Raw genomic sequence first — 111066 nt, forward strand, 5'->3', positions numbered from 1 at the left:
GCGTGCCACGGCATGGAGCTGCCGTTCGTGTTCGACTCCCTGGCCGAGTCCGCCGGCCTCGTCGGTGACGCTCCCCCGGCGGAGCTGGCCCGCGAGGTCAACGCCGCGTGGGTGCGGTTCGCCACCACCGGCGACCCCGGCTGGGCCGCGACCGAGACGACGCACCTGGGCTGATGGACGCCCACGGCCTGCGCGAGCTGTACGACCTCGTCCTGCGCCTGTCGGCGGTCCACGACCTCGACGCGCTGGTGCAGGAGGTCGTCGGCCACGCGCGGCGCCTGCTCGGCGTCGACATCGCCTACCTGGCGCTCGCGGAACCGGACGGCTCGCTCGTCATCCGCGTCACCGACGGCTCGCTCGGGCCGCGGATGCGCGGCATCGTGCTGCCGCGCCGCGGCGGGCTGGCCGGGCGGGTGGCCGAAACCGGGGAACCGGTGCAGAGCGCGGACTACCTCGGCGACGCCGCGTTCACCCACCTCGGCGACGTCGACCGCGTCGCCGAGGACGAGGGCCTGCGCACGATCCTCGGCGTGCCGCTGCGGCTGCGGGGCAAGGTGGCCGGCGTGCTGATGGTGTCGCAGCGCGCGGTCCGCCGGTTCACCGCGGCGGAGACGTCGCTGCTGACGTCGCTCGGGTCGTTCGCCGCGATCGCCATCGAGAACGCCAAGCTGGTCACCGCGCTGGCGGCGGCGAACGACCGGCTGGAACGCGCGGTGCGGCTGCACGACCGGCTCTCGGAGGTCGCGCTGCACGGTGGCGCTCCCGAAGACGTCGTGGTCCCGCTGTCGGAACTGGTGCCCGGCCTGGTGCTGGTCGCGGACGAGCACGACGAGGTCCGCGCCGCCGCCCGGGACGGTTCGCTCGTGGACGCGCGGCTCGACGGCGAACCGTCGGCGTTGTTCGCCGGCGCCCGGCGGACCCAGGTGACCGAGCGGGCGGTCACCGTGCCGGTCGCGTCGGCGAACGCGTACTTCGGGGCGCTGCAAGTGGTTCCCGGCGCACCGCTCGACGAGGCGGACGTCCGGCTGCTGGAACGCTCGGCGATGACCGTCGCACTGGTGGCGTCGGTCGAGCGGGCCGAACGCCGGACGACCGAAGAGCTGGTGGAGCACCTGGTGACCCGCCGCGTCCGCGAGGTCCCCGCGTACGCCCGCGACCTGCGGCGCCCGCACCTGGTCGTGGTGAGCGAAGACCAGCGGCTGCGGAACCTCGCCCCGCTTGCGTCCAGAGTGGACGGTCGCGTGGTCGCCTTGGTCCGCGCGGACGAGGCGACGGTCCGGTCCTGGTCGCTGGGCACGACCGGCCTCGCCGGCCCGGCGACCGGCGCGACCGCGCTGGCCGACGCGTACGACGACGCGGTCGCGTGCGTCCGGGTCCTGGACGCGCTGGGCCGCGGCGGGGTCACGGCGTCGCCCGCCGATCTCGGCCCGTACCGCTACCTGCTCAGCCAGGCCGGCCGGGAGGAGGCCGGTGCGTACGTCGCCCGGACCCTCGCCCCGCTGCTGGCCCACGACGAAGAGCGCGGCACGGACCTCGTCCACACGGCGGAGGTGTTCCTGCGCGGCGGGCGTCGCAAGGCCACCGCGGCCGAAGAGCTGACGATCCACCCGAACACGCTCTACCAACGCCTCGACCGCATCACCGCGTTACTGGGCGAAGACTGGCAGGACGGCGACCGCGCGCTGGACGTCCACCTGGCGTTGCGCATCCACCGGCTCGCCCGCGAATTGCGCTGACACCCCTATCGTCAACCCTTATTCCGGCCCATTTCCGCACGGAACCGAAAATCTTGACACAGCTAACGTTCGTCAGTCATTGTCGAGAGACGAAGGCCACAATTCCCGCCTTTCCTCCGCGCCGACGAACCCACGGAGACGAATCATGACGAATATCAAAGTGACGCTTTCCGGCGGCCCGGCCGAGCTGATCGAACAGCACCGCGACTGGACGGTCGGCAACATCGGCGAAGTCGCGAAGGTCAGCTTCGGCGCCGGCTACGAGCACTTCTCCCACGAGGGCGAGTTCACGACGACCAGCGGCGGTGACCAGGTGCCGGTGTTCGCCTGGTGCGGTCGCACCCGGGTCGCCGAGTAGCCCGCGGCCGCGTCTCCACCCGGATCTCCACCCGGCGGAGGTCCTGCTCCGCCCGGGTCGCGCCCTAGCGTTCTCCCTGTCGAAGTTGTCGGGACAGGGAGAAATCGGTCATGGGTGAAGTCGTCCAGTTCATGCTGCTCCGGTTCGCGCTCATCGGCGGCGGGATTCTGCTGCTGGTGATCGTGATCGGGATCATCGCGGTCGCGTTGAAGAAAGCCGGGCGCTACGACCAGGCGAAGCGGTTCGTGGAGCCGATGGTGCGCGAGCAGCTGGAGAAACGCCGGAAGCGGGACTGAGGGGTCACCGGTCGAGACCGTGCCGTTCGGCATAACGCAGCGCCTCGACCCGGCTGGCCACCCCGATCTTGGCGAAGGCGTTGTTGATGTGCGTCTTCACGGTCGTCTCGCCGATGACCAGCTCGGCCGCGATCTCGCCGTTGCTCAGCCCGGCGGCGATCCACCCGAGCACCTCGGCCTCGCGTGCGGTGAGGCCGTCGGGAAGCTTTTCCTTGCGTGAAAGGGGTTTCTTCGCTTCGGCCAGCGCCCCGGCGACCTGCCGCGAGACGTCCGCCCCGAAGGTCAGCTGCCCGGCGACGACGGCCCGCAGCGCGGCGCCGATCTCGTGACGGCCCGCGTCCTTCGTCAGGTACCCCTTCGCCCCGGCGGCGAGTGCCCCGGCGATCGACTCGTCGTCCGAGTACGTCGTGAGGACGAGGACGGCGACGCCGGGGTGCTCGCGCGTCAGGCGCCGGGTCGCCTCGACCCCGGTCAGGACCGGCATGGTGAGGTCCATGAGGACGACGTCGAGGCGGTCGAGCGTCCCGGCCAGGTCGAGTGCCTGCGCCCCGTCGGCCGCCGAGCCGACGACGTCGACGTCGTCGAGGAGCCCCAGGAGCGCGACCAGGCCTTCGCGCACGGCCTGCTGGTCGTCCACCACCATCACCGCGATCGTCATGATCGGCAGTCTGCCGCATGCCGGGTGTTCGGGAGAATGGCCGCATGCTCATCCCCGAAAGTGTCAAGACCCACTGGTGGCGCGCCGCCCTCGTGGTGGCGGCGGTGGTCGTGGTCTGCTTCTCGGTGAGCCCGTTCGGCGGGCTGTTCGGCCTGGTCCCGATGCTGGTCTGGGTTTCGCTGGCGCCTTCGCGCCGGTCCGGGCTGATCGTCGGAGCGGTGCTGCTGGCGCTGCTGGCGTGGTTCGTCGTGCCGGGCGCGCTGAGCCTGGGCGGACGGTGGGTGCCGGCGCCGATCGAGGTCTACTGGCTGCACACGACGCTCGCGGCGGTGGTGTGCGCGATCGGCGCGCGCCGGTTCGTCCGGCCGCTGCTGCTGGTCATCGCCGGGTTCGTCGTCGCGGGCGGGGCGTGGTTCGCCGGGTTGCAGGAGGCACCCGGCGACGAAGGGGTCGTGCCGGTTCCGGCCGCGCTGCGGGTCGTCCCGGAGATCGACTGCGGTTCCGGCGGCTGCTGGCGGGTCCTGGAAGCCACCGGAGACCACGCCCCCGAGGTGCTGCGGGACCACGTCATGGCCCGGCACTTCACACCCGCGACCGACGACGCGTACCGCGACACGGCCCGGTTCTGCCGGCACACCGGGATCGTGGTGGACCACGAGGTGTGCGTGACGATCCGCCCCCACGGGACGGACGCGGCGCGGGTCGACTGGTACGTGAACTGAGGGAGGCGGCGCGGCGGGTCGGGGCCGCCGCGCCACCCGGAGGCCTCAGCCCGGGGCCACCGCCCGGCCCGTCTGAGGTGAGATCATCCCCGCGCACAGCCCGCGGCTCGCGAGGGTCTGCGCGATCCGCGGGATCGCGGCCAGGGTGTTGCCGGGCCATTCGTGCATCAGGATGACCTGGCCGTTGGCGAGCCGGCCGTTGGCCGCGACGATCGCGTCGACGCTCGCGTTGTTCCAGTCCTGCGAGTCGACGTCCCAGATGATCTGCCGCAGGCCGTACTTCGCTTCGACGGCTTGCAGCGTCCCGTTCGTTTCCCCGTACGGCGGGCGGAACAGCCTCGGCGTACCGCCACCGGCAGCCGCGATCGCCTGCTGCGTCCGGGAAATCTCGGAGTCCATCTGGGACTGGCTCTGCTGGGTGAGGTGCGGGTGGGTGTAGCTGTGGTTCCCGACCCACATGCCGGCGCTCACCTGAGCCCGCACCTGCGCGGGATAGGCGGCGGCGTACTGGCCCTCGTTGAACATGGTCGCCCGCAACCCGTTCTGCCGCAAGGAGTTCAGCAGAGCGGGAGTGTGCGCATTGGACGGTCCGTCATCGAAGGTGAGCCCGACGTACCCGGTGCAGGCGGCAGCTTCCGCCGGCCCGACGGCGGCCATGGTCGTCACGGCCAACGCGGCCGCCATGATCAAGGGACGCATGGGTCAGCCCACCGTCAGGTTGGAGTTACCGCTGCTCTGGTAGCCCTCGGTGGCGAGGATCATGTAGTAGTTGAAGCTCCCGAGCCGCATGCCGTAGCGCGCCCAGGCGTCGAAGTGGTTCCCGGTGGTGATGGTCCCCCCGGTCTTCTTCTGCTGCCGCACGGACCAGTACTGGTTGAAGGTCTTGGTCCCCTCGACGGACGGCGCGTTGTAGCGGGTGGTCTGGTAGACGTCGTAGGTGCCACCGTCGCTGGTGACGGTGCCCTTGTAGGTCCCGGTCGGCCGGTAGGTGCCCCAGTTGTCGACGATGTAGTACTCGACGAGCGGGTTGGAGGTCCAGCCGTAGAGGGCGAGGTAGCCGTTCCCGGAGGGGTTGAAGCTCCCGGAGTAGCTGACGGTCCGCCGGCTCCCGTTGCTCCAGCCCTTGCCGCCGACGAAGTTCCCGACGTTGCTCCAGTTCATCCGGTAGTTGCCCCCGGAGGTGAGCGTCATCTGGACGGAGCCGCCACCGTCGGTCCAGAAGGAGTAGTAGTAGCCCCCGTTGCTCCCGGTCTGGCTCTTGGTGAGAACGGTATCGGCCCTGGCCACGCCGGGAACGAGCGCGGCGATGAGCGCAAGGGCGACCCCCACCCTGAAGCGGTTCTTGGTGAGCATGCTTCCTCCTCGTCGAGGCTGGCCAGGTGGGGAAAGCATGTGATCGGGGTTGGTGGTGGGGCAATAACTTTCGGAAAGTTTCGGGAGTACGGAAGAGTTTTCCCGAGTCAGCCGCGCCGCGACCGGATCAGCGCACGCCGCCGCGCCAGCGGCGCGTCGAGCAGCCGAATCCAGGCGGGGACGGCAAACTCGTCTCCGGCGACGGCGACCGGGCGGTACGCACCGGCGTCGCTTCCCTCGCTCTGTCGCACGACTTCCTCGTAGAACCACGAGGAAGCGATGGTGGCCAGGAGAGCCGACGCGTCCGCCAAGGTGTGTTTGAGCACGGGCGCGTCCACCAGCCGTTGTGCGTCGAGGATCGAAGCGCCGGTGACGCCGTGGGCGTCGAAGGTCACTTCACCGGCGTGCAACGCCAGCCTCAGCCTCATCTGCTCCTCGGGCGGGTGCACGCCGTTGTGCGCGGCCAACTCCTCGGCGAGCGCACCGGGGAGCCGCTCGGCGAAGGGCGTCTTCGAGACGGCCGCCGGGCCCAGCACGAGTACGCCGTCCCCGAGGTCCGAGTACTGGCAGACAGCCCACGGAATGCCGGCCGCCACGAAGGCACGCTCGAGGGCGCGGTACATTCCGCGGCGGATCCTGATCTTGTTCGGGTTGGTCCGGGAGTACCGCCCAAAGCCTTCGACGTCGATCACGAGGATGGTGCAGTGTGCCGTGTCGAGTTCGACGCTGCCCTGCCAGTCGACGTTGACGACGGGTGGCCGGGAGGGAGCGAGCGCTAGCTCCGGACGGACCCGGGAGGTCCGCCCACGAAGTTCCGCTCGAGGCTCCGACATGGCGCAATTCATCCGTTCGGGGTATCCGCTCGGGGGGTCGCGTACCCGATGACAAGTGGTAATACGAGGTTAGCGGAACCCGGTGGGGGCATGGTCACCGCAACCGCATACTGTGTGGTTACCGTAACCAGCGGAGGACTGTCCCCACAATGAGCGCGCCGTCGTCTCCCGTCGTCGCATCGTGGGAGCTTGCCCTGCGCTTGAAACGGCAGCGGGAGCGGCTGGGCATCGAAGTCAGGGCGATCACCGAAGCCCTGGACTTCACTCGCAACTACTGGAGTGCCGTCGAAAACGAGCGCAAGATCCTCTCCCCGGAAGCGCTCACCCGCGTCCTCGATCTGTTCGAGTTCGATGAAGAGGAAAAAGCCGAGCTCCTGGCGCTGCGCACCGCCGCCAAGGAACGCGGCTGGTGGTCGAACTACTCAGCGCTTTTCGACGCCGACGTCCAGCGCCTGTTCGGACTTGAACAGGGCGCTCAGGCGGTTCGGGACTGGGAAAGCCTGCTGATCCCGGGGCTCCTGCAGACCGCCGACTACATCCGGGCGATCATGACGCCCGCGGTGACATTGCCGCGCGTCGAGGTTGACCAACGCGTTGAAGCCCGGCTGCGCCGCCAGGCCCGGATCGCGGACGCGGACGACCCCTTCACCCTGACCGCCATCATCAGCGAAGCAGCCCTGCGGCAGCAGATCGGCGGGCGGGCAGTGCTCAAGCAGCAGCTCGCGCATCTGGCCGAGCTGATCGAGAGTCACCCGCGGAAGCTCGACGTCCGCGTCATTCCGTTCACCGCCACCGCGTGCGGACTCTTCGGTGCAGCAACCGTGCACCTCATCGAATTCGGGAACCCGCGGCTCCCCGCCCTCGCATGGCAGGAAACCGTGACCGCCTGGGGCGTCATCGACGACCCGGTGCAGGTCCGGAACATCGCCACCACCTACGAGGACGCATATGGGCGAGCGCAGACCCGGGAGAAAACCCTGCAGATCGTCCGAAAAATCTTGAAGGAACTGAGTTGACTGTAGAGTTTTCGCGCGCACCGCGCCTCGACGGATGGTTCAAGAGCAGCTATTCCAACGCCGGTGGCAGCTGCGTCGAAACCCGGCTGACATCCGACACCGCTCTCGTTCGCGACACCAAGGACCGCCGGCCCGGTCAACCGATCATCGAGCTTTCCGCCAGTGCCTGGACGTCCTTCCTCCACGCGATAACTCCAGAGGATGGTTCGATGTCGTGCCTTTGATCAGGTGAGGGGTAACTGCAGGGCCCCTCACCCCAAAGCGCGAAAGTCCGGCTCGGCCGGCCCGACCAACCGAACCCAAGCTTGTGCCGTGGTTTCCTTCTCCTGAACCACCACAGGCTCATAACGGCCGCTCAATGGACTGTGCCGAATGATCTCGTCGTAGTACCAACCCGAGGCGATCACCGCGAGATCACTGTCCGACCAGGCCAAGCTCTTCCGCAACACCACGGAATTGAGCAGCCTGAACGCGTGCACGATCGCCGAACCCGTCGTGCCATAGCTGTCATAGCTGACTTCTCCCGCATGAAGCACCATGCGGAGCCGGATGCGTTCCAGTGGCCGATGAGTACAGTTGTGATCCGCCAGAGATCTCGTCAAAGCGTCCGGGACCAGTTCGCTGAACACCGCCTTCGGATAACCAGCGGGGACCAGCAACAGCACCCCTTCGCCGAAGTCCGCGTTGTGGCAGTGACTCCACGCGACGCCACTCTCAGCCAACGCCTGCTGGAAAGCCCGGTACAGCCCCTCCCGCAGCACCAGCCGGTGAAGATTTGTGCGATCGAAGGACGAAAACCCGTCGATCGCGAGCGCGAGAATCGTGTGGTGCACCGGATCCGCCACCGGCTCGACAACCAAAGGCGGCGCGCTCCCCCGAAGCCACTCCCACACATCCGTCCACGACATGGGCTGATCGTGAACTCGCCCGGTGGACACTTCGCTTGCCGCCTGCTGGACAAAACCTTGACAGCCACTCGACCCGCGCTGAAACCGGCCCGGTGCAGGGTTACGGTGCTGGTCAGGACGACCGGCCGGGGGTGGACGGGAAGCCTGATGGAATTTCGGATCCTGGGGCCCGTGGAGCTGCTGCTCGGCGACCTCACGGTCGCCCTCGGGCGGGCCAAGGAACGCTCCCTGCTGGGCGTGCTGATGCTCAACCACGGCAAGGTCGTCACCGTCCGGACCGTCACCGAAGCACTCTGGGACGACAACCCGCCCGAGCACGCCCGGAACGACCTCCAGACCTACGTCAGCCGACTACGAGCCTGTCTGCGGGGCTTCGGCGTCTCCGCGCGGATCGTCACCCAGCGCGCCGGCTACCAGTTCCTGCCCGGGAACGACGATCTCGACTACGCACGCTTCAAAACCCTGATTCGCGACGGCGAGCGCGCGCGGGAAACCGGGCGGCTCGACGAGGCCGCCAACGCGTTGCGGGAAGCGATGGATCTCTGGCAGGGTCCCGCCGTCGAAGACCTCGGCACCATCTGGATGGAGCAGAAACGGGAAGATCTCGACCGCTACGAGCGCGTCGCCGGCTACCAGGCCTTGTGCGCCGTCGAGCTCGAGCGCCGCAACTTCCGCGAGGTGCTGCGGATTCTCGACGAAGCCATGGTCGACCACGAGCTGGACACCCAGTACATCGCGCAGCGGATCACCGCGTTGGACGGGCTCGGGCACTACGAAGTCTTCGACACCTACTGGAAACAGGTGTACGACCGGTTCGCCCGGTCGTTCGGGACCGGGCCCGGCCAGGAGCTGCAAGGACTGCACCAGCAGCTGCTCCAGTCCCGGGATTCGCCCGCCGACCGGCACCGCACCCAGGCGGCTCTCCGCTCGCTGCCGCCCGCCCAGCTGCCGTCGACCGTCAGCCAGTTCGTCGATCGCGACGAGGATCTCGGCCGGCTGAACGCGTTGTTCCTGCGCTCCCGGGTCAAGGGCCCGCCCGCGACGCTCATCATCGCCGTCACCGGGCCGGCCGGTGCCGGCAAAACAGAGCTGGGACTGCACTGGTCGCACGCCGTCCGCGAGCGGTTCCCCCACGGGCAGCTGCACGCCGATCTCTCCGGGTACGCCACCGGCCCGCCCCGCGACCCCGCCGACGTGCTCGCCGAGTTCCTCGACGCGCTGGGAGTCGCCGTCATCCCTGCGAGCCTGAGCGCCCGGACCAGGATGCTGCGGACCCTGCTCGACGACCGCCGGGTGCTCGTCTTCCTCGACAACGCCCGGGATTCCGGGCAGGTCGTGCCCCTGCTGCCGGGCAGCGCGCACTCCGTGGTCGTCGTGACCAGCCGGTACCGGCTGAGCGACCTCGTGACCCACCACGGTGCTTATCGGCTGGAAGTCGCTCCCTTCACCGAAGCCGAGATCGCTCCGCTGCTCGAAAGCCTGCTCCGCGACGCCCCGGCCGAGCCACCCGATCCGGCGGCGGCGCTCGCGTTGACCGGCGGCATCCCGCAAGCCGTCCGCACCCTCGCCGAACTCCTGCCCGGCAACGGCGGCCTGCCGAGCCCGGCCGAACTCCTCCTGGCCGGCGAACTGGCGTCCGGCACGATCCTGACCTCGGTGTTGTGGTCCTACCGCGCCTTGGAGCCGCCGGCGGCGCGGCTCTTCCGCTCGCTCGCGCTCACCATCGGGCCCGGCATCTCCCTGGAAGGGATCTGCGCCCTCGACGGGACCGACGACGAGACATCTCGCGGCGCCGTCACCGCGCTCGGCTCCTTGTACCTGGTGAGCCGGGAAGACGGCCGCTACCGGATGGACGTCCTCACGCGCGCGGCCGGCGAACGGCTCGCGCTCGCCCACGACTCCCGCGCCGACCGCTCGCGGGCCGAAGCGCGGCTCCTCGACTGGTACATCGCCCGGGTCACGGACGCCGCCGAGGTACTGGCGCCCGCCCTGCGGCGCACGGCCGAACTGCCCCAGGCCGGTCGCCTGCCGGATTTCGCGGCGGCGCAAGCGTTCCTGGCCGACGAGGAAGCGAGCCTGTGCGCTGCGATCCGCCGTGGGACAGACGGCAACCTGTCCCGGGCAGTGACGTTGCTCCGGCTGGTGCGGCCCCACCTGACCATCAGCAGCACCGCACCCGAATGGCGCGAGGCCGTCCAGGCGGTCCTGCTCGCCACCCGGGCCGACCACGACCTCGACGCCGAGGGGCAGGCGTGGACCAGCTTGGCGCGGATCCACCACGCCCTCGGCGATCCGGGGAAGACCGAGGAGTCCCTCGAGCTGGCGAGCGCGATCTTCGGCAACACCGGCAACAGCCGGGACCGGTCCGAAGTCCTCCTCCTGCTCGCCCGCCACGCGGACGACTCCGGCGACCGGGTCCGAGCCGAATCGTGCCTGCGCCAGGCCCTCGACATCCAGCACAGCCTCAACGAACCCGCCCAGTGCGCCGCGGCCCATGGCGCCCTCGGCACGCACCTGCGGCATCAAGGCGAGATCGAAGAAGCGGAGACGCACCTCTCCCACGCGAAAACGCTGTACGCCGAGCTGGGCGATCACCGGCGCCACGCCGCGATGGCGCTGGAGCTCGGGCTGCTGAGCCGTCAGGCAGGCCGGTCGACCGAGGCACTCCGGCGGCTCACCGAAGCAGTTACACTGCACGATTGGTACCCGGCGGACCACGAGGGGACGCTCACCGCCCTGGTCGAGCTGAGCGAAGCCGCCTGTGATGCCGAGGAACATCAGGACGTCCTGCTGTTCGCCCGGAAGGCGCTGGGGATTTCGCATTCCCCCGCCGACCACGTCCGGGTCGTCCGCGCGCTGGTGGCGCTGGTGCGGTCCCTCGCCGCGACCGGCCGGCAAGCCGAGGCGTGGAACGAGTCCCGCCAGACGATCGCCCTGGTCGCCGACGCCGACGACCCGGTGCGCGAGCACGTCCGCGAGCAGTTCACCCGGCTCGGGTTGTGGCCACCGCATTAGGGAATTCCCGGTCGATTCCCCGTTAGCTTGACCCCCGTACTGTTGCAGAAGCAGGGGGACCAGCCATGAAACGCACCACCGCGGCCATCACACTCGGATTCGCCGTAGCGGCCTTCCCATTGGTCACGACCACAGCGGCGTCGGCGGCCGTCACCTGTGGCACCCAATGGACCCAGGGCACCTCGGGCCCGAACGCCCGCGACTACCAGTGGGGCAACTGCGGCACCGCCGCCGCGAAGATCAAGGTCTACTCCCTGACCTACGGCGGCGCCTTCAAGACTCTCATCGGCGAAAAGTGCGTAGCCGCCAATGCGGTGGCTCCGCTGGGCGGAACCACCGACTGGCGCGTCCTCTCCTACACCGGCGAAGACACCGGCGCGGGCTGCTGAAAGCAGGGTGAGCCGGGCAACCGGCTCACTCCCGCAGGCCGATCGCGTCGATGGGGCGGGCCCGCAGCGCCGCCCACGTCGACAGCCCCATCGCCAGCATCCCCAGCAGCACCGCGCCGCCGATGATTCCGAAGTAGACGGACAGCGGCCCCGACGGCACCGGGCTCCCCCGCAGGCCCACGTTCAGCAAACCCAGCGGCACCAAAGCAACCAAAGTCCCGAGCACCACAGCGATCCCGACCGTCGCCAAGGCCTCGAGACGCATCATGTGCGTCACCTGGCGGCGTGTCGTGCCGACCAGCCTCAGCAATGCGAACTCGCGAGACCGCTGAGCCGTCGTCAACACCAGCGTGTTGGCCACCGAAATCGCCAGGTACCCGACGATCACGCCCACCGCCACCAGGTTCAGGTAGAACTGCGCCTGCCGCTCCCCGCCTGCCGAAGCCGCCGGCGCCGAAGAAGCCACCGTCAAGCCCGGGTACGGCAACGCGCGAAGCGCCGTCGCCACCGTCGCGGGGTCGGCGTCCGGGGACCGCCGCACCAGCACCGAATCGTCCAGGCGGCCGCCGTTGTGCTCGCGGGCCAGGGCCACCGGCAGGACGAAGTCGCCGAAGGCCAGGTCGTGCGTGTACGTCGCCACCAGGCGCAACTTCGCCGGTGCGCCGTCGCCGAAGTAGAACGTCACCTCGTCGCCGATCTTCTTGTCCAGCCAGTCGGCCTCCGACCGGCTCAACGCCACCGTGTCGCCCGCCAGGTCCGCGAGCCGCCCGCTGTCGACGCCCAGCTCCAGCGCGCCGCGGGTCTGGTCGCCCGCCAGGCCCTGTGCCGGCTTTCGCTGGACGTCCACGCTGTCGCCCACCGTCGACGCCGTGATCACCGACGTCCGCACCACCGGCGTCGCCGTCGCCACTCCCGGCACCCGGGCCAGCGCCGCGGCGACCTCCGGTGAGACACCCGCCGGGGCGCTCAGCACGTAGTCGGCCGTCGTCGAGCGGGCCGTCTCCTCCGCCGCGGCCGCCGTCGACGACGTCTGGCTGTAGAACGTCGCCAGTGCGAACGCCACCGACAGCATCAGCGGGGTCACCGCCGCCGCCAGCCGCCGGGTGTTGGCCTGGGCGTTCGCGCCCGCCAGGTACCCGCTGATCCGCCAGACCCGCCCCAGCACCGGCGCCAGCACCCGGGTCACCAGCGCCGTCACCTGCGGGCCGACCACGGCCAGCCCGATGACGACGACCAGCGTCGCCATCGTCGAGATGGCGGTCCCGATGTCGCCGCGCAGGAACAGCGGCACGAACGCGCCCCCGAAGCCCACCAGCACCAGCGCCCAGCCCGTGATCAGGCGGACGCGGCCGAGCTCACGGCGTTCGACCGCCGCCTCGCCGAGCGCTTCGACCGGCCGGATCGTCGACGGCCGCCGGGACGCCGCCCAGGCCGCCAGCCGGGCCGCGCCCAGGCCGAGCAGCAGCGCGGCCAGCGACGGCAGCGGGCTGATCGCCAGCTCGAAGTCGGCCGGGATCACGCCGATCGCGGCGAACGCGTCCCGCAGCCCCGACGCCACCGCGAGCCCCGCGGCGCCACCCAGCACCCCGGCGACGAGCGCGACCAACGTCGTTTCGGTGCCGATGAGCTTCCGGACCTGGCGAGGAGTCGCGGCGATCGCCCGCAGCAGCGCGAACTCGCGGCGTCGCTGGTTGATCGTCAGCGCGAGCGTGCTCGCCACCACGAACACGGCCACGAGCAGGGCGAACCCGCCGAACGAGCCGGCGATGGCGAGCAGCAGCATCCGCGTCTGGCTGACGTCGAGGAACTCGATCGTGCTGCGCTCGACGCCCGTGGTGACCGCGGCGCCGTCCACGACCGCGCCGATCCGCTCGGCGAGCGTCTCCGGCGCCACGCCGGGCTGGGCCAGCACGCCGATCGCGTGCGCCTGGCCGGGACGTCCGGCCAGGTCCGCGGCCCGGTCGGGGGTGAAGAACAGCGCCGACTGCCGCGAGAGGGCGTCGACGATGCCGCTCACCCGGAACGTCCGCGGCACCGACCGGGTCGCGATCTTCACCTGCCCGTCGACGCCGACGCCGGCCCGCTGCGCCAGATCGGCGTCCAGGACGACCTCGTCGGGCGCGCCGGGCGCCCGGCCCGCGCGCAGCGTGAACGGCGCCAGCACGGCCGCGTCCCAGTTGTGGCCCAGGGACTGCGCGCCCCCGAGCACCTCCCCGGACGCCGTCACGACCTGCGCCGGGAAGCTCTGCTCGGCCACCGCCGCGCGGACGCCGGGCACCGAAGCGATCCGGCCGGCCAGTGCGTCCGGGACCGACGGCTGCTCGCCGACCTGCTCGGCCGACAGCGCGTCGGCACCCGGCGGCCGGACGCTCTGCGCACCGCCGACGACGACCGCCGCGGCGGCGTAGCGCTGGGTGGGGACGCCGGCGCGCAGGCCGGACTCCATGAGGACCCCGCAGCCCGCCACCAGGGCGGTGCCGCACAGGATCGCGATGAACGCGCCGGCGAACCCGCCGAGCCGCGTCCGGATCGTCTGCCAGGCCAGTGACAGCACGGTCACCACTCCCCGAGGTGCGTCATCCGCTCCGCCACGCGCTCGGGCGTGGGGTGCGGGAGGTGGCCGGCCAGCTTGCCGTCGGCGAGGAAGAGGACGCCGTGCGCGGCGGAGGCCGCGACCGGGTCGTGGGTCACCATCAGGACCGTCTGCCCCATGCCGTCGACGACGGCGCGGAGCAGGTCGAGGACCTGCCGCGCGGTGCGGGTGTCGAGCGCGCCGGTCGGCTCGTCGGCCAGCACGACGTCGGGCCGGGCGATGAGCGCCCGGGCGATCGCGACGCGCTGCTGCTGCCCGCCGGACAGCTCCGCCGGACGGTGTTCCAGCCGCTTCGCCATGCCGACGCCTTCGACGATTTCGCGCAGCCACTGCGGGTCCGGCTTGGTACCGGCCAGCCGCAGCGGCAGCGTGATGTTCTGCAGCACGTTCAGCGACGGCATCAGGTTGTAGGCCTGGAACACGAACCCGACGCGGGTGCGCCGCAGCCGCGTCAGCTCGTTCTCCTTCAGCCGCCCGATCTCGGTGCCGCCGAGCAGGACCTTCCCCGAGGTCGGCCGGTCCAGGCCGGCCGCGCAGTGCAGGAAGGTGCTCTTGCCCGAGCCCGACGGGCCCATCACGGCGGTGAACGTCCCGCGCGGCACGTTCGCCGTCACGCCGTCCAGCGCGGTGACGGCGCCGTCGCCGGAGCCGTACACCTTCCGCACCCCGGCCAGTTCCAGCGCATTCGCTGTCGTCATCGTGGTCCCCTTCGTTCTCTCGTAAGGAAAACTAGGGCGGCGGGGCCATGGCTTGAATCCCGTGGAGAGGTGGATGCGGGGTAGCGCCAGCACCACCACCGGGGTGGGGTGGGACACTGTCGGCGTGACGACCCGCCTGCGCGAGTGCTGGTCGGCGGCTCGTTACCTCGTGGTCGGCGCCGGCACGTCGCTGTTGTCGATCTTCGCCCTCGCCGGGCTCTTCGCCGTGCTGCTGCTGTGCCCGTTCGGCGTCGGCATCCCGTCGCTGGCTCCGGCGATCAAGCTGTCGCGGTGGCCGGTCGGGGTCGACCGCCGCCGGGCCGCGCGCCGGCTCGGCGACGCGATCCCCGAGCCGTACCGGGACGGTTCGCCCCTGAAAGACCCGGCGACGCGCCGCGACCTCGCGTGGCTCGCCATCCACGCCGCGACCGGGATGCTGCTCGGCAGCATGGCGGTCGGGCTGCCGCTGGGCGTGCTCCAGCAGGTCGTGACGCTCGTGGCGTGGCCGGCGTCGGGCGGGATCCAGGGGTCCCTCGGCTTCGTCGTCGACTCGTGGCCGCGCGCCGGGCTGACTCTGCTGGTCGGCATCGCCTTCACCGGGCTGACGCTCCTGCTGCCGCGCGCCGCGCAGTGGCAGGCCCGCACCGCGCGGAAGCTGCTGCGGCCCGCCGCGGGCGTCGTCCTGGCCGACCGGGTCGCCGAACTGACCGCGACGCGGGCGGCCGCGCTGGAGGCGCACGGCGCCGAGCTGCGCCGCATCGAGCGTGACCTGCACGACGGCACCCAGGCGCGGATCGCGGCGGTCGTCCTGCAGCTGGGCATCGCCGGCCAGCTCTACGACCGTGACCCGGCCACGGTGCGCGACCTGCTGGTCAAGGCCCAGGACACCGCCACCGACGCGCTCGCCGAGCTGCGGACGGTCGTGCGCAGCATCTACCCGCCGCTGCTGAGCGAGCGCGGCTTGGCCGGCGCGGTGCAGGCGCTCGCGGAGCGCACGCCGGTGCCGACGGCGGTCACCGTCGAGTACGAAACCGGCCGCCCGGCCGCCGTCGAAGCGGCCGCGTACTTCGTCGTCGCCGAGGTGCTGGCCAACGTCACCAAGCACGCCGACGCGTCCCGGGTGGACATCACGCTCGGCGGCACGGTGAGCCTGCTGACCCTGGAGATCCGCGACGACGGCCGCGGCGGCGCCGACGAGAAGCGCGGCAGCGGGATCGCCGGGATCCGGCGCCGCGCCGAAGCCTTCGACGGCACCCTGACTCTGACCAGCCCACCCGGTGGGCCGACCGTGCTGCGAGTGGAGCTGCCATGCGGGTCGTGATCGCCGAGGACGACGCGCTGCTGCGCGAAGGCCTCGCGCTGCTGCTGAAGACGGCGGGCATCGAGGTCGCCGCGACGTTCGACAACGCCGAGGACTTCCTGACGTTCGTCGAGGCCGACCGGCCCGACGCCGTCGTGATGGACGTCCGGATGCCCCCGACCCACCGCGACGAGGGCCTGCGCGCGGCCGTGCGCGCCCGCGAGATCCACCCGGGCCTGCCGGTGCTGGTGCTGTCGGCCCACGTCGAGACGAGCTACGCGGTCGAACTGCTCGCGGACGGCGTCGGCGCGGTCGGCTACCTGCTCAAGGAGCGGGTCGGCAAGGTCGAGCGGTTCCTCGACGCGCTCGAGCGGGTCGCGAAGGGCGGCACGGCGATGGACCCGGAGGTCATCGGCCAGCTGATGTCCCGCCGCCGCGCCGCCGATCCCCTCGAGGCGTTGACGGCACGCGAACGCGAAGTGCTGGCGCTGATGGCCGAGGGCTACAACAACAGCACGATCGCCGAGCTGCTGGTCGTCAGCGACGGCGCGGTCCTCAAGCACATCCGCAACATTTTCGCGAAGCTCGGCTTGCCGTCCGACGAGGGCGGCGGCCACCGCCGGGTGCTGGCGGTCCTCGCCTACCTCGGCCGCGACGCGGGGTAGCGCGGGCACCACCCCGGTTTCGGGTGCCGGCGGGATCGTCGAGGCGGGCCCGCGTTCGTAGTGTTCGGGACATGGAAAACACCACTGCCCCCGCCCGCACCGCCACCCCCATCGTCCTCTGGGTGGTCTTGGCCATCAGCGCCGCGGTCAACGCCGGCGGCTCCGTGACCGGCCTGGACTTCACGCTCCGCATGATCGCGGGAGGTATCGCGCTGGCCGCTACGGCCGGGCTGATCACCTACTACGTCCGGCGACGGCGATAGCCGACGCGGTCAGCGCCGCGGCGGTCCAGAACGGGTTCAGCACGCCGGCGAGCACCGGGCCCGCCGTCGCCCCGACGTTGAGCGCCGCTGTCGCATAGGAGCCCGCCATCGTCGGCGCACCGGTGGCCAGGCGCAGGATCCGGGTGATCACCGTGCCGCCGACCGCGAACGACAACGCGCCTTGCGGGAACGCGAGGAAGGCGACCGCCGCCGGGACCAGGGCCAGCGCGACCCAGCCCCCGAGCAGCAGCGACCCACCGATGACGACGACCCGGCCGGGCCACCGGTCCGCGAGCCGTCCGGCCGCGGTGATGCCGGCGAAGCACCCGGCACCGAAGAGACCGAGCACCACCGGCGCCGGCGCGACGCCCTCGCTCAGCGGCGCCAGGTAGGTGAAGACGCCGAAGGTGGCTGCGTTGACGAGCGCCGCGCGGAGCAGCACCGGGGCGAGCGGACGGAGTTCGGCGAACTCGCTCCTCAGGTCGGCTTCGCCGCCGGCGGGGGTGCTGGGGATGCGCGACACCGCGGCGAAGGCCGGCAGGCACAGCGCGGCGACGGTCCAGAAGGCCGCGGGCCAGCCGAGCAGCGCCCCGCCGGGGATGCCGGCGACGCACGCGAGGGTCGTCCCGCCGAGGAGGACGGCGAGCGCGCGGCCGGTGCGGTCCGGCGGCACGAGCGCGACGGCCGCGGTCAACGCGACGGCGAGGAACCCGGCGTTCGCGACGGCGGCGACCACCCGCGTCGCGAGCAGGACGGCGAAGGACGTCGTCAGCCCGCCGGCGACGTGCGCGGCGACGAAGAGGACCAGGAAGGCGTTCAGGGCGGTGCGAGGTCGCCAAGTCCGCGCGAGCGCGGCCATGAGCGGCGCCCCGGCGACCATCCCGGCGGCGAAGGCGGAGGTGAGGTACCCGGCCTGAGCCACCGAGACGCCGAGCGTCGCGGCGATGCCGGGGACGAGCCCGGCCAGCATGAATTCGGACGTGCCCATGGCGAACACGCCCAGGGCGAGGAAGTACAGGGACAAGAGAAGCTCCAGGGATCACGAACGCGGTGGACGCTTCGTGGTCACCCGGGGAGCCCGGGAAGTCGGGAGTTACCGGGCCGCCGGGATGACCGGCGGCCCCACCCTGGACGCTTCGGGGCTCGACATGGCCCCGACCTTACCGGTTACGGTGAACCGTGGCGGAACTCGAGGAGACGGTCGCACTCCTGGACCTGTGCTTGGAACCGATCGCGAAGCGCCCGATCGACCTCTCCGATCCAGCCTGGGCGGAGAAACTGCGCACCGCCCAGCCCCTGGACGAAGCCGGAGTCCGACCCGAAGCCGAGGAAGCGCTGCGGGCCCTGCTCAATCGCTACGAACACGGCGACGACGAGACGCGGGCCGCCGTCCGGGCGGTGTTCGAGCGCTACCCGTCGTTCTGCTGGGCCGCGCACCTCCCGGGTGCGGACGTCCGCACCCGGCTCCTGCACCTGTCGGCCCGTGACCACGGCCGCGACACCCGCGACGAAATCCTCGCCCTGAACGCGATCTGCGACGAAGCCGGCACAGACATCACGCCCCTCCTGCGCGAAGTCGCGGAGCTCTCGAGCACCGTCGACAAGTACGGCATGGGCTCGATGCGCGACCTCTTCCTCCGCGCGGCCGGCCGGGTCAGCCCCGGAAGCTCGCCCGGTAGGCCTGCGGACTCGTCCCCACCACCCGCTTGAACCGCTCCCGGAACGCGCCCGGCGAGCCGAACCCCACCTGCGCCGCGATCCGGTCCACCGGCTCGCCCGTCGCCTCCAGAAGATGCTGCGCCCGCCGGACGCGGGCCCGCAGCAGCCACTGCAACGGCGTTGTCCCCGTCTGCTCGCGGAAACGGCGGTTCAACGTCCGCGTGCTCATCCCCACCTGCGCCGCGACGCCGGACAGCGTCAGCTCCGCCGCGCAGTTCTCCTCCAGCCACGTCAGCACCGGCTCCAGCTCGGACCCGCGCGGCGTCGGCGGCGCGTCGTGCGCGATGAACTGGGACTGGCCGCCCTCGCGCTCCAGGGGCATCACCGACAGCCGGGCCGCCGACGCCGCCACCGCCGAACCGTGGTCGCGGCGGATCAGGTGCAGGCACAGGTCCAGCCCCGCCGCCGCGCCCGCCGAACTGAGGATCTGCCCGTTGTCCACGTAGAGCACGTCCGGGTCGACGTCGATCGCCGGGTAGAGCCGGGCGAGCTCGGGCGCGGCCGCCCAGTGGGTCGTCGCGCGGAGGCCGTCCAGCAGGCCCGTCTCGGCCAGCACGAACGCCCCCGAGCAGATCGACGCGATCCGCGCTCCCCGCGCCGCCGCGCTCCGCAACGCCGAGATCACCGAAGACGGCAAGGGCGGGTTCGACGCCCGGCCCGGCACGATGATCGTGTCCGCGTCCGCCAGGCCGCCGAGGTCCCACGGCGGCCGGAGCGTGAACATCCCCGCGTCGAGCTCGGGCTCGGGGCCGCAGATCCGGACCTCGTAGGCCGGTGCGCCGCCCAGGAGCGTCCGCGAGAAGACCTCGATGGGCGTCGCCAGGTCGAACGGGACGACCTGGTCGAGCGCGAGGACCGCCACGATGTGCATGGCACCACGGTAGACCGTCCACTAAGGACGGAGGCTGCGCAGCATCAGGTTCGCGAAGTGCTCGCCGACCTGCTCCCCCGACAGCGGGCCGTCCGCGTGGTACCACATGTGGAGCCGGTGGATCGCGCCGTAGTGGTAGTTGATCACCAGGTCGGCGGGGACGTCGTCGCGGAAGACGCCCGCGCGCTGCCCCTCGGCGACGAGGTCGCGCACGCGCTCGTGGTAGACGCGCCGCTCGGCCCGCACCTGGACCTGCTTGGACTTCTCCAGCAGCGGGAACGACAGGAAGAACACCGTCGCCGCGTCGAGGTCGGCGATACTGGTGACGACGACGTCGGCGATGATGGCGTGCAGCCGTTCCGGCAGCGGCAGGTCCGACTCCGCGATGGTCCGCATCCGCTGGGCCTGCATTCGCAGCATCGCGGTGTAGATCTCCAGGAGCAGGTCGTCCTTGGACTCGAAGTAGTGGTACAGCCCACCTTTGGTGACGCCGGCCTCTTCGACGATCTCCCGGACCGTCGTGGCCTCGAACCCCTTCTCGGCGAACAGGCGTACCGCCGCCCGCACCACCTTGTCCCGCACGCTCATGTCGCCACCCTATGTGAGCGGGGAGGCCGGTCCGCACGGCGCCGCGGACCGGCCCGATCCTCACTTGCCCAGCAGGTTCACCTGCTCCGGAGTGGCGCGTTCACCGGTGTACGGCGTGATGGCCCCGGTGCCCCGGTCGGTGACCGACGGTGGCTGGATCACCGTCGTCGTGGTGTCCGGGTTGATCTTGAACACGAACCCGCCGGTGTACCCGGAGTGCGAGTCCTTCGAGAACCCGAACGGCGTGAGGCCCGGGCCCTTCAGCTGCCCGGAGCTCATCGCTTCGACGATCTTCTGGCGCGTCGGGTCCGGCCCGGCGGCCTTCAGCGCCTGGCCGAACGTGTAGCCCAGCACCATCCCGTAGAACAGCGTGTTGGTGAGCGGCTCCTTCGGGATGTACTTGTCGTGGATGCCCTTGAAGTAGGCGACCCACGGGTCGGACGTCTGCGAGACGTCGGGCAGGTAGCCGGTGCCGATCAGCCCGGACAGCAGCTGCGCGCTCGAGACGGTCGCGCCGCCGCGCTTGGCGAAGTCCTGCAGCAGCCCGGACAGCGTCGCCGGGTCGGCGCCGATGCTGCTGACGACGAACTGCGGCTTGTAGCCGATCTTCGCCGCGGCCAGGATCGACAGCGCGGTGAACGCCGGGATGCACTCGCAGACGACGACCTCGGCGCCCGCGGCCTTGAGCGCGGACAGCTGCGGCGTGACGTCGGTGTTGGCGCTGTCGTAGCCCTGCCGGACGACGGTCTGGTCCTTCACGAACTGGTCGAGCCCCGCCTGGGTGTCCCGGCCGATGTCGTCGTTCTGCGTGAAGTACCCGATCTTCTTGCCGGCGAAGTTGTCCTTGATGTACTTGCCCTGGATCTTGCCCTCACGCGCGTAGTCCAGCTGGTAGCCGAAGGTCATCGGCGCCTTCTGCGGGTTGTCCCACGCCAGCGCGCCCGAGGACACCAGCAGGTCCGGCACGCCCTCGGTGTTCAGGTAGTCGACGACCTTCGAGTGCGTCGGCGTGCCGAGCCCGCCGACGATCGCGAACACCTTGTCCTGCAGGACGAGCTTCTTGACGACCTCGACGGTCTTCGTCGGGTTGTACCCGTCGTCCTCGACCTTGTAGTCGATCTTGCGGCCGTTGATGCCGCCGCCGTCGTTGATCGACTGGAACACCGCGCGGGCGCCGACGGAGATCTTGCTGTACCCGGGCGCGGCCGGGCCGGTCAGCGGCTGGTGTGTGCCGATGGTGACGGTGTCCTTCGTGACGCCGACGGCCGAGTCGGCGGCCTGCTGACCGCCGCCGTCGCTCTCCCCCGCACCTCCGCACGCGGTCAGGGCCAAGGCGAGAGCGAGGAACCCCGCGCCGTACCTAGTGGTTCTCATGGTTCTCCTTCTTTTCGGCGGGTCGACGGAGAAGCTTGCGCAGCCACTGAAAACCGCCCTGGATGCCGCGCGGGAAGGCGAGCACGACGACGATGAGGATCACGCCGTACACCGCGAGCGGGAGGTTGTTGGCGACGTCGGTGTTGAGGTGCAGGACGTCGGCGAGGTCCTCGGACCAGGCCTGGAAGTAGACGAGCGCGACCGCGCCCCACAGCGCGCCCCACAGGGAGCCCAGCCCGCCCAGCACCACGGCGGCCAGCAGGCTCAGCGACAGCGCGGGCGTGAACGAGCCGGGTGCGGCGGTGCCGAGCAGGAACGCCTGCAGGCCGCCGGCCAGGCCACCGCACATCGCGCTGATCAGGAACGCGAGGATCTTCGTGCGGCCGACGGCGATCCCGCTCAGCGACGCGGCGACCTCGTCGTCGCGCACGGCCCGGAAGTCGCGCCCGAGCCGGCCGCGCACGACGTTGACCACCAGCACCAGCGCGATGAGCACGCTGAGCCAGACGACCCAGGTCTGCCAGCGCAGTTCGGGAACGGTCACCCCGGACGGTCTGCTGTGGACGGTGAAGCTGAGACCGTTGCTGCCGCCAAGGAAGTCCTGGAACCGGCGGGTCAGCGCGGGCAGGCCGACGGCCAGCGCGAGCGTCGCCCCGGCGAGGTACGGGCCGCGCAGCCGGGCCGCGGCGGCCCCGGCCAGCAGCCCGGCGAGCCCGCCGGCGGCCGACGCGAGCAGCAGGTCGGCCCACAGCGGGAACGACGGCACCCGGCGCACCAGCAGCGCCACCGTGTACGCGCCGATGAACATGAACGCGCCGTGGCCCAGGGAGACCTGCCCGGTGAGCCCGGTGAGCAGGGTCAGCCCGGCGACCGCGATCAGGTAGTAGCCGATCGTCGCGATCCGCAGGTTGGTGAACTCGTCGGTGACCAGCGTCAGCAGGACGACGGCGGCGAACGCGGCCAGCGCGAACAGGACGTGGCGGAGCAGCGGTGGCAGCGTCCGCTTGTTCGCCACCGTCTCGGCGCGGGTCTCCGGAAGACTCGTGCGCACGGTCATACCCGCCTCACCTTCGCGCGGCCGAACAACCCGCTGGGACGCACGATCAGCACGACGACGAGGATCGCCAGCGCGGCGATCGTCACCATCTCCGGTCCGAGGTAGCCGGACACGTAGGACAGTCCGACGCCGAGGACGAACCCGCCGGCGATGGTGCCCAAGGGGTTGTCCAGGCCGCCGAGCACCGCCGCGGTGAGCGCGTAGACGAAGACGCCGTCCAGCACGTTCGGGAAGAGGAACGGCGGGGTGGCGAGCAGCCCGGCCAGCGAGCCGACCGCCGCCGCCAGGCCCCAGCCGACCGTGAGCATCAGCCCGACCCGCACGCCGAGCGTGCGCGCCACCTCCGGGGCGAACGCCGCCGCCCGCATCCGCAGGCCCAGCGGCGTGTACTTGAACACCACCAGCACGAGCGCGGCGATCACGAGCACCACCAGCACCACGAACAGGTCGTTGGCGGAGAACCGGCCGACGAAGTCGAAGGCGTACGGGAACGCCAGCGGCTCGTTGGACCAGATCATGCCCGCGATCGCCTGCAGCACCAGCAAAAGCCCGAGCGTGACGATGATCGAGCTCAGCTCGGAGCGGTGCCGCAGTGGCCGGATCAGCAGCCGTTCGGTGGCGACGCCCAGCAGCGTCCCGGCCACGATCGCGACGGCGAAGCCGAGCCAGTAGCTGCCCGTCGCCTTCGTCACGGAGTACGCGAGGTACGTCGAAATCAGGGCGAGGGCGGGCTGCGCGAAGTTCACCACCCGGGTGGCCCGGTAGATGATGACCAGCGCGAGCCCGAGGGCCGCGTAGACCGCGCCGGCGGAGATCCCGCCGAGGGTCAGGTCGAAGAATTCCTGCATACCGGACCGTTCACCTCCATGATTACGGTCTTCAGAACCCGAGGTAGGCGTGGCGGAGACCGTCGTCGGCCAGCAGCTCCGCGGCGGTGTCGACGGCCACCACGCTGCCGAGCGCGAGGACGTAACCGTTGTCGGCGATGGACAGCGCGCTGTGCGCGTTCTGCTCGACGAGCACGACGGTGAGCCCGGTCGAGGTCCGCAGGTCCCGCAGGATGCCCATGATCCGGGCGGTGATCAGCGGTGCGAGGCCGAGTGACGGCTCGTCCAGCAGCAGCAGTTCCGGCCGGCTCATCAGGGCGCGGCCGATGGCCAGCATCTGCCGCTCGCCGCCGGACAGCGTCGCGGCGGGTTTCGCCGCACGTTCTTCCAGCGGCGGGAAGAGCTCGAACACCTCCCTGCGCGCGGCCTCGCGGTCGGCGCGGTCGCGGCGCCACAGCGCGCCCAGCCGGAGGTTCTCGTCGACGGTCAGCTCGGTGATCACCCCGCCGCCTTCGGGCACGTGCGCCACGCCGCCGCGGGCGATGCGGTCGGGGGCCAGCCCGGTGAGGTCCCTGCCGTCCCACGCGATCCGGCCGCCGCGGGCCGGCTGCAGGCCGCTGATCGTGCGCAGCAGCGTCGTCTTGCCCGCGCCGTTGGCGCCGAGCACGGCGGTGATCCCGCCGCGGTCGACCCGCAGGCCGACCCCGTCGAGCGCGCGGACGGCGCCGTAGGCCACGGAAAGCTCGTCGATCTCAAGCACCGGGCGCCTCCTCGGCGGGGTCACCGAGGTAGGCCTCGGCCACGCGGGGGTCGGCCTGGATCTCGGCCGGGGCGCCCGCGGCGATCACCTCGCCGAAGTTGAGCACCACGACGCGGTCGCAGACCTGCATGACGAGGTCCATGTGGTGTTCGACGAGCACGACCGCCATGTGCCGCCGCAGCGAAAGGATCAACGTCGAGAGCTCGATGAGCTCGGCGGCCGAAAGCCCGCTGGCGGGTTCGTCGAGCAGCAGCAGGTCCGGCTCGGCCACCAGCGCCCGCGCGAGGGCGACGCGTTTTCGCACGCCGTAAGGAAGAACGCCGGGCAGCCGGTCGGCGAGATCGGCGATCCCGAGCTCCCCGAGCGTCTGGCGGGCCCGCTGCGCGAGACCGGCTTCGTCGCGCGCCGAGCGTCCGGCGCCGACGAGCGCGGGGAGCAGGCCGGTCTTGGCGTGCCGGCCCGCGCCGGCCATCACGTTCTCGAGCACGGTCAGCCCGGAGAAGAGACCGAGACCCTGGAGGGTGCGGACGATCCCGAGCCCGGCGAGGTGTTCGGGACGGTGCCGCACGAGCGGTTCGCCGCGCCACAGCACACGCCCGGACTGGGGCCGGACGAAGCCGCAGATGACGTTGAAGAGCGTCGTCTTCCCGGCGCCGTTGGGGCCGATGACCCCGACGACGGTGCCGGCGTCGACGCTCATCCGCACGTCGTTGAGCGCGGTGAGCCCGCCGAACCGCACGGTGAGGCCGTCGACCACGAGCAGGTCTTCGCGGGGAAGAGCCTCACCACGAGGTGTCATCGATGACACTCCTGTCTCACCATGTGGACCGGGCCGTACCGCGCGGTCGGTATGAAGAGGGTGGGGTGCGGCGCCGGTCGTGTCAAGGTGTGAACCATCGGAAACCGGATCAGCGCGGGCCGGTCCGTGAATTTCGAGATGCCCGTGCGCCGGGGGAAGTCCTTACGACGCAAGAAGGGCGGGTGCGCTTTTCAGCGCACCCGCCCTGCTCCTCCAGACCCCGGTCAGCCGGTACTCGCCTGCGGGGCGATCATCGAGGAGGCGTCGAGCTTCGTCTGGACGACGCCCAGCTGCTGCAGCAGGTCCGGCACCCGCTGGATGCGGCGGGCGTCCAGAGTGGACCCGAACGCGGGCATCACCATCAGGCTCGCGATGTCCTGGTCCACCTTGGCGTTGCGGACGACGAGCGGCTCGATCCGCGCGCGGTCGACCGCGGCGCGCGTGGCGTTGAGCATCGCGCGCTGGAACGCGAGCATCGTCTTCGGGTGGGCCTGGACCCACTGCGCCGTCGCGCCGAAGCCGGTGAGGGGGAACGACTGCGTGCTGCCGCTGGCGGCGTCGATGACCGGGTACGCGCCGGCGACCTTGGCCGACTGGGTGAGGAACGGTTCCGGCTGGTAGGCGGCGTCGACGCGGCCCTGCGCCAGCGCGGTCCCCATGTCCGGCAACGGCATCGGCACCCACTGCACCTTGTCGAAGCCGACCCCGTGGTCGCGCATCACCGACCGGGTCAGCACGTCCGAAGCGGCGTTCTTCGAGCTGATGGCGATCCGCTTGCCGTTCAGGTCGCCGACCGTCTTGACCGGCGAGTTCGGCACGGTGACCAGCTCGTTGCTGCGCGGGCTGGCCGAGGTGGCGTCCGCGATCAGCCGCACGTCGGTACCGTTGTTCTTCGCCAGGAAGAACAGGGTGTACGTGGACATCGCGAGGTCGTCCTGGCCGTTCGTCATCCGGGTCAGGGCCTCCTGGCCGCTGGCACCGGTGTCGGCCTGCACGTCGAGCCCCTGGGCCTTGAAGTAGCCGCCCTCCTGGGCCAGCCAGAAGGTCGCCAGGTCGACGGCGGAAAAGATCGCGACCCGGATCGCCGGCTTTTCGACGGCGCCACCCGATCCGGAGCCACCGCGCTGACTGCACGCGCTCACCAGTGCGAGGACGAGAGCGAGCACGGCGAACCGGCGTGTCGAGGCGTGTTTGAGCATGCCAATCCTCGCAGAAGAATCTACAAACCACGGAAATCCGGCTCGTTCAGCCGCGATCTGCCGGACTGTAGATGACGTTTTCCGGGTCCGCAAATATCGATCCGGGAAAGCCAGAACAGCGTTCAAACAGGTAATCCACTGACCGGGTGGTGATCACCAGCGGAAACAAACCCACGAGAAGTCGGCACACAGCGTGATCAACCTCCGCCATTCAGCCGAGCGCACTACAGCGGATGACCCATCGGGAAGGAATCGCCCGTGCGCGGCCGGCCAGCGAAAAACCAATTTCGGCGGAAGCGGTAACAAAAAGATCGCCTTCGGAGACTCTGGCGAGCGGAATGGGAGGGGTGCGCGATGAACGTGTCGTGGAAGTACCGGCCGCCGATGCTGTCGCCGAGGTTCGCCCACGAGGTGGCGACCGTCGGGGACGACGTCTTCGTGCTCGGCGGGACCGACGGGAACGTGGGCTTCGGCTCGGTGGAGACGCGCAAGGTCACGGGCAGCGGCGCCTGGCGCTACGTCAGCCCGATGCCGACCCCGCGCGGCAACCACGCGGCCGGGGTGGTCGGCGGGCTGATCTACGCCGCCGGCGGGATCACCGCGGACGAGCGCACCAGCGACGTCGTCGAGGTGTACGACCCGGCGACCGACGCGTGGCGGCCGAGCCCGCCCCTGCCCGTGCCGCTCGGCGCTGCTTCGGCAGCCGGGCTGGGCGGAAAGCTTTACGTGGCAGGCGGTTTCGTCGGGGACGGCGACCCGGAGGAGCACGCCACGGACGCCGTGCTCGTCTTCGACCCGGCGACCGGGCACTGGGCGCCGGTGGCCCCGATGCTCACCCCGCGCGCCCGGTTCCGGCTCGTCGCGACCGAGACGCACCTGTACGCGCTCGGCGGGTTGCCCAGCCGGCAGCAGACCGCGCTCGACGCGGTGGAGCGGTACTGCCCGGACACCGACCGCTGGGAGGCGGTCGCGCCGATGCGCAAGCGCCGCGGCGCGCCCGGCGCGGTGCGGGTGGGCGACCGGATCGTGGTGGCCGGCGGCGGTCCCGCGCCGGTCGAGGACCCGGCCGCCCGCGACCGCACGACCGAGGTCCTCGACGTCCGCACGGGGGAATGGGTGCTGCTGGGCACGCTGCTCCCCCACGGCCGGGCGTCCCTGCTCTGCGCGGCGACCCCGGCGCACCGCGTCCTCGCCATCGGCGGGAACGCCAACCTCTACGGCAGCCTGGTGACGGTGCCGGACGTGCTTTCGCTCAAGCTGCCCTGAGGGTCAGCAGAACCAGCCGGCCTGGATCCAGCCGCGCTGGTTCACGTGACCCATCGCGTAGCCCTCGGCCCAGTCGCCGCTGGGCGAGTACCGCGACAGCTCGAAGTGGTCGCCGCGGTAGAGGGTGCCGACGATGACGCCGGCCGGCTGCGTCCGGACGTAGAGGTCCTGGGCGCAGATTTCGTGCACGGTGCCGGCCTCCGCCGCGGGGGCGGCGGCGATCGCCGCGGCGATGGTGAGTGCCGCGGTCAGGGTGGCGCGTTTCATCGGTTCCCTTTCAGCTCAAGGAGAAGCAGTCGCGGAGCACGAAGCCCCACTTGCTCGTGCCGTGCCAGAAGACGTCGGCGGAGTTGTGATCGGAGGTGATGTAGCGGACGCCGATGTAGTTGCCCTGCACGAGCGTCGCGATCGGGTCGGAATGGCCCTGGCCGGGGGTGTAGTTGCCGAAGAGGGTGGCGGTCTGGCAGGTGATGTGCGCGGCGCGGGTCGGCACCCAGGGGTCACCGATGGTGCCGCTTCCACTTTGGACGGTCGCTTCGGCGGGCGCGACCGCCAGTCCCGCCGCGGCGACGGCGAGGAGTGCGGCCGCACAGGTTCGCTTGATCATTTCGGTCCTTTCCGGACGGACGAAAGTGCCGTCTGGAAAGAACTACCTCGCGGCGAGGTGCGGCGGAAGCCCACACGATGACCGGGCGTGCACACTTCGGGTCCAGCTGAGCAGTGGCGAGGTCGTGAGTGGGAAACAGGGTTAGAACACTGTTTCTCACTCACGACCGGCCGCGGCAGACCCACTACCCGCCGGTGTCGCGAAGCGGCGCAAGCCCGGCGTGCCTGCCCCGACCAGCACCACCGCGACCACGCACAACACCCCGCCGCTCACCAAAGCCGCCGCTCCCGAGGTGACGCCCGCGACCAGCCCGCCCCGCAGGTTGCCGAGGTCCGGGCCCGCCTGGCCGACGATCTGCTCCGCCGCCGCGACCCGGCCGAGCAGTGCGTCCGGCGTGTTGAGCTGCACCAGCGCTCCGCGGGAAACCACCGAAACCGTGTCCGCCGCGCCCGCCAGGACCAGGCACGCCAGGCCCACCCGCGGGTCCGGTGCCAGCCCGAACACCACCAGCGCCCCGCCCCACGCCGCCGATCCCGCCAGCATCACCAGGCCCGGCTGCGGCAGCCGGGTGAACGTCCCCGAAAACACCGAGGCCGCCACCCCGCCCACCGCGATCGCCGACAGGAACAGTCCCAGCGTCCGCGGGTCGCCCGCGAACTTCTCGGCGTTCACCAGCGGGAACAGGCTGATCGGCATCGACAGGACCGTCGCCGCCAGGTCGGTCAGCAGCGCTCCCCGGACGACCGGCGTGCGCACCAGGAACGCCAGCCCGTCCAGCACTCCGCGCAGCCCCGGCCGGGACAGTTCGCCGTCGGGGCGCATCGGCGGGAGGCCGATGACGCCGTAGAACGCCATCGCGAACGTCAGCGCGTCGACCAGGTAGCAGCCGCCCACCCCGAACCGGCCCAGCAGGAGCCCGGCCAGCGCCGGGCCGAGCAGCATCGCGCCCTGGAACGCGATCCGGTTCAGCGCCAGCCCGGCCGGGAGCTGCTCCGGCGTCAGCAGCCGCGGGACGAACGTGCGTGCCGCCGGCCCGCCGCCCGCGACGAAGCACGACTGCGCGGCCACCAGCCCCAGCACGGCCAGGACCGGCACGTCGCCGAGAAACCCCTGCACCGCGAGGAGAACCGAGCAGCCGGCCTGCCCCGCGGTCGTGAGCAACGCGAACTTCCGCCGGTCGACGCGGTCCACCAGCGACCCGGCGAACAACCCGAACACGACCACCGGCAGCGCCTGGGCGAGCCCGACGGCCCCGGTCCAGATCGTGCTCCGGGTCTGCTCCCACACCTGGAACATCACGGCGACGAGCGTCATCTGCGCTCCGAAGCCCGAGAACACCCGGCCCAGCCAGAGCCTCCTGAAGGCCGGCGACACGCGAAGCGGGGTCAGGTCGACGAAAGCACCGGTCAGGGACACGGGCCAAATTGTAACAGCGCTTATGTAATTCGGAACTCCAGCAGGGAACGTCCCTCGCTCACGTCGGTCACGCCGTCGAGCGCCAGCCCGTGGACGGCGGCGAGCTCACGGAATTCGGCCACCCGGCGCTCCCGGCCGCCGAAGCTGACGAGCAGGGCCAGGTCCATGTCGGTGCGGCCGCGCCGACCGCCGACCGCCTCGACGACCAGCACCCGGCCGTCCGGACGAGCCGCCTCGACGCAGCGCGCCAGCACTCGACCGGCGGGCTCGTCGTCCCAGTTGTGCAGGATGTCGCACAGCAGGTAGGCGTCCGCGCCGGCCGGGAGCGGGTCGAAGAAGCTGCCCGCGAGGACCGAAGCCCGGTCCTCGAGCCCGTGCGCGGCGAAGGTCCGGGCGGCCGTGGAGACGTCGAGGTCGACCAGCCGGCCTCGCATCCCGGGGTGGGCCGCCAGGATCGCGGCGAGCGCCGTCCCGGGACCCCCGCCGACGTCGACGACCGTGGCGAACCGGTCCCAGTCGTAGCCGGCCGCGAGCTGCGGGGCCTCGGCCCGCAGCCGGTGCGCCATCTGCCGGTCGAACGACTCCCGCAGCGGCGGGTGCCCGGCGAGGTCGGCCCAGAAGTCCCGCCCGTACCGGCGGTCGTAGCCGGCCTCCCCGGTGGTGACGCTGTGCAGGAGCTCGATGAACGCCAGCTCGGCGCGCCCGCCCGCGGTGTCGAGGTTGAGCAGGACGCTGGTCAGGGTGTCGCCGCAGAGGTGCTCGCCGTAGGCCGTGGTCCGGTAGCCGGCGGCCGTCCGCTCGAAGAACCCCAGTGTCGTGAGGTGCCCCAGCAGCAGCCCGAGCGGGACCGGCGCGACGCCGAGGTCCTCCGCGAGCCGATCCACGGCGACGTCATCGCGGAGCCGGTCGGGCAGGCCGAGGGTCACCGCGACGCGCAGCGCCATGGGTGTCGCGAGACTCGCCATGGCCCGGATCGTGTTCGCCTCGTCACTCCCCATGACGAACATGGTGACAGCGGCACGATTCCCTCCACAAGGGACCGCCGGTGACCGGATGACCACTACGGGCAAAGGGAAGCGGTTTGGAAGCCGGTTCGGGCAAGATCGGCCGCAATCCGAACCTGAGGAGTCGAACCATGAGAGCCCGCGTGTTCCAGGCCGTCATCGGCACGGCCTTCCTGGCTGTCTTCGTCCTCGCGCCCGCCGCCCAGGCGGCCGAGAAGCCGCCCCAGACCGGCCCGTCCATCGGCGTCGGTCCCTACATCGGCGACTCGCCGAGGCCCGGGACGGCCAGCGCGGAAACCAGGTAGCCCGCGCGCAGGACGGCGTCGCGCAGCAGCGCGCCGCTGTCCCGCACCCGGGCCGGGGCGAGCACGAACCCCGCGTTGGTGTGCTCGCCCCACCCCGTCATCACGTGCGGCTCGCCGAACCCGCGGATCGGGCACGGCAGCGGCGGCGCCACGGGCACGTGCGCGTCGCTGGCCAGCAGGCTGACGTCCGCGCGGGCCGCCTGCTCCGGCACGACCCGCGCGGCCCGGTCCGGCGGCGCCTGGTGCGCCACGACGAGTGCCCGCGGGACCCCCAGTCCCGCGGCCACCCGCCGCTGCGCCAGCCGGTAGGCGACCAGCGCGCCGAGCCCCGCGCCGAACAGCACGTGCGGGCGGGCGAGCACCCCGGCCAGCTCCGCCGCGAGGGACTCCACCAGCAGCCACATGTCCCGGTACGAGTGCTCCTCCCGGCGCTCGCCCCGGCCCGGCAGCTCGACGACGTGCACCGCGATCCGCGGATCGCGCCAGGCCCGGTACCGCCCGGCTGCTTCCCCCGCGTCCGGGAAGCAGACGAACAGCAGCCGTCCGTCGTCGTCGGTGTCCACCCGCGGCCCCCTTTTCTCCTCGGCCGGGGATAGGGTCGGCCACGGCACTTCCGTTCCGCTTCGGTCGGCCTTCTGGGGGCTCCACGTGCGCTACCGCCTGCTCGGGCCGGTCACGGTCCTCGGCGATGCCGGTGCCGTCCGGCCCGGCGGCCAGAAGCAGACTTCCGTGCTGGCCGCGCTCCTGCTGAACCCGAACCGCGTGGTCAGCGAAGATCGGCTCATCGACCTCACCTGGGGTGAGAACGCGCCGCCGAGCGTCCGCGGGCGGCTGCAGGTGCACGTCTCGGAGCTGCGGAAGCTCCTCGGCCGCGACGTCATCGTCCGGCGCGCGCCCGGCTACGTGATCGAGGTCGCTCCCGGTGACCGGGACCTCGACGTGTTCGACGACGAGGTCGCCCAGGCCAGGGCGACGTCCGGCGCGGCGGCCGTCGCGCACCTGCGGGCCGCGCTGGCGCTGTGGGAAGGCACCCCGCTCGGCGGGGTGAGCGAGCCGCTGGCCGAGCACGAAGGCCCGGCGCTGACCGAACGCCGGCTCGTCGTGCTGGAGGAGCTCTACGAGCAGGAACTGGCCTCTGGCCGGCACGCCGAGGTCGTCGGCGAGCTGCGCCGGCTCGTCGAGGAGCAGCCGTTCCGGGAACGGCTGCGGGCCGCGCTGATGCTCGCGCTGCACCGCTGCGGCCGCACTCCGGAAGCCCTCGAGACCTACGCGCGGGCGCACGAGCTGCTGGTGGCCGAGCTCGGCATCGAACCCGGCCAGGCCCTGCGCGACCTGCGGATGCGGATCCTGCGCGGCGAAGGCGAGCCGGCGCCGGCCGCGGTCCCGGTCGTGCCGCGGCCCGCCGAGCTGCCGCTGGACGTCCGCGGGTTCACCGGCCGGGCGCCGGAGCTGGCCGCGCTCGACGAGCCGGGCGACGTCTGGGTGATCACCGGCACCGCCGGTGTCGGCAAGACCGCGCTGGCCGTGCACTGGGCCCACACCGCGCGGGCGGGCTTCCCCGACGGCCAGCTGTACGTGAACCTGCGCGGCTTCGACGCCGACGACGAGCCGCTCACGCCCGCCGCCGCGCTCGCCCAGCTGCTGCGCACCCTCGGCGTCGACCTGCGGGACGTGCCGCCGGGCATCGACGACCAGAGCAAGCTCTACCGGTCGCTGCTGGCCGACCGGCAGGCGCTGGTGGTGCTGGACAACGCCCGCGACGCCGCCCAGGTGCTGCCGCTGCTGCCGTCGTCGGGCCGGGTGCTGGTGACCAGCCGCCACCGGCTCGACGAGCTCGTCGCGCGCACCGGCGCGCGGTCGCTCGGCCTGACACAGCTGCCCGAGGACGACTCGCGCGCGCTGCTGACCGTCCTGCTCGGCGAACGGGTGGCCACCGAGCCCGAGGCGGCGGCCGAGCTGGCCCGGCTCTGCGGGCACCACCCGCTCGCCCTGCGGATCGCGGCGGCGAACACCGGGGTCGCGAGCCTCGGCGAGCTCGTCGAGGAGCTGCGCGGCGACCCCCTGGCCCAGCTCGGCTTCGACGGGACGGGCGAAAGCGCCGTCGCGAAGGCGTTTTCGGTGTCCTACCAGGCGTTGCCGCCCGGGCTGCGGCACGCGTTCCGGCTGCTGGCGCTGGTGCCGGGCGCCGACTTCACGGCGGTCGCCGCGGCCGGGCTGCTGGACGTGCCGGCCGAGGAGGCGACCCGGCGGCTGCGCGGGCTGGCCGCGGCGAACCTCCTGGAGGCGCACGCGCCGCGGCGCTACCGGTTCCACGACCTCGCCCGGCGCTACGCCGAGCGGTGCGTCCGCGCCGACGAAGACGAAGTCGCGCGCGAAAAGGCGTGGGAGCGGCTGTTCACCGGGTACTGCGCGGCCGCGGACGCCGCCGTGGCGTTGTTCGGCGCCCGGATCGTGACGCTCCCCCGCGAAGACGCCCCGGCGGCGCCGAGCCCGGTCGAGTTCGCCGACGCCGCCGAAGCCGTCGCCTGGCTGGACGTCGAGGTGCCGAACCTGGCGGCGGCGCTGCGGCTGGCGGCGACGCGGGGGCCGTACCCCGCCGCCTGGTACCTCGCCGACGCCCTGCGGCGGTTCTTCCACGACCACGGGCGCCGCGCGGAGTGGCTGGAGCTCGCGCCGATCGTGCTGAACGCGGCGCGGGAGCACGGCGCCCGGCCGGCCGAAGCGCTGGTGCACCTGTCGATCGGCGGCGCGTACTTCCGCGAAGGCCAGCACGAGGCGGGCATCCGGCACTCGGAGAAGGCGGTGCTGGCCAGCCGGGCGTGCGGCTGGCGCGAGTGCGAGGCGACGGCGGTCGCGAACCTGGGCTCGATGCTGGAGTGGACCGGCCGGCTGTCGGAAGCGGTCGAACACAGCCGCCGCGCGATCCAGCTGTTCCGCGAGCTGGCCAACTCCTCGGGCGAGGCGCTCGCGCTGAACTCGCTGAGCTGCCACTACCGGCAGCTGGGCCGGTTGGAGCAGGCCGAGGACTGCCTCTGCGAGGCGGTCGCGCTGTGCCGCCGGAAGGACCTGCGGTTCTGGGAGGCCGCGAACCTCGCCGACCTCGGCTGGGTGCTGCTGGAGACCGGGCGCTTCGAGGAGGCGGCCGAAGCGGTGGACGGATCGCTGAGCGCGTTCCGCGGCCTCGGTTCGAGCTTCGGCGAGGCGACCGCGCTGACCGCGTTGAGCGCGTTGCAGGGCGCCCGCGGCGACCACGCCGAGGCGGCCCGAACGGCGGAAGAGGCCCTGGACCGCGTCCGCCGCGACGGCGACCGCCAGGTGGAAGCGGCGGCGCTGATCGCGCTGGGCCGGGCGTCGGAAGCCGGCGGCGACCTGACGTCGGCGGAGCGCGTGCTGAGCGAGGCACGGGAGCTGGCCGTGGAGTCGGGGCTGCGCGGCCAGCTGGCGGAGGCGTCGGCGACGCTGGCGTGGGTACTGGCGGCGGCCGGCCGGGTGCCGGAAGCGGGCGAGCACGCGCGGACGGCCCTCGACGCGGCCCGAGCGGGCGGCTACCGCCTGCTGGAGGCCCAGGCACTGCTCGGGCTGGCGGCGGTGGAGGGCGCGGCGGGCCGTTCGATGCTGGCCGACGGGACGGCGCGCGAGGCCAGGGGCCTGTACCGGTCGGTGGGACACGTGACGGGGGAAGCCCTCGCGGAGCGGTTCCTCGCGGACTTCGCCCGCCGCGCCACCGGATGACGCGGCCGAACCGCGTCCGGACGCCGGAAAAGCTCTGACCACGCGGGTTCTCACCGGCCGGACCCGGCGCGCGGTGTTACCCCCGGCGCGCCCGCGCGACATACTGAAGCCATGCCCCGTCCCAAACACGTCCCCGCGAGCGATCTCCGGCTCCCGGACGCACTGCAGCCGGGGCGGCCCAAGGGCGAGCAGCTCCGCGAGATCCTGGAGAGCGTCGCGACCGAGGCCGGCGCCGGGCGGCTGATGCCGTCCGAACGGTTCCTCGCCGAGCACTTCGGCGTCGCCCGCGGCACCGTGCGCCAGGAGATCAACCGCCTGGTCTCCGACGGCGTCCTCTACCGCCAGCACGGCACGGCGACGTTCACCGCCGAGCGCCAGGCCGCGCACATCGACATGCTCACGTCGTTCACCGAGGACATGAAGGCCCGCGGGGTGAGCCCCAAGACGAAGGTGCTGCACGCCGAGGTCGAGCGTGCGATGCCCCGCCTGGCCGGACGCCTCAACGTCCCCCCGGGCGCGCGCGTGTTCCGGCTGGAGCGCCTGCGTTACGTCGACGACGAGCCGTTCGCGGTCGAGCGCACGAACCTGTCCGTCGACCGGTTCCCCGACATCGAGCTGTTCGACTGGGAGACGCAGTCCCTGCACCGCACCCTCGAGGAGCGCTGGGGCGTGCACGCGGAGTGGAACGACACGGCGATCTCCGCGGTCCTCCCCGACAGCGGCGACGCCGCCCTGCTCGGCATCGAGCCCACCCAGCCGTGCCTGATCATCGAGGGCACGCTGCACGACCAGGGCGGGGGCGTGATCGAAGCGGGCCGCTCGCTCTACCGCGCGGACCGCTACACCGTGTTCACCCAGGCCCGGCGGAGCCCGAGCTGACGTCGTGCGCGCGGAGCAGCTTCAGGCAGTGCTCCACCAGCACGTCCCCCGCGTCGGGGCCGAACAGCGTCACGTACGACTCGTAGACGCCGCCGCGGTGGCCGTCCGCGTCCGGGAGGTACCCCAGGTACCCGTCGGTGTAGCCGATCACCCGCGTGTGCCGGAACGGGCTCCCCCGCCGGATCCGCAGCCCCAGCGACGCGAACAGCTCGAACGGCGTGTGCAGCCACGCGATCTCCCCCAGCGTCACCACGCTGACCGGGACCTCCGCGCAGCCCGTCGGCCGGCCGGTGGCCGCCATCGCCGCGAGCATCGCGCAGCCCTCGTACCGGGTCCGCGCGATCCGGACCGCCGGGTGGTCCTCGCCGTGGTGGGCCAGCTCGCGCTGCCACTCGCGCTCGGCCGACTGCCGCAGCTCCAGGCTGTCCTCCAGCGACGGCACCTCGCGGTAGGGCAGGTGCAACGTCGAGCGGGACAGCCGGATCGGGCCGGTTTCCGCCGTCGCGGAGGCGGCCGCGAGCGTCCGGGCGATCGACGTCGCGAGGTGGCCGCCGAGGGTGCGGACCTCGTCGTGGTCGCGCCCGCGCCGGACGAACCGGGAGCTCGCGTCGCCCGCCGCGCCCTGCAGGAACGCCGCCACCGGCTGCCCGATCAGGGCCGCCAGCTCGCGCCGCGTCGCGCCCGGCCAGTCCGCCGACCACCGGAGGTTGTCGGGCCCGAGCACCGTCGGGTGGCTGGCGTAGTCGAACAGCAGCGCGGCCGGCGAACCGTCGTCGCGGCGCAGCTCCAGCACGCCGAACGACGTGTCGTGCGGCCCGTCCGGCCGGTAGCGGTTGCCGCCGACGGCCTCCGTCGATCCCGCGTGCCAGCTGGCCCGGACGCGGCCCCGGCACGCGCGCAGCCGCAGCGCCGCGCCGGTGACCGTCTCCGCCATGCGGCCGACCAGCCCCGCGTCGCGACGCCCCGGCAGCCCGGGGTGCAGCGGGCCGGTCCAGCCCTCGGGCCCGGAGTGCGTGTGCGACGCGCAGACGAGCACCCGTCCCTGGTCGATGCCCACGGCGGCCGCGACGGCCTCGGCCAGGGTGCGGGTGAGGCCGGCGTCGACCGCGAGCGCGTCGAGCGCCACCCACAGCACCCCGGGGTCGTCTTCGGTGGACAGCCAGATCAGCGACGCCTCGAGGTCGTCGTGCGTACCGGTCGCGACGCCGTCCCTGGCCACGTAGCCACCCAGCGGGTGCCCCGGCCCCGGAGTGATCCGGACGTCTTGCGCGGCGAGCAGGAGCGAGGCGGTCACCAGGTGGATTCCAGGACGTCGACGACACCGTCGCGGCCGGCGGCGCGAGCCACCCCGGCGAGCTCGGTGACGTCGCCGGTCGTGTGCAGCAGGACCTCCAGCAGCATCGGCAGGTTGAGCCCGGAGACCAGCTGGATGCGCGGGTGCGCGGCGGCGAGCGTGCGGACGGCGTTGAACGGCGAGCCGCCGTGCAGGTCGGCCAGCACGAGCACGCCGGGGGCGTCGCCGGCCAGGCCGAGCACCCGGAGGCCGAACTCCTCGGGGCTGTCGCGCGAGCTCAGCTCGCAGACCTTCAGCCGCGACTGCGGGCCGAGGATCATTTCGGCGGCTTCCCCCACGCCGGAGGGCAGGCGCCCGTGTCCGGCGAGGATGATCGGAACAGACATGGCGGTGTCTCCCTAACTCTTCACCGGCGCCGACGGCGCGAACCAGCCGAGCCACCCCAGGGCCACTCCGGCGACGACGACGATGGCGATGGTCCAGACGGGCCGCAGACGGGCCTTGGCCGTCAGCAGGTACACCCCGGCGGTGACGAGCACCGGCAGCAGGAACGGGACGAGCTCGTCGAGCCGGTCCTGGATCGCGACGGCCTGCGTCACCGGCTGCCCCTGGACCGTCGTGGTCTGGCGGTAGGTCAGCGTGGTGACGACCTTGACGATCGACGGGACGAACCCGCCGAGCACGACGAACCCGAGCACGGTCGCCCCCTGCGCGACGCGGGCGAGCGCGCCGGCGGCGAGGTGGCCGGCCAGCCGTTTCCCTTCGCGGTAGGCGAACCCGAACTGCCAGCGCCGCACCAGCGCGTACGGCACGAGCACCATGACTGCCGCGAAGGCGGGGCCGAGCCAGTTGCCCTGCAGCGCCCACGACGCGCCCATGGTGAAGACGATGCTGTTGTACAGCGCGAAGACGAGGGTGTCGCCGATGCCGGCCATCGGCCCCATCAGCGCGACCTTCGTGCTCGCGGCCGACTTCGGCGTGCCCGCTTCCTCCAGCGCGACGCTCGAGCCGAGGATCAGCGGGCCGCCGATGAGCACCGAGGTGTTGAAGAACTGGAGGTGCCGCTGCAGACCGGCGACGTAGTCGGCCTTCTCCGGGTAGAGCCGGCGCAGCGCCGGTTCCATCGAGTACGCGAACCCGAGCGCCTGCATCCGTTCGTAGTTCCAGGAGATCTGGCTCGACCAGAAGTACCGGCGGAAGACGCGGCGCAGGTCCTGCTTCGTCAGCCGCGGGTCCACAGTGTCCTTTTCGGACTCTTCGGGCTCGTCCTCGGAAGTCTCCGGGACCACTACGGCCGGCTCGTCGCGCTTCAGCGTCACGAACAGCATCGCGACCGCGACGCCGATCAGCGCGATGCCCAGCAGCGGCACGTGGAGGTAGGCGAACGCGACGAACCCGATCAGCAGCAGGTACCAGTACCGCGACAGCTCCATCATGCCGAGCAGCAGCGCGAACCCGACGGCGGGAAGCAGCGACCCGGCGAGCGACATGCCCTGCACGAAGCCGGCCGGGATGCTCGCGGTGATGTCCTTGACCAGGTCACCGGACGCGGCGAGCGCGGCGAGGAACGTCGGGACCGCGCGCACCGCCACCCACGGCACCAGGCTGACCCAGTGGATCAGCGCGAGGCCGCGCGCGTTGCCGTCGGCGGCGTACCCGTCCGCTCGGTGGACCAGCGCGGTCGTGATGATCTTGCCGACCGGGTCGAGCGTGGAGAGCAGGAGCGCGGCCGGCAGCCCGACGCCGAGCCCGATCGCGACCTGCGCGGACGTCCCGCCGGCGGCACCCGCGGCCAGCGCGGTGCCGACGATCGCACCGGTCTGGTAGTCCGGGATGGTCGCGCCGCCGTAGGTGTAGACGCCCAGCGCGGCCAGCTCCAGCGTCGCGCCGATCATCAGGCCGAGCAGCGGGTGCCCGACGATCAGCCCGGCCACCGAACCGGCGATGAGCGGGCGCTGGGCGTAGATGAGGAACGGGCCGAGCCCGTCGTAGGTGCAGTAGATCGCCCACAGAGTCAGGGCCAGCGCGACGAGCATGCGGGGCTAGAGCCCTTTCCGGTCGAGGAACGGGACGAAATCGGCGGGCTTGTCGTGCGGCATCAGCTGCGTGACCAGCGGGACTCCGGTGGCGGCGAGCTTGCGGTAGGCGTCGGCCTCGTCCGCGGTGACCGCGATCGAGCGCGTGACCATGGTGTAGCCGGTGCCGGGCCGGGGCGCGACGTTGCCGACGTTGACCGTGCCGGGCCGCAGCCCGCCCTCGACCAGGCGGAAGGCGTCTTCGGGGTGCTTCGCGAGGATCATGACGTCGTCACCGGTGGCCAGTTCGAGCGCTTCGGCGACGGTGCAGACGTCGGTGGGCAGCCCGCGGGCGGCCTGCGGGAGCAGCACCCGCTGCAGGTCGTCGGCCGCGACCTCGTCGTTGCAGACGACCAGCCGGCGCACGCCGAGCCGCCGGGTCCACGCGACGGTGACCTGGCCGTGGATCAGCCGGTTGTCGATCCGGACGTGTGCCCCCGCCATGTGTCTCCTCCCGGCCGGCAGCACCCATCCTGGTTCGTACCAGTAGTTGTGTCAACGCTGTCCGTGACCGGAGGTTCGCACGACGGCTTCGCGCGACCGACGGAAGGACCCCTCAGACCTTCCGTCGGCCCGCGAGCGCGAAGCCCCCTCGGATATTTCCCGGACCCTCCCATAAAGGTATATACCAGTATGAACGTCCGAGATCGACTGTCAAGACCCGTACCGCTCAGTGGTCCGGAAAGATCATTTCAATCGCTCGACCGAAATCTCGTGGGCGATTCACTCCAGGCTGTCCGTTCTTGTCAGTGACAGCCCGCTCACCCGCTGCCTATCATCCTCACTGGTCTAGACCGCACTTCTCGTCCCCTGTCGCACCGGGAAAGGCGGAACTCCCCCATGGCCAAGAGAACCTGGCGCCTCGCCGCGCTCAGCACCGCCCTCGTCTTCGCCACCGCCCTGCTGCCCTCGGCCGCCGCCGCGGGTGACGGCACCGAACAGCTGCCCGACCACCTGCGCCACCAGACCGCCACGGCCGCCGCGCGGCCGATGTCGACCGTCTGCGACGGCGACGGCTCCAGCGGCAAGCGCGTCCAGGCCCTCTACGTCCGCGGCAACACGCAGGCCGACCGCTACGCGCAGTTCGTCGGCCAGTTCCAGACCTTCGCGAGCCAGATCGACGACGGCTTCGTCGAGGCCGCGAGCCGGCTCGGCGGGGGCATCCGGCACGTCCGGTACGTCACCGACTCCAGCTGCCGGGCCACCGTGAACAACGTGACCATCGCCCAGGGTGACATGGCGTCCGTCGACACGATCACCAACGCCATCAAGGCCCAGGGCTACAACCGCGCCGACCGCAAGTACATCGTCTGGTACGACAAGGACGGCTGCGGCCTCGCGTTCGGCAACGGCGGCAACGACAGCCCCGGCTCGGGCAACCCGTACAACGCCGGCCCGCACTACGCCACGGTCGGCACCGGCTGCTGGTCCTGGCAGGCCACCGGGCACGAGCTGCTCCACACCCTCGGCGCCGTCCAGGGCAGCGCGCCGCACTCCAGCGCGTTCGGTCACTGCTGGGACGACGAGGACATCATGTGCTACGACGACGGCGGCCTCCCGAACCCGCCGGGCACCCTCGTGAAGGTCTGCCCGGGCGCGCCGGAGAACCAGTTCGACTGCCTCGGCGACGACTACTTCAACACCAGCCCGGCGCCCGGCAGCTACCTGGCGACGCACTGGAACGTCGCGACCAGCGCGTACCTGATCGCGAGCGGCAGCCCCTACCCGGCCGGCACCATCACCGGGGTCGCCGGCAAGTGCGTCGACGTCAGCGCGTCGAACACCGCCAACGGCACCGCCGTGCAGCTCTGGACCTGCAACACCACCGCCGCCCAGCGCTGGACCAGGCAGAACGGCACGATCCGCGCCCTCGGCAAGTGCCTCGACGTCTCCAACAGCGGCACCGCGGACGGCACACTCGTCCAGCTGTGGGACTGCAACGCCACCGGCGCGCAGACGTGGCAGGCGCGCTCCGACGGCACGCTGCTGAACCCGCAGTCGGGCAAGTGCCTCGACGCGCCGGGCGGGTCGACCGCCGACGGCACCCGGCTGCAGATCCGGACGTGCTCGGCGGCGGTCAACCAGCGCTGGGCGCTCGCCGGGTAACCCGGGGCGCAACCTGCTCGCGCCCCCGTCGTTAACGAGTGGTCAGTCCAGGGGAGGAACCATGCCGGCCGTCACATCGAACATCGTCCCGCTCCGGCACGCGCGCCCGGGCGTGGTCGCGTACGTGAAGAGCCCGGCGGAGTGGTTCGTCTCGAACAGCGGCTGGATCCAGGGCAGCGAAGGCGTCGTGCTGGTCGACACGTGCGGCACCGAGCAGGCGACGCTGGAGCTGATGCGCGACGTCCGCAAGTACGCGGGCGAGCAGGAGCTGACCGTCGTCGTCACGCACGCGCACGGCGAGCACCACAACGGCGTCGGGGTCGCGCTGCGCGAGGGCGGGACGGCGTTGGCCGCCCCCGGCAGCGTCGACCTGGTCAAGGCCGGGCCGCAGACCTACGGCAACGTCTTCACCTACACCCAGTGGGGCGTGCTCGAGCCCCCGGAGCCGGCCGCGGTCCGGCCGGTGACCGGCTGGCGCCGCCTCGACCTCGGCGACGCGGTCGCCGACGTCGTGGCGGTACCCGGCGTCGCGCACACCGCGGGCGACCTGGTGGTGCACGAGCCACGCTCGGGCACGCTGTTCACCGGCGACCTCGTGTCGGTCGGCGACACACCGCTGGCGGTCCACGGCTCGGTCCCGGGCTGGCTCGACGCGCTCGCCTGGCTGCAGGACACGTTCCGCCCGCGGACGGTCGTCCCGGGCCACGGCCCGGTGGCGACCCCCGGCCACAGCGCGCTGCACGCGATGCGCGTGTACCTGGAGTGGCTCCTCGAGGTGACGGAGCGTCAGACGGACTTCACGAGGCTGGCGAACCAGGCATCCCTGCGCTGGCCGACGTGGCGCAACCCCGAGCGCCACATCGGCAACCTGATGCGCGCGTACGCCGACCAGCACGCCCGAAAGCTGGACGTCGACCTGGCGATCGACGCGGTCCTGGCGGCAGCGGGCGGCCGCATCGACCTCGACTGCCTGCTGGGCGGGGAGCCGGTGCGCCGCATCTCCTAGCCTTGCTCCGGACGGTGGCTAACCTCGCCCGACGCGATGAGCGAGTCGTTCATGACGCTCGGGCCGGCGACCCCCGCGCACTGCCTCCCGAGCATCGACTAGCGACCTGCGTGCCGCCGCAGCGAGCCAGACCCCGGCCGCCGACGCCATCGTCCGCCCTTGCTCCGGACGGTGGCTAATAAGTATCAGCCTTTGACAACCGTTCACCCCGGCGCCTGCAATGGTCTGGACAACTTGCGATCACCGGCCTCGACGAGGAGTCGCCCGTGCGCACCAGATCCTTTCTCCGACGACTCGCCACCCTGGCTGCCGCGGCCGCCGTCGCCGCCGGGCTCGTCGCCGCCCTCGCTCCGGCCGCCGATGCCGTGCCGGCCACCATTCCGCTGAAGATCACCAACAACTCCGGGCGCGCCGATCGGATCTACCTCTACGACCTCGGCACCTACCTGGCGACCGGGCAGCAGGGCTGGGCCGACGCGAACGGCGCCTTCCACGCCTGGCCCGGTGGCGGGAACCCGCCCGTCCCGGCGCCCGACGCGTCGATCGCCGGGCCCGCGAACGGCCAGTCGATCACCATCCGGATCCCGAAGTTCTCCGGCCGGATCTACTTCTCCTACGGGCAGAAGCTCGTGTTCAAGCTCGCCACCGGCGGGCTCGTGCAGCCGGCGGTCCAGAACCCGTCCGACCCGAACGTGAACATCCTCTTCAACTGGTCGGAGTACACGCTCAACGACGGCGGACTCTGGCTCAACAGCACCCAGGTCGACATGTTCTCGGCGCCCTACGCGGTCGGCGTGCAGCCGGTCGGCGGCACCACGAAGAACACCGGCCACCTGAAAGCGGGCGGCTACAACGCTTTCCTGAACTCACTGCGCGGCCAGGCCGGCGGCTGGGCCGGCCTGATCCGGACGCGCTCCGACGGCACGGTCCTGCGCGCACTAGCGCCGAGCCACGGCATCGAAGCCGGTGCCCTGCCCTCGAACGTGCTGCAGGACTACATCAACCGCGTCTGGACGAAGTACAGCTCGTCGACGCTGACCGTGACACCCGTCGCCGACCAGCCGAACGTCAAGTACTCCGGCCGCGTCTCGGGCAACGTCATGAACTTCACGAACACCTCCGGCGGGTTCGTGACGGCGTTCCAGAAACCCGACTCCGACAGCGTTTTCGGCTGCTACAAGAACCTCGACGCCCCGAACGACGTCCGCGGCCAGATCTCGCGCACGCTCTGCGCGGGCTTCAACCGCTCGACGCTGCTGACCAACGCGAACCAGCCGGACACGAGCGCGGCCGGCTTCTACCAGGACGCCGTCACCAACCAGTACGCGAAGAAGATCCACGCCCAGATGGCGGACGGCAAGGCGTACGCGTTCGCCTTCGACGACGTGGGCCACTTCGAATCCCTGGTCAACGACGGGAACCCGGCGACCGCGTACCTGACCCTCGACCCGTTCGACTAAAGACGGACCACGTCCGGCACCACCGGCGTATCCCCCAGGAACGTGCAGGCGGGTACGCCGGTGCTGTCCGGCACCGGCACCGCCTTGCCCACCTTGACGAGGACCGTCGGCTGCCCGCAGGCGGCGAGGTCCAGAACCAGCAACGGTATGACGAGCAGGATCTTCCGGATCCGCATAGCGGCTCACCCCGATTTTGTCTCCACACTCCCACCAGGGCACACGGCGGCCGTCACGCAGCGGTTCAGCGCCGAACGGGTGAAAGCCCTCCCGGCCCGGGGCATCATGGAGGCGTGCGGATCACGGCTTGGTGGCGCGGCATCAGCCCGCGACGGCGGCTGCTCATGGGCGGCGTCGCCGTCGTCGTGGTGGCCGTGCTCGTCGCGGCCGTGCTCGCGACCACCGGCACCAGCGCCGCGCCGCGGGCCGGGACGCCCGACCAGGACAAGCCGGGGCCGGTCCTGCTCGTCCCCGGCTACGGCGGCGGCCAAGGTGCTCTCAACGAGCTCGCCGCCCGCATCCGGCAGGCCACCGGCCGGAGCACCGAAGTCCTCACCCTGGCCGGCGACGGCACCGGTGACCTGGTCGAACAGGCCGGCGTCCTGGCCGAAGCCGTCGAGAACGCGTACGCGCGCGGAGCGCCTTCAGTCGACGTCATCGGCTACTCGGCCGGCGGCGTCGTGGCCCGGCTGTGGGTCAGCCGGGACGGCGGCGACCACCAGGCCCGCCGGGTGATCACGCTCGGCGCGCCGATGCACGGCACCGGGCTCGCCGCGGCCGGCGGCGCGCTCGTCCCGGGCGCCTGCCCGACGGCGTGCGTCCAGCTGGCCCCCGGCAGCACGCTGATGCGGGAGCTGGCGAAAGAACCCATCCCGGCGACCCTGCCATGGCTTTCGGTGTGGACCGAACGCGACGAGACGGTCACCCCGCCGGAGTCCGCCCGGCTCGACGGCGCCGTCAACGTCGCCCTCCAGCAGGTCTGCCCCGGCAACCAGGCCGGCCACGGCGACCTCCCCACCGACCCCGCCGTCACCGAGCTCGTCCTCCAGGCCCTCGGCACCAGCCCGCTCGAAGCGCCGGCGGAGTGCCTCAGCTCGTGACGTCCTTGGTCGCGAAGTTCGCCCACGCGGCCCCGAAGAACACGACGATGTAGCCCGCCTGCAGCAGCAGTCCGTGGTCGATGTTTCGCCACAGCACGGGATCTCGGAAGAAGTCGATCCACGACAGCCAATAATGCGTCGGCAGATAGGGCTTCACGGACGCGGCTGCGTCCAGGGTCTCCAGCACCGAACTGGTGATCAGCACCGCCAGCCCGCCTAGCGCGGCGCCCAGCGCCGAGTCGCTCACCGTGGACAGGAACACCGTGATGGCGGCGAACCCGAGCATCGACACCACGATGTAGGAAACCGCGCCCAGCAGCCGCAGACCGAGCCCGGACGAGCTGAGCGACTGCCCCGACAACGACGTCACGCCGGTCGGCTGCCCGCCCGGCCCGGCGACCCCCGGCGTCCCGCCGGTGCCGAACAGGATCACCCCGAGCACGAGCGACGTCAGCACGACGATCACGATCGCCGCGGTCACGTACACCGCGAGCGCGACCATCTTGGCGGCGAGCAACCGCGTCCGACCGACCGGGCGCACCAGCAGGTACCGCAGGGTGCCGGTGGACGCCTCGCCCGCAATCGAGTCGCCCGCGGTGACGGCGACCGCGATCGGCAGGAACAGCGGCAGCACGAGCGCGAGCGCGGCCGCCGGGAACAGCGCGCCGTCACTCACCACCGCCGACAGGAACGCCCCGCCCTGCCCGGGAGGCGGCGCGAAGTCGGCCGTCGCCAGGAAGACGCCGACGATCGCGGGCAGCAGGCAGAGCAGCGCCACGCTGACCCACACCCGCGGCCGCAGCGCGAGCTTCCGCAGCTCGACGGCGATCATCCGGCGGCCCCGAACCGGTCCGAGCCCGGACCCGTCACGTCGAGGACGACCTGTTCGAGCGTCCGCTGCTCGGCGTGGATCGACGTCACGCGCACCCCCGCTTCGACGAGCATCGCGTTCAGCGCCGCCGGGTCGCCGTGCCGGATGACCAGGCGGTCGCCGTCGCGGGACTCGAGCTGCCCGTCGAGGACCGCGACCGCCGCGGCGGCGTCCGGCGTGCCGAGGAGGATCCGCCCGGTCGCCGCCCGCAGCGTCGACAAGTCGTCTTCCAGCACGAGCCGGCCGCGGTCGACGACGCCGACGCGCGTGCAGAGCTGCTCGACCTCGGCCAGCAGGTGGCTGGACAGGAACACCGTGGTGCCGCCCGCGTTCAGCGCGACCAGCAGCTCCCGGATCTCCTTGATGCCCTGCGGGTCGAGGCCGTTGGTCGGCTCGTCGAGGATCAACAGCCGGGGCTTGCGCAGCAGCGCGCCGGCCAGCCCGAGGCGCTGCCGCATGCCGAGTGAGTACGCCTTCACCGGCCGCTGGTCGACCGCGCCGAGCCCGACCTGCTCCAGCGCGTCGTCGATCCTTCGCCGCCGTGTGCGCCGCTCGCCCCCGCGCCCGGCGGCGTCGAGCAGCGCGAGGTTGCGGCGCCCGGACAGGTGCGGGTACGCGGCCGGTCCTTCGACGAGCGCGCCGACCTGCGGCAGCACCTCGGCGACGCGCTTCGGGACGGGCTTCCCGAGCACCTCGATCTCCCCGCTGGTCGCGTAGACCAGGCCGAGCAGCATCCGGACCAGGGTGGTCTTGCCCGAGCCGTTGGGGCCGAGGAAGCCGTAGCGGTCGCCTTCGCGGACCTCCAGACCGACGGCGTCGACCGCCAGGGTGGTGCCGTACCGCTTGGTCAGCGCGCGCGTGACGATCATCGGAAGCCCCGGCGCAGGGTGGACAGCTCGACCGCGACGGCCTTGAGCACGTCCGGCGTCACCGTGCCGGCCAGCAGGTAGGAGCGGCGGAAGGACGAAGCCCGGACGATCGCGAGCGACAACGGCGTGATCGACAGCTGGACGACGCTGCCCGCCGCCAGCGTGGTCTGCACCCCACCGGCCTTCCCGGCGGCGTCGCTCGCCGCGTTCCCGACCGCGCGCGGCACGGCGATGACCGCGAAGGACGCCAGCCCGCGGCCGTAGAGCGCGGCGCCCTCGATGCCGCCGAACGTCGACGACACCACCGGGCGCCCGGCGAGCGTCGCCGGCAGCGGCACCTGGCCCAGCGCGCCGAGGGCGTTCGAGACGTCCGGGGCGCTCGCCACGGTGAACCCCGAGCCGAGCACCGGCCGCGGCGCTTCGACGACCGGCGTCGTCTGGTCGAGCTGCTGGAACTCCGTCACCAGGATCGGGGCCTGCTGCCCGCGGGCGGTGACCTCGACGCGCACCGGGAGGCCGGTGACCGGGTCCGCCCAGACGTCGACCCGCCCGATGGTCGTGTCCGGGTCGGCGGGGACGAGCCGCAGCCCGGAGGCGGCGACCCCGGCGACGTTCCGCCCCGGCAGCGCGCTCACCGGATCACCCTTGGCCGCCTGCAGGATCCGGCGCGCGAGCTCGGGCGGCAGCAGGTCCCCGGCCCGCGGGAGCCGGACACTGGGCTCGCCGACCAGCTCGGTCAGGGTGTTGTCGCCGTAGTCCCAGGTGTATTCGCCGTCGGGCAGCCGGTAGACGTCGTGTTCGCCGGCGGTGCCGAGGATGTCGACGCGGTAGCGGTCGGGCCCGGCGTACCAGGCGCGCATCGGCGTCCGCATGGAGAAGAGCGCGGTGACGGGGGCGAGGTTCGGCAGCTCCGGCAGAGCGAGCGAACCGGCGCTTTCGGCGTACCCCTGGTACGGCCGCCCGGCGGACCCGAGCACGAGCTCGCGCAAGCGGCCGGGATCGACCTGCTCCCCCGCCGGGGCGAGAGCGGCGACAACGGACGGCACGGAAACGAGCACCGCGGCCACGGCGGCGACGACCGCCCACCGGCGCCGCTTCGCGTGCCGCACCACCGAGGGCGTCATCCGGCATCACCTCTTCGTCCTTTGTACGCCATGGCACTGGCGACTCGAACGACTCAGGACCGCGCGACGGCCTCCCGCGACCGGCGGCCCCGCCAGGTCACGGCTCGGTCCGAAACGCCGCGTCCGCGTCCGTCGTCCGGTTATTCTCGGCTCAACCGAGCAGGGGGAGACCATGAGCACGACCGGTGAGGGAGCGTCCCGCAGCGACGCCGAGATGATGATCGCCGAGGCCAAGAAGGCCCTGTGGGTGATGGTGGGCCTGCTGGGCCTGCTCTGGCTGATCCAGCTGGTCAACGCCCCCACCGGCTACGACCTGAGCCAGGAGTTCGGCATCGAAGCGCGTGACCCGGGGTCGCTGCCGGAGATCTTCACCGCGCCGTTCCTGCACGGCAGCTGGGGCCACATCGAGGGCAACTCGGGGCCGCTGTTCGTGTTCGGCTTCCTCGCCGCCTACCGCGGCGTGAAGAAGTGGCTCGGCGTGAGCGTGCTGATCATCGTCGCCAGCGGGCTCGGCGTCTGGTTCATCTCGCCGTCGAACTCGGTCACGGTCGGCGCCAGCGGCCTGGTCTTCGGCTACTTCGGCTACATCATCGTGCGCGGGCTGTTCGACCGGCACCTGATCGACATCGTGCTCGGGCTGGTGATGGCCCTGTGCTTCGCCTACACGTTCGCGTCCCTGCTGCCGACCGTCGAGGGGGTCAGCTGGCAGGGCCACATGTTCGGCTTCATCGGTGGCATCGTCGGCGGCTGGCTGTTCCGCGACAAGCGCCCCAAGGCCGTCGGCGCCCCGGACCCGGCGACCGCCCTGCTGCCCAAGGACCTCATGTAAGCGCGGTCTCGCCGAACCCGGCCACCGCCCGGACGAACTGCTCCGGGTCGAAGTCCATCGCCTGGTGGGCTTGGCCGCGCATCGGCACGACGTCGGCGCCGGGGATGCGCTCCGCGACGGCGTCGGCCGCGAGCCGCAGGTACGCCGGGCTCTCCGTGCCGGCGAACAGCCGGACCGGGATCGCGATCCCACCCAGGCGCTCGTCGAACTCGACCCGCTCGACGACCTCCAGCTCGCGCGGGATCGTGTGGGCGGCGGCGACCCGGGCCGGCCAGACGGGCGTGCGGCGCATCGCCTCGACGTCCGCCGCGCTCAGCCGGAGCGCTTCCCGCAGGAAGATCTCGAGGACCTCCTCGGGTCCGCCCGCCGCCCGCATCCGGTCGCGCGCCTCCGGCCCGACGACGTGCGCGCCCGGCTCCGGCCGGGGCGGCTCGTAGGCCACGAGCCGCGTGACGGCGTCGGTCTTCCGGACGGCTTCCAGGGCGCACAAGGCACCGTAGGAGTGCGCGACGAGGTAGACGTCGCCTCCCGCGGCCTCCGCCACGGCCGCGATGTCCTCGCCCTCCCGCTCGATCGCGTAGCCGGGCGCTTCGGCCCGGCTGAGGCCCCGGCCGCGCCGGTCGACGAGGTGGAGGCGGTGGTGCCGGGCGAGCCGCTCGCGGACGGCCGCCCAGCGCGTGTGGTCCGCGCCGGTGCCGTGGACGAGGACCATCGGCGGGCCGTCGCCCACCGTCTCGAACCCGATGACCGTGCCGTCGGGCGACCTGACCGAACTCGACATGGCCCCGACTCTAACGGCGTCTCGGGCGCGGAGAAGTCTGCTGTGAGGTCACTGTGCATCCGGTCCGTGGCACTGCGAACCCGGCTTCGTTGTGGTGCTCTGGAGCCGTGGCGATCAAGTTCCTGAGGCCCGCGCTCGCGGGCGCGGCGGCGGTGCTGGTGCTCGGCGCCGGCCTGGTCGCCGGCACGGGCACGACCGCCGACGACGCGTACGCCGCGGGCGCGCCGGCCAGCTCTCCGGCTCCGTCCATTCCGGCCGGTGCGCCGGCTCCGGCTCCGGCTCCGGCTCCCGCGAAAACCGTTTCCCCGGTGGGCGCGTTGTTCGCGAACGGAAGCCATTTCTGCACGGCGAGCGTCGTCCATTCCGAGTCCGGCGATCTGGTGCTGACCGCCGCCCACTGCGTCCAAGAAGGAATGTCCTTCGCCCCGGCTTATCACGACGGCGTCGCCCCGCTGGGAATGTGGACGGTCACCGGAGTCGCCGTCGCGGACGGCTGGACGTCTTCGGCCGACCCGGATCTCGATTTCGCGTTCCTGACCGTTCAGCAACCGGGGAACACTGCTTCACTGGAAAGCCTGACCGGCGCGGACGTGCTCGGCACCGACCGCGGTTTCGCCCACACGATCACCCTCACGGGCTACCCCGACACCACCGATTCCCCCGTGGTGTGCACCGGCACCACCACGCGTTCCGACACCTACCAGCTGCGCGTCGCGTGCCCCGGTTTCCCGGACGGCACCAGCGGCGGCCCGTGGGTGACCGGCGGCGCGGTCGTCGGGGTCATCGGCGGCTACCAGCTCGGCGGCGACACTCCGGACGTCTCCTACAGCGCGTACTTCGACGACGACATCGCGAAGCTGTACGCCTCGGTCAACGGCTGAAAACGCGAACCGGGCCCGTGTCCCTGGCGGAGGACACGAGCCCGGTTCACCTCTCGCGAGCCCTCAGCAGGTCACGATGAGCCCGGTGAGCGCCGAGCACGTCTTCGACGCGCTGTCGTTGGCGCTGGTGGGATCGGTCGGCGAACTGGCCGTGCGCACCGCTGTCGTGGTGTACGAACCGAGCGCCAGCAGGCCGCCGTTGACCGAGAACTTCGCCGTCGCCGAAGCGCCGGACGCCAGCGAAGCGACGTCACAGTTCAACGCCCGCGTAGTGCCCACACGGGTGCAGCCGGTGGCGCTGCCGAACGACAGGCCCGACGCATACGTTGCCACGACCCGGATCCCGGTCGCGGTCGACGGGCCGTTGTTCGTCATGGTCAGCGTGTAGTCGATGCGGGCGCTCAGCCCGCCGCGGCCGGTCGCGGCGAGCGCGACCTTGACGTCGGCGTTGGTCGCCGGGTTGCCGATCGTGATGACCGGGCCGTCGTAGGTGTCGAAGGAGTAGTTGTCACCGACGAACTGGTGCTGCAGCGTGAACTGCCCCGGCGCGGCGGTGTCCTTGACGCGCAAGGTCCACAGCGTGGTCTTCGTGCCGCCCGCCGCGAGGTCGCCGAACGCGGCGCGGTAGCTGCTGCCGAGCTGGAAGCAGCCGACCTCGGTCGTGTTGGTGCAGGAAACGATGTCGGCGATGTCGGTGATCGGCGTCGGCGAGCCGTAAAGGGCGGCCTTGGCGAAAGTAACCGTGAAATCGCGATCGTTGTGAACGGTTTCCGAGATGGTGAAAGTCTGTCCCGGGAGCACCGTCGTGGTGCTGACTTCGACAGAACTGGAGGGCACGTCCGCCTGCGCGGCGGGTGCCAGCGCGACGAACGCCGTGGCCAGTGCGGCCACCGAGGACAGGATCGTGGTTCTTCGCCAGCTTCGTTGCATAGTCGTGATCTCGCTGTTTCGGTCCGAGGAATACCGCTCTGACAGATGCTGCGTGGTCTTGGTGGACAGCCGACGCTGATCAGTCGTCGCAAAACCGGCATTCGTTACCGCCATCCGGACGCGCCGCGGCACGGCCGTCAGGACGGACGCCAGCGGCCGTTCATCTCACCCGGGCGCGGCGGCGGGCCGGGCAGCGCACGGTCTTTTCCCGATTCCAGCCCCTCGACGAGCATCGCCAGGTACCGGCGGCGCAGCTCGGAGGTGCGCTCCGGGTCGTCGACGCGGATCGCCGCGCAGCACTCGAGGATCATCCCGATGTCTTCGGTGACGGCGTCTTCCCGGAGCCGTCCGGTCGCGCGCGCCCGCGCGAAGAGCGCCGCCGACAGCTCGTTCGCGCGTCGCGCGTCGGCGCCCATCTCCTCGGTCGGGGTGAACGTGCCCGCGAGGTGGACGGTCAGCGAGTGGACGTCGGCGTCCACGACCCGGCCGAGGAAGCCGGTGAGCGCCGTCCAGCCGTCCGGCTCCTCGTCGGCGGCCTCGGCTTCGGCGATGAAGGTGCGGAGGCCGTCGTGGCAGAGCCGGCAGAGCAGGATCTCCTTGCTGGCGTACCGCCGGTAGAGGGCGCTGATGCCGACGCCCGCGCGCTCGGCGACCTGGGAGATCGGCGCCTTCGGGTCCGCGAGGAAGACGTGGCGGGCGGCGTCGAGGATCACGACGTTGTTGCGAGCGGCCTGGCCGGCACGGCCGGGCAGAGCTGTCTCGGTCTCGGACATGGCCCGAGATTACCACTGGAACGGATCGTTCCGCTCTGATACAGTTCGGAACGAAGCATTCCGTTCCACACTTTCGGGAGCCAGCCATGACCGTCCCCGCCCTGCACCCCTACCGCGTCGAGGTCCCCCAGTCCGCACTGGACGACCTGCGGGACCGTCTCCAGCGGGCGCTCTGGCCGGACGACCTGCCCGCCGAGTACGGCGTCACGAACGAGCGGGTCCGGGCGCTGGCCGGGCACTGGCTGGCGAAGTTCGACTGGCGGGCGTTCGAGGCGCGGCTCAACGCGTACCCGCAGTTCGTCACGGAGATCGACGGCGAGCGGATCCACTTCCTGCACGTCCGGTCGTCCCGCGCGGACGCGACACCGCTGGTGCTCACGCACGGCTGGCGGGGCTCGATCGCCGAGTACCTCGACGTCATCGGCCCGCTGACCGAGCCGGAGTCGGCCGAGGCGCCGGCGTTCCACCTGGTGATCCCGTCGCTGCCGGGCTTCGGGTTTTCGGGCCCGACGCGGTCGGCGGGCTGGGGCACGCACCGCACGGCGGCGGCGTGGGCGGAGCTGATGAGCCGGCTGGGCTACGAGTCGTACGGCGCGGCGGGCAACGACGCGGGGTCGATGATCTCGCCGGAGATCGGGCGGCTGGCGCCGGAGAAGGTCGTCGGCGTGCACGTCACGCAGCTGTTCTCGTTCCCGTCCGGCGACCCGGCGGAGATGGCGGACCTGAGCGAGGCCGACCAGGCCGCGCTCGCGCACCTGCAGTGGTTCTACGAGAACATGTTCTCCTTCAACACGTTGCACAGCCAGCAGCCGCACACCCTCGCGTTCGCGCTCGCCGACTCCCCGCTGGCGCTGCTGGCGTGGAACGCGCAGCTGTTCGGCGAGCACCTCGACGCGGACTTCGTCCTCGCGAACGTGGCGCTGTACTGGCTGACCGGCACGGGCGGCTCGTCGATCCGCTTCTACTTCGAGGACGCGCAGCACACCCCGGCGCAGCCGTCTTCGCCGACGACGGTCCCGACGGCCCTGGCGATGTTCGCGGGCGACTTCCAGTCGATCCGCCGTTTCGCCGAGCGCGACCACGCGAACATCGTCCGCTGGAACGCCTACGACGCGAAGTCGGGAAGCGGCGGCCCCCGCGACGCGGCCGGCCACTACTCGGCGCACGAGGCCCCGGAGACCCTGGTGGCGGACATCCGCGCGTTCTTCGCGGGGCTGTCCTCGCCGTGGCCCCTGCTGACGGCGGCCCACGAGGCGTTGCGCACGGCGGCGGCGGGCGTGACGGACGGCTCGCTCCCGACCCCGTGCGCGGAGTGGACGGTGACCCAGGTCCTCCAGCACGCGGGCGGCGACCAGCAGGGCTACGCGGCAGCCATCACGGGAGAGCCGGGCCCGGACTTCAACCCGTTCGCGCCGTCGGGCTCTCTGGAGAACGTTCAGTCGTTCCTGGAGCCGAAACTGGCGGCGGCGGCAGCGGCGTTCGCGAAGGTGTCCCCGGACGCCACCGCGGTGCCGACCCCGTTGCCGCAGGGCGCACTCCCGGCGGCGGTGGCCATGGGAGCGGCAGCCCTGGACGCGGCGGTGCACGCATGGGACATAGCGATCGCGACGGGCCAGGAATCCCCACTGACAGAGGAAATGGCGGCGGCGCTGCTGCCGGTGGCGAAGGAGCTGGCGGAGCCCCTGCGAGGGTTCGCATACGCCCCGGCGTTGGAGGGCCCGGCCGACGACGACGCGGTATCGGAGCTCCTGCGCTACCTGGGCCGCGATCCGAAGTGGACGGCTTGAGGGCTGTTGCCTGGGGGTGCGTTTCGGGGCTGGGCCGAGGAACCGCGGGGCGGTCCCTCGGCTCAGCCGTTTCCCGGCAGCTTCCGGCCTTTCCCGGTCGCAGCTCGGCCGCGGGCTTTGGCCGCGGCTTTCGCCCCCAACTCCCGCCCGAGTCTCCACTTCCGCCCGCAACTCCCGGTCCCGGCTTTCCGCTGCGGCCCCGCCTCAACTACTGCCGGCGACTCGCGGGCTTCCGCTGCAGCCCCGCGACTCCCGGCTTTCCACTGCAACCCCCCGACCCTTCCTGGTCGCAACCCGGCCGCGGGCTTTGGCCGCGGCTTCCGCCCGCAACTCCCGCCGCCACTCCCGGCTTTCCGCCGCAGCTCCCGCCCCAACTCTCGGCTGCGGTTTCGGCCTCGCCCCTCGCCCTCGCCGCCGGAGGGCCCCGCCCACCACCCCGAAAACCCGTTGCCGCCCAACGGATCCCGAACCTACCCTGACCTCATGACGAACCGACCGTTCCGGTGGGACCTGGTGCGTCCCGACCAGGTCGGGACGCTCCTCGACGACACCGCGAAGCCGCACCTCTGGTTCCTCGACGACCTCACCACCTGCACCGCCAAGGTCCTGGCCCGCTGCGGTGACGGCGAACTCCACTTCGTCGGCCGGTCGCTCGACAGCATGCACGACCTCCTCGGCGGCGCCCTCGAACAGACGTCGTGGCGGGATCGGGTGCACCAGCTTCCGCTCTCCCTCAAGCCGCGCAACGGTTTCGGCCGCCGGGATGTCCGGCTGCTCCGTGACAACCTCGCCGCCGCCGGGGTCACTCCTCACGCTCTCGCCCGGGGAACTCGGCCGACCGTCTTCGTCGATCTCGTCTTCGAGGGCGACACCTTCACCGAGCTGTACGTCCAGCTGCGGGACTGGATCGACGAAGAGCGCGAAGCCTGGCACGTCATCCGGCGCAAGCTGCGGTTCCTCGGCGTCACCCTCCGGCAGCCGATCCGGCCGGACGCCTGGCGGTGGCACGAGGACGTCGCCTGGACGCGGGAGCTGCCCGCCGCCGCCGTTCGGAACGTCTCGCTCGCTCGGGACGTCTGGTTCTACTTCGGCAACAACCAGTGGAAGCTGACCCCGTCGTTCCCGCGGCAGCGCTGGACCGATGAGACCGTCCGGACCCCCGACCACGGCAAGGCGACGCGCCGGGCGCTGGCCGAGGCCTTCGCGGTCGTCGATGCCGGCCGGTCGTCGGCGGTGCGCGACCAGCTCGTCCGGACGATCTCCGCCGAGCCCGCGATCGCCGGGCCGTGGCTGCGGGCGCTCGTCACCGAACTGCGCGCCTGACCCGTCCGGGTGGGTACCGTTATCGCATGAAGCGCAAGGAGGTCGCCGTCCGGCGGGAGGAGATCCTGCTCGCCGCGCTCGAGCAGGTCCGCCTCAGGGGCATCGCCGGGGTGCGGGCCGCCGACGTCGCCAAGGACCTCGGCGTCAGCACCGCGCTGGTCTTCTACCACTTCGGCACCCTCGAAGCCCTCATCATCGAGGCCTTCCGGCAGGCCGCCGAGCGCAACCTCGCCGTCCTGCGCGACGAGCTGGCGCGCCCCGGCCGGGTCGGCGACCGGCTTCGCGCCGTGCTCGTCCTCTACGGGCCGACCAAGCCCGGCGCCGGCTGGCACCTGTGGATCGAAGCCGGTGCCGCCGCCATGCGGGACGCCGACCTGCGCGACGTCGTCCAGCGGCTCGACCTGCGGTGGCGCGACGCCGTCGTCTCGCTCATCACCGAGGGCGTCGCCACCGGCGAGTTCCGGTGCCCGGACCCGCACGGCGCGGCGTGGCGGCTGACCGCCCTGCTCGACGGGCTCGCCGTGCAGTTCGTCGCCCGCCAGGACACCGTCACCGCGGCCGACTGCGCCCAGTGGGTCGACCAGGCCCTGGCCCACGAGCTGGGCCAGATCGCACCGGCGCCGGCCCGATGACCACGCCGGCGCTGCTCGAAGTGGCGTGGACCGACCCGGTCACCGGGTGCCGGGGCTACCTGGTGATCGACCGGCTGGTCCGCGGCGTGGCCAGCGGCGGCCTGCGGATGCGCCGCGGCTGCACGCTCTTCGAGGTCCGCGGCCTGGCGCGGGGCATGACGCTTAAGGAAGGCCTCAACTACGACCCCGACGGCCGATACGTCCCGCTCGGCGGCGCCAAGGGCGGCATCGACTTCGACCCGTACGACGAGCGCGCCCGCGACGTCGTCGCCCGCTTCCTGCACGCCATGCACCCGCTGATCGAGCGCTACTGGACCATGGGCGAGGACCTCGGCCTGCGCCAGGACGTCATCGACGGCGTCATCGCGGAGATCGGCCTGCTCAGCTCGGTCCAGGCGGTCTACCCGCTGCTCGAAGACCGGGACGCGGCGACCGAACGGCTCGAGGCCGCCTTCCGCATCGAGGTCGGCGGGCTGGGGCTCGACGAGCTGGTCGGCGGCCTCGGTGTCGCCCAGGCGACGCTCACCGGGCTCGAAGTGCTCGGGTTCGGCGGGCCGAACCGGGTCGTCGTCCAGGGGTTCGGCTCGATGGGCGGCGCCACCGCGCGGTTCCTCGCCGAGGCCGGCCTCCCGGTGGTCGGCGTCTCGGACGTGCGTGGGGTCGTCGTCAACCCGGCCGGCCTCGACGTCGAGAACCTGCTGCGCCACCGCGACCGCTTCGGCGGCATCGACCGCGACCACCTCAAGCCGGGCGACGAGCTCCTCCCGCCCGAAGCGTGGCTCGACGTCCCGGCCGAGGTACTGGTGCCGGCCGCGATCTCGTACTGCGTCGACAGCGACAACCAGGCCAAGATCGGCGCGAAGCTCATCGTCGAGGCCGCGAACATGCCGGTGACGGCCGACGCCGAGGAGCTGCTCGCCGCCCGCGGCATCCGGGTGCTGCCGGACTTCGTGGCCAACTCGGCGACCAACTCCTGGTGGTGGTGGACGCTCTTCGGCGACGTCGCCGCGGACGCCGACGAGGCCTTCGCCAAGGTGCGGACCCGGATGCGCGACCTCGTGACCGGCATGGTCGAGCGGGCCACCCTCGACGGGCTCAGCCTCCGCGCCGCCGCCCTGCAGGTGTCGGAGAAGAACCTCGAAGCCATCCAGGCCCGCTTCGGGAACGAATCGACCCGGTAGGTAGTTGAACGCTCTATGAAACTCGGCATCTACAGCTTCGGCGACCGCGCCCCGGACCCGCGCACCGGCGACCAGCCGTCCGTCGCGCAGACGCTGGCCAACACCCTCGAACGCATCAAGCTCGCCGACGAGCTGGGCATCGGCTTCTACGGCCTCGGCGAGCACCACCTCGACCAGTACGCCATCTCCAGCCCGGGCACGGTCCTGGCCGCCGCGGCGAGCGTCACCAGCCGGATCACGCTGAGCTCGGCCGTGACGGTCCTGAGCACCGAAGACCCGGTCCGCGTGTACCAGCAGTTCACCACGCTCGACCAGCTCAGCCACGGCCGCGCCGAGCTGCTCGCCGGCCGCGGGTCGTTCACCGAGTCCTTCCCCCTGTTCGGGAACGACCTCGGCGACTACGACGAGCTGTTCGAGGAGAAGCTCGCCCTGCTGCTGCACATCGACCGCGAGGACCCGCTGACCTGGTCCGGCAAGTTCCGCCCGCCGCTGGAGAACGCGCGGATCCTGCCCCGGCCCTACGGCGACCACCTGCGCATCTCGGTCGGCACCGGCGGCAACCCCGAGTCGTCGATCCGGGCCGGGCTGCTGGGCCTGCCCGTCGTGTACGCCGTGATCGGCGGACGGCCCGAGCGCTTCGCCCCGCTCGTCGACCTCTACCGCCAGGCCGGCGAAGCTGGTGAACAGCAGGACCTCCACGTCACCATGAGCGCCATCGGCTTCATCGCCGAGAACTCGCAGGACGCCAAGGAGACCTTCTACCCGTACTGGCTCGAAACGATGAAGTACGGCGCGAAGGCCCGCGGCTGGTCCGTCCCGACCCGCGCCGAGTACGACCAGTACACCCACGGCGCGCAGGCGCTGTTCGTCGGCAGCCCGCAGGAGATCGCCGACCGGCTGATCACCGTCGGGAAGCTCACCGGCGCGGACCGCTACGCGCTGCAGATGGACTGGTCCGGCGTGCCGCACAAGAACGTCATGCGGGCGATCGAACTCCTCGGCACCGAAGTCCTTCCGCTGGTCGAGAAGGAGTTCTAGACGTCGTTCCCGGCGATGAACCCGAACGTCATCGCCGGGCCGATGGTCGAGCCGGCACCGGCGTAGCTGTGGCCCATCACGGCCGCGCTGGCGTTGCCGGCGGCGTACAGGCCCGGGATCACCGAGCCGTCGGCCCGGAGCACGCGCGCCCGGGGGTCCGTGCGCATGCCGCCCTTCGTTCCGAGGTCGCCGGGCACGATCTTGAACGCGTAGAACGGCGGCGCCCACAGCGGCGCGAGGCAGGAGTTGGGCAGTACCAGCGGGTCGGTGTAGTAGTGGTCGTACGCGCTGCCGCCGCGCCGGAAGTCACTGTCCACTCCGGACCACGCGAAGCCGTTGAATCGGTCCACAGTGGACTTGAGCGCGGCCGGCGGCACGCCGATCGCCGAGCCGAGCGCCTGGATGCTCGACGCCTTGACGACCGCGCCCGCGGTGTACCAGGCGTCCGGCAGCGGGAGCAGCGGCAAGGTGTCGCGGAACAGGTACTTGTTCCGGTAGTTCTGGTCGACGACCAGCCACGCCGGGATGTCCGGCGCGGTCGGGTTCTTGTCGTACATCGTGTGCACGACGTCGCTGTAGGGCGCGGCTTCGTTGACGAACCGCTTGCCGGCCTGGTTGACGATCAGCCCGCCGGGCAGCGTCCGCTCGGCCAGGCAGAAGTACGGGTCGCCGGGGATCGGGATGGCCGGGCCCCACCACGCGTCGTCCATCAGGTCGAGCGCCGCGCCGGCCCGCTGCCCCGCGCGGTGGCCGTCGCCCGTGTTCTCCTTGGCCCCGACGGTCCAGGCGGTGCCGATCGGCTGCCGCTGGTACTGCGCGCGCATCGCGGCGTTGTGCTCGAACCCGCCGGAGCCGACGATCACGCCGCGTCGCGCGCGCACCAGCCCGCCGGGCGTGAGAACCCCCGTCACCGCACCGTTTTCGACGTTCAGGTCGACCAGCGGGGTGTTCAGCAGCACCGGGACGTTCGCCTGCTGCAGTCCCACCCGCAGGCCCGCGGCGAGCGACTGCCCCATGGTGAGCGGCTTCTGCCCGGCGAGCGCGGCGGCCGTCCCGCGAGCGAGACAGGTGGCGGCGACGGCCGCGCCCTTCGCGTTGACCGCGGCCAGGTTCAGCCACTTGTAGTCGGCGCTGAAGACGACGAGCCCCGGCGGCGTCGCGAGGTAGGCCGGGTTCAGGTTCGCGAGCTCGGCGCCGAGCAGGTTGCCGTCGAACTGGTCCGGCTCGATCGAGCGGCCGTTCGGCAGCCCGCCCGGGAGCTCCGGGTAGTAGTCGCTGTAGCCCTCCATCCACCGGAACCGCAGCGGGCTGTTCGCCATGACGAATGCGATCATCTGCGGACCGTTGTTCAGGAACGCTTGCTGCCGCGCGGCCGGGACGTCCGGTCCGACGACGGCGGCGAGGTACTGCGCGGCCTTCGCCGGCGTGTCCGGCACCCCGGCGGCGAGCAGCACCGGGTTGTTCGGGATCCAGATGCCCGCGCCGGATCTCGCCGCGGACCCGCCGAACGTCGGCGCCTTCTCGAGCACGACGACGCTGAGCCCGCGCTTGGCCGCCGTCAGCGCGGCGGTCATCCCGGCCGCGCCGGAGCCGACCACGACGACGTCGTACTCCCCCACCAGCGGCGCCGCCCCGGCCGGCGCGGCGAAGAGCCCGGACGTCGCGGCGAGGCCCACGCCCGCCGCGGTGCCGCGCAGGATCTGGCGGCGGGTCAGGTCGGCATCCATGGCGCACTCCTCGCTCGCGGAACGGCGATGGTCATGGTGTCGGTCCACACCAGAAACTGGAACATGTTCTACACGCTTGGAGCAGCCGGGTAGACCAGTGGCCGCAACCCATGACGACATTCGCCGCACTCCGCCGACAAGTTGACGACACCCTCATCTTCTGGATAACTTGAGAGCAGTCTCATTTTCCATCGAGGAGGATCCCTTGCCGAAAGTCATCGCCGTCCTGGGGGCCGGCCCGGGTCTCGGTCTGTCGATCGCCCGCCGTTTCGGCCGCGAAGGCTTCACCACCGCGCTGGTCTCGCGCACCGACACCCGGCACGCCGGCTACCGGGAGTCCCTGGGCGGGACCACCCACACCTACGCGGCCGACGTGACCGACGCCGCTCAACTGGAAGCGGTTCTAGCGCGCATCACGGCCGAAGCCGGCGAGCTCGACACGGTCTACTTCGGTCCGGCGGACCTCGCCGGGCCCCGTCCCGTGCCCCTCCCGACGGCCGGCGCGGACACCGTGCGCGCGGCGTTCGACGCGCTCGTCACCCCTGCCGCCCGGCTCGTCGAAGCGGTGCTGCCGGGCATGCTCGAACGCGGATCCGGCGCGCTGCTCTTCGCCGGCGGCCTGAGCGGCAAGTACCCGATGCCGATGCTCGGCAGCCTGGCGCCGGCCTCGGCGGCGTTGCGCATGTACGTGCTGACGCTCAACGCGGCCCTGCGCGAAACGGGCGTCTACGCGGGAGCGCTGACGATCGGCGGCCTCATCGAGCGCGGCGACATCCACCGTGAGCTCACCAAGCAGGACCACGGTTTCGCGGTCGGCACCCTCGACCCGGACGACATCGCCGACACGGCGTGGTCGCTGTACGTCGAGCGCGGGGAGGCGGAAGCGGAGTTCAACGCCATGGCCGCGGTCTAGCCTGGGGATCATGTTCACCCCGGGGGATCGTCACCTGCTGCGCGACGCCTTGGTCGAGGCGGCCCGGTCGGACGAGCGCGTCACCGGCGCCGCGCTCACCGGCTCGGCCGCGCTCGACGCCGAAGACGCGTGGTCGGACATCGACCTCGCGTTCGCCGTCGCGGGCGAGCCCGAGCCGGTGCTCGCGGACTTCAGCGCGCGGATGTACCGCGAACACGGTGCGGTGCACCACATGGACGTCGTGTTCGAGCGGACCGTGTTCCGCGTCTTCCTGCTGGCGGACACCTTGCAGGTCGACCTGGCGTTCTGGCCGGAGGCGGACTTCGGCGCGACCACGCCGAAGTTCCGGCTGCTGTTCGGGACGCCGCACGACCGCCCGCAGTCACCGCCCCCCGACGCACGGCGGCTGATCGACCTGGCCTGGCTGCACGCCCTGCACGCGCGGTCGAGCATCGAACGCGGCCGCGGCTGGCAGGCCGAGTACATGATCGGCCGCGTCCGGGAGTTCGCCCTGGGGCTGGCCTGCCTGCGCCACGACGTCCCGGCGGTCGAAGGCCGGGGCCTGGACCAGCTGCCCGCCGGCGTCACCGCACCTTTCGAGGCCACCCTCGTCCGCGCGCTCGACGACGCCGGCCGGGCGTTCCACGCCGTCACCGAACTGCTCGTCGGCGAGATCGAGCTGGTCGACACCTCGCTGGCTCAGCGCTTGGCGCCCGTGCTCCGCGAGCTGGCCAGGTAAGCGAGTTCCGGGTGCGCGGCGGCATAGGCGTCGAGCAGCCGCCGCGCCACGGAGACCGAGTCGACCAGCGGGTGCAGCGCGAACGCCCGCAACGCCGCCTCGCGCGAGCCCGTCGTCGCCGCTTCGATCGTCGCCCGCTCGACGGCCTTGACCGCCGTCACCAGGCCCAGCGCGTGATCGGGCAGCGGCTCGGTGGCGAGCGGCCGGGCACCGTTCGCGTCGACGACGCACGGCACTTCGACGACCGCGTCCGCCGGCACGCCCGGGAGCGCGGATCCGTTGCGGACGTTGAGGATCAGCGTCGTGCGCTCGCCGTACGCGATGGCCCGCATCAACGCCAGGGCGACCTTCTCGTAGCCGCCGCCTTCGAGATCGTCACGCTCGCCTTCGCGCGTCTCGGCCATGTACGTCGCCTCGCGCTCCAAGCGCGTGCGCTCCCACGACGTCAGCGAAGGTTCCGCGTAGAAACCGCGTTGCTGCTCCAGCAACTGGGCACCGCGCGACTGAGAGGTGATCGCTTCGCGCGCGAAGTAGTAATAGTGCAGGTATTCGTTGGGCAGGGAACCGAGGGCACGCAGCCAGTCCGCGCCGAAGAGCTTGCCCTCCTCGAACGACTCCAGCGCGTCCCTGTCGGCGAGCAGCCGAGGCAGGACGTCCTCGCCGCCGACGCGGACCGCGCGGAGCCAGCCGAGGTGGTTGAGGCCGGCGTAGTCGAACCACGCCGTGGCCGGGTCGATCCCGAGGACGTGCGCGACGCGGCGGCACAGCCCCACCGGCGAGTCGCAGATGCCGAGCACCCGCTCGCCGAGGTGCGCGGCCATCGCCTCGGTGACCATCCCGGCGGGGTTGGTGAAGTTGATGACCCACGCTTCCGGTGCGAGATCTTTGATCTTTCGCGCGAGATCGACGGCGACGGGGATGGTCCGCAGCCCGTAGGCGATCCCGCCCGCGCCGACGGTTTCCTGGCCCAGCACGCCTTCCGCGTAAGCGATCTGCTCGTCGAGCCGGCGCCCGCGCAGCCCGCCGACCCGGATGGCGGAGAACACGAAGTCCACATCGGACAGTGCGTCGGCGAGGACGGTGGTGGTCCGCACCCGCGGCGCGTCCGGGACGCCCGCGGCCTGCTCGGCGAGCACCCGTTCGATCGCCGCGAGCCGCCCGGGCTCGACGTCGTGCAGGACCAGCTCGCTGACCCCGCCGCCGGCCAGCAACGCGCCATGCACGAGCGGCACGCGGAACCCGCCGCCGCCCAGGATCGCGAGCCTCACCGCAGCACCTCGACGCCCGATTCACGCAAGGTCACGCCTCGCCACCCGGCCAAGATCCGGCCCACCGGCGCGAGCCGCCCGATCCCACCGCGGCCCAGCCTCACCTCAGCACCTCGACACCCGCATCACGCAAGGTCACGCCTCGCCACCCGGCCAAGATCCGGCCCACCAGCGCGAGCCGCCCGATCCCACCGCAGCCCAGCCTCACCGCAGCACCTCGACACCCGCTTCACGCAGTACCGAGCAGGTTGGCTCGTCGGCGCCCGGGCTCGTCACGACGACGTCGAGCGCGTCCGGGCCGCAGACCCGGGCCAGTCCGGTGCCGGGGAACTTGCCGGCGTCGGCGAGCAGGACCACGCGGTCGGCCGCGGCGACCATCGCGCGCTTGACCGGCACCTCGACCACCGTCGAGTCCATCACGTGGCCGTCGCAGCGGACGCCGCTCGCGCCGAGGAAGACAGTGCCCGCGTGCACCTGGCGCAGCGCGTCCTCGGTCAGGAAGCCGACCATCGAGTGGTAGCTGCGCCGGACCACGCCGCCGAGGAGGACGAGCTGGACGTCGTCGGCGTCCTTCAGCTCGTCGTAGACGGCGAGGCTGCTGGTGATCACGGTCAGCGCGCGGTCGCGGAGGTGCCGCGCCAGCCGGTGCGCGGTGGTGCCGATGTCGAGGAGCACGGTGTCGCCGTCGGCGACCAGCCGCGCCGCCCGCCGCGCGACGGCGTCCTTCTCGTCGGCCCGCTCGGCGGCCACGTGGGCGAACGGCTCGTCGTCGGCGGCCATGGCTCCGCCGTAGACGCGGGTCAGCCGGCCCTCGCGGTCGAGCTGCACCAGGTCGCGGCGCACCGTGGCCTGGCTGACGCCGAGCCGCTCGGCCAGTACGCCGACCGGCGCCGGGCCCTCCGCGCGGAGGGCCCGCAGGATCAGCTCGTGGCGACGCTGGGGCAGCATGCGGGGACGATAGCAGTCAAACTCGCTCACCCCGCGAACGAGTTTGAGCACACCTTGCGCATTCCGCGCAGGTGAAGCACGCTCGTGCGCATCCTCGATCCCGGGAGGCGCCCGTGCCGGCCGATTCCGTCCCCGACACCGATGTCTTCCTGTCCGGCCTGCTGTTCTTCGACCTGGTCTTCACCGGGCTCGAAGGGCCGCCGGAGCCGGGTACCGAGGTGTGGACGGGCGGCATGGGCTCGGGCCCGGGCGGCATCGCGAACTTCGCGGTGGCGCTGAGCCGGCTCGGCCTGCGGACGTCGCTGGCGGCGGCGTTCGGCACCGACGTCTACGGGCGCTACTGCTGGGACGTGCTTTCGCGGCAGGAGCACATCGACCTGTCGCGGTCGCGGCGGTTCCCGGAGTGGCACTCCCCCGTCACCGTCTCCCTCGCCTACGCCGGCGACCGCGCGATGGTCACGCACGGCCACCCGCCGCCCGTCCCGGTCGCCGAGCTGGCCGGCTCGCCGCCGTCGAGCCGCGCGACCGTCGCGCACATCGGCCTCGACACCGCCGACTGGGTCCACACCGCGCACCAGTCCGGCAGCCTCGTCTTCGCCGACGTCGGCTGGGACCCGTCGGAAGCGTGGTCGGCCGCGCTGCTGGAGCAGCTGGCGTGCTGCCACGCGTTCCTGCCCAACGACGTCGAAGCGATGCGCTACACCCGCACGGACACCCCGGAAGCGGCGCTGGCCCGGCTCGCCGACTTGGTCCCGGTCGCGGTGATCACCCGCGGCGCCGCGGGCGTGCTCGCCGTCGACAGCACGACGGGCGAGACGGCGGACGTCCCGGCACTGCCGGTCGACGTCCTCGACGCGACCGGCGCGGGCGACGTCTTCGGCGCCGGGTTCGTCGCCGCCACCCTGACCGGCTGGCCGCTGGCGGACCGGCTCCGGTTCGCGGGTCTCACGGCCGGCCTGTCGGTCCAGCACTTCGGCGGCGCGCTCGCCGCACCGGGCTGGCACGAGATCGCCGAGTGGCACGCGCGGAACCGGCGTCCGGACTACGCGTTCCTCGACGACGTCCTGCCCGCCGAAACGATCGCCGAGACGTCCCGCCGGGGCCCGGTGACCCTCGGCTTCGGCGAGGACAGCTGGCGCTGATGCACCCGCGCGCCGGCCGCTACACGGCGTCGGGACTGCGGACGTCGCTGCTGTCGGTGCCGGGCACGACCGGCGCCGAAGCGGTGGGGCTGCGGCCGATCGGCGAGGTGATGGGCTGCGTCGTGGCGCGGCACGACGACGTGACATCGGGCCTGCGCCGCGGCTACGCGACGGCGCTGGACCGGCTGCGCGCGGAGGCGACGGCGCTGGGCGCGGACGGCGTGCTCGCGATCGGCTGCACGGTGACCCGGGTGAGCACGGCGGTCCACGAGTTCGTCGTCCTGGGCACGGCGGTGCGCGCGATCCGCGGTGTCCGCCCGGCCCGGCCGTTCACGACGGGGCTGTCGGGTCCGGACGTGGCGAAGCTGATGCTGGCGGGCTGGGTCCCGGTGACGCTGGCGATCGGCATCGACGGCGCGACGGCGTTCGACATCGCCATGACGGACCGGCCGGGCTCCGAGGCGCCGGTGCCGACGTCGCTGGTGACCCGGGTCAGGGCGGCGGCCCGGGCGGAGTTCCTGGGGGCGGTGCGGGCCTCGGGCGCGGACGGCGGCCTGGTGACGTCGACGACGTTGCGCGCCTGGGCACTGGGCCACACGGGAGCGACGGCGGTGGCGAGCGTGTTCGGCACGGCGGTGGCGCAGTTCGGTGCTGGGCCGGCGCCGACGGTGTCGCTCCCGGTGCTCCCCGTCGACGGGAACCCGCCGCGCTGACCCGCGACCGGACCTTCCGGACATACCCCGGTGATCACGCCGCGCCCGCCGCCCGCCCGCGCGGATCCGTGCCACGATGGGAGTGAGAGCCCGTCGAAGGAGGTCAGCCAGTGCCCGAATGGGACGGTCGTGGCCTGCCGCCCGTCGCGCGGGCCCGCGTCGAGCGCTATGCCGCGTCCGGGCTGAAGACGTCGCTGCTCAGCGTGCCCGGGGCGGTCGGCGCCGAAGTGGCCGGGTTCACGCCCGTCGGCGAGGTCATGGGCTGCGTCGTGCAGCAGGTCGGCTGGACCGGGCCGGCCGCGTGGGCCGGCGACCAAGTCAAGCTGCTGTCGGAAATGCTGCGCAAGGGCTACGCGACCGCGCTCGACCGGCTCGGGCAGGAGGCCACCGCACTCGGCGCCGACGGCGTCATCGGCATCAAGGTCACCATCACCGCGCTCGACGACGTGATGCAGGAGTTCACCGCACTCGGCACCGCGGTCCGCGCCGAGACCGGGCAGCGGCCGCGGCGCCTGTTCACCACCGACCTGCCGGGCCAGGACGTCGGCAAGCTGATGCAGGCCGGCTGGGTGCCGGTGCGGCTGGCGGTCGGCGTCGCCGGGCGCGCGCAGTTCGACTACAACATGCAGTACCAGGTCAACGTGCTGGCCGGGAACACCGAAGTCGACGCGCCGACGAAGGTCGTCACGGACGTCCGCGGCGCGGCGCGGGCCGAGTTCGCCCGCGCGATCCGCGACTGCGGCGCCGACGGCGGCATCGTCTCGGCCATGACGCTGCGGACGTGGCCGGTGCAGGAGATCGCCGTGGCCGGCATCGCCACCGTGACCGGCACCGCGATCGCCCGCTTCCACACCGGGCGCGCCGCCCCGACCAGCGCGCTCAAGATCCTGCCGTTGAACCGTTCCTGAGGAGGCTTCGTGACCACCGCGGACCCCGCCGCGCAGCGCATCCCCGAGGATGCGATGCGCCGGCTCGCCGAGATGCGCCCTGGCCAGAAGACCAGCCTGTTCACGTCCGACCTGAGCGTCAACGAGTTCCTCCTCGTGCGCGAAGCCGGCTTCCGGCCGCTCGGGCTCGTGCTCGGCTCGAGCATCTACCACGTCGGGTTCCAGATGGGACGGTGGAGCAAGAACCAGGAGATGGACCGGCTTTCGCAGGCGATGTACCACGCCCGCGAGCTCGCGATGTCCCGGATGGAGGCGGAGGCGGACGTCCTCGGCGCCGACGGGATCGTCGCGGTCCGCCTGGAGATCGAGTTCAAGGAGTTCGGCAGCGACCTCGCCGAGTTCATCGCCGTCGGCACCGCGGTGAAGGCCGACGAGCCGGGCGAATGGCGCAACAACACCGGGAAGCCGTTCACCTCGGACCTGTCCGGGCAGGACTTCTGGACGCTGGTGCAGGCCGGTTACGCGCCGCTGGGCATGGTGATGGGCACGTGCGTCTACCACATCGCGCACCAGCGGTTCCGGCAGATGATGGGCAACATCGGCCAGAACGTCGAGATCCCGCAGTACACCGAGGCGTTGTACGACGCGCGCGAGCTCGCGATGTCGCGGATGCAGGCGGAAGCCGAGCAGCTGGAGGCGGAGGGCATCGTCGGGGTGCAGCTGCTGTCGCTGCCGCACCGCTGGGGCGGCCACACGACGGAGTTCTTCGCGATCGGCACGGCCGTGAAGCCGTTGCGCGCCGACCACCACATCGCCAAGCCGCAGCTCGTGCTGCCCCTGACCGACTGATGGGCGGCGAGCTGGACTTCCATCTGGTGGCGGCGGCCCTGCGCACGGACCGCGCGGACGTCGAGTCCTACCACCGGGTCCTGTCCGACACGCTGGGCAGCGCGCTGCCGCCGGGCATGGTGGAGGTCGACCGGCGGCGCACGTTCGCCGACCGCGTCGCGGGCCGCGATGGCCAGGCGGTCGCGGTGCGGGTCCGGACGCCGGACCGGGTTCTGGTGCTGAGCACGGGCAAGCACGGCGGCGTAGCGGCGGAGATCCACCAGGTCGTCCGGGGCGTGGTGATCAGCCGCAAGGAAACCGCGGTCGACGACTGGCTCGCGGCGCTGGCGCAGGAGCTGACGGCGCTGGCGTCGAAGGACGCGAGAGCGCGGGATGCGCTCTCGCGTCTCCTCGGCGGCTAGCCTCGCTGGTTAACCCACTGTCACGCGCAGGATCTTGTTGTGGCTGTTGTGCGGTGTGCTGTCCTTGTCACCGTCCACACTGGTCGCCAGCCACATCTGGCCGTCCGGCGCCGGTTCGACCGTGCGGAGCCTGCCGTACGTCCCGTTGAAGAACGTCTGGAAGTTCGTCAGCGAGCTGCCGCTGATCACCGCGCGGTAGAGGCGCGTGCCGCGCTGGCAGGCCACGTACAGCGCGTCGTGGATGATCGTGATCCCGCTGCACGAACCCTGCGCCACCGGGTACGTCTTCTTCGGCGCGATGAACCCGGCGGTGCCGCAGGTGCCCGACGTCCCCTCGCACGACGGCCAGCCGTAGTTGCCGCCCTTCACGATCAGGTTCGTCTCGTCCATGACGCTGTTGCCGAACTCCTGCTCCCACAACCGGCCCTGTGAGTCGAACGCCAGGCCCTGGACGTTGCGGTGCCCGTAGCTCCACACGGCGTTGTGGAACGGGTTGTCCGCCGGGATCGAGCCGTCCGGGTTGATGCGCAGCACCTTTCCGTTGGGGCTGCTGGTGTTCGACGCGTTGTCGCCGTTCTGCGCGTCACCCGTGCCGGCGTACAGGTACTTGCCGTCCGGGCTGAACCGCAGCCGGCCGCCGTTGTGGAACTTGTTACGCGCGATGCCGGTCAGCAGGATCTGCTCGGTGCTCGTGGTCAGCGAGTCGGCGGCCGGGTCGTACTTGATCCGCACGATCCGGTTGTCGCTCGACGAGGTGTGCATGATGTAGAGCCAGTGGTCGGAAGCGAACGACGCCGGGTTGATCTCCAGCCCGGTCAGGCCGCCTTCGCCGTCGGTGCTCTGGACGTTCGGTACGGTGCCGATCGTCTTCTTCGCCCCGGTCTTGGGGTTCAGGTGGACGATCGAGTGCGCGTCGCGCTGGTTGTAGAGAATCGTGCCGTCCGGCAGGGTGACCAGGCCCCACACGACGTCGTCGTCGGTGCCGACCTGCGTGGCGCCGCAGACGCCCTGCGACGGCGAGCAGGTCGACCCGCCGGTGGTGGTGACATCCAGGACCGGCGTGCTCGGGTCGCTCAGGTTGCCGTTCGCGTCGACCGCGCGCACCTGCAGGTGGTAGGCGGTGTTCGGGGTCAGGCCGCCGAGCGTGGTGCTCGTCGTGTCGGACGTGCCGATCTGCGTGCCGGAGGTGAAGATCCGGTAGCCGGTGACGCCGGCTTCGTCGGTCGAAGCGGTCCACGCCAGGCCGATCGACGTGCTGTTGACGGCGGTGGTGTGCACGTTCGTCGGCGCCGACGGCGGCGTGTGGTCGTCGGACGGCGGCGTCTTGACGGTCAGGGTGCCGCTGGCCTGCGAGACGTTCCCGGCCGCGTCTCGCGCGTTGACGTAGAAGCCGTAGCTGGTGTTCGGGTTGAGGTTGCCGCAGGTCGCGGTCAGCGCGCCGGTCGTGCTGGCGCAGAGCTGACCGTCGCGGTAGACGTCGTAGCCCACGACGCCCTTGTCGTCGGTCGCCGCGGTCCACGAGATGGTCGCGCTGAGGGGTGTGACGCTGTCGAGCGTGGGCGTGCCGGGCGGCGACGGCGGGACGACGTCCCCGGTCGAGCCGTAGACGCCGAACTCCTGCAGCGAGTAGCCCTTCGACGCGTCGGTGCGGCAGCGTTTCGTGCCGTACATCCGCACGTAGCGGCCGGTGCCGTCGAGGGAGGTCAGGTCTTCGACGCCGCCCTTTCCGGTGGTGGTCGAGTAGATCCGCGTCCACGTGACGTGGTCGGCGGAGGTGTCGATCTCGTAGGCCGTGGCGCACGAGGCGTCCCACTGCAGCCGCACCCGGCTGACGTGCGCCGCCGCCCCGAGGTCGACGTAGATCCACTGCGGATCGACGCCGGCCGCGCTGGCCCAGCGCGTCGCCGAGTCCCCGTCGACGGCGGCCGGCGCCGGGCAGCACCCGCCCGCCGACGACGCCGTCACCGGTTTCCCTTGGGAAAGAAGCGAATCCGCGGCCTGCACCGGCCCCGCCGCGGTGAGTGTCGCGGCGACGATCGCGGCCGCGATCATCCCCACCCGGATCCGTCTGGTCATCCCGTCCTCCTGCGCGTCGGCGCGGAGGCGCGAACCCGCCCCCGCGGTGACCCCGGTCCGCTCGCGCGCGCCCGGCCCCGTCGGCGAACGACCCCGTCGGCGCAGGCAGAGGCGGATGCCTGACGACGACGGAGGGGTTCTCGGGGACCGGACCGACCTGGGGTCAGAGCGATCTCGGGGTGACCCTACGAGGGGAGCGTCCGGCAGGTCAACGCCCCTGTCCCGCTCAGCGGAGACTGTTGTGGGACAACGGTTTCAGTCCAGCACCCGGCCCAGGAAACCGCGGATGTAGCCGGCGATGGCGTCCAGGTGCGTTTCGAGCGCGAAGTGACCGGCGTCGAGGAGGTGGATCTCGGCGTCGGGCAGGTCACGGGCGTAGGCGCGGGCACCGTCGGCGACGAAGATCCCGTCGTTGCCGCCCCAGACGGCCAGCAGCGGGACCCGGGTGGTCCGGAAGTACTCGTGGAACTTCGGGTAGAGGCCGATGTTGTGGTGGTAGTCGGCGAGCAGCGCCATCTGGATTTCGGCGCCGCCGGGCCGGTCGAGCAGGGCCTGGTCGTGGATCCAGACGTCCGGGCTGACCAGTGCCGGGTCGGGAACGCCGTCGAGGTACTGCGCCTTGGTGGCTTCGAGGCTGACCATGCCGCGCAGGTCGTCTTCGGTCAGGGTGCCGGCGGCGAGTCGTTGCGGGAGCCCGTCGCCCAGGCCGTCGACGTAGGCGTTGCCGTTCTGCGTGACGATGGCGGTGACCCGCTCCGGGTTCCCGGCCGCGATGCGCAGGCCGACCGGGGCACCGAAGTCCTGGATGTAGAGCGCGAAGCGGTCGAGGCCGATCTCGTCGAGCAGGCCGAGGGTGAGCTCGGCGAGGGCGTCGAAGGTGTAGTCGAACTCACCGACCGAGGGTGCGTCGGAGGCACCGGCACCGAGGTAGTCGGGCGCGACGACGTGGTAGCGGTCGGCCAGCGCCGGGATGAGGTGCCGGTACATGTGCGAGCTCGTCGGAAACCCGTGGAGCAGCACGATCGTGGGAGCGTCGGCGGGCCCGGCTTCCCGGTAGAACAGCCGGCGCCCGGCAACGGTGACAAAGCGGTGATACACGGCGACCATCGGTTCTCTCCTCGCTGTCTCATGTTTACTTCTTCATTTATCCATGAGACGGAGTAGGCTGTCAACGGGCCGGGACAATGAGGGAGAACTTCGGGAGGCGAACGTGGTCACTGCGGCACCCGGCGAGGAGCGCTCCTGGGCGCTGGCGCTGGTCAACACCCGCCGGCTCACCCCGTCCGGCGAGGACGACGACTTGGCCGACCCGAGCGCGGCCGCCGGCTGGCTGGGCCTCCCCGCGCTCGACGCGGCCGACCTTCGCCGCGTGACGGATCTCCGTGCGGCGGTCCGCGAGCTGCTGGCGGCCCGGGCGGAGGACCGTTCACCGGCTGCGTCCGCGGTGGAGACGGTGAACGTTGCCGCTCGTTCCGACGCTGCCGCACCCCAGCTCACGTGGCGGTCCGGGCCACACCGCGAGTGGCGGAGTACTAGCCCGGGCAGCGTTGCGGAGGCCGTGGCGGCGTTGGCCCGCGATGCGATCGACGTGGTGACTGGCGAGCTCGGCGGTCTGGTGCGCCCTTGCGAGGCGCATGGGTGCGTGAGGTATTTCTTCCGCGAGCACGCCCGCCGCCGCTGGTGCTCGACAACCTGCGGCGACCGCGTCCGCGCGGCCCGGCACCAGCGGTTGGTGGTGGAGCAACGGGAGTCGCCCCGGGGACGGGACTGAAGCCGGCTCGCTGGGCGCAGTCGGTTTCGGTCGGGCCGAGCCGGGCTGGCCGAACTCGGTCGAGCGGGCCGGACCGACCTCGGTTGGCCAGGCCGCGGCCGAGCAAAGCCAGACTCGGTCATGCCAGATCGGGCTCGGCCGCGCCGCCGCGCCGTGCGGCGGGCCAGGCCGGTCGCCTCGGCGGCGGTCGAGTGGGGCCAGGTCAGCCTCGGTCGGGTCGAGCGAACTCGGCCGGGCCGGGCCAGGTTCGGAAGCCGCCCCAGCAGCCACGCCCGCGGCTGACTCCCCTCACCACGGTCCTCACTCCGCCGCAAACACCGCCGACCGGCTCACCTCGGCCCACTCCGCCACCTCGGCTCCGCGCGCACGGTCAGACCTTTGCACCGCTTCGACCGCGTCCGCGCCGAGCAGCAAGCGCAGCGGGGGCTCCTCCAGCCGGACCACGTCGGCGAGGATGCGGGCTCCGCGAGCCGGATCTCCCGCCTGCTTGCCGTCCGTTGCGTCGCGGAGGCGGTGCATCTGGCCCACCGATGCGTCGTACTCCGGGCGGACCGGGGCGCGCTCCATCGAGGCTCCCTGCCAGTCCGTGCGGAACGCGCCCGGCTCGACGATCGTCACCTTCACCCCGAACGGCTTCACCTCCGCGTTCAGCACCTCGGAAAACCCCTCCACCGCGAACTTCGCCGCCTGGTACGCACCCAGCCCCGGTGACCCGCCGACCCGGCCGCCGACCGATGAGAACTGCAGGAAGTGCCCGGAACCCTGCTCGCGGAACACCGGCAGGGCCGCGCGCGTGACGTTGACGACGCCGAAGAAGTTGGCCTCCACCTGCTCGCGGAAGTCGTCCTCCGGCATGTCCTCGATCGGCGCGCTGTTCGCGTACCCCGCGTTGTTGGCCACGACGTCGAGCCCGCCGAACTCGCGCACCGCGAAGGCCACCGCCTCGCGCGCCGCCGCCGGGTCCGTCACGTCCAGGGCGAACACCCGGACGTTGTCACCGTGCTCGGCCACCAGATCCTTCAGCTGCTCCGGCCGGCGCGCGGTCGCGACCACGCGGTCGCCGTCCTCGAGCGCGACCCGGGCCAGCTCCCGCCCGAACCCGCGGGAACTGCCGGTGATCAGCCAAGTCCTGCTCATGATGCCCTGCTCCTCGCTCGTCAACACCGGCTAACCAACCGGTTGGTTACTCCAGGAAACACCCGCCGAACGAGTTTGTCAACCAACCAGTTAGTTGCTAAAGTGGACGGCATGAGAGATGCGGCGGACACGAAGCGGCGACTGCTCGCTGCCGCCACGGAGGAGTTCGCGGAACGGGGCATCGCGGGCGCCCGCGTCGATCGGATCGCGGACGCCGCCGGCTGCAACAAGGCGATGCTCTACAAGTACTTCACCAGCAAGGACAGGCTGTTCGACACGGTATTCGGCGAGTCGGTCGGCCGGTTCGTCCTCGACGTACCGGTCGACGCCGACGACCTGCCGGGCTACGCCGGAAAGCTCTTCGACCGGTACGAGGAGCAGCCGGAGACGCTGCGGCTGGCGGTCTGGCACCGGCTGGAGCGACCCGACGGCAAGTGGGTCACCGAAATCGTGCTGGCCAACGAACTCCGGCTGCACGACCTGAAACAGGCACAGGACGAAGGGAGACTGGCCAAGCACTACACACCCATGGAACTGCTGGTGCTGATCCAGTCGATCTCGACGGCGTGGGCGACGACCAATACGGAACTCGGCGTGCTCACCACCATCCCCCGCGCGCAGCGGCGGGAGCTCGTGGTGGACGCGGTGCGGCGGCTGGTCGAGGAGCGCTGACGAGCGGTACGCGAACACCCCGGGGCGCGGGTAGCGTGTCGTCCGCCGAGCCTGGCCGACGAAGGGATGCGCGATGGAGTGGACGCTCGAAGTGGTCGTGGTGCCGGTGTCCGATGTGGACCGCGCGAAGGCCTTCTACGCGGACCAGCTGGGATTTACCCTCGACCACGACGTGACGCCCGCCGAAGGCGTCCGCATCGTGCAGCTGACCCCGCCGGGGTCGGGCTGCTCGGTGGTGTTCGGCCGCGGCGCGGTGCCGGACATGCCGCCGGGGTCGCTCAAGGGGCTCCAGCTGGTGGTCAACGACCTGCCGAAGGCCCACGCGATGCTCGCCGAGCGTGGCGTCGAGGTCAGCGAGGTCCAGGTCCACGGCATGGGCACCTGGGACGGAGAAGCGGACCTGAACAACGTGGGTTTCGTGCACTTCGCCGACCCCGACGGCAACGCCTGGACGGTGCAGCAGATCACCTCCCGCCGCTGAGCCGGGCGGGCAGCAAGCCGAAGCGGAGGCGCTGAACGCCCCGGCGCGCCGTCGGACCCCTAGTCCACCAAGGCGCCGCAGCTGAGGTTGACCGTCGACGCCGTCATCGTCCTCGCCCGGTCCGATGCCACGAATGCCGCCACCGCGCCCACGTCCGCCAGGGTTGCCGCTCGGCCCAGCATGGTCTTGCCCGCGATGTTCTCCGCCAACGCCTCGCGACCCTCGAAGTCACCCGGGATCGTCTCCGGGATTCCGCCCGTCCGGAGCGTCACCGCCCGGACCCCGTGCGGGCCCAGCTCCGCCGCCAGCTGACGGCGCATCGCCTCGAGCGCGTGGAACGCCACCTGCAGCCCGCCCACCGAGTACTCGCGCACCGGCTCGCCCGCGCCGCCGAAGAAGAGCAAAACCCCTGATCCCTGCTTCACCATGTGGCGGGCCGCCGCTCGGGTTGTCAGGAACTGGGTTCGGACCGCCGTCAGGACCGGGCGCTCGTAGTCCGCCAAGGTCATGTCGATCAGCGGGGTGCCCTGGACGTCGCCATGGGTGATGAGGTTGAACGAAATGTGCACGCCGCCCTCGGCCGCGACCGCTGCCGCGTGGTCGTCGACCTCCCGCTCGTCGAGGGCGTCCACCTCGGCCACCTCGACCGAGCCACGGATGCGCGAAGCGACCGGGTCCAGCCGGGCGCGGGTGCGGCCCGCGAGGAACACCCGCGCTCCTTCCTCGGCGAAAGCGCTGGCCACGGCCGCGCCGATGCGGCCTCCGGCTCCGTAGACGATCGCGTTCTTGCCGGCGAGCAACGTCATGAATCCCTCCGATGTCCGGGTGCGTTCACCACTGCGTCGAACGGGACCCCCGGAAATCGACCGGGTTCAGGGGCGCGGCACACCCATCGGGTTCGGGACCGGGACCACGCCCGCGTCGATGACCGCCCGGCTCAGCGGCACCGCCAGCTCCAAGAGCCGCGACAGACCGGCCGGACCAAGTGCCTCCACCGGCGCCGAGGCCAGGCGGTCCGTGTCCTCTTCGAGCGAAAGCCGCATCGCCGTGCCGGACGACGTCAGGCGGCCGGAAGCATCCAGCAGACCGCGAGCCACCAACCCCGAGACCGCGCCGGTCCACTCCGAATCGGACCAGCCTCGGTGCGGCTGGACGTCGCCACGCGCGATCACGCCGTCGCCGATATGAGTCACCGTCGTCTCCAGGCCCGTCAGACCCGCGTGGACCGCCGCCAGGACGTGGCCGTCGCCGCGGTGCTCGCGCAGCACCGTCGCCGCCAGCCACAAACGGCCGAGCACGCCCGCCGGCCTCGGCACCGCGGACCAGGCCGCCGCCAACGGGCGACCGTCGAACCGGCCCGCGGATGCGGCCTGCTCCAGCAGCGATGTCAGCTCCAAGACATCCGTAGCACCCAAGACACGCGAAAGAGCGGCTTCGACCGCCGAAAGCCGCGAGCGCAGCACCTCGACAGGCGAGGCGAACGACCACGCGTCCGGCAACGCCCGCGCCACCATCGCCGGGGCGAAGCCGAACAGCATCGACGTCGCCGCCGCGGGGCCGATCGGACCCAGCGGCGCGAGCCGGCCCGCGAAGTACCCCATCCAGTACCCCCGCAGGCCGGCCTCCTTCGCCGCGGACGCCGTCTCCGGCGCGAAGTAGGCGACCGCGTGCAACGGCTCCACGGCCGCCCACAGCCGCCGGGCCGGTGATGTGCTCATGCCGTCATTCTCACCCCCAGGCGACCGGCAGCTCCCGCACCCCGTACACCAGCGTGTTGTGCTTGTACACCAACGACTCCCGCGGCACCGCCAGCCGCAGGTCGGGCACCCGGCGGAACAGCCGCGTCAACGCCTCCTGCAGCTCGACGCGGGCCAGCTGCTGGCCGATGCACTGGTGCGCACCGAAGCCGAACGCGACGTGCGTGCGCGGCGACTCCCGGTGGAAGTCGAGCTTGTCGCCGCCCGGGAACAGCTCCTCGTCGCGGTTGGCCGAGTTCAGGGCCGCCACCAGCCACTCCCCCGCCTTGACCGACCGGGAGCCGACCTGCACGTCCGCGGTCGCGTAGCGCAGCACACCGAACTGGACGACCGACAGGTACCGCAGCAGCTCCTCGATCGCGCGCTCGGGCGCGGACAGCACGACGTCGCGCTGGGCCGGGTGCTCCAGCAGCACCAGCGTGCTGAGCGCGATCATGTTGGCCGTCGTCTCGTGGCCGGCCACCAGCAGGCTCAGCCCGAGCACCACCAGCTCTTCCATCGTCAGCGGGTCACCCGACGCCTCCCCACGAGCGATCAGCCGGCTGAACAGGTCGTCCTGCGGGTTCGCCTGCTTGTCGGTGAACAGTTCGGCCAGGAAGCCGGAAAGCTCGTCGTACGCCTGCTGCCCCTCTTCGGGCGTCGCGTCGGTGCTGACCAGGAACCCGCTCTGCCGCTGGAAACGCGACCGATCCGCGTACGGGACACCGAGCAGCTCGCAGATCACCAGCGACGGGATCGGCAACGCGAAGTCCCGCACCAGATCGGCTTCACCGGGCCGGGCGAGCATCGCGTCGAGGTGACTCTCCACCAGTTCCTGGACGTAGCCCCGCATCGCTTCCACGCGCCGCACGGTGAACTCCGCGATCACCATCTTCCGGATGCGCGAGTGGTCGGCGCCGTCGAGCTGGATGATCGACCCGGGACTGACCTTCTCGTCAAGATCGGCGTCGGGCCTGACGTGCACGGAGGACGCGCCGCGCGAGCTCATCGTGCGGTCGGCGAGCACCGCGCGGACGTCGCGGTAGCGCGTCACCAGCCAGGCGTCCATGCCCGCCGGGCAGCGCACCTGCGACGTCGGCGCGGTTTCCCGCAGTGTGGCGTAGTTCCCGGGCGGGTCGTACGGGCATCCGGCCGGTCGTGCCGTGGGGAGGGCCGGGGTTTCGGATGCTGCCGTCACGGCGGATCACACCTCTCTGCCGGTGGTCGGGTCACTTCCACCATGGAGAGGTTCGGCGCCGTCGTGGGACGTTCGACCCACTTCCGACCCGGATGGCCTAGCGGGCCCCGTAAGCGCCGCCGTTCACGTGCACGACCTGCCCCGTGACGTGCCCGGCTCCCGGCGAAGCCAGGAACTGCACGGTTTCCGCGACTTCTTCCGGCGCGCCGGCCCGCTTGTTGAGCGCCACCGAGATCCGGGAGCTGAGCCACTCTTCGGTGAGCGTGCCGTGGAAGAACTCCGTGTCGAGGATGACGCCCGGAGCGACGACGTTGGCCGAGCCGGCGGCGCCGAGCTGCCGCGCGAGGTCGGTGTTCCACGCTTCGATCGCCGCTTTCGCCGCGCCGTAGGAGCCGGAGCCCTGCTTCGCCGCGACAGAGCCAAGAGTCACAACCCGCACGTTGTCCGCGAAGCGCGGCTTCAGCGCAGTAGTGACCAACACCGCGGAGACGACGTTCGCGTCGAAGTTCGCGCGCCACGCGTCCGCCACCCCGGCGAGGTCCGTGGGCGCCTCCCGGACCCGGTCGGTGTTGCCGCCGGCGTTGTTGACCAGGACGTCGACCCGCGAAGGCAGTTCCGCCAGCGCGGCCTGCACCGCCGCCGGGTCGCTCGCGTCGAACGCCACCGCCCGCGCGCCGATCTTCTCCGCGGCCGCCTCCAGCACGTCCTTGCGGCGCCCGGTGACGGTGACCCGCTCGCCCGCCGCCGCGAACCGGGCGGCGATCGCCAGCCCGATGCCCGTACCGCCCCCGGTGACCACGACTTCCCGCTGTTCGCTCATGACGCCATCTTCGCCGACGAAAGCGTGCCCCCGCTCGACTTTCCCGCCGATCGGAACACGAGACCGGATTCGTTAGGAAACTTTACGAACAGGTCTTGACGGCGGGCCGCCACCCGGCGAACCTGGACGCACGCCGCACGTCATCGTCCGCCCCACCCACTCCCGGAGGCAGCATGACCCGGCGCGCTCTCGCGCTCGTCGTGACCCTGTTCCTCGCCCTGACCTCGGCGCTCGTCGGCGCCGGCCCGGCGAGCGCGGCCACCACGCAGCCGACCTTCCTCACCTTCTACGGCTGGTGGGACAACACCCCGCCCGGCGGCGACATCGCCTACCCGCAGATCCACGACACCGCGGGCGGCAAGGGCAGCTACGCCGACCCGATCACCTTCGCCACCAGCAGCGACGAACTGAAGCCCGGCACCAAGGTCTGGGTGCCGCGGGTCAAGAAGTACTTCATCATGGAGGACGGCTGCGACGAGTGTTCCGACGACTGGAACAGCCAGGGCCCGAACGGCGGCCCCGGCCTGCGCCACATCGACCTCTGGCTCGGCGGCAAGGGCGGCAGCGCCTTCGACGCGATCGACTGCGAAGACGCCCTCACGCACTACAACGCCGACAACACGCCGGTCATGGAGCCGGTCGTCGTCGACCCGCCGTCGAACGAACCGTACGACGCGACGCCGATCTTCAACACCAGCACGGGTGCGTGCTGGGACGGCGCACAGCCGAACACGACGGTCGGCCAGTACAAGAACAACTCCACCGGCACCTGTCTCGAAGCCCCGAGCAGCGGGAGCACGCTGAAAGTGGCCGCCTGCACCGGAAGTGACGCCCAGCGCTTCACCTTCCACGGCGCCTTCTTGGTGATCAACGACAAGTGCGCGGGCATCTCCGGCAGCTCGATCGTGCTGCAGACCTGCACCGGCGGCCCGGCCCAGCAGTGGTCGATCAACCCCGACGGCACCATTTCCGACATCCAGACGAGCAAGAAGTGCTTCCGCGCCTCGGGCACGACACTCACGGCGGGCAGCTGCTCCGGCACCCAGGCCCGCTGGACGTTCACCGCGGCCGGCAGCACGTCGAGCCTCAGCGTGACGCCGTCGTCGGTTTCGGTGGCACCGGGCGCTTCGGCGACGGCCACCGTCACCTCCACGGACGCCGTGACGCTGTCCGCGAGCGGCGCTCCCGCAGGCGTCACCGTGTCCTTCTCCCCGGCGTCGGTGCCGGCCGGCGGCACCTCGGCCGTCACGGTCGCCGCCGCCGCGACCGCGACCCCGGGTTCGGCGACGGTCACCATCACCGGCGGGACGAAGACCGCTTCGCTCGGCGTCACGGTCACCGGCGGCGGAGGCGGCACCGAAACGCTGCTCTCCCAGGGGAAGACCGCGACGGCGTCCTCGACGGAGTCGTCGTCCTACCCGGCGAGCGCGGCCTTCGACGGCAACCTCACCAGCACCCGCTGGGCGTCGAAGGAGGGCTCCGCGAGCGAGTGGCTGCGCGTCGACCTCGGCGCCAGCAAGGCCGTCTCGCACGTCAAGCTGAGCTGGGAAGCCGCGTACGGGAAGGCGTACAGCATCCAGACCTCGGCCGACGGCACGACCTGGACGACGATCTACAGCACCACGACCGGCAACGGCGCCACCGACGACCTCACCGGCCTGACCGGCAGCGGCCGCTACGTGCGGATGAACGGCGTCACGCGGGGCACCTCATACGGTTACTCGCTGTACGAGATGCAGGTGTTCGGTACGACCTGAGTTGCCGGATCGGCAACACGATTTGCCTCTTCGGTGACGTCCTCCGCATGCTGGGGACGTCACCGAGGAGGAACCATGCCGCACGAGCCCATGATCGTCGAAGAGATGCTCAAGCAGGATTTCTGGGAAGCCATGTACCAGCGCGACGAGCACCGGATCTGGAGCGGGAACGTCAACGTCAACCTCAGCTCCGAAGTCGAGGGGATGACGCCCGGACGTGCTCTCGACCTCGGCTGCGGCGAGGGCGGCGACGCGATCTGGCTCGCGAAGCGGGGCTGGACGGTCGACGGCGCCGACATCTCGACCGTCGCGCTCGCCCGCGCGGAAGAAGCGGGCAAGGAAGCCGGCGTCGACGTCAACTGGCTGCACCGCGACATCCTGAAGTGGCAGCCGGAGGAGCAGTACGACCTGATCTCGGCGCAGTACATGCACCTGCCGCCGGACCTCCGCCGCGACGTCTTCACGGCGGCGGCGAAGGCGATCCGGCCGGGCGGCTCGCTGCTGGTCGTCGGGCACTCGCCGAAGGCCATGCGGGAGTTCGACGGCCAGAAGCCGCCGGAGGAGCTGTACTTCGAGCCGGAAGAGATCACGACCTACCTCGGCGACGCCTGGGAGTGGGTCGTCGAGACCTGCGAGACGCGCGGGGAAGGGCACCACACCGACGCCGTCTACCGCGCGAAGCGGCTCTAGAAAAGGAAGCAGGGCCCCTTCACCCGCCCTCGACGCGTGTGAAGGGGCCCTGCGGGTCAATCAGGCGAGCTCGAGGCCGTAGCTCTGCAGCTCCAGCGTGAGCGGGTAGAAGTAGCTGGTCACGGTGTCGCCGCCGGACAGCGTGCCCAGGCCCTTCGAGCCGTCGTAGGCCGGGCCACCCGAGTCACCGTGGTCGGTGTGCGCGGTGGTGCCGAACTCGTGGTTGAGGACGCCGACGTCGAAGTTGACCGACTCGTCGACCGAGGTGACCTCGCCGCTGCCGCCACCGGTGGTCGAGCCCTGCTTCTGCATCTGCTCACCGACCGTCGGGGTCGCCGCGCTCGTGATCGCCTGGCCGGTGTTGATCTCGCCGGGGCCGGAGCCGTTCGGGCGGGTCAGCAGGCCGGAGTCGGCTCCCGGGCAGTCGCTTTCGACGACCTGTGCGCCGGAGACGTCGCCGCCGGCCCAGGTGCCGCCGAGGTTGGTGCAGTGGCCCGCGGTGAGCAGGAACGGCGAACCGCCGCGCGTCACGTTGAAGCCGAGGGAGCAGCGGCCCTGGTCGTTCTGGATGGCGTCGCCGTCGGAGATGTACAGCTCCAGCTTGCCGGTGCGGTGCTCGACGCGGACGCTGTCGCCGTACTGGGCGGCGGCCGCGGTGACCTTGTCGGCGTTCGCCTTGCTGGCCGCGTCGTAGACCTTCACCACGACCTGGTTGGTCTTGGTGTCGATGCCCCACGCGGTCTGCGGGACGTTCTTCACCGCGTCGAGCTGGTTCTTGACGCCGGTCAGCGCGGCGAAGGTGTGCTTGACCTTCTTCGCGGTGAGGCCGGCGGCCTCCACCTTCTGGACCGACGCGTCATCGGTGACGTTGACGACGGCCTTGCCGTTCTCCAGGTAGACGCCACCGGAGGTGGCACCCAGCGTGTCCGCGACCTGGGTCGCGCTGGTGATCGCGTGGGCCTGCATCTCGGCGAAGGCCAGTGGGGACGCGGTGGCCGCCGACGCGCACACGCCGGACGTCAGCGCGGCGGCCGACAAGACGGCGAAGGTCTTGAGGGCGGTTTTCCGGGGAGTCATCAACTTCCTCCAGGTTGCCGGTTCGAAGCCTGCGCCGGTCACTTTCGTTGCCGGGCAACCAACGCACCACCGACGAAGGTTGGTTAATAACCAATCGATCCGGACATACCTCTCAACTCAGACCCGAACAGCCCAGTGACGCTGCCACGTTCGGCGTAACAATCACCCTTTCGGCCAGCGAACGTGGTCCTCGTAGCCCGGGTTCTTCCGCAGATATCCGGCGATGAAGGGACACACCGGAACGATCGTCCGGCCCTTTGCGACGACGTCGTCGAGCGCGCCGGCCGCCAGGACCTTGCCCAGCCCCTGCCCCGCGAACGCGTCGTCGATCTCCGTGTGGGTGAAAACCGTGAGTTCGCCACGCACGTCGTAGTACGCGGACCCGGCCAGCTTGCCGTCCGCCCAGATCTCGTAGCGGCTCTCGTCGGGGTTGTCGACCACTCGGGTGTCGGTCATCGGCTCTCCTTCGTCGCTGGGCCGGCCGGGGGAAGCACCGGACCCGTTCGTGTGCAACCGCGCCTGCTCCTCTTGGCGGGCACCCGCGACTTTGGTTGCCTCACGGGGTGCCTGAGCAGCCGTTCGTCCTCCCCGAGTTCTACATGCCTTACCCCGCGCGGCTGAACCCGCACCTCGAGCGGGCCCGCGCGCACAGCAAGGCGTGGGCGTACGGGATGGACATGGTCGACGTCCCGCAGCACGGCACGGTCATCTGGACCGAGCACGACCTCGACTCCCACGACTACGCGCTGCTCTGCGCCTACACCCACCCGGACGCCGGCGCGGACGAGCTCGACCTCATCACCGACTGGTACGTCTGGGTCTTCTACTTCGACGACCACTTCCTCGAGCTGTACAAGCGCACCGGCGACATCGACAGCGCGCGGACCTACCTCGACCGCGTCGACGAGTTCATGCCCGCCGACGGCGAGATCACCGCGACGCCGGAGAACCCGGTCGAGCGCGGCCTGGCCGACCTCTGGGACCGGACGATCCCGCGGCGCTCGGCCGCGTGGCGGCGGCGGTTCGTCGCGAGCACGAAGGCGCTGCTGGAAGAGTCGCTGTGGGAGCTGGCCAACATCAACGAGGGCCGGCTCGCCAACCCCATCGAGTACGTCGAGATGCGGCGGAAGGTCGGCGGCGCGCCGTGGTCGGCGAACCTCGTCGAGCACTCGGTGCACGCCGAGGTGCCCGACGAGATCGCCGCGTCGCGGCCCATGGAGGTCCTGCGCGACTGCTTCGCCGACAGCGTCCACCTGCGCAACGACCTCTTCTCCTACCAGCGGGAGGTGCAGGACGAGGGCGAGCTGTCCAACGGCGTCCTCGTGGTCGAGAAGTTCCTCGGGCTGTCGACGCAGGAGGCGGCCGACGCCGTCAACGACCTCATCACCTCGCGCCTGCACCAGTTCGAGCACACCGCGCTCACCGAGGTGCCCGGGCTGTTCGACGAGCACGGCGTCGACCCGGCCGCCCGCGCGGCGACGTTCGCCTACGTCAAGGGGTTGCAGGACTGGCAGTCCGGCGGCCACGAGTGGCACCTGCGGTCCAGCCGGTACATGAACGACGGCGCGGTGGCGAGCCACGGCATCGGGACGTCGGCCGCGCGGATCTTTTCGTCGGTGCTCGCGACGGCACCGCAGCGGATGCGGGCGTACGGGCACACGCCGTTCTCCGCGGTTTCCCCGCCGCGGCCGGCGTTCGAGCCGCCGTTCCCGCTCCGGCTGAGCCCGCACCTGGACGCGTGCCGCCGCCGCAACGTCGACTGGGCCCGGCGGACGGGGATCCTCGACGGCGTGGTGTGGGACGAGCGGAAGCTGCGCGCCGCCGACCTGCCGCTGTGCGCGGCGGGCATCGCCCCGGACGCCGACGACCTCGACGTCCTCAGTGACTGGCTGACCTGGGCCACCTACGCCGACGACTACTACCAGGAGATGTTCGGCGCGACCCGCGACCTCGCCGGGGCGAAGGCGTGCAACGAACGCCTGGCGCTGTTCATGGCCGACGGCGGGCAGCCGCTCAACCCCCTCGAAGCCGCGCTCGCCGACCTCTGGCCGCGGACCCCGGACCCCGACGCGGTGCGGCGGGCCGTCGCGTCGATGACCGGGAGCTGGCTGTGGAAGCTCGCGAACCTGGCCCAGAACCGCATCCCGGACCCGATCGACCACGTCGAGATGCGGCGGCGGACGTTCGGCGCGGACCTCACGATGAGCCTCGTGCTGCCGCCGGAGCCACGGGCCACCCGGGCCGCGCAGACGCTCGAGCACACCGCGGCCGACTACTGCGGCCTGCTCAACGACCTCCGCTCCTACCGCAAGGAGATCCGGTTCGAGGGCGAGCTGAACAACGGTGTGCTGGTGGTGCGGAACTTCCTCGACTGCACCGAGGACCGCGCGGCCGAAGTCGTCCGCGACCTGGCCGAGGCGCGGCTCGCGGAGTTCCGCCACGCGTCGGCGGCCGGCCCGGACCTGCCGCCGGAGTACGTCGAGGCGCTCCGGAACTGGATGGCCGGATGCGCGCACTGGCACGAGAACGCCGGGCGGTACAGCGAGTTCGAGCTGGGTCACCACCCGCGGTTCGGCGGGCCGACGGGGATCGGGACGTCGTCGCTGCGGATCTCGTCGCTGCTCCCGGCCGCGCCGGTGTGATCGAGCAGCCGACACGGCGGGCGGGCCGCCTCGCCGCCGTGTCGACCCTCCGATCACGCGTGTCGACCCTCGATCACGCGTGTCGACCCGGCGATCACGCGAGGAACTGGCCGCTGGTCGCTGAAGGGCGTTGTTCGCGCCACTCCGCCGGGCATTCGTCCGGGGAGGGGGCGATACTCGACAGCGTGAGCGGCTTCAACCTGCGTTTCCTCGGCCATTCGACGGTCCGGCTCGAACTCGGTGGCCGGGTGGTCCTGACCGATCCCGTGCTCACCGCGCGCGTCGGCGGGCTCGTGCGGGTCGTGCCGCCGCCGGCACCCGAGGCCTACGCGGACGTCGACCTCGTCCTCGTCTCGCACCTGCACGGCGACCACCTGCACCTGCCCTCGCTCAAGCTGCTCGGCAAGCGCGCGCGGATCGTCGTCCCGCGCGGGGCCGGGTCCTGGCTCACCAAGAAGGGCTTCGGGAACGTCGAGGAGATCGCGCCGGGCGAAACCCTCACCGAGGGCGCGCTGGAAGTCACCGCCACGAAAGCCGTCCACTCCGGACACCGCTGGGGCCCGCGGCTCACCCACGGCCCGCAGAGCCCCGCGATCGGGCACCTGATCACCGGCGGGGACGCGAAGATCTACCACGCCGGCGACACCGACCTCTTCGACGGCATGGCGGACTTCGGCCCGGTCGACGTCGCGCTGCTGCCCGTCTGGGGCTGGGGGCCGAACCTCGGGCCGGGGCACCTCGACCCGGCTCGCGCCGCGAAAGCCGCCGAAGTCGTCCAAGCTCGCGCCGCCGTGCCCGTGCACTGGGGCACCCTCGCCGTCCCCGGCCTGAAACGCACCACCCGGATGCGGCGGCTGCTCGCCGACCCGCCGCGGGTGTTCGCCGCCGAGGTGAAAGCCGCCGGCGGAGCCACCGAAGTCCTGTTCACCGAGCCCGGCGCCGACGTCGTCCTCCCGGCCCCGACGGACCGCGCGTGAACTGGACCGACCCGGCCGCCATCGGGTACCCGGCCCTGTTCGGCGGCGTGCTGCTCGGCTCGATCATCCCGATCGTGCCCACCGGCGCGGTGGTCGGCGCCGCGGCCGCCGTCGCGACCACCACCGACCACCTGTCGCTGCCGCTGGTCATCGTCATCGCCACGCTCGGCGCGTACGTCGGCGACGTCGTGACGTTCGGGATCCCGCGCCTCGGCAGCGAAGCCGCGTTCCGCTGGATCAGCCGCCGCCAGCCCGCCGAACGGCTGGAGAAGGCCCGTGACCAGTTCGCCCGCCGCGGCTGGCAGCTCGTCGTGATCGGCAGGCTCGTCCCGGCCGGCCGGATCCCGGTGCTCCTGGCCGCCGCCGCACTGAGCTACCCGTGGCGGCGCCTGCTGCCCGCCGCGCTCCTCGCGTGCGTGCTCTGGGCAGTCGCGTACAGCTTGCTCGGCATCGTCAGCGGCGGCATCTTCGACTCACCGGTCATCGCGACGGTCCTGGCGACGGTGCTGGTCCTGCTGGTCACCGTGCTGGCGAACCTGGTCGCGAAGTGGCGGCGCAAGACCAAGGAGCGAGTGTGACGACGTCCGCGCCGAAGGGCAGGCTGCTACGGGGTGGCCGGGCCGTCGCCCGCGTCCTGCTGGTGTGGGCCGCCGTGACCGGGGCGCTGCGCCTGCTCGACGTCCTCCTCCCCGGCTTCCGGATGACGCACTGGTGGCAGCCGACCGTCTGCGCGCTGCTGCTCGGCCTGCTCGCCGGCGTCGTTTGGCCGCTGGTCATGCGCATCGCCTACCCGCTGGCCTTCTTCACCTTCGGCCTCTTCGGCTTCCTGCTGCTCGGCGCCGGGACGCTCGCGGTGTTCGGGACCGTGCCGGGCGTCGAGCTCGACGGCTTCCGGACGGCGGTGATCGTCACGGTGGCGATGGCCGGGGTCGGCGCGCTCATCTCGGCCGTGCTGGCCATCGACGAGGACGAGATCTTCTTCCGCCGCGCCAACCGCCGCCGACGCCGGCACGCCACCGCGCCCGGCGACGCCGAGCAGCCGCCCGGCGTGGTGTTCCTGCAGATCGACGGCCTCGGGTACGACACGGTCCGCCGCGCGATCCGCGACGGCGACATGCCGACGTTCGCCGCGTGGCTCGCCGAAGACACGCACACGCTGACGCCGTGGCACACCGACTGGAGCTCGCAGACCGGCGCGAGCGTCTGCGGCATCCTGCACGGCTCCAACCACGACATCCTCGGCTTCCGCTGGTACGAAAAGGACCGCGACCACGTGATGGCGTGCGCCCACCCGACCGACGCGGCCGAGATCGAGCGGCGCCACTCCGACGGGCACGGCCTGCTCTCCGGCGGCGGGGCGAGCCACGGGAACCTGTTCTCCGGCGACGCCGACCACGTCAGCCTCACCATGAGCTCGATCCCCGTGCTGGTGCCGAAGACCCTGCGCCACCGCCGCCGCGACCGCCTCGGCGCGGGCTACTACGCCTACTTCGCGAACCCGATCAACGCGCTGCGCACGTTCGTCGTCGCGCTCGCCGACGTCTTCCGCGAGATCAACGCGTCGGTGCGCCAGCGCCGCGCGGGCGTCGTGCCGCGGGTCCCGCGCGGCGGCTGGTACCCCCTCGCCCGGCCGGGGACGACGGTGATCGCGCGCGACGTCGTCGTGTCGGCGATCCTCGGCGACATGCTCGCCGGGCGGCCGGTGGTGTACGCGGACTTCCTCGGCTACGACGAGGTCGCGCACCACTCCGGCATCGAGCGGTTCGACACGCTGTCGGTGCTGCGCTCGATCGACCAGCAGATCGCGCGGCTGCACCGGGCTTCGCGCCTCGCCCCGCGCCGCTACCACGTCGTCGCGCTGTCGGACCACGGCCAGACGCAGGGGCAGGCGTTCTCGCAGCGGTTCGGCGAGACGATCGAGGCGTACGTCGGACGGCTGTGCGGCGGTTCGCCGTCGGCGGCCGCGGGCAAGCGGCGGCAGGCCGAAAGCTGGCAGATCAACGCGGCGCTGGCGGAGGCGACGAAGAGCGGCGGCCTGATCGCGCGCCGGCTGCGCGCCCGGGTGGAGAACGCGGAGTGCGCTGACGACCGCCCGCGCACGACGTCCGGTTCGCCCGGCGCGGTCACCCGCGTGGCGCCGGGAGTGGTGGCGGTCGTGTCCGGGCACGTCGCGATGGTGTCGTTCACCGAGCACGAAGGCCGCGTCGAGCTGGAGACGATCGAGCGCGAGTTCCCCGACCTGCTGCCGGCCCTGGTGGATCACCCGGGGGCCGGGTTCCTGCTGGTCCGCAGCCGCGAGTTCGGCCCGGTGGTCCTGGGCCGCGACGGCCTCCACCGGCTGGCGACGGGTGTGGTCATCGGCGAGGACCCGCTGCTGCCGTACGGCCCGCACGCGGCGGACCTGATCCGCCGCGTCGACACGTTCCCGCACTGCGCGGACGTGATGATCAACAGCCGCTACGACCCGGAGACGGACCAGTCATCGCCGTTCGAGACGCACGTGGGTTCGCACGGCGGGCTGGGCGGGCCGCAGCAGCGCGGGTTTGTGGTGCACCCGCGGGAGCTGCCACCGCTCGGCGAAGTCGTCGGCGCGGAGGCGCTGCACAAGGTGTTCCGCGGGTGGTTGACCGAGCTGGGGCACCCCTCGCCCGCTCCCGCACCCGCAGTTTCGGAGGTTGTTTCGTGAGTTTGACGGTGTACGGCGCTTCCTGGTGCCCGGACGTGAAGCGCAGCCGCGCTTTGCTCGACCGCGAAGGCGTCGAATACTCCTATGTGGACGTCGAGGCCGACGCGGCCGCCGAGGCCCGGGTCCGCGAGCTGCAGGACGGCGCGCGCCGGATCCCCACGATCGTGTGGGACGACGGCTCGTTCCTGGTAGAGCCGTCCGACGACGAGCTGAGTGCGCGGCTGTGAAGCTGCTGCGAGAGCTGCCACTCGGCACGCGGGTCGTCGTCCGCTACCGGATCGACGGCGGGTTCACCGACGCGCTCGGCAACCTCGTCGCCCGGGACGACACCACCTGCACCGTGGACACCCGGCGGGGGCCGGTCGTGGTGGCGTTCGAGGCCGTCGCGCTGGCCAAGCCCGTGCCACCGCCGCCGGTGCGGAAGTCGGGTGGCGGGTCCCCGGCGGCTTTGTGACCATCGGGGGCGCTTTCGACGAACTGCCCCTCCTGGGGCTACCAGCGCCTTGCCGCCGCTGACGGCCGCGACCGAGGCGTGGCCGCCCAACGTCATCTGGATGGTCCCGGGCTTCACGGTCGGCCAGTACCGCGACAAGCTGATGGAACTGCACGAAAAGATCGAGCACGACGGCCCGTTCGCCGCCCACACGACTCGGTTCCTCATCGAGGCCCGGAAGCCTTGACGATCGCCGTCTCGACGCCGTCGAGCAGCAGCTCCAAGCCCGCCTCGAACGACAGCCGCGCCTCCCGCTCCAGGTACGGCTCGTCGGAGGACACCGCCTCGACCGACGCGCCCAGCCGCGCCACCGTGGGAAACCGCGCCGTCAAATCGGGCACCAGCTCGCCGAGCAGTGCCGACCGCGCGTACCACCAGTCCTCTTCGGACAGTCCCGTCTCGCTCGCCGCCTGGCGGGACTCCGCCGCCGTCTGGACCGAGCCTCGGACGACGTTGAACAGCGCCGACACCACCCACCGGACCCGGGACAGCGGCAACCCCGTCTCGGCGAGCACGCGCAGCAGCGTCTCCTGCACGTGGAACTCCCCCGGCCCGAGCAACGGGCGCGCCGGCGAGACCTGCAGGAGCCACGGGTGGCGCAGGTGCAGGTCCCACAGCGCGTCCGCCAGCGACAAAGCAGCGGCACGCCAGCCGGCCGCCGGAAAGGACGACGGCAGCTCCCCCAGCGTCCGGTCGTACATGAGGTCGACCAGCTCGGTCTTGCCCGGCACGTACGTGTAGAGCGCCATCGCCGTGCGGCCGAGCCGCTCCCCCACCGACCGCATCGACAGCGACGCCATCCCCTCGGCGTCGGCGATGTCGATCGCCGCCGCGACGATCGCCTCGACGGACAGCCCCGGCTTGGGTCCCGGGCCGGTTCGTGGCGCGACCACGCGCGGCCCCCACAGCAGCTCCATGGACCGCCGGGCGTCGCCCTGACCCGCGAAGACGACCACCTTGCCGACTCCTTACACCATAAAGTAATGTACGATGACCAATCACTTTACAGCCTAAACTATCAAGAAGGACGGTATGACCTCACCCAGGCGGGCCGCCGACACCCACGACGTGATCGAGGTCCGGGGAGCCCGGGAGAACAACCTGACCGGCGTCGACCTGGACATCCCGAAGCGACGCCTCACGGTGTTCACGGGCGTGTCCGGCTCCGGCAAGTCGTCCCTGGTCTTCGGCACCATCGCGGCCGAGTCGCAGCGGCTGATCAACGAGACCTACAGCGCCTTCCTCCAGTCGTTCATGCCGAGCCTGTCGCGCCCGGACGTCGACCTGCTGGAGAACCTCAGCGCGGCTATCGTCGTCGACCAGGAGCGGATGGGCGCCAACTCGCGCTCGACCGTCGGCACCGCGACCGACGCCTACGCGATGCTGCGGATCGCCTTCTCGCGGCTCGGCGAACCGCACGTCGGCACGTCCGGCGCGTTCAGCTTCAACCTGCCCGAGGGCATGTGCCCGGCGTGCGAGGGCCTCGGCCGGGTGTCCGACCTCGACGTCCACGCCCTGCTCGACTTCGACCGCTCGCTGCACGACGGCGCGATCCAGGTGCCCGGCTTCACGCCGGACAACTGGTACGTGCAGACCTACCTCTCGTGCGGCTTCTTCGACCCGGACACCAAGATCCGCGACTTCACGCCGCAGCAGCTCGACGACCTGCTGCACAAGGGCCCGTGCAAGGTGAAGGTCGGCAAGACCAACATCACCTACGAGGGTCTCGCGGTGAAGGTCCGGCGGCTCTACCTGCAGAAGGACACCGAGTCGCTGCAACCGCGCCTGCGCGCGTTCATCGAGAAGGCCGCGACCTTCAAGACCTGCGACGCGTGCGGCGGCGCCCGCCTGAACCAGGCCGCGCTCTCGGCCAAGATCGACGGCAAGAACATCGCCGACTGCGCCGCCCTGCAGATCAGCGACCTCGCCGAGTTCGTCGGGAGCCTCGACGCGCCGTCGATCCGGCCGCTGCTGGGCAACCTGCGCGACACCCTCGACTCGCTGACCGAGATCGGCCTCGGCTACCTCTCCCTCGACCGCGAGTCGGCGACGCTCTCGGGTGGCGAGGCGCAGCGCGTGAAGATGGTGCGGCACCTGGGATCGAGCCTCACCGACGTCACGTACGTCTTCGACGAGCCGACCGTCGGGCTCCACCCGCACGACATCGAGCGGATGAACAACCTCCTGCTGTGCTTGCGGGACAAGGGGAACACGATCCTGGTCGTCGAGCACAAGCCGGAGACCATCCGGATCGCCGACCACGTCGTCGACCTCGGCCCCGGCGCGGGCACCGACGGCGGCCGGCTCTGCTACACCGGGAGCGTCGACGGCCTGCGCGCGTCGGGCACGCTCACCGGCCGCCACCTCGACCACCGCGTGACCCTTCGTGAGCAGGTCCGGCAGCCGTCGAGTCACCTGAGCATCACCGGCGCGAAGCTGCACAACCTGCGTGACGTCAGCGTCGACGTCCCGCTCGGCGTCCTGACCGTGGTCACCGGTGTGGCCGGCTCCGGGAAGTCGTCGCTGATCCACGGCTCCCTGGCGAACCGCGACGACGTCGTCGTGGTCGACCAGTCGGCGATCCGCGGGTCGCGGCGGTCCAATCCCGCGACCTACACCGGCTTGCTCGACCCGATCCGCACGGCGTTCGCCAAGGCCAACGGCGTCAAGGCGAGCCTGTTCAGCGCCAACTCCGAGGGCGCGTGCCCGCGCTGCAAGGGCCTCGGCGTGATCTACACGGACCTGGCGATGATGGCCGGCGTCGCGTCGGTCTGCGAAGAGTGCGAGGGCAGGCGGTTCACGCCCAAGGTGCTGACGCATCTGCTGCACGGCAAGAACATCAGCGAGGTGCTGGCGATGTCGGTCGCCGAAGCGCGCGAGTTCTTCCCGTCCGGCACCGCGCGGCGGGTGCTCGACCGGCTCGGCGACGTCGGCCTCGGCTATGTGACGCTCGGGCAGCCGCTCACCACCCTCTCCGGCGGCGAGCGGCAGCGGCTCAAGCTGGCGATCCGGATGGCCGAGAAGGGCTCGACCTACATCCTCGACGAGCCGACGACCGGGCTGCACCTCGCCGACGTCGACCAGCTGCTGGCGCTGCTCGACCGGATCGTCGACGCGGGCAACACGGTGATCGTCATCGAGCACCACCAGGCCGTGATGGCCCACGCCGACTGGCTGATCGACCTCGGCCCCGGCGCCGGCCACGACGGCGGCCGCGTGGTGTTCGAGGGGACCCCGGCCGCGCTCGTGGCGGACGCCTCCACGCTCACCGCCCGCCACCTGCGCGAATACCTGGGGAAGCCGTGAACCCGACCGGGCTGCTCGAGGTGACGGCGGTGCGGCGGCCGACCCCGCGCACCGTGCGCGTCACGTTCACCGGCGCCGGGCTGGACTCGCTCGAAGCGTGGCCCGACCAGCAGTTCAAGCTCCTGTTCCCGCCACCGGGCCGCGCGGTGCGGCTGCCATCGGGAGACGACGACGTGCTGCGCTGGTACCAGGCGTACCTGGCGATCCCGGAGGACGAGCGGCCGGTGATGCGCAGCTACACCGTGCGCTCGCGGGATCGCGGCACGATCGACGTCGACTTCGTGCTGCACTCCGGCGGAACCGACGGCCCGGCGACGGCGTGGGCCCGGACCGCGGCCGTCGGCGACGTCCTCGGCCGGTACGGGCCGGACGCGGCCTACCGCCGCCCGGTGCCTTCGGCGGACATGGTGCTGCTGGCCGGAGACGAGACCGCGGTGCCGGCCATCGCCACTCTACTGTCCGAAGTGGACAATGCGGTGGTGTTCGTGGAGGTGGCGGACGCGGCCGAGGAACAGCCACTGCCGGTCCGCTGGCTGCACCGGAACGGCGCTCCGCACGGGACGAAGCTGCTCGATGCGGTGCGCGGCGCCTCGCTCGGGCCGGGAGCGGCCGCCTGGCTCGCGGGCGAAGCCGGGATGGTGCGGGCGCTGCGCCGCCACCTCGTGGACGAGCGGGGGCTCGGCAAGGACGTCATCGAGTTCACCGGCTACTGGCGGCGCACGCTGACCCAGGACGACGCACCGACCCCCGAAGACCTGGCCGACGCGCGCGAAAAGCTCGGCGGCTAGTGGCAGACTCGCTCGCGTGCGCACGGAAGAAGCTCTGGCCGCGGCGTCCACCTCCCGCGACCCGCGGCGGAGATCTCGCACCTGGTGCGCCGGCACGAGCCGCTGCTGGAACTGGTCACGACATCGGTGCTGGTGCACTTCGACCTGTGGGACGGCAACATTCTGCTCGACGACGGCCGGCTCTCGGGGATCATCGACGCCGAGCGCGCGTTCTGGGGGGCCGGTGGCGGGGTTCGTCTCGCTGGCGCTCTTCCGCGACCTGGACCCCGCGCTCCTCGAGGGCTACCGGGCGGCGGGCGGCCCGGCTCGGCGACGACGTCGACGCCCTGCAACGCGCGGTGTGATGACGTCGCAAAGCCGCCAGCCCGGAACCCCTTGCCACGCCTAGGGTTCCGGCCATGAGCCGAGAGATCGTCCAGCACGCCTGGCAGGAGTTCGCCAGCCACGACGCCGACCGCATCGCCGCGGTCTTCACCGAGGACGCCGAATGGCTGGCCCCGCCGGGGAACGCCACCGCCGTCGCGCTCGGCGGGCCGTCGCACCTGGTCGGCCGGGAGGTGATCGTCCGGTTCCTCGCCGAGGACTTCCCGCGGTTCTTCGTCAGCGACGTCACCGTCACCTTCCACGGCATCCACGCCGACGGCGACCGCGTCGTCGTGGAGGAGACGATGACCGCGACGCTCGCCAACGGCAACCACTACGCCAACGACTACTGCTTCGTGTTCGAGCTCCGCGACGGGCTCATCCACCGCGTGCGCGAGTACATGGACACCGCCCGGGGTCACCGGATGGTGTTCACCACGTGACCGGCAGGCAGTGCACCCCGTACACCAGCATGTCGTCCTTGAAGGACAGCTCCTCCAGCGGCACCGCGAGCCGCAGCTCCGGGATGCGCCGGTACAGCGTCCCGTAGACGACCTGCAGCTCCACCCGCGCCAGCGTCTGGCCGAGGCACTGGTGCACGCCGTAGCCGAACGCGACGTGGTGGCGGGCCTCGCGCGTCACGTCCAGGCGGTCCGGCTCCGCGAACACCGCGCCGTCGCGGTTGGCGACGTCGCCCGCCGCGATGACGCCGTCGCCCGCGTGGATCACCTCGCCGCCGAGCTCGATGTCCTCGACCGCGACCCGGCGGCGGCCGGTGTGCGTGATGTTCAAGTAGCGCAACAACTCCTCGACGGCGCGGCGCAGCTGGTCGGCGTCGCCGGACCGCACCAGCTCGAGCTGCGCGGGGTGCTCCAGCAGCGCGACCGTGCCGAGGGCGATCATGTTCGCCGTCGTCTCGTGGCCCGCCACCAGCAGCAGCTGGCCCATCGACGCGACGTCTTCGGCGGTCATGCGGCCGGTCGCGACCTGCGTGACCGCCAGCTTGCTCAGGACGTCGTCACCGGGCTCGGACACCTTCCGTTCGACGAGCCCGGAAAGGTACCCGAGCAGGTCCTCGACGGCCTTGACCGCTTCCTCGGGCGTGGCGGTCTTCGACACCATCACCTTCGTGATGTCCTGGAAGAACACCCGATCCTCGTACGGCACGCCGAGCAGTTCGCAGATCACCAGTGACGGCACCGGCAGCGCGAACGCCGTCACCAGGTCGACCGGGTTCGGGCCGGCCAGCAGGTCGTCGATCAGGTCGTCGACGATCCGCTGGATCGCCGGGCGCAGCGCCTCCATCTTCTTGACGAGGAAGTCGCCGGTCAGCAGGCGCCGCTGCGCCGCGTGCTCGGCGCCGTCCATGGTGATGAACGACCTCGCGCGCTTCCGCCGGGCCGCGGTGGCCGCGCTCTGGTGCGGGTAGCCGGGCCGGTCGGAGTCGGCGCTGATCCGCGTGTCGCGCAGGACCGCGCGGACGTCGTCGTAGCGCGTGACCAGCCACGGCGTGCTGCCGTTCCACAGCCGCACGCGCGAAACCGGCGGCAGTTCGCCCAGCTCGGCGGGCGGGTCGAAGGGACACCGCCGGGTCATCGGAAACGCGGGCACGCCGTCCACCGGATACCTCCCGAAGCTGCCGGAAATTTACATAGCTATGCTAAGCATCTTCCGGCGACTTCGCCACAGGGCCGATCAGGCGAACACCAACCCGACGAGCTCGTCGACGAACGGCTCGACCAGCTCGGCCCCGTTCCGGTTCAGCACGCTGTGGAACAGCGCGACCCGCCCGTGCGCCCCGACGAACACGACCGCGGCCGCCCGGCCCGGGGTCACCCGCAGCCGGTGGCCGGCCTCGACGCAGCGCTCGAAACCCGCGGCCAGGCGGTCGATCACGTCCAGCAGCGGACCTTCCGCCGGACCGCCGGGCTCCGCCCGGGACGCGCCGTTCGCGAGCATCAGCCGGTAATGGCCGGGGTTCTCCATGGCGAACGTGCAGTACGCGTGAATCTGCGCCCGGACCCGGCCGACGACGTCGGTTTCCCCGAGCGTCTCTTCCGCCGCGCGCATCGATTCCGCCAGCCGCACGTATTCGTGGTCAAGCAGCCCTCGCACCAATTCCGCACGATCGGAAAAATGCTGGTAGATGCTGGCCGGGGCGATGCCGACCGCGCGGGCCACCCCGCGGATCGTCAGCCCGTCCTCGCCACCGAGCTCGGCCAGCAACCGGGCGGCCGCCGCCAGGATCTCCCCGCGCAGCCGTTCGCCTTCGCCCCAGCGGTTCCTCGTTCGGCCGTTTCCGGCTTCGACGCTATCCGGCACCCGCCCATTCATACGCCCGGGTCGGGGGCAGCCGTATTCCGGGGTCCCGGAGAACCCCGGAATTGTCGGGAAATGACAAATTCGCTCGGTCAGGCGAGCGCCGGGTACAGCCCCGAGAGGTCGCCCGACAGGCCGGCCCGGACATTCCGGCTGAGCTCGTCGGCGAGCACCTCGAAGCGGCCCTGCTCGACGCCGTCGAGGGCGAGCCCGGCCACGACCGCCGGGTCGATCTTCGGGCCGTCGACGTGCTTGGCCATGTCGGTGTCCATGTACCCGACGTGCAGCGCGGTCACCCGCGTCTTCTGCGCGGCCAGCTCCAGACGCAGCGCGTTGGTCAGCGACCAGGCCGCCGACTTCGCCGCGGAGTAGGCCGCGACCTGCGGCGAGGTGAACCAGGAAAGCACCGACAGCACGTTGAGCACCTGGCCGCCGCCGTTGCGCTCGAGGATCGGCGCGAACTCGCGCGTGACGGCGAGGGTGCCGAAGTAGTGCGTGTCCATCTCCAGCTTGATGTCGTCCAGGGAGCCGCCGAGCAGGGACGCCCCGGTGGACGAGCCGGCGTTGTTGACCAGCAGCGTGACGTCTCCCGCGATCTTCGCGGCTTCGCGGATCGACTCGGGGTCGGTGACGTCGAGCTTCAGCGGCACCACTCCTGGCAGGTCGACCGACTCCGGATTCCGCGCGGCGGCGTAGACCTTGGCCGCGCCGCGCTCGAGGAGAGCGGCGGCGAACTGCCGGCCGAGCCCCCGGTTGGCCCCGGTGACCAGCGCCACCGCACCCGTGATCTCCATGACGATCTCCTCTCGCACCTGGCTTGCTCGTTGCAAGCTAGCTACGGCCGACTGTACGGCGTAGACTTGCTCGGAGCAAGTCAGGCAGGAGGGATCACAGTCATGAGCCGCCGCATCACCTTCGAGGACGCCTCCTGCCCGATCGCCCGCGCCGCGGACGTCCTCGCCGAGCCGTGGGTGCTACTGATCCTGCGCAACGCGACCGCGGGCACCACCCGGTTCGAGGACTTCCGCGCCGAGCTCGGCATCGCGGACAACGTGCTCACCACCCGGCTGGCCAAGCTCGTCGAGCGCGGGCTGATGACGAAGCTCCCCTACCGCGACGGCGGCCGGACGCGGCACGAGTACCGCCTCACGAAGGCCGGTTCGGACGCGTTGCCGGTGCTGCACGCGCTCGGAGCGTGGGGCAACGCGCACACGACGTCGAAGGGCGCGTACGGCCCGATGAACCTGGTCCACACCGGCTGCGGCGCACTCACCAGGCCGGGCGAGAAGTGCGACGCCTGCGGAAAACCGCTGGTCAGGGACGACCTGGCGTGGCGCGGCTCGTGGCTCAGCGAGGGCGAGATCCCGCTGGCGGACCCCGTCGGCTGACCCGGGCGGGGCATCCTCGTATGCGTGGCTGCGCATGTCAACCGGTCGAAATGGTTGGTAAATCACCGTTCGCAGCGCAGTACGAAAGTCGGGTCACAAGAGCCGGGCGATTCCGTAAGTTCGACACCCAGCGCGCGCAAACCCGGCAAATTCCCCACGGCAAGGAGTCGTCCCGATGTCCAGGAAGTACCTGCTGCCCGGCGCCGCCGTCGCGCTGGCGATGATCGCGACCCCGCTGACCGCGGCCCCGGCCTTCGCGGCCCCGGCGGCGGCCACGGTCGTCTACTACGACACCTCGGACGCCCCCACCTTCCGCGACGTGATCAACGCGGGCGCCGCCAACTGGAACGCGGCGGTGTCGAACGTGAAGCTCCAGGAGAGCTCCTCGGGTGCGACGCTGCACTACACGGAAGGCAACGACCCGCAGGGTTCGTACGCCCAGACCGACGGCCACGGCAGCGGCACGATCTTCATCGACTACACGCAGGCCGAGCAGTACAACCAGACGCGCATCGCGGCCCACGAGACGGGCCACGCGCTCGGCCTGCCGGACCACTACGAGGGCCCGTGCTCGGAGCTGATGTCGGGTGGCGGCCCCGGCCCGTCGTGCACGAACGCGAACCCGAACTCCGCGGAGTCGTCCCAGGTGCAGTCCCTGTGGGCCAACGGTTTCACCGGCGCGCGCAAGGCGCCGACCCGCGTGTACGAAGTCACGATGACCAAGTAGCCAGGTTCAGACGTCGTCGGGGGAGGCCGCACCGGGTACGCCCGGTGCGGCCTTCGCGCGTCAGAGGCGGGAGACCAGGCGGTCCCGCGCCACTTCCAGGTGGTCCGTCATCGCCTTCCGGGCGCCGGCCGCATTGCCCGCCACCAGGGCGTCGACGATCACCCGGTGTTCGGTGATCGTCTGCTCGCCGAACGGCTGGTTGTAGTTCAGCCGGAAGAAGTGCAGGTGGCAGTGGGTCCGCGCGAACGCCTGCTCGACCGCCACGTTCCCCGCCTGGTGCAGGATCAGCTCGTGCAGCCGCGCGTCGTGCGCCGTCAAAGCTTTGTAGTCGCTGTAGGCGTCTTCCGCCGGGGCCGCCGGGCACGTCGCCAGCTCCGCCTCCAGCTCGGCCACGTGCGCATCCGACATCGCCGCCGCCGCGCGGGCCGCCGACGGGGGCTCCAGCAGCAGCCGCAGCGCATACATGTCGTCGACTTCCTTGCGGTTCAGCAGTTCCGTCACGCGGTAGCCGCGCAACGGAAGCCTGCTGACCAGCTCCTCGGACTCCAGCCGGGCCAGCGCTTCGCGCACCGGCGTGCCGGACACGCCCAACTCGCGGGCGACCTCGTCGATGTTGACCCTGGCACCCGGCTCGATGCCGTCGTTCATGATCAGCGCCCGGATCTGCTCGTAGACGCCGTCGGCCAGCACCTGCCTGCCCGGCAGGGCTTCGAGGCGTCGACCGGTCACCGTGACTCCCTCACACGTCGTGGCTACAGGCTACTGCCACGGAGAACGGGCCGGAATCCCTCGAGCACCGCGTGGACGTCATCGGGGCCACCGGCTTCGTGGCCGTTGTACTCCCAGACGGCGAGCTGTTTCTGTCCCTTGTAGACGTGGTAGGCGCCGAACACCGTCGACGGCGGCACGATGCCGTCCATCAGCCCGGCGCTGAACCAGGCCGGGGCCGTCGCGCGCGAGGCGAACCCGACACCGTCGAAATAGGACAGCACGTCGAACACCCGCGTGACCGCGTCACGATGCTCGGCCAGGTACCGCGTCAGTTCGACGTACGGCCGTTCGCCGCCGATCAGGCTCGCGCGCCGGAAGTCGCAGAGGAACGGCGCTTGCGCGTGCAGGGCCGCCACGTCCGGGACCAGCCCCGCCGTGGCGAGCGCGATGCCGCCGCCCTGGCTGTTGCCGAGCACCGCCACCCGCGCCGGGTCGACGTCCGGCAGCGCGCGCACGGCGTCGACCGCGCGGACCGCGTCGGTGAAGATCCGCCGGTAGACGTAGGTCTCGCGGCTCTCGATGCCGCGCGTCAGGTGGCCCGGGTACGCCGGCCCGCTGCCCACCGGGTCGGGGGTCACGCCGCCCTGGCCGCGCACGTCGACCTGCAGGTGCGCGTACCCGGCGGACGCCCAGGTCAGCTCCTGCAGCGCGCTGCCCCGGCTGCCGCCGTAGCCGTGGAACTGGACGATCGCGGGCAACGGCCCCTGGCTGCCGCGAGGCACCCGCAACCAGGCGCGCTGCGGGTGCCCGCCGAAGCCGGCGAACGTCACGTCGAACACGTCGAGCGTCCGCAACGGCGTCTCGACCGGGGTCAGTTCCAGTGCCAGGTCGTGGGCGCGGGCTTCGGCGAGGGTCGACGTCCAGAACTCGTCGAAGTCCGCCGGCGCGGAGTAGTCGCTGCGGTACTCCCACAGCGCGTCGAGGCCGAGGTCGGTGAGCATCACAGTCCTTTCAGGACGGTCGATTCGCCGGTCCGCAGCCGCAGTTCGGTCTCCCGGCCGCGGTAGCGCACCCGGATCGGCTCGGCCGGGTCGCCCGACAGCCGCCGCAGAACGGCGTACCGCAGCTCGCCGTCGCGCCACTCGATGTCGGCCGCGAGCCCGCCGCGGCAGCGCAGGCCTCGCGCCTCGCCTTCGAGCCAGTCGGCGGGCAGGGCCGGCAGCAGAGTCACGACGCCGTTCTGGCTCTGCAGCACCAGTTCAGCGAGCCCGGCCGGGAAGCCGTAGTTGCCATCGATCTGGAACGGCGGGTGCGTGCTGAACAGGTTGGGCAGCAGCCCGCCCCACTCCGAGCCGTCGACCGGCGCGTCGCGGTGGCGGTCGCCGGTGAACGGCTGGACCGCCTCGCTCAGCAGCTTCCGCGCGGTCTCACCATCGCCGAGACGGGCGCGCAGCGCGATCTTCCACGCCCACGACCAGCCCATCGCCCCCGGTCCGCGACGCTCCAGGACCCGGCGGGCCGCTTCGGCGAGGTCCGGCGTCGCGACGGCGTCGATCTGCCCGAGCGGGTACAGCGCGACCAGGTGCGACAGGTGCCGGTGGGTCGCATCGTCTTCGGGCAGGTCGTCGGCCCACTCCCCCAGCCGGCCGTCCGGCAGGACGGGCAGCGGGCGCAATCTCGGCAGCGCGGCCTCGATCTCGGCGTACAGCGGGTCGTGCACCTCCAGGGTGTTCATCGCCGCGAGGCTGCGTTCGAACACCGCGCGGATCAGCGCGACGTCCATGGTCACCGAGTGGGTCAGCGACTCCTTAGTCCCGGCCTCGGACAGGAACAGGTTCTCCGGGGACGTCGACGGGCACGTCTCGAGGACGCCGTCGCGTTCGACGAGCCAGTCCAGGCAGAACTCCGCGCAGCCACGCAGCAACGGCCACGCCGTCGTGCCGAGGAAGGTGCGGTCGCGCGTGAAGTCGTAGTGCTCCCACGCGTGCTGGACCAGCCACGCGCCGCCCAGTGGCCAGATCGCCCACGACGGGTTGCCGTGCCCCATCCCGACCGGCAGCGCCCAGCCCCACGGGTCGGTGTTGTGGTGGGCGACCCACCCGCGCGTGCCGTACAGCTCGCGCGCGACGTCGGCGCCGGTGACCGCGAGCTTGCCGAGCAGGTCGAACAGCGGGAGGTGGCACTCGCCGAGCCCGGTCGTCTCGGCGGCCCAGTAGTTCATCTGGGTGTTGATGTTGACCGTGTAGTTCGACGACCAGGCCGGGCGCGGGTCGTCGTTCCAGATGCCCTGCAGGTTCGCCGGCGGCGCACCCGGCCGGGACGCCGACGCCAGCAGGTACCGGCCGTACTGGAAAAGGACGGTCGCGGTGAGCTGCTCATCGGTCCCGGACAGCAGCTCGGCGACGTCGTGGGTGCCGCCGCGGCGTGCGCCGATCCGCAGCCCGGCGGCACCGAGCAGCGACCGGAGGTCGGCTTCGTGCGCTCGTCGCAGCTCCGCCATCCCGGTTTCGGCGGCCCGCTCGGCGAGGACAGCGGCGCGGCGCCGGTGCTCGTCGCGGGTGTGCTGGCGGTCGCCGATCCAGGCGTCGTACGCGCTGGTCGAGCTGGCCAGGACGATCAGGACGCCGGTTTCCGTCCGGGCGACCCGGACGGAAACCGCGCCGAACGGGTCGTAGCCCTCGGCGGTCCCGTACCGCAGCGGCTCGGCCACCCGCGGCTCGTGCCGCGGTGCGCCGTCGACCGGGATTTCGATGCCGAGGTCGAGGCCGTCGCGCGACACCTCGCGCAGGGGTGTCGTCACCTCGACGCCGACGTCGACCGGGCCCGACAGCGCGACGCACAGGACCTGCGCGGGACGGCTCACCCAGGTCGTCCGCTCGACGTCGTGACCGTCGATGGACAGGTGCTCGGTCGCGACGCCGTTGTCCAGGTTGAGCGTCCGGCCGTGCGAAGTCCCTTCCGGCACCGTCAGCCAGAGGTCCACGTACGGCAGGAACTCCTGGCTGTACGGCCCTTCGAACGTCATCAAGAGCTCTTCGGCGCGCCGGAAGTCCTTGGCGAACACGGCCTCGCGCACCTCGGCGAGCCGGTCCGGCCCGGCGTCGATGTCTTTCAGCGCGGCCGCCGGACCACCGGGCGTGCCGGACCAGACCGTGGCGTCGTTGACCTGGATCCGCGTGCGGCCGGCACCGCCGAAGACCATCGCGCCGAGCCGTCCGTTGCCGACCGGCATCGCCTCGGTCCAGTCCGCCGCCGGGTGCGACCAGGAGAGCAGGAGGTCGTCGGCCACTAGACGGTGATCTTGTCGACGTCGTAGACGTAACCGGCCTGGTTGCCGATCTGGACGGTGTTGGCGCCGGCTCGCAGGTACACGGGGACGGTCACCGTCTGCGGGGTGTTCCAGTCGTTGTCGTTGCTCCCGGCGACCGGCAGCGGGAACGACGTCCCGTTGACCGTGACGATGCCGGTGCGGCTGGAGTCGCCGTCCACATAGGACAGCTGCAGCAGGTAGGTGCCGGCCTTGGCCGTGGTCACCGTCGGCAGCACGACGTACCCGCTGCCGCCGAGGTAGCCGACCTTCTTGCCGTTGCTGCAGTCGCAGTCGTAGACCGTCGCGCCGCCTTGCGGGGTGCCGTTCTCCGCCTCGTACGCCGTGGGGCCGCCGGCGGCAGGAGTGGTCACGCTGATCTTCTTGCTGGACGCGGACGGCCTGCCGTAGCGCTGGTTCGCGACCACCGTGAAGTCGTACGAAGTCGACGGCTCGAGGCCGGTGACCGTGGCGCTCGCACCGCTGGCCGAGGTGGCTTTACGGCCGTTCACGAAGACGTCGTAGCTCTGCGCGCCCTTCGAGGCATCCCAAGCGAGGGAGACGCTGGTGCCGGTGGCCGCGGTGCCGTGGACGACCGCCGGAGCCTGCGGCGCGGTGCGGTCGCGAGGCGTCACCTTGAACAGGCGCGAGCCGTGCACCGGCAGGTCGCCGGACGCGGCGTCGACGTCCTGGTGCGCCCAGAGGTCGCGGATCCGGACCGGGCCGCCGATGCCGAGTTGCGCGAGGTCCGCCGTGACGCGGGCGGGCGTCGCGGCGAGGTTGAACAGCGCGACCGTGTAGCTGCCGTCGGCGTTGCGGTTGTACCAGACCTGCTGGTCGGTCGTCTGGCTCACCGGCTTGGCGGGGACGCCGGCCTGGTCGAGCGCGATGACCTCGTCGTTGGTGAGGAGCTTGACGCCGTAGTCGTCGAGCTGGGTCAGGTCGTCGCCGAGGTAGAGCGGCGCGGCCTCGATCGCCCAGAACGTCATGTAGCTCTGGCGCTCGGCTGGGGTGAGGCCGTCCATCTTGCCGCTGCCGACGTCGACGGAGTCGAGGTTGTTCCAGTGGCCGGGGCCGGCGTCGGGGATCCACTGCACGACGTCGTTCCAGCGCTGCTTGACCGAGTTGTCCCAGGTCACGAGGGTGTCGCAGTAGCACTCGACGTCGGTGTCGACGCGCCAGCCGTTCGTGTTGGCCTTCCAGACGTCCGCCTGGCGGTGGCTCAGCGCCCAGGAGACGACGAACTCCATCGGGCGGCCGGTCTTGGCGATCGCTTTGCGCCAGGCCTCGACGTCCGAGGTGTTGGTGTAGTTCTCGCCGCCCTTGAAGGAGCCGGGGCCGACGCCGTCGAGCTTCAGGAAGTCGACGCCCCAGCCGGCCAGCAGCCGCGCCTCCGAGTCCACATAGGACTGGGCGCAGGGGTTCGTGAAGTCGATCTTGTAGGCGGAGTCCCAGCCGTTGGTCTTGCGCAGGTCGGGGTAGACGAGGTCCCTGGTGTGGCAGTTCGCGGTGCCCTCGATCGGCGAGTTGCCGTCGTTGTAGGCCTTGATGTCCAGGCCGACGGCCAGGTAGGAGCCGAGCTTCAGGCCCTTCTTGTGGACGTGGTCGGCGACGTACTTCATGCCGTCCGGGAACGTCGTGGGGTTGACGACCGGGCGGGCGTTCCCGTCGAAGGAGTTCGACCAGCCGGCGTCGATGTTGACGTAGGTGTAGCCGTGCTGCTTGAACTTCGCGGCGAGGACGTCCGTCTGCTGGAGGACGTGCTGCTCGGTGAGCCAGCTGGCCGCGCCGGTCGGGTTGACGCCCGGGTAGTTCGTCGACTCGAGGCTCCAGCTGCTCCAGCCCATGTAGGGATGCTGCGCGACGGGCTGGTGCTGTTGTTCGGCTGCCGTGGCTGTGGGGGCCGTGAGCAGGCCCGCGAGCACCGCCAGTCCGGCGAGGGCTCGTCTGCCCCGTGCGGCCATGACCACTCCTTCGAGGTCGAGTACGTCAGACATCGGAGGATCGCGGCCCGATTCGGCGAGCCGCAGATCCTATAGGATCGACGATGGCCGATTCTTGCTGGTGAAAATTAGTGCTGTCAACGACTGGACCGGACAGAGATCGGACGAATTCGAACTGTCGGTGGTGGCGGTTAGGTTCGGGGGCATGCTGACCACGCTGGCCGTCGAGAACTACCGTTCGCTGCGCGACCTGGTGCTGCCGCTGTCCGGGCTGACCGTCGTCACGGGGCCGAACGGCAGCGGCAAGTCGAGCCTGTACCGCGCGCTGCGGCTGCTGGCGGACGCGTCCCGCAACGGCGCGGTGGCGGCGCTGGCCCGTGAGGGCGGACTGCCGTCGACGCTGTGGGCGGGTCCGGAGAACGGATCGCGCCCGGGCTCGCGGGTCCAGGGCACGGTGCGCACCAAGTCGGTCGGCCTGCGGCTGGGGTTCGCCGGCGACGAGTTCGGCTACGCGCTCGACCTGGGGCTGCCGGTGCCGGGCGAGACGATGTTCAACCTGGACCCGGAGTTCAAGCGCGAGGCGGTGTGGTCGGGGCCGGTGCTGAAGCCGGCGTCGTTGCTGGCCGACCGCGCGGGCCCGTCGGTGCGCACCCGGGTTGCGTCCGGGGCGTGGGGGCCGGACGCGCACCGGATCCGGCTGTCCGACAGCATGCTGAGCGAGTTCGCGGACCCGCGGGCGTGCCCGGAGCTGCTGGTGGTGCGCGAGCGGATCCGGTCGTGGCGGTTCTACGACCACTTCCGCACGGACGCGTCGGCCCCGGCCCGCCAGTCGTTCGTGGGGACACGAACGTTCGTGTTGTCCCACGACGGCGCGGACCTCGCGGCGGCCCTGCAGACGATCATCGAGGTCGGCCGGGCTTCGGAGCTGGAGTCCCTCGTGGACGCGGCGTTCCCGGGATCCCGCCTTTCGGTGGTTTCCCAGGACGGGTTGCTGTCGGTCCAGTTCCACCAGCACGGTCTGTTGCGCCCGCTGTCGGCGGCGGAGCTGTCGGACGGAACGCTGCGGTTTTTGTTGTGGGTCGCGGCTTTGCTGACCCCGCGGCCACCGGAGCTGCTGGTCCTGAACGAGCCGGAGACGTCACTGCACCCGGACTTGCTCCCGGCTTTGGCGGCGTTGATCGCGACGGCGGCGAAGGAGACGCAGCTGGTGGTGGTCTCCCACGCATCGCCGCTGATCCGGGCGCTCGCGGAGATCGCCTCGGTAGGTGCTCTGGAGCTGGAGAAGGAGAACGGGGAGACAAAGCTGCTGGGCCAAGGCCGCCTGGACCGCCCTTCCTGGCACTGGCCCAAGCGCTGACCCCGCTGGACGACTCGCGTACTCGCGCGGACGACACGCGCATCGGAACGGACGACACGCCGGACCGCGGTCGGCCAGGCCGTGTCGTCCACCCAGGTACGCGTGTCGTCCGCCTGGGTACGCGTGGCGGCCGGTTTGTCTCGGGTCCGACGGCCCTGGCGAACTCGCCGGACCGGGCCGATGGCAGATCGTCCGCCGCGCGCCAGACCGGCAGCTGCCTGAACGCCGCCCGCGGGCTCAGCCAAGAGCAAGTGATCCGCGAGCGGGACGCCTGGCTCGCCACCCACCCCGGCTGGTGTGCGGCCGGGGAGACCGGCGCCGTCGCACCTTGCTGATCCTCAGCGGCCCTTTGTGCTTTCCCGGATCTCCAGGGCGAACGGGGTCTGGATGTCCTGCGGCGGAAGTCCCTTGTCCCCCGTGATGCGGCGGTGGACCAGGTCGATCGCCGCCTCGGCCAGTGCTGTCTTGTCCGGGGCGATCGTCGTCAACGCCGGCAGCGAGAACGCGCTCTCCTCGTTGTTGTCGAACCCCACGATCGCCACGTCCTCCGGTACCCGCAGCCCCAGCTCCGCCACCGCCCGCAACGCGCCGATCGCCAGCAGGTCGTTGAAGCAGAACACCGCGTCCGGTGGGGAATCCGAAGCCAGCAACGACCTCATCGCCGCCGCCCCCACCGACCTGTGCCACTTCTCCGCCGGCGCCACCAGCGAGTCCGAATAGGACAGTCCGGCCAGCGACAACGCCTCACGGTACCCGGCCAGACGCTGCGAAGACGTCCCACGCGACGGGTTGCGGCCGATCGCCGCGATGCGCTTGCGGCCCAAAGAGGCCAAATGGGACACCGCCGTCTGCGCCGCCAGGACGTTGTCGATCGCCACGTGGTCGATCGGCACGTCCACCGCGTGCTCGCCCAGCATCACCAGCGGGATCTCGCCCGGTGACGGGAAGTCCGCGGCTTCCAGGGCCTCCGGGTGCACCAAAGCGCCGTCCACCAGGTGCGGGCCCAGCGAGAACAGCGTCTCCCTCTCGCGGGAGCGCGTGCCCTGGGTCTGCTCGATCAGGACGCTCCAGCCGCGCTTCTGCGCCGCCGTGATGACCAGGCCCGCCAGCTCGCCGAAGTACGGGATCGACAGCTCCGGCACCATCAGCGCCAGGAACCCCGTCCGGCCGCGACGCAGGTTGCGCGCGCCCACGTTGGGCCGGTACCCGGTCGCCGCCAGGGCTTCCTCGACGCGCCGCCGGTTTTCCGGCTTCACGAAGGCATAGCCGTTGACCACGTTCGACACCGTCTTCACCGACACTCCGGCGAGCGTGGCGACGTCTTTGAGCGTCACGGTCACGGGCGGCTCCTTCTCAGATGGTGAGCCGAAGCATAGCGACATTTTGCCGGTTTACAACGTTGTTCCAACGATGTAAAAAGTACCTCAAGGCTCCCGCGGTGACTCCGATCACCCCGGTGAGCGGGCCCCACCGTCGCTGCCCGAGGAGTCACCGTGCCGCTGTCCACCCGTCCCCGCCTGGTCCTGGTCACCGCGGCCGCCGCCGCGCTCACCCTCACCTCATGCACTGCCAGGGAAGAGGCCCCGGCGGCGCCGTCGAGCGGCGGCGGGCCGGCCGCCTCCGCGCAGTCCGTCGCCCCGAGCGCCGACGGCTGCACCATCGACAAGACCGGTTACCCCAAGGTCGACCTCAAGACCGCGGTGGTCGGTTTCTCACAGTCCGAAAAGGAAGCCAACCCCTTCCGGATCGCCGAGACGCAGTCCATTCGCGACGAAGCCGCGAAGCTCGGCATCGCGAGCGACAAGCTGCTGGTCACCAACGCCCAGAGCGACCTGAACAAGCAGATCAGCGACATCAAGTCGATGCTCGACCGGGGCGCCCAGCTCCTGGTCGTCGCGCCGCTGAACTCCGACGGCCTCCAGCCCGCGCTCGACGCGGCGAAGGCCAAGAAGGTCCCGGTCGTCACCATCGACCGCAAGGTGACGTCGCAGCCGTGCACCGACTACCTGACCTTCATCGGCTCGAACTTCGTCGAGCAGGGCAAGCGCGCCGCGCAGGAGATGGCCCGCGTCACCGGCGGCACCGGCAAGGTCGCGATCCTGCTCGGCTCGTCCGGCAACAACGTGACCACCGACCGGACCAAGGGCTTCAAGGACGAGCTCGCCAAGACGGCCGGCCTCTCCGTGGTCGCCGAGCAGACCGGCGAGTTCGACCGCTCCAAGGGCCAGGCCGTGATGGAGCAGCTCATCCAGAGCCACCCCGACATCACCGCGGTCTACGCCGAGAACGACGAGATGGGCGTCGGCGCGGTCAACGCGCTGAAGACGGCGGGCAAGACGCCGGGCAAGGACGTCAAGGTCATCTCCATCGACGGCACCCGCAACGCCGTGCAGCTCATCGCCGACGGCAGCTACAACGCCGTGATCGAGTCCAACCCGCGCTTCGGCCCGCTGGCCTTCCAGACACTGCAGAAGTTCGAGAGCGGCGAGGCCATCCCGGCCAGCATCGTCATCACCGACGACCAGTACGACGAGACCAACGCGACCCAGAAGGTCGGGAACGCGTACTGATGACGGCAGCCACCGAAGAGGACGTCGCCATGACGACCGCACCGGTGCTCGAGGTGGCCGGGGTGACCAAGCGGTTCCCCGGCACCCTCGCGCTCGACGACGTCAGCTTCGCGCTGCGACCCGGCGAGGTGCACGCGCTCGTCGGCGAGAACGGCGCCGGGAAGTCCACGCTCATCAAGGTGCTCACCGGCGTCTACCAGCCCGACGAGGGCGAGGTGCGCCACCTCGGCGAGCCGGTGACGTTCAAGCAGCCGATCGACGCGCAGCGGGCCGGGATCTCCACGATCTACCAGGAGGTCAACCTCGTCCCGCTGATGAGCATCGCCGGCAACGTCTTCCTCGGCCGCGAGCCGCGCACCAAGGCGGGGCTCGTCGACTGGTCCAAGATGTACGCCGACGCCCGCGAGCTGCTCAAGGGCTACGGCATCGACGACGACGTCAAGCGTCCGCTGCACACCCTCGCGGTCGGGGCGCAGCAGATGGTCGCCCTCGCCCGCGCGGTCTCGACCGACGCCAAGGTCGTCATCATGGACGAGCCGACGTCGTCGCTCGAGCCGCGCGAGGTCGAGACGCTCTTCGAGGTGCTGAACCGGCTGCACGCCGAAGGTATCGCGATCGTCTACGTCAGCCACCGGATGGACGAGCTGTACCGGGTCTGCGAGAGCGTCACCGTCCTGCGCGACGGCCGGGTCGTCCACAGTGGACCGCTCAAGGACCTGCCGCGCATCGAGCTCGTGTCCAAGATGCTCGGCCGGGAGATCAAGCAGATCCGCGAGGAAGGCGTCACGGCGTTCGGCGAGGAACACGACGTCGAGCGCGAACCGCTGCTCAAGGCGGAGAACCTCAGCGGCATGCGCAAGCTGCACGACGTCTCGGTGAGCATCCGGCCCGGCGAGGTCGTCGGCCTCGCCGGCCTGCTCGGCTCCGGCCGCAGCGAGACGGCGCGGGCCATCGTCGGGGCCTTCCCCCTCGACGGCGGATCCGTGCTGCTGGCCGGGAAACCGCTGCGCAAGGGCAAGATCAAGGCCGCCATGCGGGCCGGGATCGCGCTGCTGGCCGAGGACCGCAAGACCGACGGGATCATCCCGAACCTGTCGGTCCGCGAGAACATCGTGCTCGCCGCGCTGCCGACGCTCTCGCCGTTCGGCCTGGTCAGCAAGGCCAAGCAGGACAAGGTCGTCAAGATCTTCATGGACCGCCTGCGGATCAAGGCGTCCAGCCCGGAGCAGAAGGTGTCCGAGCTGTCGGGCGGCAACCAGCAGAAGGTGCTGCTCGCCCGCTGGCTCGCCACCGGCCCGAAGATCCTGCTGCTCGACGAGCCGACGCGCGGCATCGACGTCGGCGCCAAGGCCGAAGTGCAGGCACTGATCGACGAACTCGCGCAGGAAGGGCTCGGCGTGCTGCTCATCTCGTCCGAGCTGGAAGAGCTGATCGACGGCTCCGACCGCGTGGTCGTGCTGCGCGACGGCTCGGTCGTCGGCGAGCTGACCGGCGACCGCATCACCGAGGAAAACGTCCTGACCGCGATCGCGGCAGAAGCAACCGGGGGTGACAACGATGTCTAGCGCCACCCTGACCAAAGCTCCCGACCGCGCGAAAGTCACCGCGTGGCTGCAGAACTACGGCGTCTACCTGGCCGTCGCCGTGCTGCTGCTGTTCAACGTCTTCTTCACCGAGAACTTCCTGTCCGCGGCCAACTTCCGCACCCAGCTGGTGCAGGCGGCGCCGGTCTGCATCGTCGCGCTCGGCATGGCGCTGGTGATCGGCACCGAGGGCATCGACCTGTCGGTCGGCTCGGTGATGGCGATCTCCGCCGCGCTCATCCCGCTCTACCTCGGCGCGGGCCCGCTGACGGCGATCATCGTCGCCGTCATCGCGGGTGTCGTGTCCGGCTTGTTCAGCGGGTACCTGGTCGCCTACCTGGGCATCCAGCCGATCATCGCGACGCTGGCGCTGCTGGTCGGCGGGCGAGGACTCGCGCTGGTCATCGCGCACGGCCAGCTCGTCCAGGTCCGCAACCAGGACTTCCTGGAGCTGGGCACCGGCGACCTGCTCGGCGTGCCGATCATGGTCATCGTCGCGGGCGTGCTCGCGGTGCTGGCCGGGCTGGTCGTGCAGCGCACGACGTTCGGCCGCCACCTGGTCGCGGTCGGCGGCAACCGCGCCGCGAGCACCCTCGCCGGGCTGCCGGTGAAGCGCGTGCTGATCAGCGTCTACGTGATTTCCGGGGCCCTGGCGGCCATCGCGGGCGTGCTCGCGACGTCACGGCTGGCCGCCAGCGACCCGAGCGACGTCGGCCTGCTGATGGAGCTGTCCGCGATCACCGCGGTGGTCGTCGGCGGCACGCCGCTGACCGGCGGCCGGGTCCGCGTACTCGGCACCGTGTTCGGCGCGCTGCTCATGCAGCTCGTCCAGGCCACCCTGATCAAGCACAACCTGCCGGACTCCACCGCGCAGATGGTCCAGGCGGCCATCATCGTCGTCGCGGTCTACGTCGCGCGCGAGCGGAGCAGCCGATGACCGCCCAGACCACCACGCCGGTTCCGGCGCGCAACGCCGCGTTCGCCGGTGTCCTGCAGCGGCAGGGCGCGGCCGTGGTGCTCGTGCTCGGCGTCGCCGCCGCGTGGTTCGCGTTCCCGCACTTCGGCACCGCGGACAACCTGCGCAGCCTCGTCCTGCAGGGCTCGTTCCTCGCGGTGATCGCGCTCGGCATGACGTTCGTGATCATCTCCGGCGGCATCGACCTCTCGGTCGGCTCGAACTACGCGCTCGGTGGCGTCCTCGCCGCGTACGGCGCGCAGTACGGGCTGGTCGTAGCGATCCTGTTGCCGCTGGCCGTGTGTTCGCTGATCGGCTTCGTCAACGGTGTGCTCATCGCGCGCACCGGGATGGCGCCGTTCATCGTGACGCTGGCGTCGCTGCTGTTCGCCCGGGGTCTGTTGCTGGCACTGACCTCCGAGGGCTCGACGACGTACAAGGTGGACCCGGGCTCGGCGTTCCTCTGGCTCGGGCAGGGCACGATCTTCGGCATCGGCGTCCCGGTCTACCTGACGCTCATCCTGTTCGCGCTCGGCGGCCTGCTGCTGCGCCGCACCCGGTTCGGCCAGTCGGTGTTCGCCATCGGCGGCGCCGAGCAGTCCGCGCTGCTCATGGGCCTTCCGGTGGCCCGCACCAAGATCAGCCTCTACACGCTCAGCGGCGGGCTGGCCGGGTTCGCCGGCGTCCTCACCGCCGCGTACCTGCAGTCCGGCGTCACGGTGATCGGCGTCGGCACCGAGCTGGACGCGATCTCGGTCGTCGTCATCGGCGGCACGCTGCTCACCGGCGGCGCCGGGACGATCATCGGCACCCTCGTCGGCGTGCTGCTGCGCACGCTGATCCAGAACGTCATCAACCAGATCGGCACCCTCGACTCCAACTACCAGACGGTGGTGAGCGGGGCCTTCCTGCTCGTCGTCGTGGTGATCCAGCGCCTGCTGGCGCGCTCCCGAACCCGCTGAGCCCCAGTCCCCCCACAGGAGGTCTCAACGATGTTCCACCCTGCCCGAAAAACCAGAAGATGGCTGACCGCCGCCGCGGCGTTCGCCGTCGCGGTCGCCGGTCTCGGCACCGCACCGGCGGCGAGCGCCGCCGACGCACCGCAGTGGCAGCGGCTCACCCCGCCGCTGTCGACGCCGTGGACCAAGGACGTCTCGCCGTCGAACGCCCTCCCCGACTACCCGCGGCCGCAGCTGACCCGCGACCGGTGGCAGAACCTCAACGGCGTCTGGGAGTTCGCCAAGGCGACCCCCGGTGAGGCCGCGCCGATCGGGAAGACGCTCGGTGAGCGGATCCTCGTGCCGTACCCGGTCGAGTCCGCGTTGTCCGGGATCATGCGCCACGAGACGAACATGTGGTACCGCCGCACGTTCGAGGTCCCCAAGAACTGGCAGATCGGCAAGGGACAGCGGCTGCAGCTGCACTTCCAGGCCGTCGACTACGACGCCACGGTCATCGTCAACGACAAGACCGTCGCCCACCACACCGGCGGGTACGACGCGTGGTCCGTCGACGTCACCGACGCGCTGACCACGAAGAAGGCCCAGGAGATCGTCGTCGGCGTCGCCGACCCGAACGACCAGGGCGGGCAGCCGATCGGCAAGCAGCGCCAGCCCGGCGACGGCATCTTCTACACGCCGTCCTCCGGCATCTGGCAGACCGTCTGGATGGAGCCGGTCGCGACCGCGCACATCGACCGCCTGGATGTGACGCCGGACGTGGCCAGTGGTTCGGTCACGGTGAACGCCGTGGTCGGCGGGCCGGTGAAGCAGCGCGTCGAAGCCGTCGCGTACGACCACGGCCGCCCGGTCGGGCGCGTGTCCGGCGACGCGAACAAGCCGTTGAAGCTCAAGGTGGACAAGCCGCACCTGTGGTCGCCGGACGACCCGTTCCTGTACGACCTGAAGGTGCGACTGTCCACAGGGGACGAAGTGGGCTCGTACTTCGGCATCCGGTCGATCAGCGTCGGCAAGACCGCCGACGGCAAGCAGCGGATGCTGCTCAACGGCAAGTTCGTCATGCAGGTCGGCCCGCTCGACCAGGGTTTCTGGCCGGACGGCATCTACACCGCGCCGACCGACGCGGCCCTGAAGTTCGACCTGCAGCAGGAGAAGGCGCTCGGCTTCAACATGGTGCGCAAGCACATCAAGGTCGAGCCCGACCGCTGGTACTACTACGCCGACAAGCTGGGCCTGATGGTGTGGCAGGACATGCCGGCGATGAAGGACGACATCGAGCCGTCGGCCGCGTCGCGCGTCAACTACGAGTACGAGATGAAGCGGATGATCGACCAGCACCGCAGCTTCCCGTCGATCGTCACGTGGGTGCCGTTCAACGAGGGCTGGGGCGACTACGAGGTCGGCCGCATCGCCGACGAGGTCAAGGCGTGGGATCCCTCCCGCTTGGTGAACGCCGAGTCCGGGGTCAACTGCTGCCGGTCCGAACCGGACAGCGGCAAGGGTGACATCTACGACGACCACACCTACACGGGTCCCGGAACGCCGGTGCAGACCGGCACCCGCGCGGCGGTCGACGGCGAGTACGGCGGTCTCGGCCTCAAGGTCGCCGGGCACGAGTTCGACGCGGCGGGCAGCTTCGCCTACGAGATGGAGCCCGACAGCGCGACGCTGACCCGGCGCTACGGCGAGCTGCAGCAGCGCCTGCTGCTGGTCGCCCAGCGGTGCGG

General features: G+C 71.4%; 112 protein-coding genes (2 of these 112 running past the window's edge). 59 read left to right on the forward strand and 53 right to left on the reverse strand.

Features of this window, described 5'->3' with window-relative positions; genetic code table 11:
* The 4 genes from ACZ7OU_RS49245 to ACZ7OU_RS49260 all read left to right on the forward strand — a co-directional run.
* Positions 1-174 carry the final stretch of a carboxylesterase/lipase family protein gene (locus ACZ7OU_RS49245; protein ID WP_470260634.1) on the forward strand. The gene continues 1212 nt to the left of window position 1, outside the view, so only the last 174 of its 1386 coding nucleotides appear in the window; the start codon falls outside the window, past its left edge; the stop codon is at positions 172-174.
* The gene (locus ACZ7OU_RS49250) at positions 174-1736 is read left to right on the forward strand and encodes a helix-turn-helix domain-containing protein (protein ID WP_470260635.1); all 1563 of its coding nucleotides are present in this window, start codon (positions 174-176) and stop codon (positions 1734-1736) included. The genes ACZ7OU_RS49245 and ACZ7OU_RS49250 overlap by 1 nt, the downstream gene beginning before the upstream one ends.
* 145 nt (positions 1737-1881) lie before the next feature.
* Complete coding sequence (locus ACZ7OU_RS49255; protein WP_470245483.1) at positions 1882-2094, forward strand: DUF5988 family protein; 213 nt, start codon at positions 1882-1884, stop codon at positions 2092-2094.
* A 110-nt stretch (positions 2095-2204) separates the two neighbouring features.
* A complete protein-coding gene (locus ACZ7OU_RS49260) occupies positions 2205-2390 on the forward strand; it encodes a hypothetical protein (protein ID WP_470245484.1) in 186 nt (61 codons plus the stop codon).
* Positions 2391-2394: 4 nt separating this feature from the next.
* Here ACZ7OU_RS49260 and ACZ7OU_RS49265 read toward each other — a convergent pair whose 3' ends face one another.
* On the reverse strand, positions 2395-3048 hold the full coding sequence (locus ACZ7OU_RS49265) for a response regulator (RefSeq protein WP_470260636.1): 654 nt from the start codon (positions 3046-3048) through the stop codon (positions 2395-2397).
* A gap of 44 nt (positions 3049-3092) precedes the next feature.
* On the opposite strand from ACZ7OU_RS49265, the gene ACZ7OU_RS49270 reads away from it, so the two are divergent.
* On the forward strand, positions 3093-3770 hold the full coding sequence (locus ACZ7OU_RS49270) for a hypothetical protein (RefSeq protein ID WP_470260637.1): 678 nt from the start codon (positions 3093-3095) through the stop codon (positions 3768-3770).
* Positions 3771-3815: 45 nt separating this feature from the next.
* On the opposite strand, the gene ACZ7OU_RS49275 is transcribed toward ACZ7OU_RS49270, so the two are convergent.
* From ACZ7OU_RS49275 to ACZ7OU_RS49285, 3 genes are all read right to left on the reverse strand, one after another.
* Positions 3816-4469 (reverse strand): polysaccharide deacetylase family protein, encoded by a 654-nt coding sequence (locus ACZ7OU_RS49275; RefSeq protein ID WP_470260638.1) that lies wholly within the window; start codon positions 4467-4469, stop codon positions 3816-3818.
* 3 nt (positions 4470-4472) lie between these two features.
* Positions 4473-5123, reverse strand: a complete 651-nt coding sequence (locus ACZ7OU_RS49280) for a glycoside hydrolase family 11 protein (RefSeq protein ID WP_470245488.1) — start codon at positions 5121-5123, stop codon at positions 4473-4475.
* 107 nt (positions 5124-5230) lie between these two features.
* On the reverse strand, positions 5231-5815 hold the full coding sequence (locus tag ACZ7OU_RS49285) for a hypothetical protein (protein ID WP_470260639.1): 585 nt from the start codon (positions 5813-5815) through the stop codon (positions 5231-5233).
* Between the two features lie 290 nt (positions 5816-6105).
* Between ACZ7OU_RS49285 and ACZ7OU_RS49290 the strand changes: the two genes are divergently transcribed.
* Together ACZ7OU_RS49290 and ACZ7OU_RS49295 are read left to right on the forward strand one after the other, a co-directional pair.
* Positions 6106-6972: a helix-turn-helix domain-containing protein gene (locus ACZ7OU_RS49290; RefSeq protein WP_470245490.1), complete on the forward strand. Its 867-nt coding sequence runs from the start codon at positions 6106-6108 to the stop codon at positions 6970-6972.
* Positions 6969-7196 carry a DUF397 domain-containing protein gene (locus ACZ7OU_RS49295; protein ID WP_470245491.1) on the forward strand — a complete coding sequence of 76 codons (228 nt, stop codon included), beginning with the start codon at positions 6969-6971 and terminating at the stop codon, positions 7194-7196. The genes ACZ7OU_RS49290 and ACZ7OU_RS49295 overlap by 4 nt, the downstream gene beginning before the upstream one ends.
* 27 nt (positions 7197-7223) lie before the next feature.
* Here ACZ7OU_RS49295 and ACZ7OU_RS49300 read toward each other — a convergent pair whose 3' ends face one another.
* Positions 7224-7880 carry a hypothetical protein gene (locus tag ACZ7OU_RS49300; protein ID WP_470260640.1) on the reverse strand — a complete coding sequence of 219 codons (657 nt, stop codon included), beginning with the start codon at positions 7878-7880 and terminating at the stop codon, positions 7224-7226.
* 147 nt (positions 7881-8027) lie between these two features.
* Between ACZ7OU_RS49300 and ACZ7OU_RS49305 the strand changes: the two genes are divergently transcribed.
* Positions 8028-10895 carry an AfsR/SARP family transcriptional regulator gene (locus tag ACZ7OU_RS49305; protein WP_470260641.1) on the forward strand — a complete coding sequence of 956 codons (2868 nt, stop codon included), beginning with the start codon at positions 8028-8030 and terminating at the stop codon, positions 10893-10895.
* Positions 10896-10960: 65 nt separating this feature from the next.
* Positions 10961-11284: a hypothetical protein gene (locus tag ACZ7OU_RS49310; RefSeq protein ID WP_470260642.1), complete on the forward strand. Its 324-nt coding sequence runs from the start codon at positions 10961-10963 to the stop codon at positions 11282-11284.
* Between the two features lie 25 nt (positions 11285-11309).
* Here ACZ7OU_RS49310 and ACZ7OU_RS49315 read toward each other — a convergent pair whose 3' ends face one another.
* Both ACZ7OU_RS49315 and ACZ7OU_RS49320 read right to left on the reverse strand, forming a co-directional pair.
* Positions 11310-13847 (reverse strand): FtsX-like permease family protein, encoded by a 2538-nt coding sequence (locus tag ACZ7OU_RS49315; protein WP_470260643.1) that lies wholly within the window; start codon positions 13845-13847, stop codon positions 11310-11312.
* Positions 13841-14575: an ABC transporter ATP-binding protein gene (locus ACZ7OU_RS49320; protein ID WP_470245495.1), complete on the reverse strand. Its 735-nt coding sequence runs from the start codon at positions 14573-14575 to the stop codon at positions 13841-13843. The genes ACZ7OU_RS49315 and ACZ7OU_RS49320 overlap by 7 nt, the downstream gene beginning before the upstream one ends.
* A gap of 124 nt (positions 14576-14699) precedes the next feature.
* Here ACZ7OU_RS49320 and ACZ7OU_RS49325 point away from each other — a divergent pair, with 124 nt between their 5' ends.
* From ACZ7OU_RS49325 to ACZ7OU_RS49335, 3 genes are all read left to right on the forward strand, one after another.
* Complete coding sequence (locus ACZ7OU_RS49325; protein WP_470245496.1) at positions 14700-15896, forward strand: sensor histidine kinase; 1197 nt, start codon at positions 14700-14702, stop codon at positions 15894-15896.
* Positions 15884-16540, forward strand: coding sequence for a response regulator (locus ACZ7OU_RS49330; RefSeq protein WP_470260644.1), 657 nt, complete (start codon positions 15884-15886; stop codon positions 16538-16540). The genes ACZ7OU_RS49325 and ACZ7OU_RS49330 overlap by 13 nt, the downstream gene beginning before the upstream one ends.
* A gap of 71 nt (positions 16541-16611) precedes the next feature.
* Positions 16612-16803, forward strand: coding sequence for a hypothetical protein (locus tag ACZ7OU_RS49335; protein WP_470260645.1), 192 nt, complete (start codon positions 16612-16614; stop codon positions 16801-16803).
* Here ACZ7OU_RS49335 and ACZ7OU_RS49340 read toward each other — a convergent pair.
* Positions 16775-17839 carry an MFS transporter gene (locus ACZ7OU_RS49340; RefSeq protein ID WP_470260786.1) on the reverse strand — a complete coding sequence of 355 codons (1065 nt, stop codon included), beginning with the start codon at positions 17837-17839 and terminating at the stop codon, positions 16775-16777. The genes ACZ7OU_RS49335 and ACZ7OU_RS49340 overlap by 29 nt on opposite strands.
* Before the next feature lie 143 nt (positions 17840-17982).
* Here ACZ7OU_RS49340 and ACZ7OU_RS49345 point away from each other — a divergent pair, with 143 nt between their 5' ends.
* On the forward strand, positions 17983-18513 hold the full coding sequence (locus ACZ7OU_RS49345; RefSeq protein WP_470260646.1) for a hypothetical protein: 531 nt from the start codon (positions 17983-17985) through the stop codon (positions 18511-18513).
* Here ACZ7OU_RS49345 and ACZ7OU_RS49350 read toward each other — a convergent pair.
* The 8 genes from ACZ7OU_RS49350 to ACZ7OU_RS49385 all read right to left on the reverse strand — a co-directional run bounded on the left by ACZ7OU_RS49350 (position 18458) and on the right by ACZ7OU_RS49385 (position 25997).
* Entirely contained in the window at positions 18458-19393 is a 936-nt protein-coding gene (locus ACZ7OU_RS49350) for a GlxA family transcriptional regulator (RefSeq protein ID WP_470260647.1), read from the reverse strand. The genes ACZ7OU_RS49345 and ACZ7OU_RS49350 overlap by 56 nt on opposite strands.
* Before the next feature lie 21 nt (positions 19394-19414).
* Entirely contained in the window at positions 19415-19981 is a 567-nt protein-coding gene (locus ACZ7OU_RS49355) for a TetR/AcrR family transcriptional regulator (RefSeq protein ID WP_470245501.1), read from the reverse strand.
* 60 nt (positions 19982-20041) lie between these two features.
* Positions 20042-21355: an ABC transporter substrate-binding protein gene (locus ACZ7OU_RS49360; RefSeq protein ID WP_470245502.1), complete on the reverse strand. Its 1314-nt coding sequence runs from the start codon at positions 21353-21355 to the stop codon at positions 20042-20044.
* On the reverse strand, positions 21342-22412 hold the full coding sequence (locus ACZ7OU_RS49365) for a branched-chain amino acid ABC transporter permease (protein WP_470260648.1): 1071 nt from the start codon (positions 22410-22412) through the stop codon (positions 21342-21344). The genes ACZ7OU_RS49360 and ACZ7OU_RS49365 overlap by 14 nt, the downstream gene beginning before the upstream one ends.
* Positions 22409-23260 (reverse strand): branched-chain amino acid ABC transporter permease, encoded by an 852-nt coding sequence (locus ACZ7OU_RS49370; RefSeq protein WP_470260649.1) that lies wholly within the window; start codon positions 23258-23260, stop codon positions 22409-22411. Before ACZ7OU_RS49370 ends, ACZ7OU_RS49365 begins: the two co-directional genes overlap by 4 nt.
* 31 nt (positions 23261-23291) lie before the next feature.
* Positions 23292-23999 (reverse strand): ABC transporter ATP-binding protein, encoded by a 708-nt coding sequence (locus ACZ7OU_RS49375; protein ID WP_470260650.1) that lies wholly within the window; start codon positions 23997-23999, stop codon positions 23292-23294.
* Entirely contained in the window at positions 23992-24798 is an 807-nt protein-coding gene (locus tag ACZ7OU_RS49380) for an ABC transporter ATP-binding protein (RefSeq protein WP_470260652.1), read from the reverse strand. Before ACZ7OU_RS49380 ends, ACZ7OU_RS49375 begins: the two co-directional genes overlap by 8 nt.
* A 224-nt stretch (positions 24799-25022) precedes the next feature.
* Positions 25023-25997, reverse strand: coding sequence for an ABC transporter substrate-binding protein (locus tag ACZ7OU_RS49385; protein ID WP_470260653.1), 975 nt, complete (start codon positions 25995-25997; stop codon positions 25023-25025).
* Between the two features lie 354 nt (positions 25998-26351).
* On the opposite strand from ACZ7OU_RS49385, the gene ACZ7OU_RS49390 reads away from it, so the two are divergent.
* Entirely contained in the window at positions 26352-27263 is a 912-nt protein-coding gene (locus ACZ7OU_RS49390; protein WP_470245508.1) for a Kelch repeat-containing protein, read from the forward strand.
* 3 nt (positions 27264-27266) lie between these two features.
* Here ACZ7OU_RS49390 and ACZ7OU_RS49395 read toward each other — a convergent pair whose 3' ends face one another.
* The 4 genes from ACZ7OU_RS49395 to ACZ7OU_RS49410 all read right to left on the reverse strand — a co-directional run bounded on the left by ACZ7OU_RS49395 (position 27267) and on the right by ACZ7OU_RS49410 (position 30284).
* On the reverse strand, positions 27267-27530 hold the full coding sequence (locus ACZ7OU_RS49395) for an SH3 domain-containing protein (RefSeq protein ID WP_470260654.1): 264 nt from the start codon (positions 27528-27530) through the stop codon (positions 27267-27269).
* A 10-nt stretch (positions 27531-27540) separates the two neighbouring features.
* Complete coding sequence (locus ACZ7OU_RS49400; RefSeq protein WP_470260655.1) at positions 27541-27870, reverse strand: hypothetical protein; 330 nt, start codon at positions 27868-27870, stop codon at positions 27541-27543.
* Positions 27871-28026: 156 nt separating this feature from the next.
* Entirely contained in the window at positions 28027-29286 is a 1260-nt protein-coding gene (locus tag ACZ7OU_RS49405; protein WP_470260656.1) for an MFS transporter, read from the reverse strand.
* Positions 29287-29306: 20 nt separating this feature from the next.
* Positions 29307-30284: a methyltransferase gene (locus ACZ7OU_RS49410; RefSeq protein ID WP_470260657.1), complete on the reverse strand. Its 978-nt coding sequence runs from the start codon at positions 30282-30284 to the stop codon at positions 29307-29309.
* 137 nt (positions 30285-30421) lie between these two features.
* On the opposite strand from ACZ7OU_RS49410, the gene ACZ7OU_RS49415 reads away from it, so the two are divergent.
* Positions 30422-30595, forward strand: a complete 174-nt coding sequence (locus tag ACZ7OU_RS49415) for a hypothetical protein (protein ID WP_470245513.1) — start codon at positions 30422-30424, stop codon at positions 30593-30595.
* Here ACZ7OU_RS49415 and ACZ7OU_RS49420 read toward each other — a convergent pair.
* Positions 30544-31158: a thioesterase II family protein gene (locus ACZ7OU_RS49420; RefSeq protein ID WP_470245514.1), complete on the reverse strand. Its 615-nt coding sequence runs from the start codon at positions 31156-31158 to the stop codon at positions 30544-30546. The two genes, ACZ7OU_RS49415 and ACZ7OU_RS49420, sit on opposite strands and share 52 nt — an antisense overlap.
* Before the next feature lie 85 nt (positions 31159-31243).
* On the opposite strand from ACZ7OU_RS49420, the gene ACZ7OU_RS49425 reads away from it, so the two are divergent.
* Complete coding sequence (locus ACZ7OU_RS49425; protein ID WP_470260658.1) at positions 31244-34327, forward strand: AfsR/SARP family transcriptional regulator; 3084 nt, start codon at positions 31244-31246, stop codon at positions 34325-34327.
* Between the two features lie 111 nt (positions 34328-34438).
* Positions 34439-35206, forward strand: a complete 768-nt coding sequence (locus ACZ7OU_RS49430; RefSeq protein WP_470260659.1) for a GntR family transcriptional regulator — start codon at positions 34439-34441, stop codon at positions 35204-35206.
* Here the strand turns inward: ACZ7OU_RS49430 and ACZ7OU_RS49435 are convergent.
* The 4 genes from ACZ7OU_RS49435 to ACZ7OU_RS49450 are packed head-to-tail and all read right to left on the reverse strand — an operon-like array spanning position 35178 to position 39019.
* Complete coding sequence (locus tag ACZ7OU_RS49435) at positions 35178-36500, reverse strand: hypothetical protein (RefSeq protein ID WP_470260660.1); 1323 nt, start codon at positions 36498-36500, stop codon at positions 35178-35180. The two genes, ACZ7OU_RS49430 and ACZ7OU_RS49435, sit on opposite strands and share 29 nt — an antisense overlap.
* The gene (locus ACZ7OU_RS49440; protein ID WP_470245518.1) at positions 36497-36886 is read right to left on the reverse strand and encodes a PTS sugar transporter subunit IIA; all 390 of its coding nucleotides are present in this window, start codon (positions 36884-36886) and stop codon (positions 36497-36499) included. Before ACZ7OU_RS49440 ends, ACZ7OU_RS49435 begins: the two co-directional genes overlap by 4 nt.
* Positions 36887-36898: 12 nt before the next feature.
* Positions 36899-38536, reverse strand: a complete 1638-nt coding sequence (locus ACZ7OU_RS49445) for a PTS system mannose/fructose/sorbose family transporter subunit IID (RefSeq protein ID WP_470245519.1) — start codon at positions 38534-38536, stop codon at positions 36899-36901.
* Between the two features lie 6 nt (positions 38537-38542).
* Positions 38543-39019: a PTS sugar transporter subunit IIB gene (locus ACZ7OU_RS49450; RefSeq protein WP_470245520.1), complete on the reverse strand. Its 477-nt coding sequence runs from the start codon at positions 39017-39019 to the stop codon at positions 38543-38545.
* Between the two features lie 396 nt (positions 39020-39415).
* Between ACZ7OU_RS49450 and ACZ7OU_RS49455 the strand changes: the two genes are divergently transcribed.
* The 3 genes from ACZ7OU_RS49455 to ACZ7OU_RS49465 all read left to right on the forward strand — a co-directional run bounded on the left by ACZ7OU_RS49455 (position 39416) and on the right by ACZ7OU_RS49465 (position 43147).
* The gene (locus ACZ7OU_RS49455; RefSeq protein ID WP_470245521.1) at positions 39416-40681 is read left to right on the forward strand and encodes a ricin-type beta-trefoil lectin domain protein; all 1266 of its coding nucleotides are present in this window, start codon (positions 39416-39418) and stop codon (positions 40679-40681) included.
* Between the two features lie 61 nt (positions 40682-40742).
* Entirely contained in the window at positions 40743-41687 is a 945-nt protein-coding gene (locus ACZ7OU_RS49460; RefSeq protein WP_470245522.1) for an MBL fold metallo-hydrolase, read from the forward strand.
* A 266-nt stretch (positions 41688-41953) separates the two neighbouring features.
* A complete protein-coding gene (locus ACZ7OU_RS49465) occupies positions 41954-43147 on the forward strand; it encodes a glycoside hydrolase family 64 protein (RefSeq protein ID WP_470260661.1) in 1194 nt (397 codons plus the stop codon).
* Here the strand turns inward: ACZ7OU_RS49465 and ACZ7OU_RS49470 are convergent.
* Positions 43144-43323 carry a hypothetical protein gene (locus ACZ7OU_RS49470; RefSeq protein WP_470245524.1) on the reverse strand — a complete coding sequence of 60 codons (180 nt, stop codon included), beginning with the start codon at positions 43321-43323 and terminating at the stop codon, positions 43144-43146. The two genes, ACZ7OU_RS49465 and ACZ7OU_RS49470, sit on opposite strands and share 4 nt — an antisense overlap.
* A 114-nt stretch (positions 43324-43437) precedes the next feature.
* On the opposite strand from ACZ7OU_RS49470, the gene ACZ7OU_RS49475 reads away from it, so the two are divergent.
* Positions 43438-44244: an esterase/lipase family protein gene (locus ACZ7OU_RS49475; protein WP_470245525.1), complete on the forward strand. Its 807-nt coding sequence runs from the start codon at positions 43438-43440 to the stop codon at positions 44242-44244.
* On the opposite strand, the gene ACZ7OU_RS49480 is transcribed toward ACZ7OU_RS49475, so the two are convergent.
* Genes ACZ7OU_RS49480 through ACZ7OU_RS49490 form a run of 3 tightly spaced genes read right to left on the reverse strand, consistent with a single transcriptional unit; the run spans position 44234 to position 47108 of the window.
* Positions 44234-45076: an ABC transporter permease gene (locus ACZ7OU_RS49480; protein WP_470245526.1), complete on the reverse strand. Its 843-nt coding sequence runs from the start codon at positions 45074-45076 to the stop codon at positions 44234-44236. The two genes, ACZ7OU_RS49475 and ACZ7OU_RS49480, sit on opposite strands and share 11 nt — an antisense overlap.
* Positions 45073-45984 (reverse strand): ABC transporter ATP-binding protein, encoded by a 912-nt coding sequence (locus ACZ7OU_RS49485; protein WP_470245527.1) that lies wholly within the window; start codon positions 45982-45984, stop codon positions 45073-45075. Before ACZ7OU_RS49485 ends, ACZ7OU_RS49480 begins: the two co-directional genes overlap by 4 nt.
* A complete protein-coding gene (locus ACZ7OU_RS49490) occupies positions 45981-47108 on the reverse strand; it encodes a hypothetical protein (protein ID WP_470260662.1) in 1128 nt (375 codons plus the stop codon). Before ACZ7OU_RS49490 ends, ACZ7OU_RS49485 begins: the two co-directional genes overlap by 4 nt.
* 172 nt (positions 47109-47280) lie before the next feature.
* Between ACZ7OU_RS49490 and ACZ7OU_RS49495 the strand changes: the two genes are divergently transcribed.
* Positions 47281-47937, forward strand: a complete 657-nt coding sequence (locus ACZ7OU_RS49495; protein ID WP_470245529.1) for a rhomboid family intramembrane serine protease — start codon at positions 47281-47283, stop codon at positions 47935-47937.
* Here the strand turns inward: ACZ7OU_RS49495 and ACZ7OU_RS49500 are convergent.
* Positions 47930-48718 carry an alpha/beta fold hydrolase gene (locus ACZ7OU_RS49500; protein WP_470260663.1) on the reverse strand — a complete coding sequence of 263 codons (789 nt, stop codon included), beginning with the start codon at positions 48716-48718 and terminating at the stop codon, positions 47930-47932. The two genes, ACZ7OU_RS49495 and ACZ7OU_RS49500, sit on opposite strands and share 8 nt — an antisense overlap.
* 107 nt (positions 48719-48825) lie before the next feature.
* Between ACZ7OU_RS49500 and ACZ7OU_RS49505 the strand changes: the two genes are divergently transcribed.
* The gene (locus ACZ7OU_RS49505; protein WP_470260664.1) at positions 48826-49599 is read left to right on the forward strand and encodes a trypsin-like serine peptidase; all 774 of its coding nucleotides are present in this window, start codon (positions 48826-48828) and stop codon (positions 49597-49599) included.
* A 63-nt stretch (positions 49600-49662) separates the two neighbouring features.
* On the opposite strand, the gene ACZ7OU_RS49510 is transcribed toward ACZ7OU_RS49505, so the two are convergent.
* Both ACZ7OU_RS49510 and ACZ7OU_RS49515 read right to left on the reverse strand, forming a co-directional pair.
* Positions 49663-50490 (reverse strand): hypothetical protein, encoded by an 828-nt coding sequence (locus ACZ7OU_RS49510; RefSeq protein ID WP_470245532.1) that lies wholly within the window; start codon positions 50488-50490, stop codon positions 49663-49665.
* A gap of 176 nt (positions 50491-50666) precedes the next feature.
* Positions 50667-51302 (reverse strand): TetR/AcrR family transcriptional regulator, encoded by a 636-nt coding sequence (locus tag ACZ7OU_RS49515; protein WP_470245533.1) that lies wholly within the window; start codon positions 51300-51302, stop codon positions 50667-50669.
* Positions 51303-51388: 86 nt separating this feature from the next.
* On the opposite strand from ACZ7OU_RS49515, the gene ACZ7OU_RS49520 reads away from it, so the two are divergent.
* The 5 genes from ACZ7OU_RS49520 to ACZ7OU_RS49540 all read left to right on the forward strand — a co-directional run bounded on the left by ACZ7OU_RS49520 (position 51389) and on the right by ACZ7OU_RS49540 (position 57263).
* Complete coding sequence (locus ACZ7OU_RS49520) at positions 51389-53089, forward strand: TIGR03086 family metal-binding protein (RefSeq protein WP_470260665.1); 1701 nt, start codon at positions 51389-51391, stop codon at positions 53087-53089.
* A gap of 483 nt (positions 53090-53572) precedes the next feature.
* Positions 53573-54412: a hypothetical protein gene (locus ACZ7OU_RS49525; protein WP_470260666.1), complete on the forward strand. Its 840-nt coding sequence runs from the start codon at positions 53573-53575 to the stop codon at positions 54410-54412.
* A 26-nt stretch (positions 54413-54438) separates the two neighbouring features.
* The gene (locus ACZ7OU_RS49530; protein ID WP_470260668.1) at positions 54439-55044 is read left to right on the forward strand and encodes a TetR/AcrR family transcriptional regulator; all 606 of its coding nucleotides are present in this window, start codon (positions 54439-54441) and stop codon (positions 55042-55044) included.
* The gene (locus tag ACZ7OU_RS49535) at positions 55041-56225 is read left to right on the forward strand and encodes a Glu/Leu/Phe/Val dehydrogenase dimerization domain-containing protein (protein ID WP_470260669.1); all 1185 of its coding nucleotides are present in this window, start codon (positions 55041-55043) and stop codon (positions 56223-56225) included. Before ACZ7OU_RS49530 ends, ACZ7OU_RS49535 begins: the two co-directional genes overlap by 4 nt.
* A gap of 15 nt (positions 56226-56240) precedes the next feature.
* The gene (locus ACZ7OU_RS49540) at positions 56241-57263 is read left to right on the forward strand and encodes an LLM class flavin-dependent oxidoreductase (protein ID WP_470260670.1); all 1023 of its coding nucleotides are present in this window, start codon (positions 56241-56243) and stop codon (positions 57261-57263) included.
* On the opposite strand, the gene kstD is transcribed toward ACZ7OU_RS49540, so the two are convergent.
* Positions 57260-58990 (reverse strand): 3-oxosteroid 1-dehydrogenase, encoded by a 1731-nt coding sequence (gene kstD / locus ACZ7OU_RS49545; RefSeq protein ID WP_470260671.1) that lies wholly within the window; start codon positions 58988-58990, stop codon positions 57260-57262. The two genes, ACZ7OU_RS49540 and kstD, sit on opposite strands and share 4 nt — an antisense overlap.
* A 205-nt stretch (positions 58991-59195) precedes the next feature.
* On the opposite strand from kstD, the gene ACZ7OU_RS49550 reads away from it, so the two are divergent.
* Together ACZ7OU_RS49550 and ACZ7OU_RS49555 are read left to right on the forward strand one after the other, a co-directional pair.
* Positions 59196-59903 carry an SDR family oxidoreductase gene (locus ACZ7OU_RS49550; protein ID WP_470260672.1) on the forward strand — a complete coding sequence of 236 codons (708 nt, stop codon included), beginning with the start codon at positions 59196-59198 and terminating at the stop codon, positions 59901-59903.
* Between the two features lie 10 nt (positions 59904-59913).
* On the forward strand, positions 59914-60642 hold the full coding sequence (locus ACZ7OU_RS49555; protein ID WP_470260673.1) for a nucleotidyltransferase domain-containing protein: 729 nt from the start codon (positions 59914-59916) through the stop codon (positions 60640-60642).
* Here the strand turns inward: ACZ7OU_RS49555 and ACZ7OU_RS49560 are convergent.
* Together ACZ7OU_RS49560 and ACZ7OU_RS49565 are read right to left on the reverse strand one after the other, a co-directional pair.
* Positions 60603-61910, reverse strand: coding sequence for a 6-phospho-beta-glucosidase (locus ACZ7OU_RS49560; RefSeq protein WP_470260674.1), 1308 nt, complete (start codon positions 61908-61910; stop codon positions 60603-60605). The genes ACZ7OU_RS49555 and ACZ7OU_RS49560 overlap by 40 nt on opposite strands.
* A 204-nt stretch (positions 61911-62114) precedes the next feature.
* Positions 62115-62858, reverse strand: a complete 744-nt coding sequence (locus tag ACZ7OU_RS49565) for a DeoR/GlpR family DNA-binding transcription regulator (protein ID WP_470260675.1) — start codon at positions 62856-62858, stop codon at positions 62115-62117.
* A 113-nt stretch (positions 62859-62971) separates the two neighbouring features.
* Here ACZ7OU_RS49565 and ACZ7OU_RS49570 point away from each other — a divergent pair, with 113 nt between their 5' ends.
* From ACZ7OU_RS49570 to ACZ7OU_RS49590, 5 genes are all read left to right on the forward strand, one after another.
* A complete protein-coding gene (locus ACZ7OU_RS49570) occupies positions 62972-64000 on the forward strand; it encodes a carbohydrate kinase family protein (RefSeq protein WP_470245544.1) in 1029 nt (342 codons plus the stop codon).
* Positions 64000-64713: a heavy metal-binding domain-containing protein gene (locus tag ACZ7OU_RS49575; protein WP_470260676.1), complete on the forward strand. Its 714-nt coding sequence runs from the start codon at positions 64000-64002 to the stop codon at positions 64711-64713. Before ACZ7OU_RS49570 ends, ACZ7OU_RS49575 begins: the two co-directional genes overlap by 1 nt.
* A 110-nt stretch (positions 64714-64823) precedes the next feature.
* Positions 64824-65621, forward strand: coding sequence for a heavy metal-binding domain-containing protein (locus tag ACZ7OU_RS49580; protein ID WP_470260677.1), 798 nt, complete (start codon positions 64824-64826; stop codon positions 65619-65621).
* A 9-nt stretch (positions 65622-65630) separates the two neighbouring features.
* Positions 65631-66449 (forward strand): heavy metal-binding domain-containing protein, encoded by an 819-nt coding sequence (locus ACZ7OU_RS49585; RefSeq protein WP_470245547.1) that lies wholly within the window; start codon positions 65631-65633, stop codon positions 66447-66449.
* A complete protein-coding gene (locus ACZ7OU_RS49590) occupies positions 66449-66850 on the forward strand; it encodes a hypothetical protein (RefSeq protein WP_470245548.1) in 402 nt (133 codons plus the stop codon). The genes ACZ7OU_RS49585 and ACZ7OU_RS49590 overlap by 1 nt, the downstream gene beginning before the upstream one ends.
* A 9-nt stretch (positions 66851-66859) precedes the next feature.
* Here ACZ7OU_RS49590 and ACZ7OU_RS49595 read toward each other — a convergent pair whose 3' ends face one another.
* Both ACZ7OU_RS49595 and ACZ7OU_RS49600 read right to left on the reverse strand, forming a co-directional pair.
* Entirely contained in the window at positions 66860-68926 is a 2067-nt protein-coding gene (locus tag ACZ7OU_RS49595) for a PQQ-dependent sugar dehydrogenase (RefSeq protein WP_470260678.1), read from the reverse strand.
* A 255-nt stretch (positions 68927-69181) separates the two neighbouring features.
* On the reverse strand, positions 69182-70033 hold the full coding sequence (locus ACZ7OU_RS49600) for an alpha/beta fold hydrolase (protein ID WP_470260679.1): 852 nt from the start codon (positions 70031-70033) through the stop codon (positions 69182-69184).
* Positions 70034-70136: 103 nt separating this feature from the next.
* Here ACZ7OU_RS49600 and ACZ7OU_RS49605 point away from each other — a divergent pair, with 103 nt between their 5' ends.
* Positions 70137-70697 (forward strand): CGNR zinc finger domain-containing protein, encoded by a 561-nt coding sequence (locus ACZ7OU_RS49605; RefSeq protein ID WP_470260680.1) that lies wholly within the window; start codon positions 70137-70139, stop codon positions 70695-70697.
* A 300-nt stretch (positions 70698-70997) separates the two neighbouring features.
* On the opposite strand, the gene ACZ7OU_RS49610 is transcribed toward ACZ7OU_RS49605, so the two are convergent.
* The gene (locus ACZ7OU_RS49610; RefSeq protein WP_470260681.1) at positions 70998-71834 is read right to left on the reverse strand and encodes an oxidoreductase; all 837 of its coding nucleotides are present in this window, start codon (positions 71832-71834) and stop codon (positions 70998-71000) included.
* 111 nt (positions 71835-71945) lie between these two features.
* On the opposite strand from ACZ7OU_RS49610, the gene ACZ7OU_RS49615 reads away from it, so the two are divergent.
* Both ACZ7OU_RS49615 and ACZ7OU_RS49620 read left to right on the forward strand, forming a co-directional pair.
* Complete coding sequence (locus ACZ7OU_RS49615) at positions 71946-72506, forward strand: TetR/AcrR family transcriptional regulator (protein ID WP_470245553.1); 561 nt, start codon at positions 71946-71948, stop codon at positions 72504-72506.
* A 73-nt stretch (positions 72507-72579) separates the two neighbouring features.
* Positions 72580-72987 carry a VOC family protein gene (locus tag ACZ7OU_RS49620; protein ID WP_470260682.1) on the forward strand — a complete coding sequence of 136 codons (408 nt, stop codon included), beginning with the start codon at positions 72580-72582 and terminating at the stop codon, positions 72985-72987.
* Positions 72988-73046: 59 nt separating this feature from the next.
* Here ACZ7OU_RS49620 and ACZ7OU_RS49625 read toward each other — a convergent pair whose 3' ends face one another.
* The 4 genes from ACZ7OU_RS49625 to ACZ7OU_RS49640 all read right to left on the reverse strand — a co-directional run bounded on the left by ACZ7OU_RS49625 (position 73047) and on the right by ACZ7OU_RS49640 (position 76741).
* Complete coding sequence (locus ACZ7OU_RS49625; RefSeq protein ID WP_470260683.1) at positions 73047-73793, reverse strand: SDR family NAD(P)-dependent oxidoreductase; 747 nt, start codon at positions 73791-73793, stop codon at positions 73047-73049.
* Positions 73794-73859: 66 nt separating this feature from the next.
* Complete coding sequence (locus tag ACZ7OU_RS49630; RefSeq protein ID WP_470260684.1) at positions 73860-74705, reverse strand: SCO6745 family protein; 846 nt, start codon at positions 74703-74705, stop codon at positions 73860-73862.
* Between the two features lie 10 nt (positions 74706-74715).
* Positions 74716-75921 carry a cytochrome P450 gene (locus ACZ7OU_RS49635; RefSeq protein ID WP_470260685.1) on the reverse strand — a complete coding sequence of 402 codons (1206 nt, stop codon included), beginning with the start codon at positions 75919-75921 and terminating at the stop codon, positions 74716-74718.
* 97 nt (positions 75922-76018) lie between these two features.
* Entirely contained in the window at positions 76019-76741 is a 723-nt protein-coding gene (locus tag ACZ7OU_RS49640) for an SDR family oxidoreductase (protein WP_470260686.1), read from the reverse strand.
* Between the two features lie 173 nt (positions 76742-76914).
* On the opposite strand from ACZ7OU_RS49640, the gene ACZ7OU_RS49645 reads away from it, so the two are divergent.
* Entirely contained in the window at positions 76915-78498 is a 1584-nt protein-coding gene (locus ACZ7OU_RS49645; RefSeq protein ID WP_470260687.1) for a discoidin domain-containing protein, read from the forward strand.
* A gap of 75 nt (positions 78499-78573) precedes the next feature.
* Positions 78574-79188 (forward strand): SAM-dependent methyltransferase, encoded by a 615-nt coding sequence (locus ACZ7OU_RS49650; protein WP_470260688.1) that lies wholly within the window; start codon positions 78574-78576, stop codon positions 79186-79188.
* Positions 79189-79248: 60 nt separating this feature from the next.
* Here ACZ7OU_RS49650 and ACZ7OU_RS49655 read toward each other — a convergent pair whose 3' ends face one another.
* Positions 79249-80265, reverse strand: a complete 1017-nt coding sequence (locus tag ACZ7OU_RS49655) for a S1 family peptidase (protein ID WP_470245561.1) — start codon at positions 80263-80265, stop codon at positions 79249-79251.
* Positions 80266-80427: 162 nt separating this feature from the next.
* The gene (locus ACZ7OU_RS49660; RefSeq protein ID WP_470260689.1) at positions 80428-80721 is read right to left on the reverse strand and encodes a GNAT family N-acetyltransferase; all 294 of its coding nucleotides are present in this window, start codon (positions 80719-80721) and stop codon (positions 80428-80430) included.
* Between the two features lie 143 nt (positions 80722-80864).
* Between ACZ7OU_RS49660 and ACZ7OU_RS49665 the strand changes: the two genes are divergently transcribed.
* From ACZ7OU_RS49665 to ACZ7OU_RS49695, 7 genes are all read left to right on the forward strand, one after another.
* A complete protein-coding gene (locus tag ACZ7OU_RS49665) occupies positions 80865-82907 on the forward strand; it encodes a terpene synthase family protein (protein ID WP_470260787.1) in 2043 nt (680 codons plus the stop codon).
* 185 nt (positions 82908-83092) lie between these two features.
* Positions 83093-83884: an MBL fold metallo-hydrolase gene (locus tag ACZ7OU_RS49670; protein ID WP_470260690.1), complete on the forward strand. Its 792-nt coding sequence runs from the start codon at positions 83093-83095 to the stop codon at positions 83882-83884.
* Positions 83881-84462, forward strand: coding sequence for a DedA family protein (locus tag ACZ7OU_RS49675; protein WP_470260691.1), 582 nt, complete (start codon positions 83881-83883; stop codon positions 84460-84462). The genes ACZ7OU_RS49670 and ACZ7OU_RS49675 overlap by 4 nt, the downstream gene beginning before the upstream one ends.
* On the forward strand, positions 84459-86570 hold the full coding sequence (locus ACZ7OU_RS49680) for a phage holin family protein (protein WP_470260692.1): 2112 nt from the start codon (positions 84459-84461) through the stop codon (positions 86568-86570). The genes ACZ7OU_RS49675 and ACZ7OU_RS49680 overlap by 4 nt, the downstream gene beginning before the upstream one ends.
* Positions 86567-86797 carry a glutaredoxin domain-containing protein gene (locus ACZ7OU_RS49685; RefSeq protein WP_155544664.1) on the forward strand — a complete coding sequence of 77 codons (231 nt, stop codon included), beginning with the start codon at positions 86567-86569 and terminating at the stop codon, positions 86795-86797. Before ACZ7OU_RS49680 ends, ACZ7OU_RS49685 begins: the two co-directional genes overlap by 4 nt.
* Positions 86794-87024 (forward strand): putative acetyltransferase, encoded by a 231-nt coding sequence (locus tag ACZ7OU_RS49690; RefSeq protein ID WP_470260693.1) that lies wholly within the window; start codon positions 86794-86796, stop codon positions 87022-87024. The genes ACZ7OU_RS49685 and ACZ7OU_RS49690 overlap by 4 nt, the downstream gene beginning before the upstream one ends.
* Before the next feature lie 49 nt (positions 87025-87073).
* Positions 87074-87250: a hypothetical protein gene (locus ACZ7OU_RS49695; RefSeq protein WP_470260694.1), complete on the forward strand. Its 177-nt coding sequence runs from the start codon at positions 87074-87076 to the stop codon at positions 87248-87250.
* Here the strand turns inward: ACZ7OU_RS49695 and ACZ7OU_RS49700 are convergent.
* On the reverse strand, positions 87228-88019 hold the full coding sequence (locus tag ACZ7OU_RS49700) for a TetR/AcrR family transcriptional regulator C-terminal domain-containing protein (RefSeq protein WP_470260695.1): 792 nt from the start codon (positions 88017-88019) through the stop codon (positions 87228-87230). The genes ACZ7OU_RS49695 and ACZ7OU_RS49700 overlap by 23 nt on opposite strands.
* A 76-nt stretch (positions 88020-88095) precedes the next feature.
* Between ACZ7OU_RS49700 and ACZ7OU_RS49705 the strand changes: the two genes are divergently transcribed.
* The 4 genes from ACZ7OU_RS49705 (at position 88096) to ACZ7OU_RS49720 (ending at position 91963) form a co-directional block, all read left to right on the forward strand.
* A complete protein-coding gene (locus tag ACZ7OU_RS49705) occupies positions 88096-90369 on the forward strand; it encodes an ATP-binding cassette domain-containing protein (RefSeq protein ID WP_470260696.1) in 2274 nt (757 codons plus the stop codon).
* Positions 90366-91157, forward strand: a complete 792-nt coding sequence (locus ACZ7OU_RS49710; protein WP_470260697.1) for a siderophore-interacting protein — start codon at positions 90366-90368, stop codon at positions 91155-91157. The genes ACZ7OU_RS49705 and ACZ7OU_RS49710 overlap by 4 nt, the downstream gene beginning before the upstream one ends.
* 84 nt (positions 91158-91241) lie before the next feature.
* A complete protein-coding gene (locus ACZ7OU_RS49715) occupies positions 91242-91559 on the forward strand; it encodes a phosphotransferase (protein WP_470260698.1) in 318 nt (105 codons plus the stop codon).
* Positions 91556-91963 (forward strand): nuclear transport factor 2 family protein, encoded by a 408-nt coding sequence (locus ACZ7OU_RS49720; protein ID WP_470260699.1) that lies wholly within the window; start codon positions 91556-91558, stop codon positions 91961-91963. The genes ACZ7OU_RS49715 and ACZ7OU_RS49720 overlap by 4 nt, the downstream gene beginning before the upstream one ends.
* Here ACZ7OU_RS49720 and ACZ7OU_RS49725 read toward each other — a convergent pair.
* The 3 genes from ACZ7OU_RS49725 to ACZ7OU_RS49735 form a co-directional block, all read right to left on the reverse strand.
* Positions 91953-93116: a cytochrome P450 gene (locus ACZ7OU_RS49725; protein WP_470260788.1), complete on the reverse strand. Its 1164-nt coding sequence runs from the start codon at positions 93114-93116 to the stop codon at positions 91953-91955. The genes ACZ7OU_RS49720 and ACZ7OU_RS49725 overlap by 11 nt on opposite strands.
* A gap of 99 nt (positions 93117-93215) precedes the next feature.
* A complete protein-coding gene (locus ACZ7OU_RS49730) occupies positions 93216-93779 on the reverse strand; it encodes a TetR/AcrR family transcriptional regulator (RefSeq protein ID WP_470245704.1) in 564 nt (187 codons plus the stop codon).
* 152 nt (positions 93780-93931) lie between these two features.
* The gene (locus ACZ7OU_RS49735; protein WP_470260700.1) at positions 93932-94633 is read right to left on the reverse strand and encodes an SDR family oxidoreductase; all 702 of its coding nucleotides are present in this window, start codon (positions 94631-94633) and stop codon (positions 93932-93934) included.
* 102 nt (positions 94634-94735) lie between these two features.
* Between ACZ7OU_RS49735 and ACZ7OU_RS49740 the strand changes: the two genes are divergently transcribed.
* Both ACZ7OU_RS49740 and ACZ7OU_RS49745 read left to right on the forward strand, forming a co-directional pair.
* Positions 94736-95227 carry a winged helix-turn-helix transcriptional regulator gene (locus ACZ7OU_RS49740; RefSeq protein ID WP_470260701.1) on the forward strand — a complete coding sequence of 164 codons (492 nt, stop codon included), beginning with the start codon at positions 94736-94738 and terminating at the stop codon, positions 95225-95227.
* Positions 95228-95402: 175 nt separating this feature from the next.
* A complete protein-coding gene (locus tag ACZ7OU_RS49745) occupies positions 95403-95954 on the forward strand; it encodes a snapalysin family zinc-dependent metalloprotease (protein ID WP_470245575.1) in 552 nt (183 codons plus the stop codon).
* A gap of 60 nt (positions 95955-96014) precedes the next feature.
* Here ACZ7OU_RS49745 and ACZ7OU_RS49750 read toward each other — a convergent pair whose 3' ends face one another.
* The 4 genes from ACZ7OU_RS49750 to ACZ7OU_RS49765 are packed head-to-tail and all read right to left on the reverse strand — an operon-like array spanning position 96015 to position 101936.
* A complete protein-coding gene (locus tag ACZ7OU_RS49750) occupies positions 96015-96683 on the reverse strand; it encodes a GntR family transcriptional regulator (RefSeq protein ID WP_470260702.1) in 669 nt (222 codons plus the stop codon).
* Positions 96684-96706: 23 nt separating this feature from the next.
* The gene (locus ACZ7OU_RS49755; protein ID WP_470260703.1) at positions 96707-97666 is read right to left on the reverse strand and encodes an acetylxylan esterase; all 960 of its coding nucleotides are present in this window, start codon (positions 97664-97666) and stop codon (positions 96707-96709) included.
* Positions 97666-99954 carry a glycosyl hydrolase family 95 catalytic domain-containing protein gene (locus ACZ7OU_RS49760; protein WP_470260704.1) on the reverse strand — a complete coding sequence of 763 codons (2289 nt, stop codon included), beginning with the start codon at positions 99952-99954 and terminating at the stop codon, positions 97666-97668. Before ACZ7OU_RS49760 ends, ACZ7OU_RS49755 begins: the two co-directional genes overlap by 1 nt.
* Positions 99954-101936, reverse strand: a complete 1983-nt coding sequence (locus ACZ7OU_RS49765; protein ID WP_470245579.1) for a CBM35 domain-containing protein — start codon at positions 101934-101936, stop codon at positions 99954-99956. Before ACZ7OU_RS49765 ends, ACZ7OU_RS49760 begins: the two co-directional genes overlap by 1 nt.
* A gap of 184 nt (positions 101937-102120) precedes the next feature.
* Between ACZ7OU_RS49765 and ACZ7OU_RS49770 the strand changes: the two genes are divergently transcribed.
* On the forward strand, positions 102121-103272 hold the full coding sequence (locus ACZ7OU_RS49770) for an AAA family ATPase (RefSeq protein ID WP_470260705.1): 1152 nt from the start codon (positions 102121-102123) through the stop codon (positions 103270-103272).
* Between the two features lie 338 nt (positions 103273-103610).
* Here ACZ7OU_RS49770 and ACZ7OU_RS49775 read toward each other — a convergent pair whose 3' ends face one another.
* Positions 103611-104612 carry a LacI family DNA-binding transcriptional regulator gene (locus ACZ7OU_RS49775; protein ID WP_470245582.1) on the reverse strand — a complete coding sequence of 334 codons (1002 nt, stop codon included), beginning with the start codon at positions 104610-104612 and terminating at the stop codon, positions 103611-103613.
* Positions 104613-104765: 153 nt separating this feature from the next.
* On the opposite strand from ACZ7OU_RS49775, the gene ACZ7OU_RS49780 reads away from it, so the two are divergent.
* The 5 genes in view from ACZ7OU_RS49780 to ACZ7OU_RS49800 are tightly spaced (at most 30 nt apart) and all read left to right on the forward strand, a layout consistent with a single transcriptional unit that may run on beyond the window.
* Entirely contained in the window at positions 104766-105842 is a 1077-nt protein-coding gene (locus tag ACZ7OU_RS49780) for an ABC transporter substrate-binding protein (protein ID WP_470260706.1), read from the forward strand.
* Complete coding sequence (locus ACZ7OU_RS49785; RefSeq protein ID WP_470245584.1) at positions 105842-107407, forward strand: sugar ABC transporter ATP-binding protein; 1566 nt, start codon at positions 105842-105844, stop codon at positions 107405-107407. The genes ACZ7OU_RS49780 and ACZ7OU_RS49785 overlap by 1 nt, the downstream gene beginning before the upstream one ends.
* The gene (locus tag ACZ7OU_RS49790; RefSeq protein ID WP_470260707.1) at positions 107400-108362 is read left to right on the forward strand and encodes an ABC transporter permease; all 963 of its coding nucleotides are present in this window, start codon (positions 107400-107402) and stop codon (positions 108360-108362) included. The genes ACZ7OU_RS49785 and ACZ7OU_RS49790 overlap by 8 nt, the downstream gene beginning before the upstream one ends.
* Positions 108359-109342, forward strand: coding sequence for an ABC transporter permease (locus ACZ7OU_RS49795; protein WP_470245586.1), 984 nt, complete (start codon positions 108359-108361; stop codon positions 109340-109342). Before ACZ7OU_RS49790 ends, ACZ7OU_RS49795 begins: the two co-directional genes overlap by 4 nt.
* Before the next feature lie 30 nt (positions 109343-109372).
* Positions 109373-111066: the 5' portion of a LamG-like jellyroll fold domain-containing protein gene (locus tag ACZ7OU_RS49800; protein ID WP_470260708.1), read on the forward strand. 805 nt of this gene lie beyond the right edge of the window; the window shows 1694 of its 2499 coding nt (coding positions 1-1694); it begins with the start codon at positions 109373-109375; the stop codon falls past the right edge of the window.

This window comes from Amycolatopsis sp. NPDC114505, from assembly GCF_055633615.1.

Coding starts and splice junctions, on each gene's coding strand:
- ACZ7OU_RS49455 (WP_470245521.1), top strand. CDS start 39,416: ATGGCCAAGAGAACCTGGCGCCTCGCCGCGCTCAGCACCGCCCTCGTC.
- ACZ7OU_RS49565 (WP_470260675.1), bottom strand. CDS start 62,858: ATGCTGCCCCAGCGTCGCCACGAGCTGATCCTGCGGGCCCTCCGCGCG.
- ACZ7OU_RS49625 (WP_470260683.1), bottom strand. CDS start 73,793: ATGACGTTGCTCGCCGGCAAGAACGCGATCGTCTACGGAGCCGGAGGC.
- ACZ7OU_RS49590 (WP_470245548.1), top strand. CDS start 66,449: ATGGGCGGCGAGCTGGACTTCCATCTGGTGGCGGCGGCCCTGCGCACG.
- ACZ7OU_RS49360 (WP_470245502.1), bottom strand. CDS start 21,355: ATGAGAACCACTAGGTACGGCGCGGGGTTCCTCGCTCTCGCCTTGGCC.
- ACZ7OU_RS49720 (WP_470260699.1), top strand. CDS start 91,556: ATGAGCCGAGAGATCGTCCAGCACGCCTGGCAGGAGTTCGCCAGCCAC.
- ACZ7OU_RS49400 (WP_470260655.1), bottom strand. CDS start 27,870: ATGATCAAGCGAACCTGTGCGGCCGCACTCCTCGCCGTCGCCGCGGCG.
- ACZ7OU_RS49600 (WP_470260679.1), bottom strand. CDS start 70,033: ATGGTCGCCGTGTATCACCGCTTTGTCACCGTTGCCGGGCGCCGGCTG.
- ACZ7OU_RS49450 (WP_470245520.1), bottom strand. CDS start 39,019: ATGGCGGGGGCACACGTCCGGATCGACAACCGGCTGATCCACGGCCAG.
- ACZ7OU_RS49250 (WP_470260635.1), top strand. CDS start 174: ATGGACGCCCACGGCCTGCGCGAGCTGTACGACCTCGTCCTGCGCCTG.
- ACZ7OU_RS49515 (WP_470245533.1), bottom strand. CDS start 51,302: ATGTCCGAGACCGAGACAGCTCTGCCCGGCCGTGCCGGCCAGGCCGCT.
- ACZ7OU_RS49280 (WP_470245488.1), bottom strand. CDS start 5,123: ATGCTCACCAAGAACCGCTTCAGGGTGGGGGTCGCCCTTGCGCTCATC.
- ACZ7OU_RS49725 (WP_470260788.1), bottom strand. CDS start 93,116: ATGACCCGGCGGTGTCCCTTCGACCCGCCCGCCGAGCTGGGCGAACTG.
- ACZ7OU_RS49610 (WP_470260681.1), bottom strand. CDS start 71,834: ATGAGCAGGACTTGGCTGATCACCGGCAGTTCCCGCGGGTTCGGGCGG.
- ACZ7OU_RS49290 (WP_470245490.1), top strand. CDS start 6,106: ATGAGCGCGCCGTCGTCTCCCGTCGTCGCATCGTGGGAGCTTGCCCTG.
- ACZ7OU_RS49735 (WP_470260700.1), bottom strand. CDS start 94,633: ATGGAGATCACGGGTGCGGTGGCGCTGGTCACCGGGGCCAACCGGGGG.
- ACZ7OU_RS49310 (WP_470260642.1), top strand. CDS start 10,961: ATGAAACGCACCACCGCGGCCATCACACTCGGATTCGCCGTAGCGGCC.
- ACZ7OU_RS49320 (WP_470245495.1), bottom strand. CDS start 14,575: ATGACGACAGCGAATGCGCTGGAACTGGCCGGGGTGCGGAAGGTGTAC.
- ACZ7OU_RS49740 (WP_470260701.1), top strand. CDS start 94,736: ATGAGCCGCCGCATCACCTTCGAGGACGCCTCCTGCCCGATCGCCCGC.
- ACZ7OU_RS49555 (WP_470260673.1), top strand. CDS start 59,914: ATGTTCACCCCGGGGGATCGTCACCTGCTGCGCGACGCCTTGGTCGAG.
- ACZ7OU_RS49525 (WP_470260666.1), top strand. CDS start 53,573: ATGACGAACCGACCGTTCCGGTGGGACCTGGTGCGTCCCGACCAGGTC.
- ACZ7OU_RS49255 (WP_470245483.1), top strand. CDS start 1,882: ATGACGAATATCAAAGTGACGCTTTCCGGCGGCCCGGCCGAGCTGATC.
- ACZ7OU_RS49485 (WP_470245527.1), bottom strand. CDS start 45,984: ATGATCGTCACGCGCGCGCTGACCAAGCGGTACGGCACCACCCTGGCG.
- ACZ7OU_RS49660 (WP_470260689.1), bottom strand. CDS start 80,721: ATGACCGACACCCGAGTGGTCGACAACCCCGACGAGAGCCGCTACGAG.
- ACZ7OU_RS49370 (WP_470260649.1), bottom strand. CDS start 23,260: ATGCAGGAATTCTTCGACCTGACCCTCGGCGGGATCTCCGCCGGCGCG.
- ACZ7OU_RS49620 (WP_470260682.1), top strand. CDS start 72,580: ATGGAGTGGACGCTCGAAGTGGTCGTGGTGCCGGTGTCCGATGTGGAC.
- ACZ7OU_RS49640 (WP_470260686.1), bottom strand. CDS start 76,741: ATGAGCGAACAGCGGGAAGTCGTGGTCACCGGGGGCGGTACGGGCATC.
- ACZ7OU_RS49390 (WP_470245508.1), top strand. CDS start 26,352: ATGAACGTGTCGTGGAAGTACCGGCCGCCGATGCTGTCGCCGAGGTTC.
- ACZ7OU_RS49535 (WP_470260669.1), top strand. CDS start 55,041: ATGACCACGCCGGCGCTGCTCGAAGTGGCGTGGACCGACCCGGTCACC.
- ACZ7OU_RS49305 (WP_470260641.1), top strand. CDS start 8,028: ATGGAATTTCGGATCCTGGGGCCCGTGGAGCTGCTGCTCGGCGACCTC.
- ACZ7OU_RS49575 (WP_470260676.1), top strand. CDS start 64,000: ATGCACCCGCGCGCCGGCCGCTACACGGCGTCGGGACTGCGGACGTCG.
- ACZ7OU_RS49630 (WP_470260684.1), bottom strand. CDS start 74,705: ATGAGCACATCACCGGCCCGGCGGCTGTGGGCGGCCGTGGAGCCGTTG.
- ACZ7OU_RS49270 (WP_470260637.1), top strand. CDS start 3,093: ATGCTCATCCCCGAAAGTGTCAAGACCCACTGGTGGCGCGCCGCCCTC.
- ACZ7OU_RS49385 (WP_470260653.1), bottom strand. CDS start 25,997: ATGCTCAAACACGCCTCGACACGCCGGTTCGCCGTGCTCGCTCTCGTC.
- kstD (WP_470260671.1), bottom strand. CDS start 58,990: ATGGATGCCGACCTGACCCGCCGCCAGATCCTGCGCGGCACCGCGGCG.
- ACZ7OU_RS49490 (WP_470260662.1), bottom strand. CDS start 47,108: ATGACGCCCTCGGTGGTGCGGCACGCGAAGCGGCGCCGGTGGGCGGTC.
- ACZ7OU_RS49480 (WP_470245526.1), bottom strand. CDS start 45,076: ATGATCGCCGTCGAGCTGCGGAAGCTCGCGCTGCGGCCGCGGGTGTGG.
- ACZ7OU_RS49615 (WP_470245553.1), top strand. CDS start 71,946: ATGAGAGATGCGGCGGACACGAAGCGGCGACTGCTCGCTGCCGCCACG.
- ACZ7OU_RS49785 (WP_470245584.1), top strand. CDS start 105,842: ATGACGGCAGCCACCGAAGAGGACGTCGCCATGACGACCGCACCGGTG.
- ACZ7OU_RS49410 (WP_470260657.1), bottom strand. CDS start 30,284: ATGGGGAGTGACGAGGCGAACACGATCCGGGCCATGGCGAGTCTCGCG.
- ACZ7OU_RS49655 (WP_470245561.1), bottom strand. CDS start 80,265: ATGACTCCCCGGAAAACCGCCCTCAAGACCTTCGCCGTCTTGTCGGCC.
- ACZ7OU_RS49260 (WP_470245484.1), top strand. CDS start 2,205: ATGGGTGAAGTCGTCCAGTTCATGCTGCTCCGGTTCGCGCTCATCGGC.
- ACZ7OU_RS49520 (WP_470260665.1), top strand. CDS start 51,389: ATGACCGTCCCCGCCCTGCACCCCTACCGCGTCGAGGTCCCCCAGTCC.
- ACZ7OU_RS49665 (WP_470260787.1), top strand. CDS start 80,865: ATGCCTTACCCCGCGCGGCTGAACCCGCACCTCGAGCGGGCCCGCGCG.
- ACZ7OU_RS49430 (WP_470260659.1), top strand. CDS start 34,439: ATGCCCCGTCCCAAACACGTCCCCGCGAGCGATCTCCGGCTCCCGGAC.
- ACZ7OU_RS49540 (WP_470260670.1), top strand. CDS start 56,241: ATGAAACTCGGCATCTACAGCTTCGGCGACCGCGCCCCGGACCCGCGC.
- ACZ7OU_RS49470 (WP_470245524.1), bottom strand. CDS start 43,323: ATGCGGATCCGGAAGATCCTGCTCGTCATACCGTTGCTGGTTCTGGAC.
- ACZ7OU_RS49330 (WP_470260644.1), top strand. CDS start 15,884: ATGCGGGTCGTGATCGCCGAGGACGACGCGCTGCTGCGCGAAGGCCTC.
- ACZ7OU_RS49440 (WP_470245518.1), bottom strand. CDS start 36,886: ATGTCTGTTCCGATCATCCTCGCCGGACACGGGCGCCTGCCCTCCGGC.
- ACZ7OU_RS49445 (WP_470245519.1), bottom strand. CDS start 38,536: ATGCTCGTCGCGCTGGCCCTGACTCTGTGGGCGATCTACTGCACCTAC.
- ACZ7OU_RS49355 (WP_470245501.1), bottom strand. CDS start 19,981: ATGAGCGTGCGGGACAAGGTGGTGCGGGCGGCGGTACGCCTGTTCGCC.
- ACZ7OU_RS49365 (WP_470260648.1), bottom strand. CDS start 22,412: ATGACCGTGCGCACGAGTCTTCCGGAGACCCGCGCCGAGACGGTGGCG.
- ACZ7OU_RS49495 (WP_470245529.1), top strand. CDS start 47,281: ATGAGCACGACCGGTGAGGGAGCGTCCCGCAGCGACGCCGAGATGATG.
- ACZ7OU_RS49265 (WP_470260636.1), bottom strand. CDS start 3,048: ATGACGATCGCGGTGATGGTGGTGGACGACCAGCAGGCCGTGCGCGAA.
- ACZ7OU_RS49705 (WP_470260696.1), top strand. CDS start 88,096: ATGACCTCACCCAGGCGGGCCGCCGACACCCACGACGTGATCGAGGTC.
- ACZ7OU_RS49795 (WP_470245586.1), top strand. CDS start 108,359: ATGACCGCCCAGACCACCACGCCGGTTCCGGCGCGCAACGCCGCGTTC.
- ACZ7OU_RS49765 (WP_470245579.1), bottom strand. CDS start 101,936: ATGGCCGCACGGGGCAGACGAGCCCTCGCCGGACTGGCGGTGCTCGCG.
- ACZ7OU_RS49595 (WP_470260678.1), bottom strand. CDS start 68,926: ATGACCAGACGGATCCGGGTGGGGATGATCGCGGCCGCGATCGTCGCC.
- ACZ7OU_RS49415 (WP_470245513.1), top strand. CDS start 30,422: ATGAGAGCCCGCGTGTTCCAGGCCGTCATCGGCACGGCCTTCCTGGCT.
- ACZ7OU_RS49395 (WP_470260654.1), bottom strand. CDS start 27,530: ATGAAACGCGCCACCCTGACCGCGGCACTCACCATCGCCGCGGCGATC.
- ACZ7OU_RS49300 (WP_470260640.1), bottom strand. CDS start 7,880: ATGTCGTGGACGGATGTGTGGGAGTGGCTTCGGGGGAGCGCGCCGCCT.
- ACZ7OU_RS49530 (WP_470260668.1), top strand. CDS start 54,439: ATGAAGCGCAAGGAGGTCGCCGTCCGGCGGGAGGAGATCCTGCTCGCC.
- ACZ7OU_RS49645 (WP_470260687.1), top strand. CDS start 76,915: ATGACCCGGCGCGCTCTCGCGCTCGTCGTGACCCTGTTCCTCGCCCTG.
- ACZ7OU_RS49770 (WP_470260705.1), top strand. CDS start 102,121: ATGCTGACCACGCTGGCCGTCGAGAACTACCGTTCGCTGCGCGACCTG.
- ACZ7OU_RS49350 (WP_470260647.1), bottom strand. CDS start 19,393: ATGCACATCGTGGCGGTCCTCGCGCTCGACCAGGTCGTCCCGTTCGAC.
- ACZ7OU_RS49790 (WP_470260707.1), top strand. CDS start 107,400: ATGTCTAGCGCCACCCTGACCAAAGCTCCCGACCGCGCGAAAGTCACC.
- ACZ7OU_RS49335 (WP_470260645.1), top strand. CDS start 16,612: ATGGAAAACACCACTGCCCCCGCCCGCACCGCCACCCCCATCGTCCTC.
- ACZ7OU_RS49380 (WP_470260652.1), bottom strand. CDS start 24,798: ATGACACCTCGTGGTGAGGCTCTTCCCCGCGAAGACCTGCTCGTGGTC.
- ACZ7OU_RS49745 (WP_470245575.1), top strand. CDS start 95,403: ATGTCCAGGAAGTACCTGCTGCCCGGCGCCGCCGTCGCGCTGGCGATG.
- ACZ7OU_RS49755 (WP_470260703.1), bottom strand. CDS start 97,666: ATGCTCACCGACCTCGGCCTCGACGCGCTGTGGGAGTACCGCAGCGAC.
- ACZ7OU_RS49275 (WP_470260638.1), bottom strand. CDS start 4,469: ATGCGTCCCTTGATCATGGCGGCCGCGTTGGCCGTGACGACCATGGCC.
- ACZ7OU_RS49500 (WP_470260663.1), bottom strand. CDS start 48,718: ATGTCGAGTTCGGTCAGGTCGCCCGACGGCACGGTCATCGGGTTCGAG.
- ACZ7OU_RS49650 (WP_470260688.1), top strand. CDS start 78,574: ATGCCGCACGAGCCCATGATCGTCGAAGAGATGCTCAAGCAGGATTTC.
- ACZ7OU_RS49460 (WP_470245522.1), top strand. CDS start 40,743: ATGCCGGCCGTCACATCGAACATCGTCCCGCTCCGGCACGCGCGCCCG.